Origin of the sequence: Vitiosangium sp. GDMCC 1.1324, from assembly GCF_003044305.1 — a bacterium.
Classification (GTDB): domain Bacteria; phylum Myxococcota; class Myxococcia; order Myxococcales; family Myxococcaceae; genus Archangium.
In genome coordinates this window covers 913,235-997,910 of record NZ_PZOX01000003.1, presented here as the reverse complement: position 1 = coordinate 997,910, position 84,676 = coordinate 913,235, and the positions used below count along the sequence as shown (strand labels likewise).

The 84,676-nt window shown below is 68.3% G+C and carries 69 protein-coding genes and 2 pseudogenes; 47 read left to right on the top strand and 24 right to left on the bottom strand.

Annotation, left to right across the window (positions count from 1 at the left end):
• The 5 genes and pseudogenes from DAT35_RS12680 to DAT35_RS12660 all read left to right on the top strand — a co-directional run.
• Nucleotides 1-1,424: pseudogene (locus DAT35_RS12680) on the top strand (hypothetical protein); the annotation flags it as partial.
• A 91-nt stretch (nucleotides 1,425-1,515) separates the two neighbouring features.
• Nucleotides 1,516-2,502, top strand: a complete 987-nt coding sequence (locus tag DAT35_RS12675) for a DUF2381 family protein (protein WP_158501674.1) — start codon at nucleotides 1,516-1,518, stop codon at nucleotides 2,500-2,502.
• Nucleotides 2,503-2,633: 131 nt separating this feature from the next.
• Entirely contained in the window at nucleotides 2,634-4,307 is a 1,674-nt protein-coding gene (locus DAT35_RS12670) for a hypothetical protein (RefSeq protein ID WP_108067188.1), read from the top strand.
• A gap of 11 nt (nucleotides 4,308-4,318) precedes the next feature.
• Complete coding sequence (locus DAT35_RS12665; protein WP_108067187.1) at nucleotides 4,319-4,951, top strand: hypothetical protein; 633 nt, start codon at nucleotides 4,319-4,321, stop codon at nucleotides 4,949-4,951.
• A 102-nt stretch (nucleotides 4,952-5,053) separates the two neighbouring features.
• Nucleotides 5,054-5,679, top strand: a pseudogene (locus DAT35_RS12660) (pentapeptide repeat-containing protein).
• Nucleotides 5,680-5,887: 208 nt separating this feature from the next.
• On the opposite strand, the gene DAT35_RS12655 reads toward DAT35_RS12660, so the two are convergent.
• Complete coding sequence (locus DAT35_RS12655) at nucleotides 5,888-7,210, bottom strand: O-antigen ligase (protein ID WP_158501673.1); 1,323 nt, start codon at nucleotides 7,208-7,210, stop codon at nucleotides 5,888-5,890.
• A gap of 485 nt (nucleotides 7,211-7,695) precedes the next feature.
• Between DAT35_RS12655 and DAT35_RS12650 the strand changes: the two genes are divergently transcribed.
• The 4 genes from DAT35_RS12650 to DAT35_RS12635 all read left to right on the top strand — a co-directional run bounded on the left by DAT35_RS12650 (nucleotide 7,696) and on the right by DAT35_RS12635 (nucleotide 13,309).
• Complete coding sequence (locus tag DAT35_RS12650) at nucleotides 7,696-8,880, top strand: glycosyltransferase family 4 protein (protein WP_108067185.1); 1,185 nt, start codon at nucleotides 7,696-7,698, stop codon at nucleotides 8,878-8,880.
• 164 nt (nucleotides 8,881-9,044) lie between these two features.
• On the top strand, nucleotides 9,045-10,676 hold the full coding sequence (locus DAT35_RS12645) for a nitrous oxide reductase family maturation protein NosD (RefSeq protein ID WP_158501672.1): 1,632 nt from the start codon (nucleotides 9,045-9,047) through the stop codon (nucleotides 10,674-10,676).
• Nucleotides 10,677-10,821: 145 nt separating this feature from the next.
• Nucleotides 10,822-12,423, top strand: coding sequence for a PAS domain-containing protein (locus DAT35_RS58930; RefSeq protein WP_158501671.1), 1,602 nt, complete (start codon nucleotides 10,822-10,824; stop codon nucleotides 12,421-12,423).
• 100 nt (nucleotides 12,424-12,523) lie between these two features.
• Nucleotides 12,524-13,309 (top strand): CHAP domain-containing protein, encoded by a 786-nt coding sequence (locus tag DAT35_RS12635; RefSeq protein WP_108067182.1) that lies wholly within the window; start codon nucleotides 12,524-12,526, stop codon nucleotides 13,307-13,309.
• A gap of 56 nt (nucleotides 13,310-13,365) precedes the next feature.
• Here DAT35_RS12635 and DAT35_RS12630 read toward each other — a convergent pair whose 3' ends face one another.
• Complete coding sequence (locus DAT35_RS12630) at nucleotides 13,366-15,993, bottom strand: protein kinase (protein WP_233261437.1); 2,628 nt, start codon at nucleotides 15,991-15,993, stop codon at nucleotides 13,366-13,368.
• Between the two features lie 345 nt (nucleotides 15,994-16,338).
• On the opposite strand from DAT35_RS12630, the gene DAT35_RS12625 reads away from it, so the two are divergent.
• Complete coding sequence (locus DAT35_RS12625) at nucleotides 16,339-16,713, top strand: hypothetical protein (protein ID WP_108067180.1); 375 nt, start codon at nucleotides 16,339-16,341, stop codon at nucleotides 16,711-16,713.
• A 29-nt stretch (nucleotides 16,714-16,742) separates the two neighbouring features.
• Complete coding sequence (locus DAT35_RS12620; protein ID WP_233261436.1) at nucleotides 16,743-17,051, top strand: hypothetical protein; 309 nt, start codon at nucleotides 16,743-16,745, stop codon at nucleotides 17,049-17,051.
• Nucleotides 17,052-17,123: 72 nt separating this feature from the next.
• Here the strand turns inward: DAT35_RS12620 and DAT35_RS12615 are convergent, their stop codons facing one another.
• Complete coding sequence (locus tag DAT35_RS12615; RefSeq protein ID WP_108067178.1) at nucleotides 17,124-17,894, bottom strand: hypothetical protein; 771 nt, start codon at nucleotides 17,892-17,894, stop codon at nucleotides 17,124-17,126.
• 129 nt (nucleotides 17,895-18,023) lie between these two features.
• On the bottom strand, nucleotides 18,024-18,785 hold the full coding sequence (locus DAT35_RS12610; RefSeq protein WP_108067177.1) for a class I SAM-dependent methyltransferase: 762 nt from the start codon (nucleotides 18,783-18,785) through the stop codon (nucleotides 18,024-18,026).
• Between the two features lie 149 nt (nucleotides 18,786-18,934).
• On the opposite strand from DAT35_RS12610, the gene DAT35_RS12605 reads away from it, so the two are divergent.
• From DAT35_RS12605 to DAT35_RS12580, 6 genes are all read left to right on the top strand, one after another.
• Nucleotides 18,935-28,492, top strand: a complete 9,558-nt coding sequence (locus tag DAT35_RS12605) for a hypothetical protein (protein WP_108067176.1) — start codon at nucleotides 18,935-18,937, stop codon at nucleotides 28,490-28,492.
• A 12-nt stretch (nucleotides 28,493-28,504) separates the two neighbouring features.
• Nucleotides 28,505-29,128 carry a hypothetical protein gene (locus DAT35_RS12600; protein WP_108067175.1) on the top strand — a complete coding sequence of 208 codons (624 nt, stop codon included), beginning with the start codon at nucleotides 28,505-28,507 and terminating at the stop codon, nucleotides 29,126-29,128.
• Nucleotides 29,115-29,813, top strand: coding sequence for a 7-cyano-7-deazaguanine synthase QueC (gene queC, locus DAT35_RS12595; RefSeq protein WP_108067174.1), 699 nt, complete (start codon nucleotides 29,115-29,117; stop codon nucleotides 29,811-29,813). The genes DAT35_RS12600 and queC overlap by 14 nt, the downstream gene beginning before the upstream one ends.
• Nucleotides 29,814-29,816: 3 nt before the next feature.
• Entirely contained in the window at nucleotides 29,817-30,440 is a 624-nt protein-coding gene (locus tag DAT35_RS12590) for a M15 family metallopeptidase (RefSeq protein WP_108067173.1), read from the top strand.
• 331 nt (nucleotides 30,441-30,771) lie between these two features.
• Nucleotides 30,772-31,182 (top strand): hypothetical protein, encoded by a 411-nt coding sequence (locus DAT35_RS12585; protein WP_233261435.1) that lies wholly within the window; start codon nucleotides 30,772-30,774, stop codon nucleotides 31,180-31,182.
• A gap of 138 nt (nucleotides 31,183-31,320) precedes the next feature.
• Nucleotides 31,321-31,626, top strand: a complete 306-nt coding sequence (locus tag DAT35_RS12580) for a hypothetical protein (protein WP_146209679.1) — start codon at nucleotides 31,321-31,323, stop codon at nucleotides 31,624-31,626.
• A gap of 3 nt (nucleotides 31,627-31,629) precedes the next feature.
• Here the strand turns inward: DAT35_RS12580 and DAT35_RS12575 are convergent, their stop codons facing one another.
• The gene (locus DAT35_RS12575; protein WP_108067170.1) at nucleotides 31,630-32,835 is read right to left on the bottom strand and encodes a threonine synthase; all 1,206 of its coding nucleotides are present in this window, start codon (nucleotides 32,833-32,835) and stop codon (nucleotides 31,630-31,632) included.
• Here DAT35_RS12575 and DAT35_RS62345 point away from each other — a divergent pair.
• Nucleotides 32,834-33,061, top strand: a complete 228-nt coding sequence (locus DAT35_RS62345) for a hypothetical protein (protein WP_158501670.1) — start codon at nucleotides 32,834-32,836, stop codon at nucleotides 33,059-33,061. The genes DAT35_RS12575 and DAT35_RS62345 overlap by 2 nt on opposite strands.
• A gap of 175 nt (nucleotides 33,062-33,236) precedes the next feature.
• On the opposite strand, the gene DAT35_RS12565 is transcribed toward DAT35_RS62345, so the two are convergent.
• Both DAT35_RS12565 and DAT35_RS12560 read right to left on the bottom strand, forming a co-directional pair.
• Nucleotides 33,237-34,160 carry a hypothetical protein gene (locus DAT35_RS12565; protein ID WP_108067169.1) on the bottom strand — a complete coding sequence of 308 codons (924 nt, stop codon included), beginning with the start codon at nucleotides 34,158-34,160 and terminating at the stop codon, nucleotides 33,237-33,239.
• 124 nt (nucleotides 34,161-34,284) lie between these two features.
• Nucleotides 34,285-35,082 (bottom strand): endonuclease/exonuclease/phosphatase family protein, encoded by a 798-nt coding sequence (locus DAT35_RS12560; RefSeq protein WP_108067168.1) that lies wholly within the window; start codon nucleotides 35,080-35,082, stop codon nucleotides 34,285-34,287.
• Nucleotides 35,083-35,151: 69 nt separating this feature from the next.
• Here DAT35_RS12560 and DAT35_RS12555 point away from each other — a divergent pair, with 69 nt between their 5' ends.
• Together DAT35_RS12555 and DAT35_RS12550 are read left to right on the top strand one after the other, a co-directional pair.
• A complete protein-coding gene (locus tag DAT35_RS12555) occupies nucleotides 35,152-35,865 on the top strand; it encodes a response regulator transcription factor (RefSeq protein ID WP_108067167.1) in 714 nt (237 codons plus the stop codon).
• On the top strand, nucleotides 35,862-37,265 hold the full coding sequence (locus DAT35_RS12550) for a HAMP domain-containing sensor histidine kinase (protein WP_108067166.1): 1,404 nt from the start codon (nucleotides 35,862-35,864) through the stop codon (nucleotides 37,263-37,265). The genes DAT35_RS12555 and DAT35_RS12550 overlap by 4 nt, the downstream gene beginning before the upstream one ends.
• Before the next feature lie 149 nt (nucleotides 37,266-37,414).
• Here the strand turns inward: DAT35_RS12550 and DAT35_RS12545 are convergent, their stop codons facing one another.
• The 4 genes from DAT35_RS12545 to DAT35_RS12530 all read right to left on the bottom strand — a co-directional run bounded on the left by DAT35_RS12545 (nucleotide 37,415) and on the right by DAT35_RS12530 (nucleotide 42,011).
• On the bottom strand, nucleotides 37,415-38,266 hold the full coding sequence (locus DAT35_RS12545; protein WP_108067165.1) for an HAD hydrolase-like protein: 852 nt from the start codon (nucleotides 38,264-38,266) through the stop codon (nucleotides 37,415-37,417).
• A complete protein-coding gene (locus DAT35_RS12540) occupies nucleotides 38,263-39,897 on the bottom strand; it encodes a metallophosphoesterase (RefSeq protein WP_108067164.1) in 1,635 nt (544 codons plus the stop codon). Before DAT35_RS12540 ends, DAT35_RS12545 begins: the two co-directional genes overlap by 4 nt.
• A 254-nt stretch (nucleotides 39,898-40,151) precedes the next feature.
• Nucleotides 40,152-40,961, bottom strand: a complete 810-nt coding sequence (xdhC, locus tag DAT35_RS12535; protein WP_233261434.1) for a xanthine dehydrogenase accessory protein XdhC — start codon at nucleotides 40,959-40,961, stop codon at nucleotides 40,152-40,154.
• 12 nt (nucleotides 40,962-40,973) lie between these two features.
• Entirely contained in the window at nucleotides 40,974-42,011 is a 1,038-nt protein-coding gene (locus DAT35_RS12530; protein WP_108067163.1) for a 6-phosphofructokinase, read from the bottom strand.
• A 260-nt stretch (nucleotides 42,012-42,271) separates the two neighbouring features.
• Between DAT35_RS12530 and DAT35_RS12525 the strand changes: the two genes are divergently transcribed.
• On the top strand, nucleotides 42,272-43,012 hold the full coding sequence (locus DAT35_RS12525; protein WP_108067260.1) for a glucosamine-6-phosphate deaminase: 741 nt from the start codon (nucleotides 42,272-42,274) through the stop codon (nucleotides 43,010-43,012).
• Here the strand turns inward: DAT35_RS12525 and DAT35_RS12520 are convergent.
• From DAT35_RS12520 to DAT35_RS12510, 3 genes are read right to left on the bottom strand one after another with little or no spacing between them, the layout of a single operon-like run.
• Nucleotides 43,009-44,715 (bottom strand): von Willebrand factor type A domain-containing protein, encoded by a 1,707-nt coding sequence (locus DAT35_RS12520; RefSeq protein ID WP_199242869.1) that lies wholly within the window; start codon nucleotides 44,713-44,715, stop codon nucleotides 43,009-43,011. The two genes, DAT35_RS12525 and DAT35_RS12520, sit on opposite strands and share 4 nt — an antisense overlap.
• A 58-nt stretch (nucleotides 44,716-44,773) precedes the next feature.
• On the bottom strand, nucleotides 44,774-45,448 hold the full coding sequence (locus tag DAT35_RS12515) for a lytic transglycosylase domain-containing protein (RefSeq protein ID WP_233261433.1): 675 nt from the start codon (nucleotides 45,446-45,448) through the stop codon (nucleotides 44,774-44,776).
• 11 nt (nucleotides 45,449-45,459) lie between these two features.
• Nucleotides 45,460-46,206: a TetR/AcrR family transcriptional regulator gene (locus DAT35_RS12510; protein ID WP_108067161.1), complete on the bottom strand. Its 747-nt coding sequence runs from the start codon at nucleotides 46,204-46,206 to the stop codon at nucleotides 45,460-45,462.
• 114 nt (nucleotides 46,207-46,320) lie between these two features.
• Here DAT35_RS12510 and DAT35_RS12505 point away from each other — a divergent pair, with 114 nt between their 5' ends.
• Entirely contained in the window at nucleotides 46,321-46,818 is a 498-nt protein-coding gene (locus tag DAT35_RS12505; RefSeq protein WP_108067160.1) for a hypothetical protein, read from the top strand.
• Between the two features lie 44 nt (nucleotides 46,819-46,862).
• Here DAT35_RS12505 and DAT35_RS12500 read toward each other — a convergent pair whose 3' ends face one another.
• Complete coding sequence (locus DAT35_RS12500) at nucleotides 46,863-47,453, bottom strand: VOC family protein (protein WP_233261432.1); 591 nt, start codon at nucleotides 47,451-47,453, stop codon at nucleotides 46,863-46,865.
• A gap of 190 nt (nucleotides 47,454-47,643) precedes the next feature.
• Entirely contained in the window at nucleotides 47,644-48,720 is a 1,077-nt protein-coding gene (locus tag DAT35_RS12495; RefSeq protein ID WP_108067159.1) for a ketopantoate reductase family protein, read from the bottom strand.
• Nucleotides 48,721-49,032: 312 nt separating this feature from the next.
• Between DAT35_RS12495 and DAT35_RS12490 the strand changes: the two genes are divergently transcribed.
• On the top strand, nucleotides 49,033-50,964 hold the full coding sequence (locus tag DAT35_RS12490) for a DUF6055 domain-containing protein (RefSeq protein WP_108067158.1): 1,932 nt from the start codon (nucleotides 49,033-49,035) through the stop codon (nucleotides 50,962-50,964).
• A gap of 142 nt (nucleotides 50,965-51,106) precedes the next feature.
• Here the strand turns inward: DAT35_RS12490 and DAT35_RS12485 are convergent, their stop codons facing one another.
• Entirely contained in the window at nucleotides 51,107-51,979 is an 873-nt protein-coding gene (locus tag DAT35_RS12485) for a hypothetical protein (RefSeq protein ID WP_108067157.1), read from the bottom strand.
• 289 nt (nucleotides 51,980-52,268) lie between these two features.
• On the opposite strand from DAT35_RS12485, the gene DAT35_RS12480 reads away from it, so the two are divergent.
• From DAT35_RS12480 to DAT35_RS12470, 3 genes are all read left to right on the top strand, one after another.
• A complete protein-coding gene (locus tag DAT35_RS12480; RefSeq protein ID WP_108067156.1) occupies nucleotides 52,269-55,637 on the top strand; it encodes a hypothetical protein in 3,369 nt (1,122 codons plus the stop codon).
• Nucleotides 55,634-58,471 (top strand): hypothetical protein, encoded by a 2,838-nt coding sequence (locus DAT35_RS12475; protein ID WP_108067155.1) that lies wholly within the window; start codon nucleotides 55,634-55,636, stop codon nucleotides 58,469-58,471. Before DAT35_RS12480 ends, DAT35_RS12475 begins: the two co-directional genes overlap by 4 nt.
• 76 nt (nucleotides 58,472-58,547) lie before the next feature.
• The gene (locus DAT35_RS12470; protein WP_108067154.1) at nucleotides 58,548-59,201 is read left to right on the top strand and encodes a hypothetical protein; all 654 of its coding nucleotides are present in this window, start codon (nucleotides 58,548-58,550) and stop codon (nucleotides 59,199-59,201) included.
• On the opposite strand, the gene DAT35_RS12465 is transcribed toward DAT35_RS12470, so the two are convergent.
• Nucleotides 59,191-59,757, bottom strand: coding sequence for a hypothetical protein (locus DAT35_RS12465; protein ID WP_108067153.1), 567 nt, complete (start codon nucleotides 59,755-59,757; stop codon nucleotides 59,191-59,193). The genes DAT35_RS12470 and DAT35_RS12465 overlap by 11 nt on opposite strands.
• 12 nt (nucleotides 59,758-59,769) lie before the next feature.
• Nucleotides 59,770-60,450 carry a hypothetical protein gene (locus tag DAT35_RS12460; protein WP_108067152.1) on the bottom strand — a complete coding sequence of 227 codons (681 nt, stop codon included), beginning with the start codon at nucleotides 60,448-60,450 and terminating at the stop codon, nucleotides 59,770-59,772.
• A 224-nt stretch (nucleotides 60,451-60,674) separates the two neighbouring features.
• Between DAT35_RS12460 and DAT35_RS12455 the strand changes: the two genes are divergently transcribed.
• Entirely contained in the window at nucleotides 60,675-61,589 is a 915-nt protein-coding gene (locus DAT35_RS12455) for an SRPBCC family protein (RefSeq protein WP_158501669.1), read from the top strand.
• A gap of 15 nt (nucleotides 61,590-61,604) precedes the next feature.
• Nucleotides 61,605-61,826, top strand: a complete 222-nt coding sequence (locus DAT35_RS58920; protein ID WP_108067150.1) for a hypothetical protein — start codon at nucleotides 61,605-61,607, stop codon at nucleotides 61,824-61,826.
• Here DAT35_RS58920 and DAT35_RS12445 read toward each other — a convergent pair.
• Genes DAT35_RS12445 through DAT35_RS12435 form a run of 3 tightly spaced genes read right to left on the bottom strand, consistent with a single transcriptional unit; the run spans nucleotide 61,796 to nucleotide 65,384 of the window.
• On the bottom strand, nucleotides 61,796-63,136 hold the full coding sequence (locus DAT35_RS12445) for a hypothetical protein (protein ID WP_108067149.1): 1,341 nt from the start codon (nucleotides 63,134-63,136) through the stop codon (nucleotides 61,796-61,798). The two genes, DAT35_RS58920 and DAT35_RS12445, sit on opposite strands and share 31 nt — an antisense overlap.
• Nucleotides 63,137-63,171: 35 nt before the next feature.
• Nucleotides 63,172-63,648, bottom strand: a complete 477-nt coding sequence (locus tag DAT35_RS12440) for an SMI1/KNR4 family protein (RefSeq protein ID WP_108067148.1) — start codon at nucleotides 63,646-63,648, stop codon at nucleotides 63,172-63,174.
• Entirely contained in the window at nucleotides 63,648-65,384 is a 1,737-nt protein-coding gene (locus DAT35_RS12435) for an HNH endonuclease (RefSeq protein ID WP_233261431.1), read from the bottom strand. The genes DAT35_RS12440 and DAT35_RS12435 overlap by 1 nt, the downstream gene beginning before the upstream one ends.
• Nucleotides 65,385-65,782: 398 nt before the next feature.
• Between DAT35_RS12435 and DAT35_RS12425 the strand changes: the two genes are divergently transcribed.
• From DAT35_RS12425 to DAT35_RS12365, 13 genes are all read left to right on the top strand, one after another.
• Nucleotides 65,783-66,466, top strand: coding sequence for a carboxypeptidase-like regulatory domain-containing protein (locus DAT35_RS12425; protein WP_108067146.1), 684 nt, complete (start codon nucleotides 65,783-65,785; stop codon nucleotides 66,464-66,466).
• A 1-nt stretch (nucleotide 66,467) separates the two neighbouring features.
• Nucleotides 66,468-67,688 carry a phage tail sheath C-terminal domain-containing protein gene (locus DAT35_RS12420; protein WP_108067145.1) on the top strand — a complete coding sequence of 407 codons (1,221 nt, stop codon included), beginning with the start codon at nucleotides 66,468-66,470 and terminating at the stop codon, nucleotides 67,686-67,688.
• Nucleotides 67,681-68,169 (top strand): phage tail protein, encoded by a 489-nt coding sequence (locus DAT35_RS12415; protein ID WP_108067144.1) that lies wholly within the window; start codon nucleotides 67,681-67,683, stop codon nucleotides 68,167-68,169. Before DAT35_RS12420 ends, DAT35_RS12415 begins: the two co-directional genes overlap by 8 nt.
• 886 nt (nucleotides 68,170-69,055) lie before the next feature.
• Nucleotides 69,056-69,271 (top strand): hypothetical protein, encoded by a 216-nt coding sequence (locus tag DAT35_RS12410; protein ID WP_108067143.1) that lies wholly within the window; start codon nucleotides 69,056-69,058, stop codon nucleotides 69,269-69,271.
• Nucleotides 69,271-70,014 carry a hypothetical protein gene (locus tag DAT35_RS12405; protein WP_108067142.1) on the top strand — a complete coding sequence of 248 codons (744 nt, stop codon included), beginning with the start codon at nucleotides 69,271-69,273 and terminating at the stop codon, nucleotides 70,012-70,014. The genes DAT35_RS12410 and DAT35_RS12405 overlap by 1 nt, the downstream gene beginning before the upstream one ends.
• Nucleotides 70,011-71,531, top strand: coding sequence for a phage baseplate assembly protein V (locus DAT35_RS12400; protein ID WP_108067141.1), 1,521 nt, complete (start codon nucleotides 70,011-70,013; stop codon nucleotides 71,529-71,531). Before DAT35_RS12405 ends, DAT35_RS12400 begins: the two co-directional genes overlap by 4 nt.
• Complete coding sequence (locus DAT35_RS12395; RefSeq protein ID WP_108067140.1) at nucleotides 71,532-71,870, top strand: hypothetical protein; 339 nt, start codon at nucleotides 71,532-71,534, stop codon at nucleotides 71,868-71,870.
• Nucleotides 71,867-72,301, top strand: coding sequence for a GPW/gp25 family protein (locus DAT35_RS12390; RefSeq protein WP_108067139.1), 435 nt, complete (start codon nucleotides 71,867-71,869; stop codon nucleotides 72,299-72,301). Before DAT35_RS12395 ends, DAT35_RS12390 begins: the two co-directional genes overlap by 4 nt.
• Complete coding sequence (locus tag DAT35_RS12385) at nucleotides 72,301-74,892, top strand: putative baseplate assembly protein (RefSeq protein WP_108067138.1); 2,592 nt, start codon at nucleotides 72,301-72,303, stop codon at nucleotides 74,890-74,892. Before DAT35_RS12390 ends, DAT35_RS12385 begins: the two co-directional genes overlap by 1 nt.
• A complete protein-coding gene (locus DAT35_RS12380) occupies nucleotides 74,879-75,391 on the top strand; it encodes a phage tail protein (RefSeq protein WP_108067137.1) in 513 nt (170 codons plus the stop codon). The genes DAT35_RS12385 and DAT35_RS12380 overlap by 14 nt, the downstream gene beginning before the upstream one ends.
• On the top strand, nucleotides 75,391-76,305 hold the full coding sequence (locus DAT35_RS12375) for a hypothetical protein (RefSeq protein WP_108067136.1): 915 nt from the start codon (nucleotides 75,391-75,393) through the stop codon (nucleotides 76,303-76,305). The genes DAT35_RS12380 and DAT35_RS12375 overlap by 1 nt, the downstream gene beginning before the upstream one ends.
• Nucleotides 76,306-76,311: 6 nt before the next feature.
• Entirely contained in the window at nucleotides 76,312-77,526 is a 1,215-nt protein-coding gene (locus DAT35_RS12370) for a hypothetical protein (RefSeq protein ID WP_108067135.1), read from the top strand.
• Between the two features lie 3 nt (nucleotides 77,527-77,529).
• The gene (locus tag DAT35_RS12365; protein ID WP_108067134.1) at nucleotides 77,530-78,018 is read left to right on the top strand and encodes a hypothetical protein; all 489 of its coding nucleotides are present in this window, start codon (nucleotides 77,530-77,532) and stop codon (nucleotides 78,016-78,018) included.
• Nucleotides 78,019-78,021: 3 nt separating this feature from the next.
• Here DAT35_RS12365 and DAT35_RS12360 read toward each other — a convergent pair whose 3' ends face one another.
• Nucleotides 78,022-78,795, bottom strand: a complete 774-nt coding sequence (locus DAT35_RS12360; RefSeq protein ID WP_108067133.1) for a hypothetical protein — start codon at nucleotides 78,793-78,795, stop codon at nucleotides 78,022-78,024.
• A gap of 187 nt (nucleotides 78,796-78,982) precedes the next feature.
• Here DAT35_RS12360 and DAT35_RS12355 point away from each other — a divergent pair, with 187 nt between their 5' ends.
• The 6 genes from DAT35_RS12355 to DAT35_RS12330 all read left to right on the top strand — a co-directional run bounded on the left by DAT35_RS12355 (nucleotide 78,983) and on the right by DAT35_RS12330 (nucleotide 84,379).
• Nucleotides 78,983-80,383, top strand: a complete 1,401-nt coding sequence (locus DAT35_RS12355) for an FAD-binding oxidoreductase (RefSeq protein WP_108067132.1) — start codon at nucleotides 78,983-78,985, stop codon at nucleotides 80,381-80,383.
• A gap of 352 nt (nucleotides 80,384-80,735) precedes the next feature.
• Nucleotides 80,736-81,671 (top strand): hypothetical protein, encoded by a 936-nt coding sequence (locus tag DAT35_RS12350; RefSeq protein WP_108067131.1) that lies wholly within the window; start codon nucleotides 80,736-80,738, stop codon nucleotides 81,669-81,671.
• On the top strand, nucleotides 81,668-82,576 hold the full coding sequence (locus DAT35_RS12345; protein WP_108067130.1) for an AHH domain-containing protein: 909 nt from the start codon (nucleotides 81,668-81,670) through the stop codon (nucleotides 82,574-82,576). Before DAT35_RS12350 ends, DAT35_RS12345 begins: the two co-directional genes overlap by 4 nt.
• Before the next feature lie 18 nt (nucleotides 82,577-82,594).
• Nucleotides 82,595-83,176: an imm11 family protein gene (locus DAT35_RS12340; protein WP_108067129.1), complete on the top strand. Its 582-nt coding sequence runs from the start codon at nucleotides 82,595-82,597 to the stop codon at nucleotides 83,174-83,176.
• A 46-nt stretch (nucleotides 83,177-83,222) separates the two neighbouring features.
• Complete coding sequence (locus DAT35_RS12335; protein WP_108067128.1) at nucleotides 83,223-84,032, top strand: hypothetical protein; 810 nt, start codon at nucleotides 83,223-83,225, stop codon at nucleotides 84,030-84,032.
• 74 nt (nucleotides 84,033-84,106) lie between these two features.
• Entirely contained in the window at nucleotides 84,107-84,379 is a 273-nt protein-coding gene (locus tag DAT35_RS12330) for a cytochrome P450 (RefSeq protein ID WP_108067127.1), read from the top strand.
• A gap of 16 nt (nucleotides 84,380-84,395) precedes the next feature.
• On the opposite strand, the gene DAT35_RS12325 is transcribed toward DAT35_RS12330, so the two are convergent.
• Nucleotides 84,396-84,590, bottom strand: a complete 195-nt coding sequence (locus tag DAT35_RS12325; protein ID WP_108067126.1) for a hypothetical protein — start codon at nucleotides 84,588-84,590, stop codon at nucleotides 84,396-84,398.
• Between the last annotated feature and the right edge of the window lie 86 nt (nucleotides 84,591-84,676).

Here is an 84,676-nt window from a genome sequence, read left to right as displayed (position 1 = left end):
CGCGGGTGCCGAGAGCGCCGGGTGAGGTGTGCCAGCGCATGCTGCGCAAGCAGCCCGGGGAGAGGTACACGGACGCACGGGCGGTGGACGCGGCGCTGGAAGAGGCGTTGAAGCAAGCGGACGAGACATGGGAGGTGCCACTGTGCGAGACGTGGGACCCCCACCACGCCACCACCGAGCGGCAGAAGGACATGTGGGCGGGAGGAGACCTGCTGGCGTTGTACGAGCGCCTGGCCTCCTACGCGCAGCGGCCCATGCGGGGCAAGCCACGTCCGCCGGACGAGGTGTCCACCCTGGACTCGGCCGGAGAGGAACCACCCGGGGAGGTGGAGCCGCCGCCCGCGCCCGCCGTGGAGCCCGCTTCGTCTCGGGCACCTCCCGTGGACGAGGTCCGGGTGGTGCCCGCTTCGCGCGAGGAGTCGGAGAGCGCCGCGCCCCCGGCCGCACCGGTGGCCACGGAGGAAACATCGCCCACGGCCCTGACTGTGGACACGGCGCCGCTTCCCAGCGAGGAGCTCATCGTGGCAACGGAGCCGCCGCCAGCACCGGCCAGGCCCGCCACGCGCTCGCGACGGGCGCTCCTGGCCGCCGGTGTGCTCGGGGTGCTGGGCCTGGGCGTGTGGCTCGTCATGCATCCACCCCGTGCCTCCGAAATCCTCACCTTACCAGTAGGGGCACCCCGAGCGGACCTACCGCCGGAGTTCTACCCCGTGACCCTGGAGTTGGGTGGCCAGGAAGTGGCGCCCTCGAGCAAGCGGCCGGAAGGTGACGGTGGCGCAGCGCCGGAAGCGGCGCCAACCCCTGCGCCCGTCGCCCGTGCGACGCCCTCCAAGGACACGCGCGTGAAGACTCCCGCCAAGGCTCCCGCCCCCCAGCAGCCCAAGCCACAGCCGAAGAAGACGAGCAGTGTGGTCGGCACGGTGGGCGCGGTCGCGGCCACCTGCACCCTGGCCTCCGGGTGCGTCGGCCCCACCACTCCCCAGGTGCGGCCCTCGCCCCAAGCAGGGCTCTCGGCCCCGCAGCGCGCCGAGTGCCCTCCCGGCGCCGTGGAGTCCATGAAGCAACTGGGCTTGCGCGGTACCGCCAATGCGGCGTCTGTCTCTTTCTTGGGGCACGTCGCTGGCGGGAAATTCACCACCGTGCGTCCTGGGGCGGCCACGCTGGTCCTTGACTCAGGTGATTGGGGCAAGCTGCCGGAGGGCACCCAGTTTTCCGGCCAGCTGCTCTTCGGGGAGGAGCGCGTGTATGGCCGCTTCACCCAGGCCCACGCGCCCGGTGGTGACACGTACCCCGTCTGCCTGGAATTGAGAGGGGAGTCGGCTCGGGTAGAGGACAGGGGGATGCCGAAGCAGCCCGGCAGCGGACAGGACACCGCCAGGGTCCGGGAAGTCGCGTACCTCGCGAAGGTGGAGAGCTTCGAGTAGAGCGGCGATGCGGTACGCGGGCGAGGAGCAAACGGGGAGGCCGACGTCGGAAGTCCCTGTTACTCTGGCCACTCCGGAGGTTCTCCTGCCCATGTCCGCCTCTCTTCCCGCCATTGTCCCCCTGCTCGTGTTTCTCGCCGCCACGCCCGTCACGGCCCAGCCCGCCCCCGAGGCGTGGGACACCGCGGTCGCGCGTCTCCTGGAGCTGACAGCCGACAACGCCGGGCAGCAGCACCCGGTGCGCGTCAGTCCCGACCACCTCACCAACCTGGTGTTCAACGCGCAGCTGCTGCCCGGCGGAGTGGTGGTGGAGGACGAACGCTGGGTAGCGGTGGCGGTGAACGAGGCGCGGGGCGTGGTGACGTTGCTGCCCTCGGGTGAGCTGCCATTGGACAGGCCGTTGACGGTGACGGTGCGCTTCGCGGATGGCGCGGTGCCTGGGAGCGTTACCTTCCGGCTGGTGGTGCACCCCACCCGCGCCGAGCAGGAGGTGCGGGTATACCGCAAGCCGCGTTCCGGCGAGTCGTACAGGCTGGAGTCCCTCCAGGAGCGCGAGCGGGCCGAGCGGTGCGAGGAAGCGCTGGCATTGGAGCGCACCCGCGTGGAGGGGCAGCGCCCCGAGAGCTCCAAGGGCCTGTTCGACACCGGGCTGGTGGGAGGAGGCCAGGGCGTCGAGGTGCGGAACATCACCGCCGACATCACCCAGCGCCCCGGTGAAGCGCTGGAGGTGCAGCAGGCCTACAGCTACCGCGCACAAAACGCCGAGCTGGTGGCGGTGGAACTGGAGGTGGAGAACAAAGGCCCCAGGCTCTGGACGGCGGAGGGAGTGGAAGGGGCGGAACTGGTGAGTACCGAGGGCGTGCGGCTGCGGGTGCTGCACGTATGGCCGTCCGAGCCCCTTCCGCCCGGAAAAAAGCGCCAGCTCACGGTGGTGGCGGAGGCCACGGCGAAGCAGCTGCGGGGGTCCTTCCTCCTCCGGCTGGGCGAGGCGAATGGGCCGCGCACCATCACTGTAAAGGGCGTAGTGTTTCCGGGGCAGGACACGCCAACGCACATCCAGCAGCCGGACAATCGCTGACAGGTTGCCACGGTGTCCCAACCCACTGCATCTTCCAGCCCACGACCTGCCCGGTGTCTTGACGGGCGTATCCGCATTTCCGTGTAATTCCGGAGCGACGGCTTTGGGTGCGTCGCTTCAGGAGGTGCGCCGTGTCCACCCGTCTTCCTCGCGCTCGCCCTACGGGCATGCGTCTGGGCCCCAGCTTTGGCGCCTGGGCCCTCATCGTCCTCTTCCAGTTCGCGTGTGCCACGGGCACCCCACGGGGCAGCTCCCGCTCCGACTCGCTCACGCCGCCACCGGCACCGAAAGAGCGTGTGGAGGCTACGGCGGAGCCCGGGCTCGAGTCCGCCACGGTGTACGTCGTGGACTTCATGGAGCCCGGTGCCGTCGCCACTAGGCCGGTGCCCATTCCCAGGGCCGAGTTCCAGCAGGCCGTCCTGCGCCTCTCCCGCGACGTGCGGCTGAAGCACAAGACGCCACGGCAGGCCGCCCATGAGTTGCTGAGCCTCCTGGGGACGCCACCCGACGACTCCAAGGTGGCAGCGACGGGCTACTGGAAGCTGGAGCAGCACCGCGGCGAGGGCGTCACCTGGATACTCGAGCGCCAGGAGGGCCCGGTTATCCTCACCCCCCAGGCCGAACAGGCCCTCAAGGAGAAGTACCTCAAGTGGTGTGAGCCCCGGGGCGGCGGCGACTGCCTGGGTCTGCTGGACGATGACCCGTACCTGCGCACGGACGACCGACGCACGCTCGCCCTGGCGCTGGCCTTCGGCAACGTGCTCGACGAGACGCGTGCGGCGCTGGGGCGAGAGCTGCTGGATGTGCGGGCGCTCGTCTCCATGGTCGTCTGGACGGTCGCCCTCTACTGCATGATGTGGGTGGTGCCCGAGCCGACGACCAAGGCCTTGGCCGCTGGCATGACCCTCATCCTGATGGGGTACCTGGGCCTCAAGACGGTGTACGAGCTGATGGACGGCTGGGCCCGAATGGCCGACACGGCGTACCACGCCACCACCTTCGAGGAGTTGCGCGCGGCGGGCGAGGAGTTCAGCAAGGTGCTGGGCGAGGACGCGGCAAGGGCCATGATTCTGGCGGTGTCCACGCTCGCCGGGCACACGCTGGGGCAGGTGGCAGCGCGGGTGAAGTCGCTTCCGCGATTCAACCTCGCGGGAGCGCAATTCGAGGCGCAGGGTGGCGCGGCCGTCATGGGGCACCTGGAGGCCACGGAGGCGGCGCTCGCGACGGAGGGGGCTCTGGCCAGGGCGGTGGCGACGGCGGAGACGGTGGCCACCTCACCGCAGGGCCCCATGGCCGTGGTGATGCTCAAGAAGGGGCGGGTGGGTGGGGGGGAAACGGCCCCAGGGGGCCGCTCCGCAGAAACCGTCATCCGTCACCGGGGCGGCAACCGGCAGGTCGAACTCAGCGATGGCCAGCGCTGGCACGTGCCACGCGGCAAGTCGGCTGCGGATATTCCTGCTGAGGACAAGGTGGGGGACATGCTCCAAGATGCTGTTACCAAGGTCGCGAACGAGTGGGGACCCCACAGGCTCTCGCCGAACGAAAAAGACGCCATAGAGCAGGCCATGAAGAAGGGCGAGTACTGGCTGGCACGGCTACTGGAGCGAGAGGCCCGGGGTCGCTTCGTGCATGCCAAGGTGGAAGCGCAGTTCCGAGGGCTCCTTCAGTTCAACCACCAGGGGCTCGATGTGGTTGACCTCGCGCCGGGCGGCTATAAGTACGAAATTCTCTCCGGGACAGCGTCGAACATGGCGCGGCACGGTCGCCGCATGGCGGGCGAGTTCTTCCGGATGATCACCTTCTGAAAGGGGCGGCGATGGGGTGGCTCACGAACGTTCTCATCGAAAACAAAGAGATGGCAAACGAGCAGCTTGAGGTGACGGGCAAGGACTCGCTCTACTTCCTTGGCCCCAACCTGACGCTGCGCAACTGCACCGTCGTCCTGAAGGTGCCCGCCAGGCGCCTGCACATTCTCGGAGCCCACTTCATCGACTGCACCTTCGAGGTGAAGCAGGAGCTCAAGAACCATCAGAGCTGGATAAGTGCCTCCCTCAAGGGCTGCCGGTTCAAGGGGCTCCTGTCGGGGTGTGATTTCGGGCACTGGCCCGAATACGGGAGTGAGCCTTGGTATCAGCATGGCTCCATCGAGGACTGCGACTTCATTGAGGCCCGGCTGGCAGGGTGTCGGTTTCACGGCTGCGACGTCAACACCCTGCGCTTCCCCAAGTGGCCCTGCTTTACCTTCCTGGATCCCATTGGTCGAGCCCCTGAACTACGCAGTGTCAAATGGCCAGGGAGCTTTGGGGATATCGTCGTGGACAACCTGCATACCCACCCGGCGTCCACTAAGGCCTTGACCTATTACGCTCCCTCCGCTGCCGAGCGCTTCGAGACCACCCCCGAGGAACTCCGAGCCGTCATCGAGAAGTTCGACTGCATCGTCTACTGACGTCGGCGAGATTCTTTCCGGAACGGAGTCGAATCTGGCGCGGCATGGCCGGCGCATGGCGGGCGAGTTCTTCCGGATGCTCACCTTCTGAAAGGGGCGGCCATGGGGTGGCTGGAGAACGTCATCGTTGAGGACAAGGAGATTGAAACGAGCGGCTGGAGTTGACGGACAAGAACTCGCTCTATTTCCTTGGCCCCAACCTGTTGCTTAGAAACTGCACCGTCATTCTGAAGGTCTCCGCCAGGAACCTGATCATCGTTGGGGCACGGTTCATTGACTGCACCATTGAGGTGAAGCAGGAGCTGAAAAACCACCAGCAATGGGTGAAGGCCTCCCTCAAGGGGTGCCGGTTCAAGGGGCGGCTGACGGGGTGCGACTTCGGGCACTGGCCCGACTACGGCACTGGCTGGGAGCACGGGGCCATTGAGGACTGCGATTTCACCGAGGCCCGCCTGAACGGCTGCCGTTTCCACGGCTGTGACACCCGCACCCTCCAGTTTCCCAAGTGGCCCTGTTTCACCATCCTGGATCCCATCGGCAGGAGCCGTGAGCTCAACAGCGTTGAATGGCCGGACCTTTTTGGTCGTGTCGTCATCGAGAAGCTGCACAAGCACCCACGCTCCACCGTGGCCTTGACCGAACACGCTCCCTCTAGTGCCAAGGAACTCGACACCACCCCGGAAGCGCTCAAGGCCGTCATCGAGAAGTTCGACTGCATCGTCTACTGACGCAGGCGAGATTCTCTCCGGAACGGCGTCGAATCTGGCGTGGCACGGCAGGCGGATGGCCGGGGAGTTCTTCCGGATGCTCACCTTCTGAAAGGGCGGCGGATGCTTTTCACCAAGGTTGTCTTCAAGGACAAGGAAATCGAAAACGAGCGGCTGGAGCTAACGGACAGAACTCGATCTACTTCCTCGGCGAGCCACAGTAGGGCACTCACCGCTGCTGGCTGGAGATGCGCTCGGAGGCGGTATCCGCCTCCGCCTCCCATGAGGACGACGGGTCCTCTCCAAGCACGGGAGCCGCCGGGGCCAGGTTGGATGAGCCCTCCGCGGGCGCCGGTTGCCGTGCACGGGCCAGCCGCTCCGCGCAGGCCGCGAGGCCGAACAGCACATAGAAGTGCACGGCCACGAGGAAGCCCGCGAAGAGGCAGGACACCAGGTGGCCCACCACCGCCGCGGCGATGGCCCGGGACAGCCAGCCTCGCTCCCTGTCCTTCGCGAGCGTCCACAGCGGCCCGAGCGCCGACCCTATGAAGGCCAGGAAGAGTCCCAGTCCCACGAAGCCCAGGTCCGAGATGACCTGAAGGAAGATGTTGTGCGCGGCGTACGCCCGCTGGGACTCCACCGGCCCATAGAGCCGCCACGCATAGGGGAAGGTGCCCGCCCCCACGCCCAGCAGCGGATGCTCCAGGCTCACCCGGGAGGCCACGGTCCACGCCTGCACTCGGCTCATCGCCGAGGCATCCTCCTCGTAGCTCGACACCGAGCGGGTGCGCGCCCAGAAGCTCTCCGGTGAGAGCATCAGCATGGCCGCGGCCACGGCTGCGACGACAATCGTGCGGCCCAGACGGCGCTCCAGCAGCACCCATGTGCCCGCGGCTGCCACCAGCCCCAGGAAGCCGCCGCGCGAGTAGCTGAACACCATGGCGGCGATGGCCATGGCCGCGGCCACGCCACAGGCCACGCGCAGCATCCACGGGCTCTGGCGCCGCACGACGAAGGCCACCGCCAGGGGCACGATGATGCCCACGCTCATCGCCATGCGGTTGGGGTCCGCGTACACGCCCACCCAGCGGGCGCGGTAGCCCTCCACCATGTCCACTCCCGCGAAGTGCCAGGCGATGACACCGCGCGAGGTGACGAGGGAGCCCACGATGAGGGCGAGGCACGCCAGGAGTAGGCGCCGCTCGGTCGTCACCAGGTTCACCAGCGTCAGGTAGACGAACACCCACTTGAGGAGCTCCACCGCCGCGAAGCGCGTGGCGTCCGGATACAGCGACCAGCTCATGGACGCGAAGACCAGGACACAGAAGCAGATGAGCAGACCCCCGCGCGGGCCATCCACAAACACCCGTTCCCGGCGCCCCATGCGTCCCAGGAGCATCAACCCGGTGGCGAGCGCCGACGTCAGCAGCGCCGGGCGCCACCGCTCGAGCCCTGGAATCCACTCACCCGGGCTGATGTACATGGCGGCCAGGAACGCGAGCAGGAAGCCGAAGGCCCAGCGATCCTGGCACTGCTCCTCCTTGCTTCCCATTCCCATTCCCCTGGACCCTTCCCCCTGTGCGGAGCCTGCTCATTCGAACGGCCGACCCACGTTGCGCACGGGGGCCGGCGAGCACCATGGGTCGCGGACGCTCCCGTCCGAAAGGCGATTCCTCCTCCAGCCCGATGTCTTCCCATGCCTCGATGCAGGCGGGTTGGCGGCCCCTCCCCACGCCCCTGGAACTTCCCCCTCCGAGGCGGAGGCTCCGCTGGATCCAAAGACCCTGTCGCCCGGGCCGGCCGCCGTGGACAAGGGTGAACCCCTGGACTCGGGGCCAGCTTGTGGTGCGGGACCGGACATCGGAGCGGTGGAATCTGGTTGCTAGTGCACGTCTTCCGTCACTGAAAGACATCGTCCGCGCGCCGCGATGAGCGGCGGCCTTGCCAAGCACGAGACCTGACCTCATCACAAGGGGATGGGGAGAGGGTTGCTCGCCGCTCGCGGACAGGAGTCCGCTTTCGGTGCAGAGGGGAAGGATGATGGGGCTTCGCATCGCACTGCTGATGAAACTGGCTCCGCGAAAGCGTGGCTCGCTGGAGGACTGGGTTCTGGCGTTCTGCCGGGAGGCCGCGGAGCGTGGCCATCGGGTGGATGCCTGGTTGAGCGATCCCATGCTTCCGTCCTTCGTCACGGAGCTGAAGGCGAGCGGCGCGCGCCTGGACGAGCTGATGAAGCTCGAGGAGAGCGGGCTGGTGCCGATGGCGCGGCGCCTGGGCGCGTATGACATCATCCACCTCAATTTCATCTCTCCCCGCAGCCTCGCCGCGCTGGGGGCCTACGCGGCTTGGCCGGCCCGGGTGCTGTACACCGCCCATTCGGACTACGTCGACCCGGATGACGGCGTGGTCCGGCGGAGTCTGCGCTGGACGTTGAACCGCTCCACGATGTTCCGGGTGCACAGCCTGGCGGGAGTCTCCGAGTTCGTGCGCATCAAGGAGGGCCGGCGTTTCGGGCTCTACCCGTACCGCTCCCGCACCATCACCAATGGCGTGGACATCCAGCGCTTCCATCCCCGGGAGCGTCAGCCAGGCGGACCGGTGGAGCTCATCACCGTCGCCAACCTGGTGGAGAACAAGGGGGTGCACCACCTGCTGCGTGCGCTCGGGCGGCTGTGTACCCCGAAGGTGCGTCTGCGCGTGGTGGGGGATGGCCCGGCGCAACGGTCCCTGCGCGCGCTCGCGATGGAGCTCGGCATCCAGCACCAGACGGAGTTCCTGGGGTTGCGCAGCGACGTGCACGAGTTGCTGGGCACGTCGGACATCTGCATCCAGCCCACCCTGATGGAGGCGTTTGGCCTGACCATCGCCGAGGCCATGGCCTGCGGCTGCGCCGTGGTGGCCTCGCAGGTGGGTGGCGTCCCCGAGCTCATCGATCATGGCCGCAATGGCCTGCTGGTGCCGCCAGGGGACGAGGTTGGGCTCGCCCGGGCGCTCGAGCTCCTGCTGAGCGACCCGGTCTTGCGCTACCAGCTCGGCCATGCAGCCCGGCAGACCGCGTGCGAGCTCTTCGACCTGTCCCGCACCGTGAAACGTCATGTGCACTGGTGCGAGGAAGCGGCCGGGTATGTCGCGCCGCCCGCGGTGCGCGCCACCGAGGCGCTTCCGGTGGTGGAAGCGCCGGAGTCACGAGTCCAGGCTCAGGCCGGACCTCAATCCCTTTGAAGCAGACGAGAGAGCAGGTGTCCGGAGCCTTGATGGGAGGGTAGGGTGGGAGTCTTCCCTCAATGCCTGCTCAGGGAGCTGACAGGCGTGCCGCCAGGAATAAGGCAGGAATAGGAATAGGAGTCTCACTGTCGAGAACACCCCAAATCGAGAGGGTGTCCACAGTGAAAACTTCCAACAAGTGGTCGAAATTCATTTCATCCCTGATGTTGGCCTGTGCGGTATCTGCCTGCGGTTCCCCTGGTGGGAAGAAGCCCCAGGAGCCTGGCATCCAGACGCCCGCGGTGACGCCCGGCTCGGATGAGAGCCCGGGCGCGTCCCCTCCCCAGGATGGCGAGACGCAGTCCCCCGCCGGGGAGCCGGGCTCTGGCACCCAGACCGCAGAGGGGACCCCGGGAGCTTCCTCGCCTTCTCAGCCGCCGGGCGGCTCGACGACCGCGGAGTCGCCTGTCACCACGCCCACCTACAAGCGGGTGTGGGTGGTGAGCCCCTCGGGCAATGACGCGGCCTCCGGGTCGGACACGGCGCCGCTGAAGACCATCTCGCAAGCCATCTCCCTGGCCGGCCCGGGCGAACTCATCCGGGTGCGAGCCGGCATCTACCGTGAGCGCGTGCTCATCACCGGCGCCGTTCGCAATGGCACGGCGGCCGAGCCCATCACCCTGCTGGGCGAGGGCATGCCGCGCATCAGCCCGGGCTCCCAGACGGGGGCGCAGATGGTGGTGGAGCGGTCCAACTGGATCATCCGCGGCTTCAACATCGACCTCGAGAACAAGCCGGCCTTCGGCGTGGCCTTCACCGGCAACGTGCAGGGTACTCTGCTCGCCGACTCGGAGATCCACAACGCGACGTACGGCGCCGGTGTGAGCTTCCACTATTCGGCCACCGGGGCGACGCTCGAGAACAATCACATCCACCACATCGCCATCCCCGGGGATGACGCGCACGGCGTCCTCGTCCAGCCCACGGCGCGCAACATCACCATCCGCAACAACAACATCCATGACAACTCGGGTGACGCCATCCAGTGCTACAGCGAAGATGGTTCGGTGCCCAGTGCTCCGGCGGATGGGGTGCTCATCGAGGGCAACGACCTCTACAACAACATCGAGCAGTCGTTGGACATCAAGACCTGCTACAACGTCACCGTCCGCCGCAACAAGATGCACCATGCCCGGTTCTACCCGGGCCGGGGCGGCAATGGCGCCATGGTGGTGCACATGTCCGCCAAGAACATCCTCATCGAGGACAACGATTTCTACGATTCGGGAGTGGCCATTGGCGTGGGGGGAAACCATTACGGCCCGGTGCCCTCGGGCGTCGTCATCCGGCGCAACCTCATCCACGACATGATCACCGATGGTGGCATGACGGGTGGGGGTCTGCTCATGGCCAACTCGACGGGGACGCAGGTGTACAACAACACCTTCACCCGGCTGGCGGGGCCGGCCCTCAGCGTGGGCAGTGGTGATGGGGGGCCCACCGAGAACCTGGTGCTGAAGAACAACATCATCGACGCCGCCTACGTCCTCAAGCTGGGCAGCCAGGCGCCAGGGTTGAAGATGAACACCAACCTCTACCGGACGGGAGGCTCCTTCAAGAGCGGCAGCTCGTCGTGGAACCTGCCTCAGTGGAAGGAGAAGGGCCAGGACGGCAATTCGCTCGAGGCCGGCACCGTGCTCAGCAACGTGGACACCCTGGCGCCCGCCTCGGCCGCCGTCGATCGGGGTGAGAACCTGGGCCTCAAGTTCTGCGGAGCCGCTCCGGACATCGGCGCCGTGGAGACCGGCTGCTAGCAACGACCACAATCGGTCAATGGCCGTGGACTTCGCGGGTTTATGACGTCAGGAGGCGAACACCTCAGGCTGGTCTTTCCTGACGTCATACGACAGGCCGTTATGTTCGATGAAACCCTGGGCCGCGGACGGGGGAGGAGAATCCATGCGAGCACGCGAGGCCGTCGTGCAGGCGCCGGTGCGGCAGGAGGCCGAGCTGCTTCGGCGCCTCCTCGATGCGTTGCCATATCCCATCTTCTGGAAGGGGAGGGATCTGCGCTTCCTCGGGTGCAACACCGCGTTCGCGAAGATCGCTGGCCGGGCCCACCCCGATGAGGTGGTGGGGCTCACCGACTACGAGCTGCCCTGGCGCAAGGAGGACTCGGACTTCTACCGGGCGTGCGACCGGCAGGTGCTGGAGTCGGGGGAGCCATTTCCCGATTGTGAAGAGCCCGTGCGGGGCAGTGACGGCCGGCAGCGGTGGACACAGACGTGCAAGGTGCCGCTGCGGGACGAGCAGGGCGCCCTCTTCGGAGTGCTCGGCATCCTCGTCGACGTGACGGCGCGGCGCGAGGCGCAGGAGCAGCTCCAGGTGGCGCTCGCCGCGGGGGATGCGGCCAACCGCATGTTGAAGGCGCAGGTGGCCGAGCGCGACGCCATGCAGCGCGCCCTGACCGTCAGCGAGCTGCGGTTGCGCACGGCGGTGCGCAGCAGCGCGCAGATGTGCATCTGGGCGGTGGATGCGCAGGGGATCTTCACCTTCTCGGATGGGGGCGGGTTGGAGGTGCTGGGCCTCCGGCCGGGGCAGCTGGTGGGTCACTCCGTCTACCAGCTCTACGCCGAGCACACGGAGACCCTCGGGCATCTGCGCAGGGCGCTGACGGGCGAGTCCTTCACCGGCTACAGCTCATTCTCCGGCTTGAACTACGAGACGCGCTACACGCCGGTGTTGGACGAGTCCGGCACGGTCACGGGCGTCATCGGCATCGCGCTGGATATCACCGAGCGCACGCGCTACCGGGAGATGCTGGAGGCCGAAGTGGAGCGCATGCGGCGGCAGTTGTTGCAGGTGGAGCGGCTGGCGACGCTGGGCACGCTGGCGGCGGGCGTGGGGCATGAGCTGCGCAACATCTCCACCGTGCTCAACAGCCTGAGGACCTACTTCACCGATTGCGCCCAGCGGGGGGTTCCACCGGAGCAGGAGGAGCTCGAGGAGCTGGGCTGGGCCTGTGAGCACGTGGCCATGCACGGGCGGCACCTGATGGACCTGGGCCGCCCCGGGCAGTCGAAGGTGGAGCGGATGGACTTGCGCGAGCTGGTGTCGGGCTCGCTGGCCATGTTGCGCACGGCGGGCATCACCAAGCACGTGAAGGTGCTCTCCTCGACGCCTCCGAAACCCGTCTGGGTGGAGGCGAGCCGGACGCGGTTGGAGCAGGTGCTGCTCAACCTGATGAGCAACGCCGCCGATGCGGTGGAGCCGGTGCGCGACAGGCTCGCGGAGGTGCGGGTGCACCTCTTCGAGGACGAGGCGGCGGGCTTCGCCTGCTGCCGCGTGGAGGACACCGGAATCGGCATTCCCGAGGACAAGCTCTCCTGCATCTTCGAGCCGTGGTTCACCACCAAGCCCCCGGGCCGAGGCACCGGCCTGGGACTGCCCGTGGTGCGGACCATCCTCCAGGAGTGCGGTGGAGAGCTCCAGGTGGAGAGCCAGGTGGGGATGGGCAGTGCCTTCACCTTCCGGTTGCCCTTGGTGGGCCCGCACACCTGACGGCCGGGCGGTGGGGCCGTGCATCCGCTTGTAAGGAGAGGATGCAGGCGGGGGCGGGTGTGGATAATGTCGCCCCCTTTCGTCTCACAGGGATGTCCGCATGCGCTGTCTGCTCCTCGTTCCGGTGTGTCTCCTCGTCGCATGTGCCGGCACCTCGCCCGCGCTCCGTCCAGCCGCTCCTGTGCAGTCCCCTCCCGCGGTGTCCGAGGCGCCTCGAGTGGAAACGGTGGAGCCCAGGGCCGCATCCCTCGAGGGCGTGGCGCAGGCGATGAGCGCCACGGTGGAGGCCGCGCGCGCCATCTCCGGAGGGGCCGTCAGCCTTCGGGCCTCGTACCTGGGGTTCGTGGGCACGCCCTCGGGCGCCGCGGCCCTCATCGTCGAGCGCGCGGTGCAGCTCGTGGGGGTGAAGCACCTGGGCCGTGTGGCTCGCGGCGTCCCGGATGACTGCTCCGGCCTCGTGCGGCTCGCCTACCAGAAGGCCGGCATCGACCTGGTCAACCATGGCTTCCTCAATGGAGAGAACGCCGTCACCGCCATCTACCGCCGCGCGCAGGACCGGGGCGCAGTCCACAACCACCGCCCCCGCCCCGGAGACCTCGTCTTCTTCCGCGAGACGTATGACCGCAACCGCGATGGCAAGCGCAACGATGGGATGACCCACATCGCCGTCGTCGAGAGCGTTGAGCGGGATGGCACCGTCACCTTCATCCACCGGGGCAGCAAGGGCATTGCCCGCTCGCACCTGAATCTCTACTTCCCGCGCACCCACCGCATCGGCCAGGACGGGCCCGTCATCAACGACATCCTCCGGGCCGCTTCCCGGGGTCAGCGCGCCTGGCTCACCGGAGAGCTCTTCGTCGGCTTCGCCTCTCCCGGTCTGCTGTAGGCACCTTGGGAAGTGGGATGACTGACGTGGGGTGAGTCAGCGAGGGGCGGGGGCGCTCACTTCTTCGTCAGCGTCTCGAGCGCGTCCGCCGCCTCGTCCTGGCCGCAGTTCTTCGAGCCGAGCACCGCCTTGTCCTTGGGCGTCTTGCTCAACTGCTCCAGCGCGGGCACCGCCCGGGGATCTCCCAGCCCCGCGAGCCGCCGCGCCGAGCGGGCCCGGATGCCACAGTTCTTCGACTCGAGCGCCTGCGTGTACAGCTTCACCAGGTCGAGCCCGTCGGTGGACTGCACCGCCTCCAGGTAGCGCAGCGCGCCCCACTGCCGGGGTGAGGGCTCCTCGTCCGCCAGGTGCTCGAAGCGCTTCTTCACCAGCTCCTTCGGGAGCGTGGACAGCAGCTTGCGCAGCCCCTTGTTCGCCTCATCCTCGCCGAAGTCCTCGGCCAACCCGTCCAGTACCGGGGGCTCGACGGACTCGCGCGCCTCCGCGTCCAGCCCCGCCAGCACCGAGTGCTCCTCCTCGTGCCGGTCGAGCCCGTGCAGCGCCCGCGCTCGCACCTGGCGCACCGGCGCGTCCTTCTTCGCCCCCGCCGGCACCTCCGACAGGCGCTTCAGCGCATCCGCGGGCTTGCCTGTCTCCAGCAGCTCGCGCGCCTGGTACACGGGGTCATTGCGGCGTGCCACCTCGTACGAGGTCAACCCCACCACCGCCACCAGTCCCAGGCTCACGCCCGCCGTGCGGCCCGGGTACGCGCGCACGAGCTCCACCACCCACTCGCCCGCCCTTCGCGCCACCCGCGTGACTTCATCCCAGGCCGCCCGCAGCGGCCGCATCACCGGGCCGAGCTGCCCCTCGTGCGGAGCGCGCATGGACACCTCGTCCTGTCCCCCGAAGGGCAGGCCGTCCGCGGCCCGGCGGCAGCGGTGGATGCGCAGCGGCTCGCCACTGCCCGGCATGGGCACGCTGCCGCACGGCTCGGCGTCTCCCTCCACGCGGCTGCGCGCCAGGTTCACCGACTCGGTGAAGACGACCTCACCGGCCTCGGCCACCTGCTCCACCGCCTTCACCACCTCCACCGGCTCGCCGAGCACCGAGTCGCGTGCGACGAGCACCTCGCCGGTATGCAGGCAGATGCGCACGGGGAGCTGCTCGTCCGGGGCGCTCTTCTGGTTGTGCCGCCACAGCCGGTCCTGCATGGCCATGCCGCACAGCACCGCGTGGGTGGGCGAGGAGAAGACGACGAGCAGCGAGTCCCCGCGCCTCTGCACCATCCGGCCGCCGTAGTCGCGCACCAGCGGCAGCAGCAGCCCGTCATGCGTCTCCAGCATCCGCGCGTTCTGCTCGAGCGTCTGCCGCGAGGTGCGCTCGGTGTAGCCCTGCAGGCCGGTGATCATCACCGTGAGGTTCTGCGGCTTGCTGCCCGACAGCGTCCCACTTCCCACCGGGACCAGGGTGCCCGAGGGCTTCGGGACGAGCGCGCCCGTGGTGCCACGCGCCGTCTGCTGCACGGCCAACGGGGTGGCGGGACGGGTGGGCGCGCGCGAGGGCGAGGCGGCAATCGCGGGTATCACCACGTTCACGGTGGCCCGGGTGGGGGCGCGCGAGTGCGTAGGTGCCGCGGGCCCGGGCTGGTCGGGCACGGGAGGACCGAAGGCGACCGTGCCCGAGGGCGGGGACTTGGAAGGCCCCGGCGACGCCTCGGGTGCAGCGAAGGCGACCGTTCCACTCCCGGGCGCGGCGGACAGCTCCGGGAGGAGGAAGGCGGAGATGCTCGGGGGGGCGGAGGTGTCGCCCGAAGCCATTGCCCGGGCTCCGTTCGCCGCCGCCTGGGCCAGGGCTCCCGAGGCCGCTACCGCGCCGAGCGCATCCACCAGCGCGTTCGCATGGGGCAGGCGGTGGGCGGGGTCCTTCTGAAGGAGCTGCATCACCAGCGAGACGAGCGTGGGCTGGCCGGCGAGCGTGGGCGCGGCCTTGAGGAGGGGCACGGGGGCCGCGGCGGCGTGCTGCGCCACGTACTGGGTGGGCCCCGGCCCGGGGAAGGGGAGCTGTCCCGAGAGCACGCGGTAGGCGAGCACCCCGAAGGAGTACAGGTCGCTGCGCGTGTCCACCGGCGCCCCCACCGCTTGCTCCGGCGAGAGGTACTCCGGCGTGCCCACCACCAGCCCCACCTGACTGAGGTTGCTCGCGGTGTCCGGCTCCACCAGCCGGGCGATTCCGAAGTCCAGCAGCCGGGCCTGCTCTCCGCGCAGCCCCTTGGTGAGCAGCACGTTCTCCGGCTTCAGGTCCCGGTGGATGATGCCCTTGTCGTGGATGGCCGCGAGGCCCTCGGCGAGCTGGTACAGCAGCGGCAGGGCCCGCGAGGGCGCCATGGCCCCCGCCTGGAGCACGTCATAGAGGTTCTCCCCCTCCACGTACTCCATCACCAGACATGCGCCGACACCCGTCTCGCCATAGTCGATGACGCGCACCACGGCGGCGTGCTCCACCGCGGACAGCAGGCGTGCCTCGCGCTTGAAGCGCTCGATCATGCTGGGGTGCACCATCAGGTCCGCGTGGAGGACCTTGATGGCCACCCTGCGTCCCAGGGACACCTGCTCACCGAGGTAGACCTCGCCCATGCCCCCAGCGCCGAGGAGCTGGAGCACGCGGAAGCGGTCATCGAGGACGAGGGTACCGGTTTCGATCACGGGCGCAGCATCTTCGCCGGAAACGGGGGTTGCTGGCAGGGGCCTTGCTGAAACGGAGGTCGTCACTCTGCCCGCCCTGCGGCCGGGGGAACAGCGAAACCCGCGAGTCCACCTCCCGGGACGGTCCTCCGGGAGGACTCGGAGTGAACCTCCCGGGTCGGGGTTCGTCATGGAGTGTGGGGGGGTGTGGGGGATCGGGCGGACTGAGGCAATTCGCGCATTTTCCAATCTCAATTCAATCCCAGTATTTTTATTAAAATATGCAAAACCGGCATTGACGGGAGAAAGCGGGAATCGTAGGGTGGGCAACCTCCTCGCGGTTCAACCCTCAGGAGTCCTTCCACCATGAGCATGAAGAAGAACGCCCTTCTGCTGGGGGCGGCTGGGTTGTTGTGTGTGCTGCCTGCCTGTGGCGCCGGTCAGAACGAGGCGGAGGCTCTCAAGCCTGACACCGACGTGGTCGAGCAGGCTGTCTATACAGACCATGCCATCGTGACGTGTCAGAGCGCGACAATGTATGGCAATTATTCGACGACGACGGGACCGGCGAGCCCGATCCGCACGCTCTACTACGGTGACAAGGTGGGCATCCGGCAGGACGCGGGCTATCCGTCCTGGGCGCTGATCCTCGACTACGGCCCCGATGATTGGGGTTTCGTGCTGCGCAGCTGCCTCACGCGGTGCGCCGGGCCGAACAACCCGATCGCGGGCTGCTTCTAGCCGCAAGGCTTTTCGTCGAGGAGATTCCCATGTCGGCTATTGCTTCCCAGCTCTCTCGCAAGAACCTCGTGCGCATGGCCCTCGCCGCCCTGTGCGCGGCAGGGGCCTACCAGGCCTTCAAGGTGAACAATGCCACGGCGGGCACCCGCCTGACGGTGTGCGCCCAGAGCCTCTACGTTCGTGACGCTCCGGCGGGCATCGTCATCGGGACGCTCTACTACGGGCAGACCATGGATGTGCAGAGCTACTCGCCGAGTGGCCAGTGGGCCTATGGATTCGCTTACGGCCAGGCGAACAAGCATGGCTGGGTGCAGAACGGTTGGTTCTGCGGCCAGTAGTGCTGTCCACCCTCGTGGCGAAGGGGCCGCCGGCTCCCGTGGCGGAACCTTGGAGCCAGCGGCCCGAGCGCACTACTCGGTCTGGCAGACGGCCGGCGCGGAGAGGCCGGGCCGCATCATGGTGAACGGCTGGAGGAGCTGGGGAACCCGGAGCAGGGCGTCGTGGCAGCTGTCCTCATCGTTGCCGGAGATCTTCACCTTGAAGCTGCAATCCTTGGCACCCTCGCACACGGTCTTCGCCAGCTGGCCGTAGCAATCGATCGCCTGGGCGCAGTACCCGCCGCGCGTGCTCACGCTCGCGGACGCCGACGCGGACGCGTTCGTCGAGGCCGAGGTGGAGGTCGATGTCGTCACCGACATGGACATCCCGGTGTTCATGTTGGTGTTCATGTTGACGTTCATGCCGGTGTCCATGCCGGTGTTCATCTGGATGGACACACCGGACTGCGCCGGCGCCACGGGCGCGATGGCGGCCTGGGGGTTGTTGAGCTTCATCTGGGCGCACGCGTAGATGTCGTCACCCTTGAGCTTCACCGCGGCGAACTTCTTCTCCAGCTCCGAGCCGGGGACCCTCTTCTCATCCACCACGACCTGCATGTTGAAGGCGTCGCTGTCGTTGTAGTGGTAGTAGAGCGAGGCCGTTTCGTCGTACTTGACCGTCACGATGCCGTTGTCGCCCTTGTTCGACTCGAGCCCGTAATCGGTGGCACAGGCACCGATCATCGTCTGCGTCTCGGTGGCGCGGTAGGCATCCACCGGCAGCGTGTAGAACTTGCTGGTGCCACAGGCCGCCAGCGACAGACACAGGGACATCAGGGCAATGCCCCGGGACATGCACTTCATTGATGTAACTCCTTGAATCGAGGCTGCTCCCCCCTCCCCCCTCTGGGATGCGGAGCGCGTGCATTGACGCAGGCTCGGGGCGGGTATTCAACGCACAAGTCGTAAAAAAGGGATGCGAGCGCCGCCTGCTCAGGTCGGCATCCGCGCTTCGAGCAGAAAGCGCGTCGTGTGCGCGACGAAGGGGCCGCCGGTCTGGATGCGCTCGTGGAGGGCCTTGAGCTCGGTGCGGTACCGGTCGACGGTGAACCCCGGGACCATCCAGATCACCTTCCGCAGGAAATAGATCACCGCGCCGATATCGAAGAACTCGGTGCGCAGCGACTCCGAGCGCAGGTCGATGACCTCCAGGCCGGCGGCCTCGGCGGCCGCGCGGGCGTCGTCGGGGTGGCGCTTGCGCCGCACCTCGGGAGGCTGCGGTCCGAGGAAGTACTCGACGAGCTCGAAGACGCTGGCCGGGCCGACCTGCTGCGAGAAGTACGTGCCGCCGGGCCGCAAGACCCGGGCGATCTCTCCCCACCAGGTGGTCACCGGGTGGCGGCTGACGACGAGGTCGAAGGCGTTGTCGGCGAACGGCAGCGGAGGCTCGTCCTCATCGGCGACGACCGCTACCCCGCGCGGATGCAGCAACCGGGTCGCCTTCGCGATGTTCGGCGGCCAGGACTCCGTGGCCACCGTCAGCGGCGGCAGCTTCGGGACCCCGGCGAGCACCTCCCCGCCACCCGTCTGGATGTCCAGCGCGGCGGAGGCGCGTGCCATCCGCTCGCTCATCATGCGCTGGTAGCCCCACGAGGGGCGCTGCTCACTCGCCCTCCCGTCCAGCCAGGAGAAGTCCCAGCCGTCCACGGAGACAGCGGCGGCCTCGGCCACCAGTTCCTCGAACGCGCGCGACATGACTGATCCCTACAGCCCGGCCCATGATGGGGCTTGGAGCAGTATCGAAGGCTCCCGGTGCGCTGCCTGCCCTCCGGGCGGGGGAACAGTAAAAATTTCGGGGGCTTAGGTCACGTGGTAACTTCCAGCGCTCCTCAGCAGCCTCCGCGATGGCCACCGACAGCGACTCCCCCAAGCCCGCGTCCGAAGCGCAAGCCGCCGCCCCCGAGCTGCGCCTGTTGGACAGGCGCGCTTTCGTGGGGTTCCCGCCCCTCGAGCTGGCGCCCGGACTGTCCATCGCCGACTTCGCGCTGCAGATTCCCGACGTCACCTTCCCCTTCAACGTCAGCTCGGGCGCCTCGCGCTACCAGCGCAAGAAGCTCCTCTTAGGCTTCCTGGAGCTGCACGTCGACGCGGACCTGGTGGTACGCAAGGTGGCGGAGCTCGCCGGACGCGTGGCCGGGCTCGAGGGGCTGAAGCTGCACTTCCGCCCCGGCTACCTGGAGGGCCAGGCCTTCCTCCAGGCCCCGGAGCGCACTCCGCTCACCTTCAAGGTGGCCTTCGACGCGGATGGTGAGCGGCTCGCCCTCTACCTCTACGACGTGCGCCTGTACGGCTTCGCCTCCACGCCCTCGGTGCAGGTGCCCGGCCTCATCGCCGCCACCGTGAGCGAGCTGGGCCTGTTGCCCGAGGTGGAGGTGCGCGGCGCCACCGGCTTCTCCACCCGCGTGCTGCCCGCCCTCTGCCAGAAGGCCGCCGTGAGCCGGGGCTTCAAGATGCCCGTGCTCGACACCGCGCGCCTGTCCTCCGCCGAGGTGAGCAGCGCGGGCCTGCGTCTGCGTTTCTCCTCGGGGGGACTGCCTCCTCCCGCCCCTCCCGACGAGGAGCTGCTGCTGGCCCTCGAGGGCGCCCGCGCCTTCGCCGACGCCGAGGCCCTCATCGCCCAGGGCAAGCTCGCCGAGGCGCGCGACGCGTACCTGCAGGCCGGGGATGCCCAGGAGGCCCACCCCTTCGCCGCCGAGCGGCTGCTGTCGCTCCTCGTGGCGGACCCCCAGGCGCAGGACCTGGCCCTCGACGTCGCGGCCACGCTGCTGCGCCGCCGCGAGAAGAGCCCCGCCGCCCTTTGGGGCGAGGCCGTGGTGCGCGAGCGCCGCGGTGAGCATGCCCGCGCCGCCGAGCGCTACCTCGCCCTGTGCGCCCTGGCGCGCCGCGCCTCCGAGGAGGCCGCTGCCTTCTTCTCCGCCGAGGCCGCCGCCCGCGCCGCTCGCGACCATGCGCCCCAGGTGGCCGTGAAGGCCCTGCACGAGGTGCTCGGCCTCAAGCCGGACCACCTGCCTTCTCTCAAGGCCCTCGCGCGGGCCTCGGACCAGAGCCGCGACCGCGCCGGAGCCGTGCGTGCCTACCGTCGCATCGCCGCACTCGCCAGAGACCCCGCCGAGGCCGCCGATGCCCACGTGCACCTCGCACGCCTGTGCGCCCAGACGGAGGATGATGTCGCCGGTGCCCGTCTGCACTGCGAGGCCGCGCTGCGTCTCGCTCCGGACCAGCCGGATGCACTGCTGCTGCTGGGCGAGTTGTGCCATCGCGGCGGCGAGCACCTGCGAGCCCTCAAGGCCCTGGACAGGCTTCGCGAAGTGGCCATGGCCCGCCACGAGCTGGACCGCGTGGGCCGCGCCAACCTCCTCGCCGGCCGGGTGTGGGAAGAGGGCCTCCGGCAGCCGGACAACGCGCTCCTGCGCTACCGCGAGGCCGTGTCGCTGCTGCCCGGCGAGCCCGAGCCCCTCTTCGCTACCGCCCGCGTGGCCGAGTCCCTGGGCAAGCTGCAGGAGGCACTCGCCGGTTACCAGCAGGCGCTGGAGCTGGCCGGCCCCGCCCCGCGCTCCGAGTCCATCCGCCAGGCCGCGCACCAGAGCCACCACGCCCTGGCGCGCCTGTACCGCACGAAGCTCGGCGACCCCGCCCGCGCCCGCGAGCACCTGGAGGCCGCGCTCGCGTTGGACCCGCGCGACGCCACCGCGCTCGACGAGCTGATTCCCTACTTCCGCGCCACCGGCCGCACCCAGGAACTCGCCGAGGCACTCGAGAAGGGCGCCGCCGTCCACGAGGAGCCCGGCCGCCGCGCCGCCCTCTGGGCCGAGGCCGGTGAGCTGTACCGCGGACGTCTGCAGCAGCCCGAGAAGGCCGAGCGCCTCCTCACCTCCGCGCTCGAGGCCGACCCCGACCACAAGCCCGCGCTCGAGTCCCTGCTGGCGCTCGCCGAGGCGCGCCGCGACGGAGGGCTGCTCACCCGCTGTCTCTCCTCCCTCGCGCGCCTCACCCCCGAGCCGAAGGAGCGCGCGCAGAAGTACCGCCGCCTCTCCGTGGCCGCGCGAGACCTGGCCTTCGACCTGGACCTCGCCGCCTCCGCCCTCCAGGAGGTGCTGAAGGCCGAGCCGGATGACCTGCCTACCCTGGGCGAGCTGTGCGCCCTCCAGCGCAAGCGCGCGGACATGGCGGGCCTGGCCAACGCCCTGGAGGAGCGGGCGCGCGTGGCCGAGGCGCAGGGCGACAAGCGGCTCGCGGCCACCGCGTTGCGCGAGCTGGCCAATGTGCTGGAGGCCCGGCTGGGGCGGCTCGGCGAGGCGCTGGTGGCCCTGGAGAAGGCCGCGCGGCTGTCTCCGGACCAGGCCGTGCTGCTGGAGCTGGCCGACCTCTCGCTGCGCTGCGAGCGCCCCGAGCATGCCCGGCGCGCGTTGGAGACGCTGCTGTCTACCCTGCCGCGCACCACCGCCCCCGAGCGTCTCGCGGACATCCGCTCCCGCTTGGGCCGCGCGTGCGAGCTGGTGGGAGACCGCGAGGCCGCCATCGCCGCCTACGCCCAGGCCTTCCCGCTGCGCCGTCTGGACGACGCACTCGCCTCCCGCCTCGAGGCCCTCTACACCGAGGCCGGTGAGACGCGCGAGTTGGCCGAGTTGTGGGCCTCGCGCGCCCAGGCCCTCGTCGCCGCCGAGCGCTCCCCGGAGGCCGCACCCCTCTTCCTGCAGAGCGCCCGCGTCCTCCTGGAGCGCGGGGAGAAGGGCCCCGCCCTCCTGCGCCTGTCCGCCGCCCTCGACGCGAGCCCCTCGGGCCCGCTGGCCGCCGAGGCCCTCGATTCGCTCGCCGAGCTGGAGCTGGAGCGCGGGGAGAAGGTGGAGGCCGCCCGCCTCTTCGCGCGCAAGGCCGCGCTCGTGACGGACGCCCGCGCCGGCGCGAAGCTCCTCTTCCGCGCCTCCGTGCTCGCCACCGGCACCAGCCGCGAGGAGTCCTTCCTCGCTGACGCCCTCGAGCGCGACTCCGCCTTCGCTCCCGCTCGCGTGCGCCGCGGCGAGCTGCGGATGCAGGCGGACCCCCGCGCCGCCCTGGAGGATTTCGAGGCCGTGCTGGCCCTGCCTCCGGCGGACCCGGATGCGCTCGGCGAGGAGGAGTTGCTGGAGCTCACCCGTCGCGCCTCCTCCGCCGCGGTGCGCGCTGGCCGCTCGGACTCCGCCCGCCGCCTGCTCGCGCAGTACTGCGCCCTGGCCCCCGAGGATCTCGAGGCCCAGGTGGAGCTCGCCGGCCTCCACCGCAAGGCGGGTGCCCGCGAGCCGCTGGCGGACCTGCTCACCACGCTGTGGCCCCGGCTCTCCGGGGACGCGCGCCGCTCCGCCCGCCGCGAGCTGGCCGAGCTGTCCCTCGCCCTGGGCCGCCCCGCCGAGGCCGCCGACGCCCTGCGCAGCCTCCTCGCCGAGGAGCCCCACGACACGTGGGCCACGCAGTCCCTGCTGGAGCTGCTGCCCCCTCCGGGCACGGGCACTCCCCAGGAGGAGGTCGAGCGCCTCTCCCTGCTGGGCACCCTCATCACTTCCGCCGAGGGCGATGCCCGCGCCGAGCTGCTCGCGCGCCGCGCCGCCCTCCACCGCAACGCCGGCCGCTCCCAGTCCGCACGCGACGACTTCCTCGCCGCCACGAAGCTCTCCCGCAGGCCCGCGCCCCTGTGGCTCGCGCTCGCCGCGCTCGCCCGCGAGGCCGGGGACGAGGTGGAGGAGCTGGAGGCCTGGCGCAACGTCGTCGACTCCGAGCCGGACCTCGCCGAGCGCGCTCGCGCCCGTCTCCTCGCGCTCGCCGCCGCCCTGGTGGAGAAGGACGCGCGCACTCCGGCCCGCGAGGCCCTGCTCGCCGCCGTCGCGCTGCCGCTGTCCCCGGCCGAGCGCTGTGATGCCTTCTTCGCCCTCGCCACCCTCGCGCGGCGGGACGGCCAGGTGGACGCTGAGGCGGAGGCGCTCGCCGAGGCCGCCCGCCAGGGGCCCGTGCCCCGCCGGGTGGAGGCCTTGCTCGCGCGTGCGAACCTGCTCGAGAAGGGTGGGAACCTTCCGGAGGCCGCGAACAGCCTGGAGGCGGCGCTCAGCCTCGCCGCGCGTCACTCGGGAGCCACCGCCGCGTTGCAGCGTGTGCTGCGCGCGATGGAGGACTGGGCTCGCCTCGCCGGCCTGCTCGCCTCCGAGGCCCCGCACGCACCTCCCTCCGACGCCGCGACCCTCTACGCCGAGCTGGGCTCCCTCTACCTGGATCGCCTGGAGCAGCCGGACGCCGCCGAGGCCGCGCTGCGGCAGGCCGTGCGCCTGGCTCCCGAGAACGTCGGCGTTCGCCGACAGCTCGTGGCCCTCGTGGCCGGCCGGGGTGACTCCGCCGAGGCCGCGAAGCTCCTCGACGTTGGTGCCAGCAACATTCCCCCGGCTGAGGCCGCCACCCTGTTGCGCGAGGGCGCCGCCCATGCCCGCACCGCCGGAGACATGGCCCGGGCCCTGGATCTGGCCCGCCGCGCCCATGCCCTCGTCCCCGCGCGTGACGCGCAGCTCGCCGAGCTGGCCGAGCTCCTCTTCCTGCATGGGGATGTGAAGGAGGCGCTGCCCCTTCAGGAGCAGCTCGCCGCCGCCGCGGACTTCTCCACCGAGCCGGAGCGCGCCGAGAAGGCCTGGCTGCGTCTGGGGGCGCTCGCCGAGAAGCTCGGGGACTCGCGGCGCGCGGTGTCCGCGTACAAGCGTTTGCTCGCCGAGCGCCCGCTGAACGAAGTGGCCGTGCTGCGGCTCTCCACGCTGCTGGAGAAGGACGAGCCCCGCGCTGCCTTCGAGGTGCTTGTCGCCCACGCCCGGGTCCTGCCTCCCTCCGAGGACACCGCGACGCGGCTCGTCACGTTGTCCGAGCGCGCCCGCGAGGCCCTGGCGGATACCTCGCTCGCCGCCTCCCTGCTGTCACGCGCGGCGGAGATGGCCGAGGAGCCCCTGCCGCTGCACCAGGCCCTCGCCGACCTCTACCGCGACACCGGCCGCGTCCCCGAGCTGATGGCCCAGCTCCAGGAAGTGGCTATGCGCAGCCAGGAGGCCGGGGACCTCGACGGCGCCATCTCCGCCTGCGCTGAGCACGCGCGCCTGGCCGAGGAGTCGGGCCGGGTGGACGAGTCCCTGCGCTCGCTGGAGGCGCTGCGCTTCCTCCTGGAGAAGGAGGACCGGAAGGACGAGGCCGCCGCCTACGAGCGCCACCGCGCGGAGATGCTGCGCGACGCGAAGCTGGACCTGCCCGCCGCCGAGGCCGCGCTGGAGCGGGCCTTCGCTCTCTCCGAGCAGCTCGACACGGCGCGCATGGGCATCGAGCTGGCCGTGCGCCGGGACGATACCGCCGCCGAGGCCCGCTGGTTGGAGCGCGCCCTGCCGTTGCTCCCCGAGAAGCCCGGGAAGACGACGTCCGGGAAGGCCCACTCGCTGCTGCGGCTGGCGAGGCTCTACCTCGAGGTGCTGGGAGACTCCGGCAAGGCCGAGGGTTTCCTGCGTGAGGCACTCCAGCACGACCGCTCCCTCCAGGAGGCGGAGACGCTGCTGTGCGAGCTGCTCGAGCGCGAGGGCCGGGTGGCCGAGTTGGCCGCCTGGTTCGAGGACTCCGCCTCCCTCGAGGAGGACGCCCACCGACGCGCGCAATTGCTGCTGCGCGCCGCCACGCTCTACCGGGAGCGCGCCGGACGTCCGGATGCCGCCGCCATCGCGCTGCTCGCCGCGCGCTCGGCGCTGCCGGATGACCTGAACCTCACCCGTCAGGCGGCGGACCTGCTCCACGAGATGGGTCGCGAGGCGGATGCCGCCGAGTTCGACGCCCTCCTGCTGGAGGCGGACCCCTTCCAGGAGCCGCTCTACTCGCGCCACCGCGCCTTCCTCACCGAGACGGGAGAGCTGCAGGCGCTCGCCGGGCTGATGTTGCGCCGGGCCCAGAAGCAGCCGCCCGCGCAGGCCGCGGAGAGCTACCTCGCCGCCGCGAAGGCCTTCCGCGAAGCCGGTGCGTTGGAGCGCGCGCTGCTGTGCGAGGACCAGGCCTTCGAGCTGGCTCCCTCCAGCGCCGAGGCCTTCCACCTGCTGCGAGCCCGGGCCGCCGGGGACGTGCGCCGCCTGTCGGAGCTGCTCTCTCTGCGTGCCTCCTCGTTGCCGTCCGAGCAGGCACTGCCGCTGCTGCGTGAGCGCGCCAACCTCCTGCTCGAGGCGGGGGAGTCGCTGCTCGCCGCCCAGGCCTTCGACGACTACCTGGCCAAGGCGGGCGATGACGTGGACGCGCTCGCCACGCGTGCGGAGCTGGCCGCCGAGGGGGGAGGCCCGAATGCGGCCCAGCCCTATGACCGGCGCCTGCTCGCCGCCGGGGGCGAGTCGCTCCCCGTCCCGGTGCGCGTGCGCACGCACCTGCGGCTCGGCCATGCCTCTCTGGCCTCGGGTGCGTACCGCGATGCCGCGGAGTCCTTCGAGGCCGTGGTGGCGCTGGAGCCCGAGGGGGCTCGTGGCCAGGAAGCCCTGTCGCTCCTCTCCGAGGTGTACGGCCGCACCGGCGACTCCAAGGGCCTGTACCGCGCCTCCCTGAAGCTCGCGCGCAAGGCCGATGCCTCCACCGCCGAGGTGCTGTACCGCCGCGCCGCGGACCTCTTCGAGGACCCGAAGGAGGCCATCGACGCGCTGCTGCACCTGGCGCGCCTGCGTCCCGCGGATGCCCACATCATCGACCGAGCGGTGACGGGCCTGCGTGCCCTGGGCCGCCCCGCTGATCTGCTCGCCGTCTACGAGGCCGGTGCCGAGGCCGCCGGAGGCGCTCGAGCCGCGGAGCTGCTGTTGGCCGCCGCCGATGTCGCCGCGGATCAGCTCGATGACCCGCAGCGTGCCGCGGCCCTCCGGGAGCGCGCGGCCGAGGCGGACCCGACCAATGTCGCCGCGCTCCGGGCCCGGGTGGCTGACCTGCGCAAGCGGGGTGAGCCGTCCGCGCTGCTGGAGGCGCTCGAGCGGCTGGTGCCGGCGACGGAGGACGCGGACGAGGCCTCCCTGCTGCGGCTGGAACTGGCCTCGCTCGCGAGTGCCGCGGGCCGTGAGCCCCTCGCCCGTGAGGTGCTGGAGGCGGTGGTCGCTCGGGGCACCTCGGGTGCTGGCTACGCCGAGGCGCTGGAGGGCCTGGAGCCGCTGCTCTCGGAGAATCCGGGCCGCCTCGCCGAGGTGCGCCTGGCCCGCGCGGAGCTCCTGCCCAACGCGGAGCGCCGGGAGCTGCTGCTGTCCGCCTCGCGCGAGTTCGAGTCCGCCAACCGTCTCCCGGATGCGCTGCGCGCGGCCCGTGCCGCCGTCTCCGTCGAGCCCGACGCCGGGTCGCTGGGGTGGGTGGCCCAACTGCACCGCAAGGCGGGAGAGCCCGGGCGCGCGGCGCAGGCGCTGTTGCAGGCGGCGCGTCTCGCGTACTCGGCCCAGCGGCCCGCGCTGCTGCTGGAGGCGGCGGACCTCTGGGAGTCCGCGGGCGAGCGCGCTGAGGCCCTCGAGGTGCTCGAGCGTCTGGCCACGGAGGCCCCGGGTACGCTGGGTTCGGAGCAGCTGGCCGAGCGCTTCCAACGGCTGGGAGCCCCTGCTCGCGCCGTCGAGGTGGGCTTCGGGCCCGCGCTCGAGTCCGGGGACCTCATGGGCGCCCTCGCGCTCGCCGAGCGCGCCGGGGATTCGGCCCGGGTCCGCCAGGCACTCTGGGCGCTCGTGGCGCGGCCGGACGCGGATGCCTCGCACGTCACGGACCTGTCCACCGGTCTGCGCACGGAAGGGGACTGGGACGGACTGCTGCGGCTGGCGGAGCTCCTCGCGCAGTGGGACGAGGCGCTGGCCACGAGCCTGCGGGATGAGGTGCTGCGGGTGGAGGGCGCACCGGCCGAGGTCCGCTTGCGTGCGCTGGAGTCGCTCGCGGCGCTGCCGGGTTTCACCGAGCGCCTGCGGAGCCTGCTGTCGTCGATTGGCGGCTTCCCCGAGGCCCTGGCCGAGACGGTGCTCACCCATATCCGGGCGCTGCCCCTGGACGAGCGCGTCGAGGCCCTGGCGGATGCGGCGGATGGTTGGCCGGAGCGGCGCGGCAAGCTGCTTCGCGAGCGCTTCCGGTTGCTGCGGGACGCGGGGCGCACGGCGGACGCGGCGGACACGCTGGGCCTGCTCATCCTGCTCGAGACGGACCCCAAGGGCCGTGCCAGCCTCCACGTGGAGCATGGCGACATGCTGATGTGGGCGGGCGACAAGGAGCGCGCGCAGGAGGCCTTCGAGAAGGCACTCGAGGACGCACCCGGGACGGTGCGCGCGCTGGAGTTCCTGCTGCCCATCTACGACGAGACGCGCAACCACGCGCGCTTCGTGGTGGTGGCGGAGCAGCTCGCGGCCATCCTCGCGGGCCCGGCGGCGATGGGGCTGTGGCGCGAGCGGCTGGCGGAGGCCTACGAGGCCCTGGGCCGGCTGCCGGAGGCCGCCGAGCAGCTCAAGCTGTTGCCGGAGACGCCGGAGCGGCTGGAGCGGCGCGCTCGCATCGCCGAGGCGCAGGGCTTCACGGGCGAGGCGCTGCAATTGCGCGAGCGGCTCACGGAAGACCCCGCGCAGTTGGAGGACATCCTCCGCCAGTACCTGGACGGGCAGTTGGTGGTGTTCGCGGTGCGTCTGGCCGAGCGGCTCTACCAATCCGGCCAGCTCTCGCCGCAGACGAAGCGGCTGGTGGCGGAGCGGCTGTCGCCCACCTACGAGGGGTCGGCGCTGGCCATCCACCTCTGGCCCGAGCTGCTGCGGCAGCAGCCGGTGGACGCGGACGGGTGGACGCTGTACGCCGAGGCGCTGGCGGCCTGCGACGACGTGCCCATGGAAGTGGCGCGCGTGGATGGGTTTGGCGCGGCGCTCGTCTCCAGCACGGCGAGCGCGTCGAACGCGACGATCTCCCCGGTGACGCTGCCCGAGGGTTTCCGTCACCCGCTGCCGCCGAACAATGTCCCCGTGACGGACGATCGGATGCCCCGCCTGCACGCGGCCCTGCGGCCCACACTGAAGGCGCTGGGTGCCGAATCGGTGCGCGTCTTCCTGAACCCGGTGGGTGGCGTGGAGGCGTATCTCGCCGCTCCGGACGAGCTGGTGCTGGGGGCGGGAGCGCTGGCCTGCTTCGGCCCGGTGGAGCTGGGCTACCTCTGCGCACTGGCGCTCTGCCTGGGCGAATCGGGCGAGGCGCTGAGCCGGCCTGGACCGGTGCCGGGCTTCGACGAGGCGGCGGTGGCGGCGTTCCGCGCGGTGCCCGCGTCGCTCGCCGCGTCGCGCGTGCTGGCGCACCTGTCGCCCGAGGTGCGCGGCTCCGACCCGAGCCGCCTGGACGTGGGCAAGGTACTGCGGACGAGCACGGCGTTTGGCGCGGTGGCTATCGCCGCCCTGGAGTCCGTATAACCTCCGCCCACCATGCAAGCCTCCCGACGCCTGCTCCTCGTGTCCCTCCCCGTGGCCGCCATCGTCTTCGCGTGTGCGTCCGAGACGGTGTACCCAGGGGATCTCGTTGTTGGCATGTTCGACTTCCACGCCCAGGCGAAGTGGGATGGAGGGACGAGCTGCAATCCGGACAGCGGTGACTTCAGCCGGCTGGTGGATGGCGGCTTCGACTTCGCGGGGACCTTCTCGCGCGACAGCGTGGACGGTGGGGTGTGGTTCACCACCGCCGAAGGCTTCTCGCGCAAGGCCGTCTTCGATGCTCAGGCGCAGCGTTACACCTCGACCCAACGGTCCGCGGCGCAGATTCCGAGCTGTGGCGAGAGCTGCAAGGGCGCGGAGATTGAAGAGACGCTCTCGGTGGTGGTGCTGAGCGACAGCCAGGACCGGGCCATTGGCAGCAGGTGCGCCAACCTGCCCGGCGCGGGCCTGCCGGATGGCTCGGTGCCGGGCCCCACGGTGAATGGTTACGACGCCGAGCGGGCCTGTGGTGATTTGAAGGTGACCTTCCTTCCGGGGAAGGAGAACTGCAAATGCGTGACGTCGTGCACGGCGGTGTACGGCGTGGAAGGGAAGCGGCGCTTCAATGTCGGCAACTAAGAGGGCTGTGGTGCTGCTGTCGGGCGGGTTGGACTCGACGACCTGTCTGGCGATGGCGAAGGCGGACGGCTTCGAGCCGGTATGCCTGGCGGTGTCCTACGGGCAGCGGCACGCGGTGGAACTGGAGCGGGCGCGCCGGGTGACGCAGGCCATGGGCGTGAAGGACTTCCGGGTGGTGACGGTGGACCTGCGGCAGGTGGGCGGCTCGGCGCTGACCGCGGACATCGACGTGCCCAAGGACCGGCCCGAGAATGAGATGTCCCACGGCATTCCCATCACCTATGTCCCGGCGCGCAACGCGCTGTTCCTCTCGCTGGCGCTGGGCCTGGCGGAGGTGGTGGGCGCGAGCGACATCTACATTGGCGTGAACGCGGTGGACTACAGCGGCTACCCGGACTGCCGGCCCGAGTTCATCCGGGCCTTCGAGCAGATGGCGACGCTGGCGACGAAGGCGGGAGTGGAGGGCACGCGCTTCAAGGTGCACGCGCCGCTGTCGGGGATGAGCAAGGCGGACATCATCCGCGAGGGCGTGCGGCTGGGCGTGGACTATTCGATGACACACTCGTGCTACGACCCGGACGCGGAGGGGAGGGCGTGCGGACGGTGCGACAGCTGCGTGCTGCGGCGCCGGGGATTCGAGCAGGCGGGGGTCGCGGACCCCACGACCTACGTGAAGGGAGCCTGAGCGATGGCGGGACCAGCAAGCGTGGCGTTGGGACTGTGGCTGGCGGCGGGAGGCGCGCCGGTGGTGGACGCCACCGAGGTGGTGAAGGACCTGGTGTTGGACATGAAGTACGCGACCCCGGACAACTTCCTGAAGCGGAAGGTGTACCCGGACGGGGCGCGCTGCCTGATGCTGCCGGAGACGGCCGAGCGGCTGAAGAAGGCGGCGGACACGCTGCGCGAGCAGGGCTACCGGCTGAAGATGTACGACTGCTACCGGCCCATCGCGGTGCAGTGGGAGATGTGGAAGATCTACCCGCACCCGGGCTACGTGGCGAACCCGAAGAAGGGGGGCAACCACAACCGGGGCGCGGCGGTGGACCTGACGCTGGTGATGCTGGACGGCGGCGAGGTGGAGATGCCGACGGCGTTCGACTCCTTCGAGAAGTCGGCGCACCACGGGTACGCAGGAGGCACGGAGGCCTCGCGCAAGCACCGGGAAATCCTGCGCGCGGCGATGGAGGGAGCGGGCTTCAAGAGGAACCCGATGGAGTGGTGGCATTACGACCTGCCGGGAGCCACGAAGCTCCCGGTGCTGGACGTGCCCTTCACGAAGCCCGAGCCGGCGCCGGCACCCAAGCCGGGGTGAGCTTTCGGTAATGATTCTTCCCGGGGCGTGAATGCGTTTTTGGGGCACTGTTTTGATGGCGATGGTGCTGGGGTGCAATTCCCCGCCACCAAGGGGAGTGATCCGATTCCGAGCCGGTGAAGCCCCAATCTTCATTGATGGTCCAATGCCTGGGTTTGGATCATTCCCGACATATTCGGACGCACTACTTGCCGCGTGCCCGCTCATCCTGTCTCTGCCCAATGCGGTGACGGAGCGACCGAATAATCCGAACTTCAAATTGTATTGGAATCTATCCACGGAGTACTGCGCTTGGATCTACTCCACCCCAGAGGGACAATATGAGATGAGTATGATTGCCACGAATATGTCCCAGGGCGACTCCAGAATGCGGACGTGCGATCTGCCTTCGCAAGTCCATGATTCCCGATATCCGGATGACAGTCTTGGGTACGTGTTTGTTGTGCACAATCACCCCGTCGGAGATGAATTGTCTCGCAGAGACATTCGATTCATCTTCAATCAGGGGATGATCCATGGGTTCTCTTTCAAGGCCGGGGAGCGCGAAATTCCGATTGGCATCATCGCGTTCTTTTCTCGCGGTGGGCCTGGGAATCCTTCTTGTGACGGCTTCTTCCAATATACTCCACTTACGGGCGAACTGTTGAAGTGGACTGTGGATGCACAGGCCGGATTGAAGCGTGAGCAGTATGGAGTGGTCAGGTGGTTGGACTCCGAGAATTTCGAAATCGAGCATTGGTAGGCCCGAATGAATCCAAGGTTGCTCCTCCTGCTTTGCAGCGTGGCCTTCGTGGGTTGTGCTCATCGGCCCTGCCAGGTCCTGGGTGACTTGTTCGGATGCAATTGTGTCAGCAAGAGGCCGCAGCCGGAGTTCCAGGACATGAGCGTCCAGATTCCAGTGTTCGATCACACCATGACGCCAGATGTGGACGTGGATGGCTATACGCTTCAGGCCATTCGCATCGCGGCGGATGATCTCCTGAAGGCGGAGCCGGCGGATCTCCCTTGCGGAGAGAAGCAGGTCTCCTACAGGTATCGGGCCCTCCGGAAGGGCGACATCATCTTTGTCCGGATTGAGTTCAAGCCGGAGAATTGCGGAAGGACCGTTGGCATGCTCGACGATGGTGCGAGCTATGCCATCGGGGTGGATGGACGAATCCTGAGGCGAGAGTTGGACGGCGGCTGATGTTCACAAAGTCGCGTTGAGCTCGAGCACGGGGAGCTTCGGAGTCATCACATCCGGGTACTTGATGCCCGCGCCGGTGTTGAGCAGCAGCACGCGCTGACCGGCGTCCAGCCACCCATCCCGGAGCAGCATGCGAGCGGCGCCCACGAGCGCGGCGCCCTCGGGGCAGATGAAGGCGCCCTCCTGTCGGCTGATGCGCTCCAGTCCCCACATCGTGTCGGCATCGGGCACGGCCACACAGGTTCCGCCCGTCTCCCGCACGGCCTGCAGCACCAGGAAGTCCCCGAGCGCCTTGGGCACGCGGATGCCCTGGGCCACGGTGGACGCGTTCTCCCACTTCTCGGAGATGTCCTTGCCCTCGCGGAAGGCCTTCACGATGGGCTGGCAGCCCTCGGCCTGGACGGCGACGAGCTTGGGGAAGCGGACGTTCTCCGGCAGCCAGCCCAGCTCGCGCATCTCCAGCAGCGCCTTGTAGATGCCGATGATGCCCACGCCTCCACCCGTGGGGTACAGGATGACGTCGGGCAGGCTCCAGCCGAGCTGCTCGGCGATCTCGTACCCCATCGTCTTCTTGCCCTCGATGCGGTACGGCTCCTTGAGCGTGGCGGCCTCGAACCAGCCATGCGCCTTGGCCGAGCGGCCGACGATGGCGCCCGCATCGGTGATCTGCCCTCGGACCATGTACGCATGGGCACCCACTGCGGTGGCCTCGAGCACGCTCATGGCGGGCGCATCGGTGGGCATCACCAGGGTGACGGACATGCCCGCACGAGCCCCATAGCTGGCCCAGGCGCCGCCGGCGTTGCCATTGGTGGGCATGGCGAGCGCGGTGATGCCCAGCTCCTTCGCCCGGCTCACGCCCGTGGCGGCACCGCGCGCCTTGAAGGAGGCGGTGGGGTTGAGGCCCTCGTCCTTCAGCCACAGGTCGGGCAGGCCCAGCTCGGCGCCCAGCCGCGGGAGCGGAAAGAGCGGTGTCATGCCCTCGCCGAGCGAGACGATGTTCTTGTCCTCCCGTAGGGGCAGCACCTCGCGGTAGCGCCACAGCGAGGAGACGCGGCCAGCGAGGTCGGAGGGGCGCACGGCCCGGGCGACGGCCTTCAAGTCATAGCGCACGAGCAGCGGTCCACCGCAGTCGCACAGGTTCTGCACCCGGTCCGCGTCATGGGTCTTCCGGCAGCGGGAGCACTCGAGATGGGAGAGGAAGGACATGGCCCCTCCCTTTTACCGGACGAAGCGGGCCATGGGCTCGACGCTGATTTCGAACTCGGCTGCGAAGGTGGCGCCGGGCGCCACGGTCCTCAGTCCCTGGCCCGTCTGGAGGGCGCCACCGGGGGCGGTCCAGGGCTCCACGCAGACGAAATCGCGGCCCGTGAGCGTCCACACCACGAGCGTGGTGAAGGAGGGGCTCCAGGGCCCTCGACGACGAAGCGGCTGACGAGCGCGCCGCGTTCGGGAACGACTTCGGCGCGGGAGCCATCATCCGTGAGGACCACCATCTCCACCTCCAGGAACTGCGGCGCCAGACATGGCGCGGGGGCGGGCTTGTAGCACTCCTGGCGTCTTCCATGCAGGGAGCGCGGCCTGCTCTGCCCGGCACCGTGCACTGGGGCTCACCCGGTGGGCGGCTGGATCTCCCGGATCGTGACCTTCTTGTACCACTGCTCGCGGATGTCCTGGTTGCGCAGGATGATGAACGGCTCGGGCGTGGTGATGCGCTGGTCGGGCGCAATCCGGCAGGTGGCGGCCACCTCGGGCGGGATGCTCCATCCACCCGCGTCGATGTGCTCGTGGACCTTCTCCCAGGTGCCCCCATTCGCGCCGTCGGTGAGGTCCAACCACAGCTCCTGCTTCACCTGGCCACCGGGCAGGTCATAGGTGATGACCTTGATGCCCACCCACGTCCCGCGCGGCAGGGGCTGGCCCTTCCAGGGCAGCGCCGTCACCTGGTTCGTGTACACGGGGTGCTTGAGCTCCTTCTCGAGGACCGCCCGGCCGTCGAATCGCAGCGCGTACGAATAGGCGTGTCCGTCGCAGCGCCGGTCGAGGCCCGCCGGGTTGCTCTCGAACTTCTCCAGGTGACCATCCCCGGTGCGGGTCTGGAACTCGAAGCCGGACGAACCGGGGTCCCAGCTCGTCTCCGACACGCGCATCGCGTACATCGTCAGCTCGGTGTTGAGCCAGGTCTTGTCCGGTGTGCCGATGTAGAAGCGGATGATTTCGCCCGAGCTCCGGGCCGTGCCGTCCCCGAGGATCTCCAGGGTGTGTTGCGAACCTCGCATCTGGAACTCGGGGTCGTACGGGTCCACCTGCAATGCCTTCAGTGTGCGGGGGTGCTCGTTCCATCGGGCGGCCCACTTCCGCCCCTGGGGCTCGGAGGGGTAGAGGTTGCGCGTGCCGAAGTCGTCGCGGTCCTCGGCCGTGGGCTCTTCATCGGAGGGCTCAGGGCCAGGGGAGCCCGTGGGCAAGCCGCCGCAGGCGAGGGTCACCCCCAGCAGGAGATGGATGACGCCTGGTGCTCGGGTGCGTGAGCTCATGGCCAGCCCTCTGTCCACCAGGAGAGGGTTGGGATGTCTGGTGTTCCTCGCAAGCCATCAGCCCGGAGGGGACTTCGTGCTCCCCTGGATGGACGCCCTGTCCGAGAGGGAGGGGCTGCCGGGCCTACGGCTCGCGGGTGCGGAAGGTCGCCACCACCGCGTTGTGGTCGGTGGCCTCGCCCACGTCCACGACTCGGGCACTGACGAGCCGCTCGGCCATCCGGGGGGACGCGTAGATGTAGTCCGTGCGGTAGTCGATGGCCACGCCGTTGCGGAGGCGCCGCGCGGTCACCCAGTCGGGCGAGGCGGGCCGGTGGCGCAGGGTGTCCACCCAACCAAAGGCCTCGAGGTCATCGATGACGTCGAAGCGCGGAGGATGGCCGTACTTGTCCACGCCCGCCATGCGGACCCGGTCGGCCAGGTCGACGGGGTAGGGGTCCTTCCGGGACAGCGAGTTGAGATCTCCAGCGAGCAGGTAGAGGCCCTCGCGGAAGGCGCCGGGGTCCAGCAGCGAGCGCAGGTAGCGCGCCTCGACGAAGCGGAGGTTCTCGTGGTGCGCGTCGTAGTGCGTGCCGAAGAAGGTCAGCGGGCCGCCGGCGTCGAGCTCGCACTGCACCAGGGCATGCCCGATGAAGTGCGGGTCGTTGTGCACGCGGAGGGATCGTGGGGCCAGCCGGCTGAGGAGGGACACGTGGTAGCACTTGCCGCTGCCTCGCGGGCGGGCCGAGCCCAGGTGGGCGTGGATGGTGCCCTCGGGTCCCAGCGCGGCGGCCACCTGGCGCAGACGCTCTCCATCGTCCCAGCCCAGACACTCCTGCAGCACGAGCAGGTCCGGGCTCTCCCGGGCCAGGAGGGCGAGGAGCGCCTCGAAACGATCCTGTCCTCCGAAGAGGACGTTGAGCGTCATCACCTTCAGCGTCATGGCGTTCTCTTTACCCCGGAGCGGCTCCACACTTCCTCCACATCTTCCCCCTAGGATGAGCCCGCTGACATGTCGGAGAAGGGATACACCTTGAGCCCCAGCCACGGTCCCATCCTGGTCGTCGAGGATGACCCCCCGATCGCCTCTGGCATCGTCCGTGGGTTGAAGCTCGCGGGCTTCGAGGTATCGCTCGCGACCGATGGACGGCTCGCGCTCGAGGCGGCGGAGCGCGAGAAGCCGGTGCTGGTGGTGCTCGACCTCAACCTTCCGGAGGTGGATGGCTTCGCGCTGCTCGAGACCTGGCGGACGCGGCTGCGCGTGCCCGTCATCGTGCTCACGGCGCGGCAGGAGCTCGAGGCGCGGCTGCGCTCCTTCGGCCTCGGAGCGGTGGATTACTTGGCCAAGCCCTTCTGGATGGAGGAGTTGGTGGCGCGCATCCGGGCGCGGCTCCACCTGGTGGATGAGGGCCCCCGGCGCGTGTTGCGCTGGGACGATGTGAGCCTGGACCTCGATGCGCGGGTGGTGAGCCGCGAGGGCGTGGGTTCGCTCACCTTCACGCGCCATGAGCTGGACGTGCTCGTCTACCTCGCCGAGCGTCCCAGCCGGGCCCTGACGCGGGAGCAGATCGGCAACCACGCGCTGCCCGCCAACGAGGAGCGGGACGAGCGGACGGTGGACTCGCACATCGCGCGGATCCGCAAGAAGCTGGGGCCCGCGGGGGCGCGCATCAAGACGGCCTGGGGCATCGGCTACCGCTTCGAGCCGCCGGAGGGAGCCGCTTGAAACTCTGGGGAAGCCTGTCCTGGCGCATCCTCGTGTCGGCGGTCGTGCTGGGTCTGCTCGGGACGCTCGCCTCCACGTATCTGTCCGTCTGGGTGGGGGCGGAGGCCGGTATCCGGGCCAGCTCGCGTCCACTCACCGAAGTCATCCTGAGGGATCATGGCGAAGCCTGCCGTTCCTCGCCGGAGGGCTGGGCCTTCCGCACGAGCGACGGCGTGGAGGTGGATGCCTTCGACATCGCCCGGGTGACCGGACCGGCCGGGGCGGGTGCATCCGGAAGGCGTCCCTCGCCCGAGCTCCTCACGCGTCTGCTCCAGGGCGAGGAGCAACCCTTCGCGTTCTACTTCCCGCTCTTCAACAGGAAGGAGCCCTGGGGCGGGGCCATGTTGATCCGGGTGGCCGACGCAGGACCCTGCAGCGTGCTCGAGTACCGGTGGCCGGTCTCCTCCGAGCGCATCTCACACGGCCGATGGCTGTTCCTGGTCGCCGTGCTCATCACTGCCGCGGTGGCGGCGCTGTCCACCTTCGTCGTCATCCACCCGCTCCTGCAACGGCTCCGCGGGCTGCACCGCGCGGCGGGTGGACTCGGAAGCGATGGCTTCACGTCCGCGCGGGACGTGGAGCCCGACGAGCTGGGCGAGCTCTCCCGGGTGCTCGACGCCACCCATGAGCGGGTGTTGGCGGACGCGGCACGTATCGAGGCCCAGAAGCATGCGTTGGAGCGGCACCTGGCGGACGTGGCCCACGACCTGAAGACGCCCATCGCCTCGTTGCAGCTCTCCCTCGAGCTCGCATCGGGAGTGTCCACCGAGCAGCGCCCCGAGCTCCTGGTCCAGGGGCTCGAGGACACCGTCTACCTCCGGGAGCTCGTGGAGAATCTCCGCATGGCGTGCCAGCTCGGCGAGGGAGTCGACCCGCTGGCGGGGGAGGCCCGGGTGGAACTCGGACAGACCCTCGAGCGGGTCGTCCGGCGGCTCGGGCTGCTGGCGCGGCGGAGGGACATCTCGTTGGAAGCGGCGCGGCCCGACGAGCCGGTCTGGGTGCGCTGCAATCCCACGATGATGGAGCAGGCCATCGGCAACCTGGTCCACAACGCCATCACGCACGGGGACAAGGAGGGCCATGTCGTGGCCGTGCTCGAGACCGTGGAGTCCGGACGGTTCCGGCTCACTGTGCTCGACGATGGCCCGGGGCTGACCCCGGCCGAGCTGGCTCACCTCGGGGAGCGAGCGTTCCGCTCGCCGGAGGCCCGGCGGAGGGATCCGCGTGGGAGTGGGCTGGGGGTGTCCATCGTCCGCGAGCTGTGCCGGCGCATCGGCTTCTCGCTCGCGTTCGAGACCAACGAGCCCCATGGCCTGAAGGTGGTCATCGAGGGCGCGCTCCACACGTCCTCAACGCCCTGACCTCGTCTTGTCGCTCCAGGAGACTTGCGCCCCACGGCGCTGAAGGGGATTGGCGCCGCACCTGGATGAGCTCGCCCAACGATGGAGACAGCGATCTCCTCCGGGGCCAGTGCGCCAATCTCCACGCCCATGGGCGAGCGCAGCCGCTCTTACTTCTGGTTCATGAGTGTGAGTATTTCAGAGAATGATTGAATGGTGAAGTTTGGCTGAACTGACTTGGCCTGACGGCGTAGCTCGGCGTCTCTGACGACGTCTTCGTCTGTCCAATGTGTAATCTTAACTAGAGTGTTCCAGAGATTGTGGTCGTAGCGGGTGCCGTACTCAGCCCAAACAGATGTGACGCCTGCTTCTTGGGCCATCAAGATATCTCGACTTAGGCTATCTCCCACGTACCAAGCGTCTTTTATCTCTACTTGCTCCTGCGCGCAGATGTGCGAGAGCAGTCGTGGATTGGGTTTTCGCTCGTTGCGAGGGACAAGCTGGATGAAATCTGGTCGATTGAGCAAAGGGGCCGCTCGATCCGGGTCCGGGTGCATGGGCACGACGGCCGCCTCTAGGGCGTACAACCGACGGAAGTACTGGTCTATGCCAAGCTTGTGAAGCCGAAAGGAGGCATTGACCGCGAGTGCCTCCGTGTGCCCGATGATGGTGATGCCTTGGCGCTTCAGTTCTTCCAGCGTCGCAGCTACAGACTCATACAATCGCATCTCCCGTTTGCGTGCTGAGTTGAAGGCGTGCAGCGGTCCGTCCAGTTTTGCCTTGAGCTCCTGCGCGGGCAGATCACCGAATCGCCTGCGCACTGACGGCAACTCAAAGATGGCGAAAGGATACTCTGAGTTGTCGTATTTCCGGTGGACGAGCTTGAACTCCTCGAACAATGTTTGCTTGTCCGTGCCGAGTAGAGTGATCAGCTCGGCGGCCATGGCCTCAAATGCGCGTGCGAAGAAGGAAACCCAGTCGTAGAGCGTGTTGTCAAGGTCTGTGATGAGCAGCCGCATCATGTTCCTCTAGTCTGCGGGTACGGGAGCAGGACGGACCAGATTTCCTCAGACGGGTCTGTGTCGGAGATGCTATAGAATGTTACCGTCACTCCTGATGCGCCAAATCGCAGCACTCCGAAAGTATTTTTCCCCACGGCGCCCACGTCTTCACGGACGACGCCGGTGCTGCCCATTCCCAAGACGTGGAACTCGTGCAGTCCAGTCAGTCGTCCTTTTAGTTGTGTGGGTTTTGAGAGTTTTATGTAGGAGGGTTGGTGCATGTGCCCGTGTAACACGAGGTCTACCCGGTATTGGACCACCCACTCCATGAGTGCTTCCGCGTCTAAGATGACGCTGTAGGCCGCTGACGGAGCTGGCTGCGCTCGGTAGGTGACAGGAACGAGATGGTGGTGGAGCATGACAATGCGGTAGGGGCGCCCCTCGTCGTCTCCCTTCTTGTTCCACCCGAAGGACTCTGCGGCCTCTCGCAGTTGTTCATCTCCTACAAAGCCGTGCCCCTGGAAAAAGCCCTTGCGCTGCTCAAGCCAGGAGGAGTTCAGGCAGACGATCTCGACTGGATGACTCGCCCCTAGTAGGTAGCGGTGGCCTGAGCTTAGATGACTATTGGGGCGCAGATTGAAGAGGCGCGCATAGAATGCGGCATAAGCCTCTTTGGCCATGTCGAAGGTCCGTTCGATGGGCGCATCTTTGGCCTCCGTGCGTTGGGTGAAAGCCAAATCGTGATTTCCCGGGCAGATGGAAAAATGATATGAAGTTAGGGATGCCCACTTCTGCGCCCAATGAAATAACGACAGAGATTGCTCGAACTCCTCGGGAATGGCTTTCCAGGTGATGTCTCCTGAGACGAGCATGCCTCCTAGGTCTTCAATTTTGTGATCCTTCAGCGCTGCTTCGAGGGCTTCGCCGAGGCGCTTGCGTGCGGGGGCATTCCGGTCGACGGCGAAGGCGTGATGGGTCTTCTCATTTTTATTGGTGGGGAAAGTGTAGTGAAGATCTGACACCCAGAGCAGGTTTCGGCTGTCGGACTGGATGAACGTCCGTTGGAAGTGTTCAGGGGAAACAGATTGGGCGTCGAGCAGTGAGATTTCGTGATGCTTGTCCGAGGTGCGTGCTTGGCGAATGAACCAGATAGACCGATTCTGCTCGATTAACTCTTGGATGGAGAAGATGCGCTTGCCATAGAAGGCGACGTATCTAGAGGATTGGGACGTAAAAAATTTGTCCACCCTCACATAGGAGTAGTCGGAGGTCTTTAGTTCGTACGGTTCGATAGTGCTTAGTTTGAACCATGTGAGAACTTTTCTCGTTCGATAGTATTGAGGCGTCTTGTCAGACTCGGGAGTTAGGCTAGGGTCGCCAGCTTGATCCCAGGAGATGTCAGTGCAGATGGCTCGGTATGTCTGATTTTGACCGGAGTCGAGAAGATAGAGTGGAAGACCCCCGTTGCGTGCCTTGCGGAGCAACTCGCGGAATTCTTCAAATGGGACTTGCTCGCCGCCCTTGTTCCACCAGCCCCACCAGACGTAGCCGGGTTCCTTCCCAGCAATCTCGGAATGTCGGGCCACTGTATCTCCATTTTCTAGAGGAGGGAGATCGCGGAAACGTAGAATGAGGGTCTCGATTTCGGACATGGGTGTTCTCGAAGACTAGGGGCGCACAGTATTATGCCTCAGCATGTCGGGCTGTGTTCCTGTGCCAGTGGCCGCACACATTACCGCAGCCTTTGAGTGCTTCCGAAAGCCCAGTGCTGAACAAGAAGGCATTGACAGATTAGCCGCAGCCTACGGAAAGTGAGCTGATCAGGGAGCTGTCTAGCGGCTCTGCTCCAGACGTAACTTCAGGAAGTACTGAGTGGGGGCAGATGGATTCGAACCTGGGGCCCGAGCTACCCTCCCCCCGGCGACCTCCCGGCGGGAGAAGGGGATTGGCGCCGCACCTGGATGAGCTCGCCCACGATGGAGACGGCGATCTCCTCCGGGGTCAGCGCGCCAATGTCCACACCCATGGGCGAGCGCAGCCGCTCCACGGCGGGCTCGGTGAAGCCCGCGGCCCGCAGCCGCATCCGGAAGCGCTCGGCCTTGCGGCGGCTGCCAATCACCCCCAGGTACGCCGAGGGCTTGTCCAGCAACGCCTCCACCACGGCCTGATCCAGCGGGTGGTCGTGCGTCGTCACGCAGAAGTAGTGCTCGGGCCCACCGGCCAGCGACCGCGCGTGGTCCGCCGGGTCCTTCACCAGCAGCTCGACATCGGGAAAGCGTTCGGGGTTGGCCCACTCGGACCGGGCGTCCACCACCGTCACCCGGAAGCCCACCCGGTGCGCCAGGGAGGCCAGCTCGCGCGCCACGTGCCCGGCGCCGAACACCGTGAGCCGGGGCGGTGCTCCGTGCTTCTCCAGGAACACCTTCATCCGACCCCCACAGCACATGCCCAGCTCGTGCGTGAGGTGCGTCTCGATGACGCGCGTGTGCTCCGGGGACTCCAGCAGCGCCCGCGCGGCCTGGATGATCTGATGCTCGATGGCCCCGCCGCCCACGGTCCCGCGCAGGCCTCCGTCCCCGAGCACCACCAGCTTCGAGCCCGGTTTCTGTGGCGTGCTGCCGGCGCTCTCGATGACGGTGGCCAGGACGAAGGGACGGCCCTCGGCGATGAGGGCCGCCATCTCCGCGTACAGGTCTTTGGCAGGGGACGCGTCCAACCCCGCTCCCGGCTAGCCGAAGAAGACCTGGGCGACCTCGAAGAACTCCCGGGGCACCTTCTTGAGCTCCTGGGTGGCCTCGGCCAGCTCCACGCTGACGATCTCATTGCCCCGCAGCGCGGCCATCTTGCCGAACTCGCCCCGGGCCACCATGTCGCACGCGTGGACGCCGTAGCGCGTGGCCAGCACGCGGTCGTGCGCCGTGGGCGCGCCGCCGCGCTGGATGTGACCCAGCACCGACACGCGCGTCTCGTAGCCCGTGCGCCGCTCGATCTCATTGGCCACGATGCCGCCCACACCACCCAGGCGCGGCCGACCCGCTTCGTCCAGCGCGCCCGAGGTGACGAGCTGCTCCTGCCCCTCGTGCGACAGCTTGATGCGCGTGCCCTCGGCCACCACCACGATGGAGAACGAGCGCCCCGTGGCGTGCCGGTGCTTGATGTGCTCGGCCACGCGCTCCAGGTCCGCGGGCACCTCGGGCACCAGGATCACGTCCGCGCCGCCCGCCATGCCCGCGTAGGTGGCGATCCACCCCACGTGCCGGCCCATCACCTCGCACACGATGACGCGCTTGTGGGACTCGGCGGTGGAGTGCAGCCGGTCGATGGCGTCGGTGGCGATGGCCACCGCGGTGTCGAAACCGAAGGTGAAGTCCGTGCCATTGAGATCGTTGTCGATCGTCTTCGGCACACCCACGATGCGCAGGCCCTCCTTGGCCATGCGCGTGGCGGCGGAGAGCGTGCCCTCACCACCAATGGCGATGACGGCGTGGATGTCGTTGCGCTCGATGGCTCGCTTGACCCTCTCCAGTCCGTTCTCGACCTTGAACGGGTTGACGCGGGAGGTGCCCAGGATGGTGCCTCCCCGGTGGAGGATGCCGGAGGTGGTCTCGCGCGTGAGGCGGAAGTGGTTGTCCTCGAGGAGACCCTTCCACCCATCGCGCAGGCCCATCATCTCGAAGCCATGGGCGCTGGCCCGGCGAACGATGGCGCGGATGACCGCATTGAGGCCGGGGCAATCACCCCCGCCAGTGAGAACGGCGACTTTCATGAGGTGCCCTTCTAACCCACCTCGCGGTGGATTCATGCGCGAAGTTGGTCAAAACCGCATGCCCGGCATGGAGACGGTCGGCCAATGGAGGTTTCCACCCCTGGCTGAAACCGGGGCTGGCGGGCGGGGAGGGCCTCCCGGGGTCGGAGACCCTACTCGGCCCACACCCATGGCCGTTACCGATGCGACAGGTGACGCGCGGCTTTGTCAGGGGGGGCGCTTTGGCTATGCTGCCGCTCCCTCCTGGTTACGGTCACGCCTTGAACGTTCGCGTCTTCGCCACCGAGCTGGAAGCTGTCGCCGCCTGCGCTGCTCGCGTCACGGCGGCGATCCGTGAGAAGCCGTCGCTGGTCGTCGGACTGCCCACCGGCCGCACCCCGTTGAACGTGTACCGGGAGCTGGTGGCGAGGCACCGGCGCGGGGAGCTGGACTTCTCGCGGGTGACCACCTTCAACCTGGACGAGTTCCTCGGTTTGCCTCCCGACGATCCGGGCAGCTTCCGGGCCTACATGGAGCGGCACCTCTTCCAGCACGTCAACCTGGCGCCCGAGCGCATCCACTGCTTCGACGGGAGCGCGGAGCGGGCCGAGCGGGAGTGTGCCCGCTACGACGCACAGCTGGCGGCGGCGGGAGGGTTGGATCTGTTGGTGCTGGGCATCGGGACCAACGGGCGCGTGGCCTTCAACGAGCCCGGGGAGAGCCTTCAGGCGGCCAGCCACCGGACGAGGCTGTCGCGGGAGTCGCGGCAGGCGGTGGCCTCCCTCTTCGGGGACGACGTCTCGAAGGTGCCCCTGGCGGCGCTCACCCTGGGCATGGGAGCGCTGTTGCAGGCGCGCCGGGTCATCGTGCTGGCCTTCGGTGTCAGCAAGGCGGCGGCGGTGACGGCCATGGTCCGCGGCCCCATCTCCACGCTCTGCCCGGCCTCGTTCTTCCAGCTCCACGGAGACGTGGAGGTCTGGGTGGACCCCGAGGCCGGACGCGGGCTGGACGGCTCGCGCTAATAGGGGACGCCCCTGGCCACTGACGTGGCGTGGCGCTCGCGCACCATGCGCAGCAGGCCCAGGAACTCGGCGCGGTCGCTCATGCCGTCGACGGAGCCCTCGGCGAGCGACTCGGCGGTGGCCAGGCTCCAGTCACCGGCCTGGGGAGCACCCCGGAGGATGTCCGCGGTGCCGGCCACGGCGGCGGCGAAGCGCAGGTTGGCGGAGGCCTGGCCCAGCGCGGAGTGCAGCTGCCCCCGCTTCAGGGAGAAGGACTGCTCGGCGGCCTCCACCCCACCGGGCTTCTTGGCGCGCACGCGCACGGTGGCCACGAGCGGGCCCTCGCCCGCGAGCTCCACCTCATAGAGGGCGGTGACGGTGTGGCCGGCGCCAATCTCGCCCGCGTCCACCTTGTCGTTGCGGAAGTCCTTGTCGGCGATGGCGCGATTCTCGTAGCCCAGCAGCCGGTATCCGCGCACGGCCGTGGGGTCGAACTCCACCTGCACCTTCACGTCCTGAGCGATGACCTCCAGTGTGCCGGCGAGCCGCTCCTGGAAGACGCGGCGGGCCTCGCGCTCGCTGTCGATGTAGAAGCAGTTGCCGTTGCCCTTGTTGGCCAGCCGCTCCATCAGGTCATCGCGGTAGTTGCCCATGCCCAGGCCGATGGTGGACAGGGTGACGCCCTCCTTCACGTAGCCCTGGACGCTCTCGAGCATGGACTCGGCGGTGAGGTTCCTGCCGAGGTTGGTGTCGCCATCGGTGAGGACGATGACGCGGGCGACATTCTTGGAGCCGGCCTTCTTCGCGGCGTGGCGGTAGGCGAGCTCGAGCCCGTCGCCCATGGCGGTGCCGCCGCCAGAGGTGAGCGAGTCGATGGCGGCGAAGAGCTGTTCGCGCTGGGAGGCGGGAGTGGGGGGCAGCACGTCGCGCACGCTGCCGGCGTAGGTGACGAGCGCCACGGTGTCCGACTCGTTGAGGCCGTCCACCATCAGCTTCATGGCCTTCTGGGCGAGCGGGAGCTTGTCCGGGCTGCTCATGGAGCCGCTGGTGTCCACGAGAAAGACGAGGTGGGTGGGCTTGCGCTGGCTCTTGGCGAGGGTGCGGCCCTGCAGGCCCACCTTCACGAGGTGGCGGCCGGGGGTGAAGGGAGAGGGCGCGCCCTCGAGGTCCACCCGGAAGTCGCCCTGCTCGGGCGAGGGGTAGCGGTAGCGGAAGTAGTTCACCCACTCCTCGACGCGGATGGACTCACGCGGGGGCATGCCGCCCTCGGAGACGTAGCGGCGGAAGAGGGCGTAGGAGGCGGTGTCCACGTCCACCGCGAAGGTGGAGAAGCGGTCCTCGGTGGTGAGGGTGAAGGGGTTGGGGCGCTCCGCGGTATGGGTGTTGCTGGAGGTGACGGGCTCGGCGCGCTCGGCCTTGAGCCTGTTGACCGCGGAGCTGGGAGCCGGTGCCGCCGGAGCCTGGGCCTGGGCCCTCGCGGCAACCGGGGCCTCGGAGCTGTCGCCATAGGCGCTATCCCCGAAGGTCTTCAGCGACTTGCGCTGAAACTGGCGGTTCTGCATGGCACTGCCGCTGCCGTAGTCATCGCGGCCGACGAGTGCCTCCGCGCTCGCACCGTTGAGCTTGCGGATGTTGGGACCGAAGACGGTGACGGTGCCCACGAGTACGGCCAGGACGCCCAGGGAGAGGAAGGCGAGCTTCGAGAGGCCAGCGGGTTGTTTCATGCGTGCGGGAATCGCACGCTCCTCGGGATTCGCGCGTCCGTCATCCGACGGAGGTCGGTCATCCGGCGGAGGGTCGGTCAACGGGGGGATGGCGAGGGGTGGCGCTCACGGGACGGGCCTGACGCTTCTGCGCGGGAGCGGGCCGGGGAGGAGGGCGGGGCCGGGTGCGCTCGTAGAGGGTGAGCACCTTGTCCACGTAGAACTCCGTCTCGCCATTGCGAGGGACACGGCCGTCCACGTTGCCGGGCCCGGCGTTGTAGGCGGCCACCGCGAGCTTCACGTTGCCCCGGAAGCGCGCGAGCTGCTCGGCGAGGTAGCGCGCGCTGCCATCGATCGCGGGTGCCGGATCGAAGGGGTCCTTCACCCGGAGCAGGCTGGCGGTGGAGGGCATGAGCTGGCCGGGGCCCATGGCGCCCGCGGGGGAGATGCGGTGCGGCTCGGTGTTGGACTCCACCTCCACGAGCGCCTCCAGCAGGCCGGGAGGCAGGTGGTGGCGGCGCTCGGTGTCTCGGATGAGGGGCGTGAGCTCCGGATGGCCCTCGAGCAGGCAGGAGGGCCGGTGGCGCGCGTAGGCGGCCAGGGCGTGGGCCTTCTCGTCGAGGAAGGACAGGGAGAGGGGAGGCACGGTGGTGTTGCCGAAGAAGGCCACCGCCAGGTTGAGCAGCACGAGGGGCACCAGGGCGCACAGCGCCACCCTCACCCAAGGAAACCCGCTGGCCCGTTTCCGCCGCACAGCCCCCTTCCTTACGGGCGGCCGGGCTTCCCGTCCAACTTCCGGCGCGCGGGGCGGGGGCCCTGGCGGGGCAGGCGCAGGCCGTCGAGCACGAGGGTGGTGAGGGCGTCGGGCAGCTCCAGTGGGTTGCCGATGTCCTCCTCCTCGCTGAGCACGGCGAGCAGCAGGCGCTCCACTGCGCCCACCACCGCCAGCCCGCTGACTGCGGGACGGATGGGGCGCAGCAGCCCATGGGTGTGGGCCTTGCGGGTGATGTCCACCGCGTGACGGGAGATGAGGCGCGCCACCTCGACGAGCCTCACCCGGGCGCCCACCGCGGGCCCGTGACACTCCTGGAGGTAGAGCCGCACCACGCCGGGGTGCTGGAGGAGGGCGCTGGCGATGACGGCGGCCACGGCGCGGTAGGCCTCGAACATGGCCTCCACGTCTCGAGCGGCCTCCAGCGCCTCGCCGCACGTCACCAGCCCCTGGAGCAGCTCGCGGCGGACGGGCTCGAGGAGGAAGTCCACCAGCGCCGCCTTGTCCTCGAAGTACCGGTAGAAGGTGCCCTTGGCCACACCGGCCGCCTGGGTGATGTCGTCGATGGTGACTCCATCCAGCCCACGCGCCAGGAAGAGCTCGAGGGCCGCGTCGCTGAGCGCCTTCAACCGCTCGCGGCGGTTGGCCTCCCGTACACCTTCGTGGGGGTCCGGACGCTGAGGCGAGGGGGTGGACGGGCTGGCCGGTGCCGGTCGCTCCGGGGGCTTCCTGGGGGCCATGGGCTCGTTCACCTCACAAAGGGTAACCAGATGGTCATTATTTTGATGACTGACTGGTCATCATTTCATGCGGGGTCGCCGGCAGACAGGGGTGCTCCGCGAGGAGCAGGCGAGATGATGGGAATCCCACTAGGGCTGCTGTACTCCAACTTCGGAGAGTGGCTGTTGCACCGTTATGTGCTGCACGGCCTGGGCAGGAGACACGAGAGCTTCTGGAGCTTCCACTGGCATGAGCACCACCAGCGCTCGCGCCGCCACGCGATGGTGGACGAGCAGTACCGGGGGCGGATGTGGAGCTGGTCGCCGCAGAGCAAGGAGGTGCTGGGGCTGGCGGCCATCGTGGTGGGGCACGTGCCGTTGCTGAAGCGGGCGCCCTGGTTCGTGGCCACGGTGTGGGCCTCGACGGTGCTGTACTACGTGGTGCACCGGCGGGCGCACCTGGATCCGGACTGGGCTCGTGAGCACCTGCCGTGGCACTACGACCACCACATGGGGCGGGACCAGAACGCGAACTGGTGCGTGACGTACCCGCTCTTCGACTATGTGATGGGGACGCGGCGCAAGTACCTGGGTACACCCGCGATGGCCGAGGCGCGGGTCTCCGCCGCCTGAGACGCCCTCTTCCGGAGGAAGAGGGCGGGGGTGGGGTTCTGCCGTTACGGAGTGGGCGGCGGTGCGCTCATCGCGGCCGCGGCGCGGCGGGCCATCTCCTTGGGCTTGACGTCCTCCTTGTGGGTCGCCAGCTGCCAGCCATGACCGAACGGATCGGTCACCTTGCCGTAGCGATCTCCCCAGAACATGTCGGAGATGGGCATGGCGACCTTCGCTCCCGCGGCGACCGCCTGGTTGAACAGCGCATCCACGTCCTTCGTGTAGATGAGCAGGCTGCCCGCGGTGCCCTTGAGGGTCTCGGGTGAGGACGCACCCATCTGGGGGAACTCGTCCGAGAGCATCACGACGGAATCGCCGATCCGGATCTCCGCGTGCATGACTTTTCCGTCCGGTGTCGGCATCCGGGACAGCTCCTTCGCACCGAAGGCCTTCTTGTAGAACTCGATGGCCTGCGCCGCGCTGCTCACCACGATACTCGGCGTTATCACGTGGTAGCCCTTGGGGATCGGCAGCGCCTTCTTCGCGCGCTTCGCGGGCGCTTTTCTGGCCACTTTCTTGCTGGCCACTTTCTTGGCCACCTTCTTGGTCGCTTCCCGAACCCGTCCCGCTGCCTTCTTGAGCTTCTTCATCGCCATGGTTCACCTCTCCGGGAACTCACATCGAGCATCCGGTCCTCACGAGGGCGGGCGTGCTGGGCTTCCCCGCGCGCCACCTCGATGAACCGGAGGCGGGCAGCATGAAACGAAGCCGGGCCTTTCTTCAACGTGAACCGCTCGCGGCCCCGAAAACCCGGCGATGGCGGGCTCCGCGCATGGCGGAACGTGTTTAAAAGCGTGCGCCCTGGGGGCGCGTCTGCTCGTAGATGCGGCGGAGCGTCTCGACTCCCGGACTCAGCTCGCGCCGGGACATGGCGTGGACGGCCTCCAGCAGGTGCTCGTTCACGGGGGCCGGAAGGCCATGGGCCTTGCCGCGCCGGACCACCTCGCCGTTGAGGAAGTCCACGGGGGGCTCGCGTCCCCGCTCGATGGCCGCCAGCATGGACGAGCGCAGCCGCCGGTAACGCGCACCGATGGCCAACAACATCGCGTGCTTGAGGACGAGGGAAGGGGAGCCTCGTGCGCGCTGCTCCGACTCGCCCAGCGTGAGCCACGCCAGGTCCACCGTGGAAGCCACCTTCTCCAGCGTCACGCCCTCGGCGCGGGCGACGTGGAACACCTCGGTGAAGACCTCCATCGCGAGCCTCCGGACGAAGCCGTAGCGCAGGAGGGGACCCACCCGGTTGCCGCCCACGGTGCCCAGCGTGGAGATGGCGCAATTGATGGCCAGCTTGCTCCAGCGCGCGCCCCGCAGGTTGCCGGTGAAGGCGACCGGACTCACCGCGCGAAGCACCTCCGCGAGCCGGGACAACCTCGGGTCCTGCTTGCCGGAGAGCACCCCGAGCACGATGCCGCCCGAGGAGGTCCGCTCATAGACGCCGGTCTCCGGCGACGACGCCCCCCAGGCCACGATGGCGCCGATGACCCGGTCCTCACCGACCACCTGGGCGACCAGCTCCTCGCAGAGCCCGTTCTGGAGCACCACCATGGCCCCGTCCGGAGCGAGCAGGTGGGACGTGTCCCGGGCCGCCGCCTCGACCCCGTTGGGTGGCGTGGAGAGTAGGATGAAGTCGTAGGAGCCCTCCCGCGGTGGCTGGACGAAGACCTCCAGCTCGCCGCGGACCGTGCGCTCGCCCTTCTCGTCGCGCAGCACCGGGCCGCGCGTCCGGAGCACGCTGGCGATCTCCTCGCGGCGCGCCACCGCGGCCACCCTCCAGCCCCCCTCCAACATGCGGGACAGGAGCACACCACCGATTCCGCCACAGCCGACGACGAGGACCCGGGGGGCAGTCTGTGCAGGATTCATGGCCACCGTTGCCTACCACGAGCTGGGCCCGGGCTCGCCATCCTTCTTCCAAAGATGCGCGCACAAATAGGTTTTCAGTTTGGATGGAAGGCTCAATTCCTGTCTTCTTGGAAGCGAGCTGCATGTGCCCACGAAATCAATGCCGGATCATGTTAAGTCGTCTTTGCATTGAATTCCTGAATTGAGATGTTATGCAGGGACCGCTGCACAGAGAACACGTTCTCGGCCCAAGGCACCGCTGTCCTTCCGCGCGTGGATCGGCCGGATGCGTCATGGATTCAAATCGCTGAACAGGCAAGGAAATGTGAGACCATGAAGACTCACAAGACGCGATGTATTTCCGCCCTGCTGCTCATGGTGGGCGCCTTCGGAACCGGGTGTCTCCAGGATGGAGGGATGACGGAAGAAGAGGGCGCCTCCGGCGACTGCACCGGCGGTGAATGCACGGGCGGCGGCACGAGCGGCAGCGGCGGGTCTGGTGGCGGCGGTGAAACCACGATCGTGGCCGCGTGCGATCCCGGAACCACGACGACGGCCTGGGCGACGAGCTGCCCGACCTCGCCGCCGGCTTGCACCGCGGGCACCTGGACCGCGGGCGGACCGGATCCGGATCACTCCACCTTCAAGCTGATCAAGGAGTCCGCGCACTTCGCCATCTATTCGGACGAGGCCATCTCCAGTACCACGGCTCAGGCCGCGCTCGACACGCTCGAGAATACGATCTGGAAGGTCTACTTCGGGGCGCCGATCTTCTTCAAGGAACCGCTCTGCAACCAGTCGAACAAGACCAAGGCCAGCATCCACGTTCATTCCGACTGGGGTCTCACCGGCGGCTCCTGGGCCACGGGCCGAATGGGGATGTGGATCGGACCCGGCGCGCTCAACGATCATTGGGGGCTCGGGCATGAGTTCATGCACGCCGTGCAGAGCGTGAGCGGCGGCATGGCGTGCTACCAGTCGAACACCTGCGGCTGGATCTACGAGAGCCACGCCAACTTCATGCCGCACCAGCTTCCCGAGTACCGCAACGAGGTGCACTGCTCGGAGATGTCCGTGAACGCGCCACACGTCTATCTGGGCTCGACGCGCGATCGCTACTGCAATTGGCAGTTCATGGAGTTCTTGAAGGACAAGTACTGCTACAGCGCGGTCAATGAGATCTGGACGAGCAGCCCGAGCAACGATCCCTTCTCGCAAATCATGAAGTCGCGCGGTTGGAACATCAGCCAGATGAACGACTTCTTCGGCGAGTGGGCGATGCACAACGTGACCTGGGATTACAAGGATCCGCCCCCCACCAGCGGAGGCAACCAGGGCCCGGCCTATCGCTCGAAGTACGGCTCGATCACGACGAAGTCGAGGCCGGAGCAGCGCCTGCGGCTGACCCAGCTCGAACCGCTGGATGGGAGCTACGCGACGAATCGGCGCTTCGTGACGCCGACCGGCTGGGCGCCGCAGCGCTGGGGCTACAACATCGTGCGGCTCTACCCAGAGGCGGGGGCCACGAGCGTGACCGTGACCTTCCGCGGCGTGACTCAGAGTGGCGCGGACTCGGATTGGCGCTGGGGCCTCGTCGCGACGGACAGTGCCATCACCACGCCACGCTATAGCGCCCTGCAGCGCGGCGCGAACGGCGAGCTCAATTTCTGCGTCAACTCCGGCGAAGCGCTCTTCCTGGTCGTGGTCGGAACGCCCTCGGTGCAAAGGCAGATTGTCTGGGATCAGATGTACAACACCATCTATCGCTATCCGTGGATGGTGCAGCTCACGAATGCCTGGCCCGAGGGGTTCAAGAACGGCGCGCAGGACGCCTGTCCTTCAGGGACACAGCGTCACTCGAACGGCGGCGGATGCGTCGTCAGCAGCGTTCCGGCGAGCGTGTACGTCGGCCCCTACGCGCAAGTGCTCGGCGGGAGCGTGAGTGGCTCGGCGCGCATCGAGGATCACGCGGTGGTCCTGTCGGGCAACGTCTCCGGCGGCACCGTCACCGGCCTCTCGGTGCTGACGAACGGCTTCAGCGTGAGCGGCTCGGCCAGGGTCGCCTCCACCTTCTATCCGCTCGGCTTCTACGAAGGCCAGCAATCGGTGTCGGGCACGGCGCAGCTCATTGGCGATCTCGAATACCGGGGCGTGGGCCTGAACAAGTCGAGCGGCACCTACTTCGGGTTCGTCGACTCGGGCACCGCGGCCGCCTCGAATACGACGGACGTCACGGTCGCGCCGCCTTACACCTGGCGGCCGTAGCTCCGCCGGGCGAATACTGAGCGCCCCGGGGAGCAGCTCGCCGAACGGCGGCGGTTCGCGACGGCTCGTGAGGCCGCCGCGACCGCCGTCGTCGCTTGCTTCGCGTGTTTTCTCTCTTGTGTCCTTCGAACCTCGTGCGGCGTCACTGGATGCGTTTCGGCTCGCCGTAGAGGTAGTCGTCCATCACCACCAGGTCCGCCGTGCCGCCCGCGCTGACGTCCTTGACGCCCGCGCCCAGCGCCGCGTCTCCCGACGTGATGTGGACCCGGGCCACCACGGTCTGGTCGAACACCACGCCCAGGAACGAGAAGCCGCTGGCGTCACTGCGCGCCAGTGCGGCGAAGGTGCCGAGGCTCCTGCCCCTCTTGTCGAAGAGCTGGATCGTCGCGGAGCCCACTCGGTCCACGTCCGAGAACACCACGCCGAAACCCTTGACGTGCGCGGGCGTGTTCGTGCCCGCCACCCGGAACGTCACGTCCAGGGTGTTGCCCCCGGCCACCATGAACGTGCGCGGGAGGCTGAAGGCGTTGAACTCGTCGCCGTAGCTGGGGTCGATATCGGAGAAGTCGTTGTCGCTCACCCGGAAGCCGGTGGCTGTCGTGGTGAATACGGCTCCACGCTTGCGGCCCGCGGGGGCGTTGGGATCGACCGCGTTGAAGAAGTCTCCCGGGAAATTGTCCACGTTGGTGAGTGCGGGTGGCACACCATCCCAGTTGATCTCCCGGCGCCCGGAGCGCTGCTGCCCCGGGATGACGTTGAGCGGATCGCCCAGCAATGCCCGGAACTGATCCACCGCTCCAGCGATGTTGCCACTCGCGGTGAGCACCACCACTTGACCCTGTGGGCTCCAGGCCGCGCTGACCTCGTCAGGCTGGGTCTCTTCAGTCACGGTGGCCGCGTTGGCTGCTTCAGGCTCGAGACTCGGTCCACAGCCCGCGAGTGCGAGTGCGGCGATGGCCACCAGCCGCCAGCCTCCCAGGAATCGCTCACCGCTCTTCTTGAAGCTCTTCTTCATCGACAGACCCCCTCCATCAAGACAACGGGAGGAAGGTGGAGCCCGGACATGGCGCTTGAATCCTGGCTCCGTGTGCACTCGATAGTCGGTTGAGCGACGGGGACGTCCGCCTGCCCGAGGGGCGAGGTGCAATGCCTGTTCATGGCCGCTGAATGCCAGCCAGGTGTCCATCCGGACGCGCAAGCGGTGAAGCCGGTCGTCCCTCCCTCCAGTCCATTCCCTCTGCCCTCTGTCAACCCCACCTGTGTCTTGCGTCGCCGGGTGCAAGACCCGGGAGGGGAGAGATGGCATGGCCTCGACCTATTTCGGAGCTGCGCGTAACCCTAGGCCAGAGGCCGCGGCGCTCTCGTGGTGGGAGCTTCTCCCGACCACTCGGAAGGCCCTGGAAGAACTCGTCCATTGGCTGGACTCGGCCTACACGGCGAGCGCGTCTGACGATTCGGAGTCCAAATCCCAGGAGCACAAAGAGCAGCTCGCGACGAGTGCGCTCGTCTCCGGAGACAGGGGCTTCGGGAAGACCACCATCCTGCTGTCGACCGCATCCGCCCTCCGCGATCCCGTGAGGTTCCTTGCGCCGCCCCGCACGAAAGTGACGACGGAAAATCGTCCGCCTCCGGATGGCAAGGAGAGCAAAAGGCGCGAGGATCTGCTCGCCACGCTCGTGAGGATCAAGGAGCACATCGTCTGGCTGGACCCTCTCGACATGGATCCCCTGCCCGCGCAGGCCAACCTCCTGGCCACGCTGCTGGTCCGCGTGCGCAATGCGCTGGATGTCGGCCGCGATTCCAGCCGGCAGGAACGGTGGGCACCCCCCTCGCTCCTCGAGGAAAGTCTGAACGAGCCCTATGGGCAGATCGACAAGCTCGTCCGGGATGCCACCTTCATGTGGGAGGATCTTCCCTCGTTGGGGCAGGATCCCCGACAACGTGCGGATCAGCAGATCAAGGCTGCTGAAATCTACGCCACCTTCCGGCAGGACTTCTTCAGGGCCATGGACGCGGTTTCCCGCCTCCTGGCGACTCGCAGGTTCGGCCGTGACCCCAAGGGGCGAGTGCTCCTGGTCCTACCCATCGACAACGTGGACCGCAGCACCCATCACATCCACCTCATCCTCAAGCTGACACGGATGGTGGCCAGCCGGAGACTCTGGTTCGTGCTCGCCTCGGGGCACTCTGAGTTCCAGCTCTTCCTGGAGCGCGCCTTCCAGGCGGAACTGACCTCGCCAGTCCCGAACCTGGTAGGGCCTCGAGCCAGGGATGAGACGCTGGCCATCGCACGCCGGCAGGCCGCCGCGGCCATGCGCCGGGTGCTCCCTCCCATCCATCGCATCCAGATCAAATCGGTTTCTCCCCAGGAGGCCTGGGACTTCCAGGTCGCCTCCGTCTTGCTGGGCGGCGAGGAGGAGAAGGACAAGCTGTCGAGCCTGCTGCGAGACCTTTATCTGCCGAAGAGGTTCGAGGAATCGCCCACCCTGAAATGCTTCGCCGATCTTTTCGATATCAAGGAGAGGCTCTCCGAATCTGTCAGGGCTGAGTATCGTAGATTTGTGAAAGAAGACGGTCTCACGCGAGATGAGAAACTCTTGCGAGGAGCGGAGCCCTCGGCTGAGACGGATGGGCCCATCTTCACCTATGCCGCCACACTTGCCCTCACCCTGTCGGCCAGAACCACCCTGGATCTCTGGCAGGCCCTCAGAGCCGTCATCGAACAGAGGAGGGATCATTCAGAAGATGGCGGCAAGCACGGTCAAGAGCCCTGCGACATCTGTGCGGAGCGGATCATTGCTGTCGCCGAGATGATGCTGCGTACGGCCATCGACGAGAGCGAGCTTCCTGGTTGGGCCAGTGAGCAGCTCCTCAACCGCATCATGCGCCGCAACCAGAATGGGGATGTCGTCCTGGACCTTACGGGGATGCCCCTGCAGAAAGCCAAGCGTACGACCCTATCCGACGTACTGGTGTGGGATCATCTGCGGTTCGCTGCTGAGGCGCAGCCGAAGGTCATCAAGACGCAGAAGGAGGCTGCTGAGGCGCAGAAGAGGGTTGCCGAGGCGCAGAAGAGGGCTGCCGAGGCGCAGCGGGAGGAGGAGGTTGCCAAGGAGCTGAAGATGGCTGCCGAGGAACTGCGGAAGGCTGCCGAGGAGCTGAAGAGTGCTGCGCGGGCGCGGGGGGGAGGAAAGATTGCCGAGGAGCTGAAGAAGGCCGCCGCGGAAATGAAGAAGGCCGCCGCGGAAATGAAGAAGGCCGCTGATGCGCGGGAGGTAGGGAAGACGGCCAGGAAGCTGAAGAAGGCCGCTCGGGCGCAGGAGGAGGCCGCCAAGGCGCAGAAGACGGCTGCCGAGGAGCAGGAGGAAGGGGATGGGTCTGGGGCGTTTGCCGAGGATCTGGAGAAGGGTGCTGAGGAACTGAAGAAGGGTGCTGAGGAGCTGAAGAAGGCCGCCAGGACGCAGGATGCGGCTTCTGATGCGAAGGAGGAGTACGAGAAGCGGCTGCCCTCTGCGGTGCCAGAAGGCCGTCTGCTGCGTACCGAGTTGCACCTGCGGCACTTCCAGGATGACATCCTCGAGTTGCATGACCTCTCCAAGCCCGGTCGCAAGGTCCCCCTCCCTCGCAGTGTTGCCGGCTGGTTCATGATGCTTCACGACCTGCTGGTGTTTGCCCTGGATGGGCGGGTGTTGAACGCCTCGACGATTCCCCTCGAGTCGCCCCCCGAACTGGTGGCAACCGTGCACAAGGCAAGGTTGGATTCTCCCGGCCTTATCGAGCTCGATTTCTGGTGGCTTCCTCCCAATTGGGACACCTTTATCGACTACACCCTCTTCATTGCTCAATGGCGGGCCTTCTTGTGGCGTACGAGGGAAGTATTCCAGACTCCCAAAGATGAACTCGTCAGTGAGGAGTTTGCCACCAGTCGCTTCAAGTTTGTTGTGGCCGCATGGATCGACAATGTCTGCTCAGTCGCTGATGATAAGAAGCGCGGCCAGTGGGACTGGAACAAGAGCGGGTGGAAATCATATGGGACGATCAAGACGGTCCCTCTTTCCTGTGTAGTCCCCCCGTGCGAAGAGCCCAAGAAGGCAATCAAGGAATCCCAGTCGCCGGGCTCGTGTGTTCAGCCATCGAATAAGACCCGCGCCTTCGAAGCCAATCTCGATGCCTACTTGACCGAAGTCGCTTTCAACACCGAGGAGCTTTTCAAAAAGACCCGGGAGAGCGCTCCTGGATACGGCAGGCTGTGGACTGCCCGGTTCTGGCTCGAGCAGACCCTGCCCTTGATGATGCATCGCGAGTTCCTACCGTATTTCTTTCTTGGTGATCACTTGGAGTTGCTGGACATGGTGTCATCGAGAGTGAAGGCGGAACAGCCGGAGGCGGGACAGTCGGGGATACAGAGGCAGAGCGGTCCCTTCCTGTGGAGGGACATCTGGAGATCCAATGCGGCTCTCACGAAAGCACGTCGGTATGATCTGGTTCGTCAGACAATGAGGTTCTCCAAGGTCTACGAGGCCCAGATGGAGGCGTGTGGCGTCATCAAGGAGCCCGGCGCCCAGTTCCTCCGTGATTGGCTCGAGAGCGCCTGCAAAGCCTGGCTCGACATCGCCGGGGACATCGAGTTCGACGTCGATTCCAAAGAGGGGACGGTGACCGTGAGGATATGACTGACCCCCAAGCTCCTCCCAGCGCACCCCTGACGCCGAGGCGTGTCCCCGAGGCCTACGTCCGTTCCGAGATCGCCAGCTATCCCTTGGTCAGCCTGGTGGCCTTCCAGAAGGCCATGGTGGAGCTGAATCCCGAGCTCGATCCCAGGCGGGGCGGACGGACCCGGGATTTGTGGAAGGATTGTGAGCAGACCTTGTCGGTGCATGCGAGTGGCTGGTCTCTGGACCGGCTCATCATGGCACGCGACTTCTTCTGGTTCGGCGAGGTGCCGGGCCGCCGGCGCGTCTCGAGCCTGCGGCCCGTCTCCATGCTGCGCTACCTGCGCAACCTGGCCGGAAGCTTCCTCGAGCCCCGTCCCGGCATCACCGGGCTCTCCCATGGCTATGATGTCAATACCTTCGACGCCTCCATCCACTATCGCTGGCTCACCTTCTCCCTTCCCGAGGATCTGCTGGTTGTCTCCGTACCAGTGGAGCCAGCACCCACCCGGGTGAACGTGGATCCACCTCTGTTGTTGCGCAGGTTGGCCGATAGCGGGGTCGCGGAGATCCATCACCACATTGGCGCGGGAATGGACTTCTCCCTTCTCTGGGCCTCGCTCCTGGCGAGGTTGGCGGATCCCACGCTCGCTTGCAATGCGCTGGAGAGTCCTGCTCTTCCCTTCGGCGAGGGCGAGGTGTTGCTGCGTTGGCTCCTGGCCGCGGCCATTGCCCGCTGCTTCCTGGCCGAGTTCCTCATCCGCCGGGGCCACATCTCCTATGAAAAACTGACCGACTTCCTGGAGGAACTGCGCCGCTCGCCCGCCTGGCCCGTTCATCGGTTCCAGATCTTGATGCAGACGCTCCAGGCCCTGGCTCGAGGTGAGAGGTCCATCCTGCCGGATTTCTACCAGATGCATGACCTCTATGGGCAGCTCCACCCGGTGGGTTCCACCCTCCCCTCGCGGCCACCCCGGACGCTCGAGGAGGTGTGGCGGTATTGCGATCCCATCGCCGTGCGCCTGGGATTGGACATGCCCAACGGTGGAGAGCGCTGGCTGATGCGCCATGGCCTGGGCTACCTTGAGGAGTGCGAGCGGAAGAGCCCCCCGCTCCAGGTGGATTCGCCCCAGTTCCAGCGCTGGGACCCCATCTTCCAGAAGATCTTCTGGCAGATGCTGCGGGTGCGGTGCGTGTACTACCGCACGGTGGTGCAGCGGCCGATGACGGCCGGTCTGCAATGGTTCGTGCGGTTCTACGACCGGTTGTGGTGGGTGCGCTCCCCGCTGAATGCCGCGCGTGCTGAGGTGTCCTATTCCGTGGCCGGTGGGGGCCAGCCCCTCTCCGCCCTGGAGGTGCGTATCGCCCCGGCCTCCTCCTCTTTCGCTCTGGCCGAGGACCTCTGGGAGCTCACCCGCTCGTGGCAGTATGTGATTGGAACCATCAATACCCCACGGCACGGCCGGCGCGAGCCCGAGTTCGGCGTGCTCGTCCACTTCACCAAGGAGCATGACCCGGGGAAGCTCTGGGCGGCTGGAGCGCCTCCCGCGGGCGTCCGGCAGACCCATGCCGAACCCAGTCGCCCGGGGGGGCGCTACGCGGATTTCTTCTCGGCCCAGGCGGTGAAGGCCCGGGCCATGGTGGACCTGTTGCGGGCGGTGCCCCTGTCGCTCTGGTTGCTGCGCGGGCTGGACGTGGCCTCGTACGAGCTGGGGGAGCCCACGTGGGTGATGGTCCCCCTCTATCGTTACGTTCAATGGGAGGCGAACCTGGCGGCGACCTCCCCCGCCTCCCGGCAGGGACAACACCTGGCTCCGCCCCTGCGGTTGACGGCCCATGTGGGCGAGGACTTCCGCCACCTCATGGAAGGACTGCGGCGCATCTTCGAGTGCATCCAGTACCTGCTGGAGCGCACTGGAGGGCGGCTGGGGCATGCCACGGCGCTCGGTGTGGAGCCCCGCCTCTGGGCGGAGTCGGCGGGCTCGGTGATGACGACGGCCGAGGACCGGCTCTGGGACCTGGTCTTCGAGTGGCGGCTGTACAGTAGCTACCGCATCGCCCCCGAGCTGAGGGCGGAGACTCCGCCGGGGCGGCCGGAGCTGGTGGAGAACCGCATCCGCGAGCTGTCCAACAGCATCTTCCGTCACAGCTACGAGCCGCAGGAGCTGGCCGAGGCCCACCACGTGCTGCATCAGTTGATGACTCCGCCGGTGGCCCGGGTGAGGGCAGAGGGCAGTCTGGATGCCTTCACCCGCGCGCTGTACATGCTGGACCCCGAGCACGTGCGCTGCCTTCCGATGGTGCGCAAGCTCCTGCTTCGTTACCGCGAGGACGAGCAGGTGTTTCACCGCGGGCAGGAGCCGGTGGACATCTCCCTCGACTCCTCCGAGGTGGCGGCGCTCTACGCCGTGCAGAACGCGCTGCGGCGAGGCGTGGGACTCCGGGCGCTCGTCGTGGAGATCAACCCCTCCAGCAACCTGCTCATCGGGGACCTGTTGGATCTGCGCAATCACCCCATCCTGCGCCTCTACCCTCCGATGCCCCAGGAGGGGGCGCCTCCGCCCGTTCCCATCGCCGTGGGCTCGGACGACCCCATCACCTTCAGCACCTGGCTGCTGCGCGAATACTCGCTGCTGTTCGAGGCCGCTCTCACCGCGGGCTATCCGGAGCGGGTGGCGCTCGACTGGTTGGAGCGGATTCGCCGCATGGGGCTGGATGCCCGCTTCACCGTGGCCTGGTTGCCCACGGCCGAGGAGCTGGCGGAGCGGCTGCTGCGCGAACTCGGCGAGTACCTCCAGCGCCCCAGGCCTCCTCCGGCGCCGATGCCGGCATGGATGCGCGGCTTCTGGTCCTGAGCGCGTTTCGTGACATGACTCGGGCGGTCATCTACAGTGAGGTGACCGCAGAAGGCACCCGAGAGGAGAGTCAGGAATGCAGTCCGCGACCGCGCTGCCCGGCTTCGAGCACCTGTTGGAGGTGTGCCGGAGCCGGGCTCATCCCATGAAGCTGGAGTCACCGTCTTCGTCCGGGCCCCCGGCGGAGCCGTCCGTGGCGGGGCAGCCGATGGACTCCCAACTGGCGGCCGTCCATGCGCGCATGGGGTTCCTCTGGGTGAGGGATGAGCTCTCCGTGTTCCCGGCGCGGCACGAGCGGCGGCCGGACCTGCACCGGGTGAACGCGCACTGGCGCCAGGAGTGGGCGGAGCCGTTCGGCTCACTGCTCGTCTTCGCGAGGGATGACCGGCTGGCCTACTGCTACGCCACGGTGCCCACCCTGGTGGATGCGCGGGGGTTGCAGCCGGTGGTCTGGGTCGACGTGTACGAAGCGCTGTACGCCGTCCCCGTCGCCTCGAGCGTGGACCGGTTCTTCGACACCTATGCGTGCTACCTCGAAGCCGCTTCTGTCTCCGGGGAGGAGGACGGGCCGCCGCTCCGGACCTTTCCCTGGAGTGCCTTCGAGGTCATCGCCCGGGACCGGGAGCTGGTGGAGCGGATCCGCGCCGGGCACTTCGACTTCCTGTTGCAGGCGAACGCCCGGGCTCGCGAGTGGGTGGAGCGGCTGCCCGGCGTCTCCGTCAGAAGATGAAGTCGAAGTAGTGCACCTCGGCCGACAGTCCCGCGCAGGCCCGGATGTCTCCCGTCCACGCCTGGGGGGGCAGGGTGCCTCGTGCCTCGAGGACCAGCTCCAGCCGGTCATCGCGCGCCAGTTGCGGCACGCTCGCCGCTTCCACTCCTCTCAGGGTGATGCTCGTGGGCGAGAAGGCCTCCGTGGGTTGCTGGTACTCGAGCAGCGTCCGGATGATCTCCGTCGAGCCCGTTCTTCTCAGCGACACCTTCGCGTACTCGAGGGTGCTCAGGTCCGCGCCTCCTTCCGTGACGGCGAGCTCGAACAGCCGCAGACGGAAGTCCGTCGCGAGCCGCCCCTCGGGCAGGTCCGCTCCTATTTCTCCCAGTGGGAATTCGAAGGTGTGCGTGAGCGCCCTCGTGTCCGGCGTGGCGGCGGGGAAGGAGATGCTCCGCTCGGTCTTGCAGATCTCCTCGGTCTCGGCGTTCACCACGAAGAAGGTGTCGGCGAGCTTCCGGCAGCCGGAGGTGAGCAGCGTGGTGGCGGTCAGCAGGAGGACGCGGGGAAGGGTACGCATGGAGGGACCCCGTCAGTTGAAATAGAGGATGAGGCCCAGCTTCGCCACCGGGCTGGAGAGGCCGAGGGTGAGCGGCCGGGCGGTGATGTCCGGGTCGTTCTCCGACTCGCGGATGAAGGACTTCACGTCATTGCCGCCGATGAACCAGTAGCTGATGCCCACGCCCCCGAAGAGGGTGACGTAGCGCGAGGGCGAGAGCTCCAGGCCCAGGTGGGCGCTGAGCTGGTCGTACCCCACCTCGCGGATGCCCGTGGCCGCCGTGGTGGGCTCGCCGTGCAGCTGCGTCAGCAGCTTGTTGTAGTCCGCCTTGAAGTAGTGGCCGTATTCCAGCCCCAGCGAGGGCGTGATGAAGAGCTGGATCGGAATGAGGTCCAGCCCGCCGCGCACCCCGAAGCCCAGGGTGTTCCTCGTGGCCCCCACGTGCGCCCGCAGCCAGGGCCGCGGGTGGATGAGCGCCGCGACTCCCAGGCCCTCCGGAGCGCCCGCCACCAGCCTCGCGCCGAACCGCGTGTTCCACGGCGGCGCCGCGTCGGGGTCGGCCGGCGCCGGGGTGGACACGGTGCCCTCCGACTCCGCGGCCGGTGTGTCCGTGTCCTCCTGCCCCTGGGCCCGGGCGAGCGGTGCGGCCGCCAGAACCAGCAGACAGGTGAGCGCGCGTGCGCCCCCGCCTCTCGGATTGACTGCTGTCCTCATGACTTCGTCCCCTCCGGGGTCACCCCGGCTCGGGGGGAATCATTCGCGACCCGGGGCCGGGAGAGAAGCCGCGAAGACAAGGTCCACTTCCTGGCAGGGCAGACAGGCGGACGGCCAGGGCTTCCGGGGTGGGAGGGGTGCGCCTGTTGATGGGAGGGCTCGACCGATCGGCGGGGTCTGCTACGGTGCATCATCCGGGTGCATCTGGCCCCTGGAGCCGCTCGATGCTCAAGAAGATCCTGATCGCCTCCGCGACCGTGGTGACGTTCGTGCTCGTCATCGGACTCGCGTTGCCGTCGAAGTACCGCGTCGAGCGCTCGACGACCGTCCGTGCCTCGTCCGAGGCCGTCTACGCCGCCGTGGCCGACCTGCGGCGCTGGCAGGACTGGGTCCCGTGGAACGCGAAGACGCATCCGGGCACCCAGTGGACGTTCGGTGGGCCCGAGCTGGGCGTGGGCGCCGTGCGCAGCTGGAGCGGCGAGGACGTGGGTCAGGGCACCCTGTCGCTCACCCAGGCGGAGCCGAAGACGGGCGTCGCCTATGACATGTCGGTGGGGCAGGGCCGCTACCTGCTGCACGGCCGCATCTCCTTCGCGCCCGTGGAGCAGGGCACCCGGGTGACGTGGGTGGACGAGGGGGATGTTGGCGGCAATCCGTTCGCGCACTACCTGGTGCCCCTCATCCGGTCGAGGCTCGGCGGCGGCATCGAGGAGGCCCTGGCCGGGCTCCAGAGGTGGGTGGAGGCCCATCCTCGCGAGGCCGTGGCGAGCCCCGAGCCTGCACCCGCTCCGGTGGAGCAGGCCCCGGCCCCCCCGCAGCCGCCCGCTTCCGAGCATCCCGTCCCGCCTCAGGTCGCGGAGGGCTCGCAGACGGCTCCTCCCCCTGGGCAGGGCTCGGAGGTGGCCGCTCCGCCTCCGGCCGTGGAGGGCTCGACGCCGAGCACTCCGGGCGAGGGGGTTCCTCCGGTGGTCACGGCTCCGCCCGCAGGTGAGCAGGCTCCGGCCTCGGGAGGCACGACGGCTCCCTCGGGCGAGCCGGTTTTCGTGCCGCCCGTGCCCTCGGGTGCGTCCACGACGATACCGGCTTCGACTCCAGCTCCGGCTCCGACGGGAGCGTCCTCGACCCCGATTTCGATGTAGGCCCCTCCCGGTTTCATGGAGCGGAGCCCCTCTCCCGAGGACGTGCGCCGTCAGCTCGAGGGCCGTGTCGAGACGGTGGAGGCCGCGCGTGCGCGCTACGCGGCGCTGGAGTCGCTGTTGTCGGGCCGGAAGTGGCAGCACCGCCTGCGCGAGCAGCTGGCCGAAGCGCTGAGCGCCGTACCTGCGCATCATCACATCCGGTTCCTTCAGGAACGGTGCCGTTCAGCCTCGCGGTAGAGCCGGGTGAGAGAGAAATCCAGCAGTGCCTGTCGCGAGCGCATGTAATGGCGTGCCCGGACAAAGGGAAACCAGACACGGTTGCCCACGAGCACCTGTGCTTCCTCGAGCTTCTGACGGGGTATCCACCGGCCGCCGAGGTTGCGCACCAGTACCTCGCCCAGGTACGCGCCGATGGCGGGCACGGCTCGCTCCTCAATGGCTTCTCGTCGGCGGCTGGTGGGGAACTCCTCGCGCCAGAAGTAGAAGTCGGCATCCGTGAGGGACTCGGGCGTCGCCTCGAAGACGGATGGCACCTGGGTATGCAGCAGGGCCACGAGGTGCTCGGCGAGAGTGTCGTAATGCTCGAGCGCACGTTCCGGGTCGTCCACGTCCGGAGGCAGGGCGGAGTCGGCGGGGCGCCACTCCTCGGGCTCGGGCGGCTGCCAGGCGTTGAGCTCGGCAATCCTGCGCTGGCGTTTGTGACTGGCGGTGCGATCCACCACACGCGAGAGGAGCGGGGCCACGTCCGGGTGGAAGCGGGGCTCCACGGGAGCGAGCATGGCGCTGCGCTCGCGCAGGGTGCGCAGCACGGTGTCGTAGTCCAGGTCCGGCCGGAGGTGGGCATGGGCGCGGGCCTGGGCCTTACGAGCCTCGTCGCTGGCGAAGTCCGAAGCGGTGGGCCACGTCACCACGAGGATGGAGCCGTTGGGCAACTCCTCCACCCGCCAGGCCGGTGTGGACAGCATGCGCTCGCGGCCGACGGTCTCCACCAGCTTTGGGCCGAAGACATTGAGCCAGAATACCTCGTAGATTTTGTCGAACCCGTCTCTGAACAGGGTTTCATCGTCGCGGCCGAAATTGGGAGAGCCCGCCAATTCTATGTCATCGGCGCTGTGTGCCTTGACATGAGTGACCGGGTACCGGGAGGCCCAGGCGCGCACCATCTCCACGAATTGGCGGCAGCGCTCCACCTCCGCGAAGAAGGAGAGGGGCTTCACGTTGATGAAGATTCCCAGTTTGGGAGGCAGCGGCGGAAACCAGAGACTGAGCGACATGTCCAACGCGGGCCACTTCGTGCGATAGAGCCCGAGCCCCGTGCTGTTCTCGTCGCGCCGCTCCTCCAGGGCCTTCCAAAAGGAAGGGCGAGAGTATTTCCGTTGCCGCTTGCCGTTGACGACATCCGGCATCCACCCGTCGGCGTGCTCCTCGAGCGTATGAAGAAAGGGCCCTAGCTCACCCTCCAGTGCCGCCTGCGGATCGAAGGCACCGTCGAAAGTGAGTCGGAGAAAATCCTCGTCCTTCGTGCCGTGAAACTTCAGCACCTTCATTGGAACGACACCTCCGAGAGCCGCACCTGGCGTGGTCATGGCTCGGGCCTTCTTGGCGAATCCTCATCGGCGTAAAGCGATGAAATGAACGAAGCGAAATCATTGGCCAGGAAGTAGAGGTTGCGCTCGCCTGCACGAGCATGGCCGTCCCAGTAGAAGATCGCACCTGTCCGGCTACCGGCAATCAACAAGCAAATCTTGTCAATGCCCTCTGTCGTTGCGATCGGAAGAAGGTCTGCGGGGATGCGATCCCCGAATACATTGAGATTCCAATCGAGATTGCATGATGTGACAGGATCATTCAATCCAAAGAACACATGGATTCGACCAAACGGATTGCCCGCGAGTCCATTGATCGTAAATAGATCGCGCTCAGGGCGCCCGCCGTTGGTGGACAACAAGAATTCCTTGTAAGGAGGTGGGAGGGTAAGGGTTTGATTTCTTTCAAATGACTTGATGTCCTCCGCGTTGAGCGAGGGCCCGCCATCAAACGTTTTTAGCAAGGCAACCACTACTGACCTCCTGAGAATCCACCGGTGTGTCCCGTTCTGGCGTGAGTTTCCGTTGGAACAAGTTGCATGGTCATCCCGTCCTGGTGGTGATGCCAGGTCATGCCCTTGGGCGTTTCTCCAAATCCCGCGGCCTTATTGGCTGCAGCGAAATCCCTGGCCCGAGAACCAGTGTAGGTAATCTTTACCTCGGCTTTGACGACGCCAGCGGCCCTGAAATCGGGATAGCCATCAGCATCGAACGGAACACCTGTAACTGGATGCCGTTTCCCCGCCAGATGGGCGTTCCGGATTGGAGTTTCGGTTGGAGGTTCCCCCTTTGGGGAGAGCGCGCCGCCCTTCGCCTCCATGGGGCCCCTGCGCTGGGGCTTTGCTTGGGACAACCACACTTGCGCCTTGGCCACATCTCCCCGCGCCTCGCGCAGGGCCAGGGCGGCGTCCACTCCCCCTGCGGCCACGAAGCGGCCCGCCTCCCGGCTGGCTTGTATGTCCCGGGCCAGCTCTCGCAGGCCGTCCACGCCCAGCCGCTCCTCCAACTGCCTCGCTATCTCCTTCAGCCCTTCCAAGTGCGGCTCCGATAGCTGGAGCCTTCGCGCTCCTCCCAGTCCGGCGCCCGGGGCACCGCGAGCCTCCGCCAGGGCGCGCAGGCCCTTGCCTCCGGCGCAAAGGGCCCCCATCAGCAACATGGGCGCCAGCTCGCGTGCGGCCTGCTCGTACTGGCGCTGGAAGAGCGAATACGCCCCATGGCCCGAGCCCGCCACCAGGTAGTAGAAGCCCAGCGGCACGCCGAACGTCATGGAGTCGAAGGTGCCCAGCGCCACGCTGCCCGGGGCGAAGTGCCGCAGCGCCAGGGCCCGCTCCACATTCTCACTGGCCTGCTGGTAGGGCGGTGGCAATTGCGCCCGCCGCGCGGTCATCTCCGTGTAGCGGGTGCCGTCGCTCCCCGGGCTGGTGGAGAGCACGTCCCTGGCGGCGCGGCCCAGGCCCCGCAGCACGTCTCCGCTCTGCTCGACTCTCTCTGGATAGCGCGACAGCGGCATGCCCCGCCGCTCCAACTCCTCGCGCACCGACGGCATGAGGGCCAGCGTCTGTCCCAACTGCTTGTCCCGGGCCAGCAGCCGCAGCACCTCGTCCACTTCGTCGTCATGGGCCGAGTGCAGGACGAAGAGGGCGAACACCTCGGCGTGGATGAGGCCGTAGCACTCGCTGGCGGTGAGGAGGAATGAGGCCCGCTTGCCCTGGAGGATGTGGGCGGCGTCTTCGCGCACAGGGCCCAGTGCGCCAAGCAGCACCGCGCGCCAGTCGTCCAAGGCCTCTACCAGCCGGGGCATGTCCACGCGCTGCTGCAACGCGACGAATTCGGCGGGCGAGGTGCACGTGAGGAAGGGGGCCAGGAGCGCCTCCCCGTCGCCGGAGGAGAAGTCGGGCCAGCCCGGGGGCACCGCCTGGCCTCCGCAGGTGGGTGGGCCTCGGGGCGTAGTCCCCGTGCTCGCCATGGTGACGTCCGAGCCCGGCCCACGGGCACTGTGGCCGCGGTGCAGCCGCTCCTGTCCTCCCGGCTTGGTGGAAGAGAGCGAGAGAGGCGTCTGGAGTGGGGGCGTACCGGCCGCCGTCTCTCGCAACGCGGGCATGGAACCGGTCCCGCTGGTTGGCGGCGCCAGCGCGACGCAGCCGGTGGTGAGCAGCACGGCCCCCAGCAGCAGCGCCGCCCATCCGAGTCGCGGAGCTTCAGTGCACATGGCTCACCCCGAGGACAAGGGAAGCGACGGCCTTCGGGCGCGGTGTCCGTTGGCCATGGGGCAACTCATCAGCGAGTGTCACCCTCCAGTTGTTGAGGAGGAGGGGCGCGGGTCTGTCGTTGCTATCGGGTCGTTCCGCCTGGGAGAGCAGCACCAACAGCATGATGGAGGTCATGAGTCCTCTGAAGGACGATTCCCCCCTCATAGCAGGTGCTTTCGACAATCCCAGGTGGCCCGGATGAAGCAGCCACGGCGCACCTGAGTGTCGGCGCATGGACGCCGTCCCCTCCCTCGAGAGCAGTTCCCCGGGCCCTGGCACGTGCCCAGTCTCGCCGCACTCCGAGAAAGGGTACGCGAGCGAACTCTCGACATCCCGGAAACCTCGGCGATTGGGGCTTATGATCGATGAAATCGATCAGCGCTTGAAGGCCTGGGTCGGGCGGGTGCTCGGCGAGGCGCCTGTCTCCCTGGCCGCACCGGATCGAGACTCCGTGGACCGGGGTGTGGGGCTCTACTTGCTGGAGCTCGCACCGGCTCCTCCGCCTCGCACGTCGCGCCGGCCTCCGCTCCGGGTGTCGCTCTGCTACCTCGTCACCACCGGTGGGGAATCTCCCGAGCGCGCCCACCACCTGCTGGGCGAGCTCGTCTTCGCGGCCATGGATGAGCCGGATTTCGAGGTGGACCTGTCGCCCGTGCCGGTGGCGCTGTGGTCCGCGCTGGGCGTGCCGCCGCGCCCCTCCTTCCGCTTGCGTGTGCCGCTCGAGCGCGAGCGTCCGATGCCCTCCATCCCTCGCGTGAAGGTGCCGCTCATCACCCGGCCGGTGCCGTCGGTACCGCTGCTGGGCCGCGTGGTGGGGCCTGGAGACATCCCCATTCCGCAGGCGCAGGTGGAGTTGCCGTCCATGGGCCTGAGCGCGCGCACCGACGCGAAGGGCCGTTTCCGGTTTGCCTCGGTGCCTTCCGACACGCCGCTCGGACGGCTGGAAGTGCGTGCGAAGGGAGAAGTGCTCGCGGTGCGTGCCGAGGAGCTCCCCACCGAGCAGGGAGCGCTGTTGGTGCGGCTGCCGTTGAAGGAGGGGTGACGTGGCGACGAGTTATCTGACACCCGGCATCTATGTGGAGGAGGTGTCCACGGGGCCGAAGCCGCTGGAGGCGGCGGGGACGAGCACCGCGGGCTTCGTGGGCAGGGCCCCCAATCCCGGCGCGCGTCCCAACGAGCCGGTGGCCATCAACAACTGGTCCCAGTTCCTGAAGGTGTTCTGTCAGGGCAAGGACGTGAAGAGCACGAACCTGTCCCTGGCCGTCTATGCCTTCTTCGAGAACGGCGGCCAGCGGTGCTTCGTGGTCAACATCGGGGACAGTCCCAGTCTGTTGGGCAGTGGGGGGCCGCGCCGCGAGGGGTTGGACCTGCTGCGCGAGGTGGACGAGGTGGCCATCGTCGCCGCGCCCGGCTACACCGACCCGGGCTCCTACAACGCGCTGCTCACCCACGCCGAGCAGATGCAGGACCGGGTGGCCGTGCTGGATGCCCCCGAGGACGCCTCCGTCGAGCAGTTGTGCGAGGTGGGAACGGTCTCGGCGCCACCGGCGAGCAAGGAGGGTGCTCCACCCGAGGCCCCGCGCCGCTCCAGGGGACAGCGGGCCCGGGCGTCGAAGTACGGCGCGTATTACTTCCCGTGGATCTCCCTGTACGACCCCTTCAATCCCAAACAGCTGGTGAACGCGCCGCCCTCCGGGCACATGGCGGGCATCTACGCGCGGGTGGATGGGACGCGCGGGGTGCACAAGCCGCCGGCCAATGAGATTGTTCGCGCGGCCGAGGGCCTGGCGACGCCGCTGACGCGCGAGGAGCTGGGCGTGCTCAACCAGTGCGGCGTCAACTGCATCCGCTTCTTCCCTCGCGACGGTATCAAGGTGTGGGGCGCGCGGACGCTGTCGGACGACCCCGAGTGGCGCTACCTCAACGTGCGCCGGCTCTTCTGCATGGTGGAGGAGACCATCGGCCAGGGCACGCGCTGGGTGGTGTTCGAGCCGAATGACCTGACGCTCCGGCGCTCGGTGGTGCGGGACGTAAGCGCCTTCCTGCGGCGGCTGTGGCGGGACGGGGCGCTCGTGGGCCGCACCGAGCAGGAGGCGTTCTTCGTGAAGTGCGACGACGAGACGAACCCGCCCGAGGTCGTGGACGCGGGCCAGTTGGTCGCCGTCGTTGGCATCGCGCCGGTGAAGCCGGCGGAGTTCATCATCTTCCGCATCGGCCAGCACTCGGGCGGTGTGGAGCAGACGGAGGAGGCGGCCCGTGGCTGAGCCGAGTCAGGCGGAGAATCCACCCCCACAGCAGCCGGGTGCCCAGCCGGGAACGCTGGTGGACCCGCTGCGCGCATACAACTTCAAGCTCGACATCAACGGGGTGAACGAGGGGCACTTCACCGAGTGCTGTGGGCTCGAGATGAAGGTGAACGCGCTGCGCTACCGCGAGGGCGGCGCGGGTCCGGTGGTGCGCCGGCTGCCCGGGCCGGTGTCCTATGGGGATGTCACCCTGCGCTATGGGCTGACCACCTCGCGCGAGCTGTGGAACTGGTTCATGGAGTCGGTGAATGGCACGCCGAGCCGCAAGAACGTCTCCATCCTGATGACGGGGCCGGATGGTCTCACGGAGGTGTTCCGCTGGAACCTGGTGGATGCCTGGCCCTCGGAGTGGCGGGGGGCGGCGCTGGATGCGCTCGGGCAGACGGTGGCCATCGAGTCCGTGACGCTCGTCTTCGAGTCCATCAACCGTGGCGGATGAGCTTGCCAACAAGCGCCGGAGCAGTGCCCTCGTCCGCGCGGTGGCGCGGTGGGTGAGGGGTTGGGCGGAGTCCGTCCTGATGGAGCCCGTTCCGCCACTTGCCGAACGGGCCGAGCAGGAAGCGGGAGGACCGCCCGAGCACTGGTTGCGTCTGGTGCAGTCGACACGGCGAGGACCGCCCGTGGACTGGGTGGAGCGCGTTCGCCGGGGGGCACCGCACCTGCTCGAGGGACTGGACGTGCCTCTCGTGGTGGGACCTCCGAGGCCCGTGGCGCCCATGGGGCCTTCTTGGCGGGAGCCCGCTCCTGCTCGGGGCGCCGTGCCCACGTCCCAGGCGCGGCCTCGCGCCCGTTTGATGATGCCGTCGCCGACGGCGTCTTCCGAGCCTCGAGGGGTGGAGAGCGAGGCCTCGTTCGTGGAGAGCCCGGCTCCCGTGCACGTGCCGTCCGCGGGGCCGCGAGCCGTCGAGCCTCCCGCGCGTCCACTCCTGGCCCGTGCGCCTGAATCTCCCGCTGCTGGCCCCGGGCGCGGAGCTTCACGGGGGAGTCTTCTCTTCCCGCGTGAGGCCGGATCCGCTCCGGCACCTCGCGATACGGGGCCCACGCCCACGGCTCACCGCACGAGCTCGCAAGAGGGAGCTCGCCCCGCCCGAGTACGCCTGCGGCCACTTCCCGAGAGCTCCGTCTCCACGGCGCGTCCGAATCCCGAGTCTTTCCTCGGGCCACCTCCGGGAGGGATGGGGAACCCGGTGGCTGCACATCACATTCGGAACCGGGTGCCCGAGCACTCCGCTCAGGCCCCCGTGCCTTCCCTGCCTCTCCTTCCACCACGGGCCCACGCACCGGGCGCGGTCCCATCGCCAGCTGCGCGGTCCTCTCCGTTCCCGATGCCGGATCCCTCTCACCGGGAGATTCCACGCCCTCGGGAGACGGCCAGCGTCGAGCTGTTCTCCGCGCCCGACGTGGTGTCCTCCTCCACGGCCGCTCCCCATCCGTGGCCGGAGCCGCCGGAGCTTCCTTCCATCGAACCGGGCGATCCGCTGACCGTGCTCCGCGACTGGGAGCGGATGCGGCGGCTCGAGCGCGAGCAGCGAGGTGAGTGATGGAGCGCGTGGCCTTCCTCATCGAGCCCGAGGGCCTCCGGTTGGGCGCGCTGCTCAACCCGGAGACGCTCGTGATGCGCCGGACGGCGGGCGTGCGGCCCCGGCGCGCGCTGGGTGTGCCGCTCACCGGGGCGGGGCTCACGGACGACCCGCTCCTCTTCACCGGCGGCGGCACCACCGAGCTCACCCTGGAGCTCCTCTTCGACGTGACGCTGGCGGGCTCCTCGGTGACGTCCGAGGACGTGAGGGACCTGACTCGCCCGCTGTGGCAGCTCGCGGAGAACGCGCATGCGGAGGAGGGTTATGGCCGGCCCTCGTTCCTGCGCGTGGTGTGGGGCAAGGTCCTCAACATGCCGTGCGTGGTGGCCGCGGTGGCGGAGCGGCTGGAGCACTTCACGGACAGCGGCGCGCCCCGGCGCTCCTGGCTCTCGCTGCGCCTGCTGCGCGTGGAGGAGGACGTCGCCCAGCAGATGGAGGCTCCGCGCGTCCCCGAGGGCGGCGTTGATGCCGAGCAGGTGGCCGCGTCGCTCCCTCCCGAGGCCTTCGACACCCAATCGGTCCTCAGCGGTGGACCGGAGCCGGGCTCGGGCCAGCGCCTGGATGAGATTGCCTGGGAGCGCTACCGGGACCCTTCGATGTGGAGGCTCATCGCGTCGATCAACGGAGTCGATGACCCCATGCACCTGGACACGGGCACGGTGCTCCGCCTGCCTCCCGCTTCCGCGCTCCGGGGGACACCATGAGGTCCGTCCGGGGATTGCCCGAGCTGCGGGTGGAGGTGGGCGGCACGCCGATGACTCCCGAGGAGCTGCGCTCGCTGGAGTCGGTGCGCGTCCACCAGCATCTGTCCCTGCCCACGCAGTGCGAGCTCACCTTCACGGACCCGCGAGGGCCCCTGGCGACCCGGGGCCTGCCTCCGGGCAGTGCGCTGCGCATCTCGGTGGCGGCCCGGCGCGAGCCGCTCTTCGTGGGCGAGGTGACGGCGGTGGAGTACGTCCATGGTGCCTCCGGCTCGCGGCAGGTGCGCGTGCGGGGCTATGACCTGCTCCACCGACTGCGCAAGCGTCAGCCGGTGCGCGCGCACGTACAGGTGACGCTGAGGGACCTGGCGCGGGAGTTGGTGGCGGACCTGGGCCTCTCCGTCGAGGCCTCCGAGCCCGGGCCTCTCTCTCGCCACCTCATCCAGCATGGGCAGTCGGACCTGGAATTCCTGGTGGAGCAGATGGAGCGCTGTGGCCTGTGGCTCGTGCAGGAGGAGGGCGTGCTGCGCCTGCTGTCCCTGGATGGCCACGGAGACCCCGTGCCGTTGGAGCTGGGCGACACGTTGCTGGAAGCGACCGTGGGAGTGAATGGAGACCCGGCGTGCCGCTCGGTGTCCTCGGCGGGGTGGAATGCCCTCCAGGGCGAGGTCTACAAGGCCGAGCTCTCCGATGCCCGCGTGGGCCGGAGGGTGGAGGCGTCCGTTCCTCCGGAGCGGGTGGGTGGCAGCGGCGAGCGGGCTCTCGTCACGGAGAACCTCGAGGGCACCGCGCATGCCGAGGCGCTGGCCCGGGCCGAGCTGGACCATCGCCTGGCCCGTGAGGTGGTGCTCACCGGAGTCGCGGAGGGAGACCCGCGGCTGCGTCCCGGGGCTCGAGTGGAGGTGCGGGGCGTGGTGCCGGTGGTGGAGGGCCAGTACGTGCTGACGTCCGTCATCCACACGCTGGATGCCCGGCACGGCTTCATCTCCGAGATGTCCTCCGCGCCGCCTCCACGCCGCACCCGCCCGCGTGCGTCCTCGGTGGTGCCGGGCGTGGTGAGCCGCGTGGATGACCCGGATGGCAAGGGCCGGGTCCGTGTGTCGCTGCCCACCTGTGGCGACGTGGAGACGGACTGGATGCAGGTGCTCTGCGCGGGGGCTGGCGCGGGCAAGGGCCTGGTGATGCTGCCGGACGTGGGCGACACGGTGCTGCTCGTCCTCTCCGGCGAGGACCCGGCGCAGGGCGTGGTGGTGGGCGGCCTCTACGGGTCGAACGGGCCGCCGGACGCGGGCATCTCCGGCGCGGCGACCCGCCGCTTCAACCTGCTCACCCCCGGAGGGCTCAAGCTGCGGTTCAACGACGAGACCCAGACACTGCGCGTGGAGGACCAGGCGGGCAGCTACCTGCAACTGTCTCCCCACGTGGTCCGCCTGCATGCCGAGACGGCGCTCGAGATCGAAGCCCCCGGCAAGTCCATCACGATCGAAGCCAGCACCATCGATTTCCGGAGGAGAAGCTGAATGCTTTGGGTGACCCTGGACGCATTGATGCAGTGCGCCCACCTGGGCAAGGTCGGCCTCATCGCCTCGCAGTCGTGGGTGACCATCGACGGCCGCCCGGTGCTCGTCCAGGCGGACCCGGAGGGCCGGCCCATCTCGGGCTGTCCCAACATCGGGCCCACCATCAAGCCGTGCACCACCACGCTCAAGGTGCAGGCGGGCTACTCCACGTGGATTCGCGTGGACGGCAAGCCCGTGGTGCTCGACCTCGTCACCGGGCTCACGGATGGCACGCCGCCGGGCGTGGTGAAGTACAAGGACACCACTCCGGGCCAGTCGTTCGTATCGGAGGCCGGATGAGCGCTCCACGCTATCGCTCCTGGCGCTTCCTCCACCCGGACCTGGACGTCGTCGGCGTCGGGCCCGCGGGCCTGCGCCTGTCGCCCTCGGGGGGCATCTCCATGGTGCAGGAGGAGGCCTCGGTGCGTCAGGCCATCCTCCTGCTGCTGTCCACCGTGCCCGGCGAGCGCGTCATGCGCCCGGACTACGGCTGCGAGTTGCACCGGCTCGTCTTCGGTCCCAACGACGACACCACCGCGGGCCTCGCCATCCACTATGTGCGCCGGGCCCTGGAGCGCTGGGAGCCGCGCATCGACATCCTCCACCTGGATGCCAACCGGAGCGCCGAGGAGCCCTTCCGGCTCGACATCTCGCTCGAGTACCGCGTGCGCACCACGCAGCGGACCGGCCAGCTGCTCTTCGGCCTCGACCTCACGGGAGGGCCCGTCTGATGTCGCTCCCTTCGCCCAACCTGGATGACCGCAGCTTCCAACAGCTCGTGGAGGAGGCCCGCAACCGCATCGCCCGCGCCAGTCCCGAGTGGACGGACCTGAGCGCGCATGATCCGGGCATGGTGCTGGTGGAGGTGTTCGCGCACCTGACGGAGACGATGCTCTACCGGCTCAACCGGCTGCCGGAGAAGGCCTACGTCGAATTCCTCCGCCTCATCGGCGTGCGGCTACAACCGCCGAGTGCCGCCACGGTGCGGTTGCGCTTCAGCCTCGCGCGCCCCAGCGAGCGGCCGGTGGAGATACCGCGGGGCACGGGCGTCACCACCTCGCGAGCCGAGGCAGGCGCCGAGCCCGTCATCTTCCTCACCGCCGAGCCCCTCCGCATCGACCCGGGGAGCACGGAGGCGGAGGTGCTCGCCTACCACGGAGAGCAGGTGGAGGCGGAACTGGCGGGCGTGGGCACCGGGCAGCCGGGCCTCACCGTGACGGCGCGCCGGCCGCCCATCGTGGCGCCCACGGGGGATGGCCGCGACCTGATGGTGGGCGTGGAGGCCGAGCCCGGTGAGCTGGACGGGCGCGTGCCGGCGCGCAAGCTGGGGGACAAGACGTTCCGCATCTGGCGCGAAGTGGAGAGCTTCTCCAACCTGCCGCCGGACGAGCCCGCCTACGTGGTGGACCGGATGACGGGCACCATCACCTTCGCGCCCGCGGCGCGGATGACGGGAGAGGACGGCACGCTGTCCACCGAGCTCCGGGCCCTGGCGGCCATCCCGAAGGCGGGGAGGGCCATCGTGCTGTGGTACCTGCGGGGCGGAGGGCTCGCGGGCAACGTGGCCGCGGGGGCCCTGGACACCCTGAAGGTGGCGCTGCCGGGGGTGAAGGTGACGAACCCCTCGCCGGCCGTGGGAGGCCGTGCGGCGGAGACGCTGGAGAATGCCCTCGTCCGAGGTCCGCAGGAGCTGCACTCGCTGGGGCGCGCCATCACCGCGCAGGACTACGAGCGGCTGGCGCTGCGCAGCTCGGGAGCGGTGGCACGTGCCAAGGCCTTCACCCAGGCACAACTGTGGGCGCACGCGCTGCCGGGAGCGGTGGAGGTGCTGCTGGTGCCGTACCTGCCACCGAATGTGCAGGGGCCCTCGGGCGAGGGCGTCACCCAGGAGGCGCTGCGGCAGCACGAGACGGAGGAGGCCCGGGACCGCATCGAGAAGGCGTTGAACGAGCGGCGGCCCCTGGGCACCACCTGCCAGGTGACGTGGGCCCGCTACAAGACGGTGCGCGTCCGGGCGCGCGTGGTGGTGCACCGGGCGGAGGACCCGGCCGCGCTGAAGCAGCGCTCGCTGGAGCGGCTGCACCTGGCCCTCAACCCGTTGCCCACGCGGCTGCAACCGGGGGGCTGGCGCTTCGGCCAGTCGCTGCGGGCCTCGCACGTCTACGACACCCTGCTCGCCGAGCCCGGTGTCAGCTACGTGGACCAGGTGCGCCTGCGGGTGGACGAGGTGCCCCAGGACGTGCGGACGCTCTCCGAGGACGCCTTCCAGCTGCGCACCTTCTACGCCGGGGGAGGGGATGCGCTCTTCCGCACCGTCACCGACGCGGACGGCTGGGAGCGCGTGGGCCGCTTCCCCGGGGAGCAGGTGGAGGTGGTGGAGGCTCACCCGCAGCGAGCGGGCCTGGTGGCCGTGTCCGCGCGGCTGACGGCGGAGCCCCAGCGCTCCCGCATCCACCTCTCGCTGGACAGCGGTGAGACGTGGGAGCGCACCACGCACACGCTGGACCATGTGGAGGACCTGGCGTGGATGGTGCGAGACGGCGTGCCCGTGCTGCTGATGGCCACGCGCGTGGGCCTTTTCGAGCTGGCGGTGGAGGAGGGCGCCACGCCGCTTCAGGTGCTGGTGGACCCGTCGGACCACGACCTGGGCTTCTTCGCCGTGGCCGCCGCGCCGGACTCGCGCGGTGGAGTGAGCGTGGCGGCGGCGGGGATGAGCCTGCGCGGCGTCTACCTCTCGAGCAACGGCGGACGGAGCAACAGCTTCCGGCCCATCGGCCTGCGCAACCAGGACGTGCGCGTGCTCGAGGTGCAGCGCGATGGGCCTCGCTCCTTCCTCTGGGCGGGGCTGGCCGCGGCCAGTGGCGCGGACCCGGGCAAGGGGTGCTTGAGCTGGGAGCTGCTCGGCTCGGCGGACCCGCCGGACGGGTGGCGCGCCTATGACAAGGGCTGGGATGGAGGCAGTTGCCTCGCGCTCGCCTTCGACGGGGCCATGGCCTATGCCGCCACGCACCGCGCGGGTGTGCTGTGGGTGGACGCGAGCCGGCGCGATGCCGTGTGGAGCCGCCCCGGCGTGGACAGCGGTCTGCCGTTGCGCGAGCGCGAGCGCCTCTTCCAGCCCGTGTTCGCCCTGGCGATGGCGCCCGGAGGAGGGCTGCTGCTCGCGGGAGGGCCCGCGGGCGTCTACCGCCAGCGACAGGCCGGGGGCCAGTACGACAACTGCTCGACACAGGAGTTCACGGAGAAGGTGACGCTGCCACCCACCTGGCTCCTCGTGTCGGGCCCGCATGAGCTCGAGGTGGTGACCGTCGATGAAGCGGAATGAGATCGCACGGCTGCTGCCCGGCGTCTTCCAGCGCACGCTGGAGGGGGGCCCGCTGCTGGCGCTGCTGGACGTGATGGAGGCGCTGCACGAGCCCTCCGAGGCCTCGCTGGCCGAGCTGCCCGCGCTCTTCCATCCGCTGCGCGCGCCCGAGCGCTTCGTGCCCTTCCTGGCGCGCTGGGTGGACCTGGGCGTGCCCGTCACCACGGGCCTGGGGCGGATGCGCGAGCTGGTGTCGGCGGCGGTGGAGCTGTCGCGCTGGCGCGGCACGGCCCGGGGGCTGCTGCTCTTCCTGCGGACGGCCACGGGCCGCGAGGACTTCGTCATCGAGGAGCAGGTGCCCGGCGCCAACGGGCGTCCCCGGCCCTTCCACCTGCGCGTGCGCGCCCCGGCCGAGCTGGCCGAACACCGGCCCATGGTGGAGGCCATCATCGAGCGGGAGAAGCCCGCCTACGTCACCTACGAGCTGCTCTTCGGGCAGCCCACACCAGGAGCGAGCTGATGCCTCGCAACTTCGACATCACCGCGACCACGAGCAGCGTGAAGCTGGATGGCTCGGGCCAGGGCGAAGTGACCTTCACCGTCTCCAACAAGCTGGGGATGGGAGTGACTGTCCGGGCCACGGTGGAGCCGGCCGGCAATACCAGGGCCGAGTGGATGAGCTTCCCGGATGGCATGGAGCGCACCCTGTCTCCGGACGGAACGGCGGTCATCCCGGTGAGGATCTCCGCGCCCAAGGGCACGCCGCCGGGCGCGTACAACTTCGGCCTGGTGGTGGCGAGCGTCTCCAATCCGGACGAGCAGTATGACCGGGGGCCCTCGGTGGCCTTCAACGTGGCGGAGGCCCCGGCGCCGGTGAAGAAGCCCTTTCCCTGGTGGCTCGTCGCGCTCGCCGCCGGGGTGGTGATCATCATCGTGGGAGTGGTGGCCATCCTCTCCTCGCATGGCAAGAAGGTGGAGGCACCGGGGATTGGCCAGCCCTGCGCGGCGAAGGGGACGAAGTGCGCGGCGAACCTCACGTGCGGGCCGAACAACGTGTGCCTCGGGGCGGCGGGCTTCGAGGGCTGCGACAAGCCCGAGCTGTGCGCGACCGGGCGCTGCGAGGCGAACAAGTGCCAGGAGCAGGTCTCCCTGGGCGACACCTGCGACTCCCCCGATGACTGCCGCGCGCCGCTGTCCTGCTTCCAGGGCTTCTGCCTCATTCCCCTGGGCGAGAAGTGCACCCATCCCTCCCAGTGCGTCACCGGCGCCTGCACCAACCAGGTGTGCTCGCGTGCGGTCGTCCTGTGCCCCAGGTGTCCGGCCGGTACGGTCTGCATCAACGGCACCTGCGTGCAGACGGGTATCGTCCGAGATCCCCGCCTCATGAGAGAACTGGAGGTCCAGCAGTTCCAGAGGACTCCCCAGCCACCTTGAGGGCCGATGCCAGGTACATCCGACAGCACCAACACCCGGGGCCCCGCGCCCGCGAAGCCGTCCTTTCCCTGGTGGCTGGTGGGAATCCTCGGAGGAGGGTTGCTCATCGTGGTCGGGGTGGTGGCCGCCTTCTTCGCGAAGGGCAATCCGCTTCCCGGGCTCGGGGCCTTCTGCGCGCAGCAGGAGCCGCGCTGCCGGGAGGGACTGGTCTGCAGCGAGAACAACCTCTGTCTCGGCGCGGAGGGCTTCGAGTGCTCGAGCGGGGACGAGTGCGCGAGCCATGAGTGCGTCCAGGGCGCGTGCCTGACGCCCGTGTCGGGGCCGGGGGGACCGTGCGACGAGGACGTCGACTGCGCGCGGCCCACGGTCTGCGAGGCGGACCGGTGCCTGCTGCCGGACGGGCTCGCCTGCACGGATGCGGACCTGTGCCGCTCGGGACGGTGTGAGCGGAGCCGGTGCGCGCCGCGGCTCGCGCCGGGTGGGACCTGCCAGGAGAACACCGACTGCGCCGAGCCCGCGAGGTGCCTGGACGGCCGGTGCCTGCTGCCCGATGGAGCTCCGTGCACCCGTGCGGAGCTGTGCGACTCGGGCCGGTGCGAGAAGGGGACCTGCCAGGCTCCCGTGGGCCTGGGCGAGCCGTGCACGACGGATCGCAACTGCCGCGAGCCCACCCGCTGCCACCAGGGGCTCTGCCTGAGGCCGGACGGGACGGAGTGCAAGAGCGCTGCGCAGTGCATCTCGGGCCACTGCGACAACGGCCTCTGCCGCACCGTGGTGCCTCCGGGAGGGCAGTGCCGCCAGGATGGGGACTGCCAGTTCCCGACACGCTGTGTCCAGGGCACCTGCCAGTCCCGGGTCTCCGCGGGCGGGTTCTGCCGGGACACGGGGGAGTGCATGCCTCCGGCGAGGTGCTCGAACAACCTCTGCCTGCTGGCCCTGGGGACGAAGTGCGGCAGGGACACCGAGTGCGAGATGGGCAACTGCGAGCGCGGCGTGTGCCGGCGCGGGTGCACGCCTCCGTGTGGCTCCGGGTTCTCCTGCGACGACGGGAAGTGCAGGAGGACCATCGTGGTGCCCGTGCTGCGGCCGTGCACCGCGGACACGGACTGCACCGCCCCATCGGTGTGCAGCAGTGGGCGTTGCAGGAAGCCCTCCGGAGAGGCCTGTTCGATCAACGAGCAGTGCCTCTCTGGCGGCTGTGTGAACGAGAGGTGCCGATAGACCATGCCCCAGCCCAAGCCCTCCACCATCCTCCTCATCCTGGCGGTGTTTGCCTGCGTCGCGATGTACGTGCTGGGCGTGGGCCTGGGCGCGCAGAACCAGTCCAGTGGGGGAGGTGGCAACCCGGTGTCGAAGGAGGAGCGCGAGCGGCTGCGCGAGCGCTTCGTCAAACCCCGGCCCGTGGCGGAGGAGGACCTGAAGACCACGGGCTGTGTGCTGTCCGGAGGCACCGTGCAGGTGGCGGTCGGACTCACGTGCCAGGTGGACATCGCGGAGAAGGGCAAGCGGCTGCGCACGGTGAACGTGGAGCCCCTGTCAGGGAGCCGGGTGAACGCGGAGCTTGTCCCGAAGGGAGGGCCCTCGGTGCCCGCGACCCTGAAGAACCTGGCGGAGCGCCGGGAGCTCGACGTACCCGGGGAGGGCGCCACGCTCTCGCTGGCGTGCACCCAACCGCAGCCGGGCGCCTCCGTGTGCCCCGTGCGCCTGCGGTGAGGCTCAGGCCGCGGTGCGCTTGAGCTTGAGCACGCGGAGGATGGAGACGAGCGCGCCGATGAACAGCACCACGGCCCAGATGATGCCGAGGATGGCCACGATGATGGCGCCGATGGCGTCGGTGATGCTCACGAGGATGATGGGCACCCACCCGTGCAGGAGGCTGACGACGGCGCCGGCCAGCAGCGAGGTGAGGACGAGCAGAACCAGTCCCTTGTTCTGGAGGAAACGCGGGTGGGCGAGCGCCAGGCAGACGCTGGCGGCCACCTTGAGGGTCATGAGCAGGCCGAGCGTGGCGGCGGCGCCCCCGCGGTTGAAGAAGCCCCAGATGGCCAGGTAGGCGATGGTGCCGAAGGGCACGGCGGTGAACAGGGACACCATGAGCAGTAGCAGGCCGATGGCGGCCACGAGCATGGTGATACCGGCGAGCAGGGCCACGATGGCGCCCACGAGCGACACCACGCCCTGCAACTGCCCGTGAACGCGCTCGGGGATGAGGAGGCTGGCGCCCATGAGCCCGAGGGTGAGGAGCAGGAGCCCGTCCACGAGCGCGAGGTAGGGGATGCCCATGCCCGGGGTGGGCGGGTTCTTGCTCTGCATGGCGAGCACGTCCTGCACGCTGACATCGCCCTGGGCGCCCTCGCTGCGCAGGCTGGCCTCGATGTCCGAGCTGCTGGCGACGGGACGGGGCAGCAGGATGGAGGCGCCCACCTCGATGAGGACACAGAGCCCGAGCAACACCAGTGCCGCGATGAACAGAGGCTTGCGCAGCTCCATACGTTCGCACCCTCCGGCTCGAGGCCTGGCGCCACGAACCCGGCGGAGCATAAGCATGGGGGGCCAGGCTGGCCGGGGAGGGGAGCCCCGTCTGTCCAGGCGCGGACGGGGTGCCAGGGGGGTGAAAGCGCCCACCCCCCCGCCTGACGGCTTGCGGCGGACGGGCCCCTGCACTAGTGCTCCCCGTATGGCCGACGTGCTCCCCGAAGCGTTCCTGCGTGCCGTTGCTGAAGGATTCCCCTCGGACTTCCTCACCCGCGAGCCGAGCGAGCTCCAGGAGTACGGGCGAGACTGGACGCGCGTGCACTCCCCGGCCCCGAGCGCGGTGGCCTTCCCGCGCACCACGGACGAGGTGGCGCGCCTGCTGGCCCTGTGCAACCAGCACCGCGTGCCAGTGGTGCCCTCGGGAGGGCGGACGGGCCTGGCGGCCGGAGCGGTGGCCTCGCGGGGCGAGCTGGTGTTGTCCCTGCGGCGGATGAACCGGATGGACCCGGTGGACCTGCTCGGCAACACGGTGCGGGTGCAGGCGGGTGCCATCACCGAGGCGGTGCACCACCACTGCGCCGAGCACGGTCTCACGTGGCCGGTGGACTTCGCCTCGAAGGGCTCGAGCCAGGTGGGTGGCAACATCGCCACCAACGCGGGAGGGGTGAAGGTCATCCGCTACGGACTCACCCGGCAGTGGGTGCTGGGCCTGCAGGTGGTGACGGCGCAGGGGCAGGTGCTGGAGCTCAACGGGGCGCTGGAGAAGAACAACACGGGGGCGGACCTGCGCCAGCTCTTCATCGGCAGCGAGGGAACGCTGGGCATCATCACCGAGGCGACGCTCAAGCTGGCGCCGCTGCCGGGCAAGCAGGACGTGTTCCTCTTCGCGGTGCCGGACGTGGCGGCGGTGCTGAGGCTGTTCCGCGAGGCCCGCCGGGCGCCGCTGCTGTTGAGCGCCTACGAGTTCTTCACGGACAAGTGCCTGGCGCGCGTGCAGCGCCACCGCAAGCTGCGCTCGCCCTTCGAGGCGCCCAGCGGCTGCTACGTGCTGATGGAGGCCGAGGGGAAGGACCCCGCGCAGGTGGAGGGCTGGCTGGGCTCGCTCTTCGAGAAGGGGCTGGTGACGGACGGCACGATGGCACAGAGCCCGTCGCAGGCGAGCGAGCTGTGGGCCTTGCGCGAGGGCATCAGCGAGAGCCTGTCGGCCACGGGGCTGCCGCACAAGAACGACGTGTCGCTGCCGGTGGCGAACCTGGAAGCCTTCTGCTCCGAGCTGGACGCGGTGTTCAGCGAGCGCTACCCGGGTTGGGAGATTGCGCTCTTCGGGCACATCGGAGACGGCAACCTCCACATCAACATCATGAAGCCGGACACGATGGAGAAGGCCGAGTTCCTCGCGCACACGAAGAAGGCGGACCCGACCATGTTCGAGCTGGTGCGCAAGCACGGCGGGAGCATCTCGGCCGAGCACGGCATTGGCCTGCTCAAGAAGGACTACCTGTCCTTCTCGCGCTCGCCGGCGGAGCTGGAGATGCTGCGCACGCTGAAGCGGGCGTTGGATCCGAACGGCATTCTCAACCCGGGGAAGATCCTCGACGCGTAGAAGACCCCCCACCCCACAGAACGAGAGCAAGAGGGCTGGTTGCTGTGCAAGTCCTTCGACTTGCCGCCCCTGGTCTTCCTGTGGCTCGGCATCCGGGTACGAGACTGACGGCACAGGCGTTCGCTTGTGCCCAGGCTCATGGAGTATCCTCTTCCACTTTGAGTCTTTTGGCGCTGGAGGCATTTCGCCATGAGAGTGGAAGCCATGGGCATGAGTTCCTGCCTTGGTCCTGTGGTGAACTGCCTGCGCCGCGTTTCGCGCGGGCATCGTTCGGCCAAGAGCCTCAGTAGACGTTGCGACTTTCGTTTCCGGTGATGGCGAGCCCCAGTCGGTCACTGTTTACGAGTTGCCGGTGTCGACCTTTGGTTTCTCGGGCGTGGGCCGACTCGTTGCCATTGCCATGGAGGCACTGGAGGATCTCTCGACGCAGCTTCCACTCCAGAAACTCGGCCGCGAGGTGGGCGTCTTCGTGGCGCTACCTGACTTCTCGAATGGCTCGGGACCCAGGGAGGTCGCAGCCACCACCAGGGACCTGGGGTGCCAGGTCCTGGGCCGGGCCTTGGAAGGGCTTGGGCTGTCCTGGCCCGAGGACCGGTGGCGCTTCTTCACGGGTGGCTCGGCGGGCTTTGCGCTCGCGCTCCAGGCTGCGCGCCAGGAGTTGGAGCGCCGAGCACTGGAAACGTGCATCGTGGGCGGGCTCGATTCGCGGGCGGATCCGGAACACCTTCGTTTCCTGCTGAGTGAGCGCCGGCTCAAGACCGCGGACAACCCGGTCGGCCTCATGCCCGGTGAAGCCGGTGCCCTGCTGGTCCTTCGCCTTCGCGGGCAAGGCCGGGGAGCCGAGGTCACCCCAGCCGTCGAGCTGACCGATGTCCACATCGAACATGAACCCGCTCATGTGGGCACCAGCCTTCATGCGAATGGTGTGACGCTCTCTACGTGCATACAGGCGGCGATCGGCTCCGCTCCCCTGGGAAGCCGCGAGCTGGTGTTCGTGTCCGACCTCAATGGAGAGGAGCGGCGTGGGCGGGAGTGGGGGAACGCGTTGGTTCGGTTGAAGGGCGGTGGGGCCCTGCGGGAGGCCGTGCGCGAGTGGATACCGGCCACGGGGTTCGGAGATGTGGGGGCTGCGGCCGGAGCCGTAGGTACTTGCATTGCAGTGCGCGCTTTTCAACGCCGCTATGCGCGGGCTCAGCGCATCATCGTCGTCTCGCAGTCGGACTCGGGAGAACGCGCTGCATTCGCGGCAGTGGCCCATGACGTTCCAGCACGAGGAGGCCGTACATGAATACGCGTGGAAGGAGGGTGTCACTCCAAGAACTCATGCTGGGCGCCTATGTTTTGTATGGGCGTGCCATTGCCAACGGCCGGCCCAACATCCGGGACTTCGGCCCCACGCCCGGAAGCTCGGGCGCCATGAAGCGCAATGAACAGCGCAAGCAGCAGGTACAGGCAACAAAGGACCGGCGCAGCCAGCAAAGCAATGGCCAGCAATACGCGGGGACTCACGTCAATTCACAGGCCCAGTACCGTGCCATCCTCGCCAAGGGCAGCAGCTATGCCAGCAATGGCGCGACGTACATCCGCAGCAACCGTCCCTTGGAGTACAGTACCTTCTCGCACCTGGGCCCATCGAGCTTTCAAGTCGATGTCACGTCTCGGGCCAGCATTGCCCAGGCCTCCAATTTCAACCCAACGCTGAGCGGGCAGAGTCAGCCTTACCCCTGGCGCGCTCACCACATGATTCCGGGTGAGGCTTTCTACACGGAAGATTCCAACGGTCAGCCCATCTTCGACAAGCAAGAGAATTTCGACATCCTGCGGCAAACTCCCTACGACATCGACCACGGGCATAACATGATCCTGCTGCCCAGCGTTCCCTGGGCTGTCCCCGTGCATGCGTTGATGCAGCACCCCAACAACCACAATGGTTACACTCTCGAGGTAATGGACAGGCTGAAGCTCATCGACTCGGATATCGATACGCTTCGTGGTCAGGGCAAGCCACATGAGGCCATTGTTGCCGACGTGTTCGAAGCCTTGAAAAGACTGGAGTCCGACCTCTGGGATGATCTTCTTGAGGAGTCACGAGCGGCCGTTCGTGGTGCCGCCGAGGGTCAGCGCCATGACGGGCCATGGTGCCGCTGGAAGACCCAGGAGGGAAGGGAGTACCTCTGGCCGGCTCTCTGGTAGAGCGTGAAGGGAGGATGAATGGGCTTCTGGATGATCGGTGACCGCAATGATGGAGCTGTGCTCGATGCCTACCCGTTGAATGGTCCGGAGGGATGGCGCTATCTGGAGTCGCATCGCCTCGCGTCCGAGTTCCCCACTGGCGTGGCCATGAAGTTCTCGCCCAGCTTTCCGGAGCAGCGAAAGGTCTATGACTTTGTCACCAACACCCTGAACATCCGCGTTGTTTCCAAACACGTCCGGCGCATTGTTCTCGAGTTGGCTCCGGATGACGTGGAGTTCCTGCCCGTCACACTGATGGACCATCAAGGCGGCGTGGCCTCACGAGAGCACTTCATCATGAACGTGCTCGCGCGACGAGATGTCATCGACCTTGAACGGGCGGATGTCCGCATGGGCGCCATCCTCAAGACGGAAATAGATCGGGTGAGGAATCTGGTGCTCAAGGGAGACCTCGAGCCAGGTGGGCCGAAGGTCTTCCGGCCGCTGCATCTGCGCGTGGGTACCATGATCGACGAAACCATTCACGCGGCCTTCTCAGGTGCGGGTCTCACAGGGTGCAAGTTCTTCCCGGCTAATGGCTGGAACGGCAAGAGGAACTGAGCAGCGGAATCCCAGAGCCAGGATGGCATGAGGACCTGGAGTGAGCATGGAAATCGACTTCGCACTGCTCCGACAGAACGCAGGGGATGCGGTACCAGCCCTTATCACGCACATCGAACCGGAGAGCGATCGTGACACCCTGGTCAAGCATGTCCGTGAGTTGTGCCAGTGCTTCGTCAACATCGCGGCCGCGACGCTCCTGCTGGAGGGGCGCTCCCAACCGTTCTTCCTCAATCTCTGTCGGGCGGCGGAAAACTGGCGCCGCCTCCTCGTTCACCTCGAGCAGCGCAAGTTGAGGCCGCCGCCTGCATCCTGGGGCATCACCCCACTGGCCGGTGCAGTCGCGGCGGGCCATTGGAGCCTCGCGGCGGAAGTGGCCGAACGGATGTCCACGGAATGGCGGAAGGAAGAGGATGAGTACGCAGTGGAGTTCGCATGGGCCTCGACTCTGGGGGCGCTGGTGCTGCACGCACAGCGCGGTGTGGACCCCAGCGCGCGGTTCGACTACCTGGCCCGTGTCGCTCGTGAGGATTGTTGGCTCGCGCTCGGGCGGTCGCTCGTGGCGGCGGACTCATCCGGTTTCAGGTCTGCGTTCGCTGCCGCCTTGTCTGTACACGAGGCCCGCACCGAGGCTCGCGCGCGCAGTTTCACCACGCGCGAGGAGCACTTCGCCGCGCATCGATACTTGTGGTTCGAAGGGCTGGCTCTGCTCAGGCTCGCTGGGAAGCGCGAGCTCGATATCTCGAATGAGCGCTACCGCTACTGCCCGCCCTTGGCCCTGGTGCCGATGACGGAGCGCTATCAGGGCGACTGGGTTGCTTCCATTGGCGATGCCCCCCGGGATGGCGGGAGATGAGACGGCGAGGGGAGAGGCTTTGGCAGAGGATGCATCCACGAGTGACACCCTGAGGACAGGGGCGGCGGGGGGGGGTGCAGTTCGTCTCGGCCAACCGGGACGAGTCGGTCTACTCCAACGCGCACAGCTTCGACATGGATCGCACGGGCACGCCGAGCCTGGCCTTTGGCCAGGGCATTCATTTCTGCGTGGGTGCGCCCCTGGCCCGGTTGGAGGCGCGCGTGGCCGTGGAGGCGCTGCTCGAGCGATGTGCCCGGCTGGTGCGTGAGCCCGGGCCGGTGAAGTGGAACGTGGCGGTGACGACCCGCGGGCCCTCAGTGTTGCCCATGGAGCTGCACCCGGCCTGACGTTGTTGAAGTGGGTCTATTCCTGCTCCTGACTGGGGGCACGCAGCTCCTTGAGGAGAAACTCCTCCTGCAGGGGCGTGAGGTCGAAGCGCCGGGCCGCCTCATCGACGAGCTTGAGGAGGCTTGCCTGCGGCTGCTCGGCGCGACGAGCGGCAATCCACCGGACGGCCTTGCGTAGCGGTTCGCCCTCGGGCTGGATTTGTTCGTACATGGCTGGAGTCCCTGGCGGTCGGGTTGCCCCCGGTGGGCAACCACTCCTCAAGGATTCGGGCGGGGAGCGCAGGAGACAAGCCAGAG

Bases quoted from the DNA above. Each gene is read 5' to 3' on its own strand.
- DAT35_RS12375 (WP_108067136.1), top strand. From the start codon at position 75,391: ATGCCTCGCAACTTCGACATCACCGCGACCACGAGCAGCGTGAAGCTG.
- DAT35_RS12405 (WP_108067142.1), top strand. From the start codon at position 69,271: ATGGAGCGCGTGGCCTTCCTCATCGAGCCCGAGGGCCTCCGGTTGGGC.
- DAT35_RS12565 (WP_108067169.1), bottom strand. From the start codon at position 34,160: ATGAGCTCACGCACCCGAGCACCAGGCGTCATCCATCTCCTGCTGGGG.
- DAT35_RS12470 (WP_108067154.1), top strand. From the start codon at position 58,548: ATGCAGTCCGCGACCGCGCTGCCCGGCTTCGAGCACCTGTTGGAGGTG.
- queC (WP_108067174.1), top strand. From the start codon at position 29,115: ATGTCGGCAACTAAGAGGGCTGTGGTGCTGCTGTCGGGCGGGTTGGAC.
- DAT35_RS12475 (WP_108067155.1), top strand. From the start codon at position 55,634: ATGACTGACCCCCAAGCTCCTCCCAGCGCACCCCTGACGCCGAGGCGT.
- DAT35_RS12490 (WP_108067158.1), top strand. From the start codon at position 49,033: ATGAAGACTCACAAGACGCGATGTATTTCCGCCCTGCTGCTCATGGTG.
- DAT35_RS12540 (WP_108067164.1), bottom strand. From the start codon at position 39,897: ATGTCCGAAATCGAGACCCTCATTCTACGTTTCCGCGATCTCCCTCCT.
- DAT35_RS12385 (WP_108067138.1), top strand. From the start codon at position 72,301: ATGTCGCTCCCTTCGCCCAACCTGGATGACCGCAGCTTCCAACAGCTC.
- DAT35_RS12325 (WP_108067126.1), bottom strand. From the start codon at position 84,590: ATGTACGAACAAATCCAGCCCGAGGGCGAACCGCTACGCAAGGCCGTC.
- DAT35_RS12555 (WP_108067167.1), top strand. From the start codon at position 35,152: ATGTCGGAGAAGGGATACACCTTGAGCCCCAGCCACGGTCCCATCCTG.
- DAT35_RS12530 (WP_108067163.1), bottom strand. From the start codon at position 42,011: ATGAAAGTCGCCGTTCTCACTGGCGGGGGTGATTGCCCCGGCCTCAAT.
- DAT35_RS12360 (WP_108067133.1), bottom strand. From the start codon at position 78,795: ATGGAGCTGCGCAAGCCTCTGTTCATCGCGGCACTGGTGTTGCTCGGG.
- DAT35_RS12575 (WP_108067170.1), bottom strand. From the start codon at position 32,835: ATGTCCTTCCTCTCCCATCTCGAGTGCTCCCGCTGCCGGAAGACCCAT.
- DAT35_RS12365 (WP_108067134.1), top strand. From the start codon at position 77,530: ATGCCCCAGCCCAAGCCCTCCACCATCCTCCTCATCCTGGCGGTGTTT.
- DAT35_RS12580 (WP_146209679.1), top strand. From the start codon at position 31,321: ATGAGCGTCCAGATTCCAGTGTTCGATCACACCATGACGCCAGATGTG.
- DAT35_RS12675 (WP_158501674.1), top strand. From the start codon at position 1,516: ATGTCCGCCTCTCTTCCCGCCATTGTCCCCCTGCTCGTGTTTCTCGCC.
- DAT35_RS12380 (WP_108067137.1), top strand. From the start codon at position 74,879: ATGAAGCGGAATGAGATCGCACGGCTGCTGCCCGGCGTCTTCCAGCGC.
- DAT35_RS12335 (WP_108067128.1), top strand. From the start codon at position 83,223: ATGGAAATCGACTTCGCACTGCTCCGACAGAACGCAGGGGATGCGGTA.
- DAT35_RS12520 (WP_199242869.1), bottom strand. From the start codon at position 44,715: ATGAAACAACCCGCTGGCCTCTCGAAGCTCGCCTTCCTCTCCCTGGGC.
- DAT35_RS12650 (WP_108067185.1), top strand. From the start codon at position 7,696: ATGATGGGGCTTCGCATCGCACTGCTGATGAAACTGGCTCCGCGAAAG.
- DAT35_RS12445 (WP_108067149.1), bottom strand. From the start codon at position 63,136: ATGAAGGTGCTGAAGTTTCACGGCACGAAGGACGAGGATTTTCTCCGA.
- DAT35_RS12605 (WP_108067176.1), top strand. From the start codon at position 18,935: ATGGCCACCGACAGCGACTCCCCCAAGCCCGCGTCCGAAGCGCAAGCC.
- DAT35_RS12355 (WP_108067132.1), top strand. From the start codon at position 78,983: ATGGCCGACGTGCTCCCCGAAGCGTTCCTGCGTGCCGTTGCTGAAGGA.
- DAT35_RS12480 (WP_108067156.1), top strand. From the start codon at position 52,269: ATGGCCTCGACCTATTTCGGAGCTGCGCGTAACCCTAGGCCAGAGGCC.
- DAT35_RS12400 (WP_108067141.1), top strand. From the start codon at position 70,011: ATGAGGTCCGTCCGGGGATTGCCCGAGCTGCGGGTGGAGGTGGGCGGC.
- DAT35_RS62345 (WP_158501670.1), top strand. From the start codon at position 32,834: ATGGCCCCTCCCTTTTACCGGACGAAGCGGGCCATGGGCTCGACGCTG.
- DAT35_RS12585 (WP_233261435.1), top strand. From the start codon at position 30,772: ATGATTGCCACGAATATGTCCCAGGGCGACTCCAGAATGCGGACGTGC.
- DAT35_RS12560 (WP_108067168.1), bottom strand. From the start codon at position 35,082: ATGACGCTGAAGGTGATGACGCTCAACGTCCTCTTCGGAGGACAGGAT.
- DAT35_RS12665 (WP_108067187.1), top strand. From the start codon at position 4,319: ATGGGGTGGCTCACGAACGTTCTCATCGAAAACAAAGAGATGGCAAAC.
- DAT35_RS12485 (WP_108067157.1), bottom strand. From the start codon at position 51,979: ATGAAGAAGAGCTTCAAGAAGAGCGGTGAGCGATTCCTGGGAGGCTGG.
- DAT35_RS12620 (WP_233261436.1), top strand. From the start codon at position 16,743: ATGTCGGCTATTGCTTCCCAGCTCTCTCGCAAGAACCTCGTGCGCATG.
- DAT35_RS12610 (WP_108067177.1), bottom strand. From the start codon at position 18,785: ATGTCGCGCGCGTTCGAGGAACTGGTGGCCGAGGCCGCCGCTGTCTCC.
- DAT35_RS12655 (WP_158501673.1), bottom strand. From the start codon at position 7,210: ATGGGAAGCAAGGAGGAGCAGTGCCAGGATCGCTGGGCCTTCGGCTTC.
- DAT35_RS12615 (WP_108067178.1), bottom strand. From the start codon at position 17,894: ATGAAGTGCATGTCCCGGGGCATTGCCCTGATGTCCCTGTGTCTGTCG.
- DAT35_RS12510 (WP_108067161.1), bottom strand. From the start codon at position 46,206: ATGGCCCCCAGGAAGCCCCCGGAGCGACCGGCACCGGCCAGCCCGTCC.
- DAT35_RS12395 (WP_108067140.1), top strand. From the start codon at position 71,532: ATGCTTTGGGTGACCCTGGACGCATTGATGCAGTGCGCCCACCTGGGC.
- DAT35_RS12500 (WP_233261432.1), bottom strand. From the start codon at position 47,453: ATGGCGATGAAGAAGCTCAAGAAGGCAGCGGGACGGGTTCGGGAAGCG.
- DAT35_RS58920 (WP_108067150.1), top strand. From the start codon at position 61,605: ATGGAGCGGAGCCCCTCTCCCGAGGACGTGCGCCGTCAGCTCGAGGGC.
- DAT35_RS12340 (WP_108067129.1), top strand. From the start codon at position 82,595: ATGGGCTTCTGGATGATCGGTGACCGCAATGATGGAGCTGTGCTCGAT.
- DAT35_RS12505 (WP_108067160.1), top strand. From the start codon at position 46,321: ATGATGGGAATCCCACTAGGGCTGCTGTACTCCAACTTCGGAGAGTGG.
- DAT35_RS12465 (WP_108067153.1), bottom strand. From the start codon at position 59,757: ATGCGTACCCTTCCCCGCGTCCTCCTGCTGACCGCCACCACGCTGCTC.
- DAT35_RS12460 (WP_108067152.1), bottom strand. From the start codon at position 60,450: ATGAGGACAGCAGTCAATCCGAGAGGCGGGGGCGCACGCGCGCTCACC.
- DAT35_RS12345 (WP_108067130.1), top strand. From the start codon at position 81,668: ATGAATACGCGTGGAAGGAGGGTGTCACTCCAAGAACTCATGCTGGGC.
- DAT35_RS12545 (WP_108067165.1), bottom strand. From the start codon at position 38,266: ATGATGCGGCTGCTCATCACAGACCTTGACAACACGCTCTACGACTGG.
- DAT35_RS12600 (WP_108067175.1), top strand. From the start codon at position 28,505: ATGCAAGCCTCCCGACGCCTGCTCCTCGTGTCCCTCCCCGTGGCCGCC.
- DAT35_RS12425 (WP_108067146.1), top strand. From the start codon at position 65,783: ATGATCGATGAAATCGATCAGCGCTTGAAGGCCTGGGTCGGGCGGGTG.
- DAT35_RS12625 (WP_108067180.1), top strand. From the start codon at position 16,339: ATGAGCATGAAGAAGAACGCCCTTCTGCTGGGGGCGGCTGGGTTGTTG.
- DAT35_RS12455 (WP_158501669.1), top strand. From the start codon at position 60,675: ATGCTCAAGAAGATCCTGATCGCCTCCGCGACCGTGGTGACGTTCGTG.
- DAT35_RS12435 (WP_233261431.1), bottom strand. From the start codon at position 65,384: ATGTGCACTGAAGCTCCGCGACTCGGATGGGCGGCGCTGCTGCTGGGG.
- DAT35_RS12590 (WP_108067173.1), top strand. From the start codon at position 29,817: ATGGCGGGACCAGCAAGCGTGGCGTTGGGACTGTGGCTGGCGGCGGGA.
- DAT35_RS12410 (WP_108067143.1), top strand. From the start codon at position 69,056: ATGCCGGATCCCTCTCACCGGGAGATTCCACGCCCTCGGGAGACGGCC.
- DAT35_RS58930 (WP_158501671.1), top strand. From the start codon at position 10,822: ATGCGAGCACGCGAGGCCGTCGTGCAGGCGCCGGTGCGGCAGGAGGCC.
- DAT35_RS12370 (WP_108067135.1), top strand. From the start codon at position 76,312: ATGCCAGGTACATCCGACAGCACCAACACCCGGGGCCCCGCGCCCGCG.
- DAT35_RS12495 (WP_108067159.1), bottom strand. From the start codon at position 48,720: ATGAATCCTGCACAGACTGCCCCCCGGGTCCTCGTCGTCGGCTGTGGC.
- DAT35_RS12390 (WP_108067139.1), top strand. From the start codon at position 71,867: ATGAGCGCTCCACGCTATCGCTCCTGGCGCTTCCTCCACCCGGACCTG.
- DAT35_RS12635 (WP_108067182.1), top strand. From the start codon at position 12,524: ATGCGCTGTCTGCTCCTCGTTCCGGTGTGTCTCCTCGTCGCATGTGCC.